The 111863-nt window shown below is 63.3% G+C and carries 110 protein-coding genes, 4 tRNA genes and 1 pseudogene (2 of these 115 cut by a window edge); 47 read left to right on the top strand and 68 right to left on the bottom strand.

Going from position 1 to position 111863, the window contains the following annotated elements:
* The 14 genes from pth to hrcA all read right to left on the bottom strand — a co-directional run.
* On the bottom strand, positions 1-28 hold the start of the coding sequence (pth, locus tag AC3LB0_RS03065; RefSeq protein WP_488649691.1) for an aminoacyl-tRNA hydrolase. 704 nt of this gene lie to the left of the window's left edge; the window shows 28 of its 732 coding nt (coding positions 1-28); its start codon is at positions 26-28; the stop codon falls past the left edge of the window.
* On the bottom strand, positions 25-582 hold the full coding sequence (ybeY, locus tag AC3LB0_RS03060; RefSeq protein WP_488649690.1) for an rRNA maturation RNase YbeY: 558 nt from the start codon (positions 580-582) through the stop codon (positions 25-27). The genes pth and ybeY overlap by 4 nt, the downstream gene beginning before the upstream one ends.
* On the bottom strand, positions 579-1031 hold the full coding sequence (locus tag AC3LB0_RS03055; protein WP_488649689.1) for a GatB/YqeY domain-containing protein: 453 nt from the start codon (positions 1029-1031) through the stop codon (positions 579-581). Before AC3LB0_RS03055 ends, ybeY begins: the two co-directional genes overlap by 4 nt.
* Positions 1032-1079: 48 nt before the next feature.
* Complete coding sequence (gene rpsU, locus AC3LB0_RS03050) at positions 1080-1271, bottom strand: 30S ribosomal protein S21 (protein WP_488648798.1); 192 nt, start codon at positions 1269-1271, stop codon at positions 1080-1082.
* Positions 1272-1322: 51 nt separating this feature from the next.
* A complete protein-coding gene (locus tag AC3LB0_RS03045) occupies positions 1323-1895 on the bottom strand; it encodes a hypothetical protein (RefSeq protein ID WP_488649688.1) in 573 nt (190 codons plus the stop codon).
* Complete coding sequence (locus AC3LB0_RS03040; protein WP_488649687.1) at positions 1892-2242, bottom strand: HIT domain-containing protein; 351 nt, start codon at positions 2240-2242, stop codon at positions 1892-1894. Before AC3LB0_RS03040 ends, AC3LB0_RS03045 begins: the two co-directional genes overlap by 4 nt.
* Positions 2239-3210, bottom strand: coding sequence for a 50S ribosomal protein L11 methyltransferase (locus AC3LB0_RS03035; protein WP_488649731.1), 972 nt, complete (start codon positions 3208-3210; stop codon positions 2239-2241). Before AC3LB0_RS03035 ends, AC3LB0_RS03040 begins: the two co-directional genes overlap by 4 nt.
* Positions 3207-4319: a molecular chaperone DnaJ gene (gene dnaJ, locus AC3LB0_RS03030; RefSeq protein ID WP_488649686.1), complete on the bottom strand. Its 1113-nt coding sequence runs from the start codon at positions 4317-4319 to the stop codon at positions 3207-3209. The genes AC3LB0_RS03035 and dnaJ overlap by 4 nt, the downstream gene beginning before the upstream one ends.
* A gap of 7 nt (positions 4320-4326) precedes the next feature.
* Positions 4327-5100, bottom strand: coding sequence for an ABC transporter permease (locus tag AC3LB0_RS03025; RefSeq protein ID WP_488649685.1), 774 nt, complete (start codon positions 5098-5100; stop codon positions 4327-4329).
* Complete coding sequence (locus AC3LB0_RS03020; protein WP_488649684.1) at positions 5097-5942, bottom strand: ABC transporter permease; 846 nt, start codon at positions 5940-5942, stop codon at positions 5097-5099. Before AC3LB0_RS03020 ends, AC3LB0_RS03025 begins: the two co-directional genes overlap by 4 nt.
* Positions 5939-6883, bottom strand: coding sequence for an ABC transporter ATP-binding protein (locus tag AC3LB0_RS03015; RefSeq protein WP_488649683.1), 945 nt, complete (start codon positions 6881-6883; stop codon positions 5939-5941). The genes AC3LB0_RS03020 and AC3LB0_RS03015 overlap by 4 nt, the downstream gene beginning before the upstream one ends.
* Positions 6884-6892: 9 nt before the next feature.
* Complete coding sequence (gene dnaK / locus AC3LB0_RS03010; protein ID WP_488649682.1) at positions 6893-8788, bottom strand: molecular chaperone DnaK; 1896 nt, start codon at positions 8786-8788, stop codon at positions 6893-6895.
* A gap of 62 nt (positions 8789-8850) precedes the next feature.
* Positions 8851-9354 (bottom strand): nucleotide exchange factor GrpE, encoded by a 504-nt coding sequence (locus AC3LB0_RS03005; RefSeq protein ID WP_488649681.1) that lies wholly within the window; start codon positions 9352-9354, stop codon positions 8851-8853.
* A 126-nt stretch (positions 9355-9480) separates the two neighbouring features.
* Complete coding sequence (gene hrcA / locus AC3LB0_RS03000; protein WP_488649680.1) at positions 9481-10545, bottom strand: heat-inducible transcriptional repressor HrcA; 1065 nt, start codon at positions 10543-10545, stop codon at positions 9481-9483.
* A 92-nt stretch (positions 10546-10637) separates the two neighbouring features.
* On the opposite strand from hrcA, the gene AC3LB0_RS02995 reads away from it, so the two are divergent.
* Positions 10638-11696, top strand: a complete 1059-nt coding sequence (locus tag AC3LB0_RS02995) for an ABC transporter ATP-binding protein (protein WP_488649679.1) — start codon at positions 10638-10640, stop codon at positions 11694-11696.
* Positions 11693-12472 (top strand): ABC transporter permease subunit, encoded by a 780-nt coding sequence (locus AC3LB0_RS02990; RefSeq protein WP_488649678.1) that lies wholly within the window; start codon positions 11693-11695, stop codon positions 12470-12472. Before AC3LB0_RS02995 ends, AC3LB0_RS02990 begins: the two co-directional genes overlap by 4 nt.
* A gap of 28 nt (positions 12473-12500) precedes the next feature.
* Here the strand turns inward: AC3LB0_RS02990 and AC3LB0_RS02985 are convergent, their stop codons facing one another.
* Together AC3LB0_RS02985 and lepA are read right to left on the bottom strand one after the other, a co-directional pair.
* The gene (locus tag AC3LB0_RS02985; protein WP_488649730.1) at positions 12501-13676 is read right to left on the bottom strand and encodes a coproporphyrinogen-III oxidase family protein; all 1176 of its coding nucleotides are present in this window, start codon (positions 13674-13676) and stop codon (positions 12501-12503) included.
* A gap of 49 nt (positions 13677-13725) precedes the next feature.
* Positions 13726-15540, bottom strand: coding sequence for a translation elongation factor 4 (lepA, locus tag AC3LB0_RS02980; protein ID WP_488649677.1), 1815 nt, complete (start codon positions 15538-15540; stop codon positions 13726-13728).
* A 121-nt stretch (positions 15541-15661) separates the two neighbouring features.
* Here lepA and rpsT point away from each other — a divergent pair, with 121 nt between their 5' ends.
* Positions 15662-16120: a 30S ribosomal protein S20 gene (rpsT, locus tag AC3LB0_RS02975; protein WP_488649676.1), complete on the top strand. Its 459-nt coding sequence runs from the start codon at positions 15662-15664 to the stop codon at positions 16118-16120.
* 55 nt (positions 16121-16175) lie between these two features.
* On the opposite strand, the gene AC3LB0_RS02970 is transcribed toward rpsT, so the two are convergent.
* The 7 genes and pseudogenes from AC3LB0_RS02970 to AC3LB0_RS02940 form a co-directional block, all read right to left on the bottom strand.
* The gene (locus tag AC3LB0_RS02970; RefSeq protein ID WP_488649675.1) at positions 16176-16736 is read right to left on the bottom strand and encodes a hypothetical protein; all 561 of its coding nucleotides are present in this window, start codon (positions 16734-16736) and stop codon (positions 16176-16178) included.
* Positions 16733-18028 (bottom strand): phosphopyruvate hydratase, encoded by a 1296-nt coding sequence (gene eno / locus AC3LB0_RS02965; RefSeq protein ID WP_488649674.1) that lies wholly within the window; start codon positions 18026-18028, stop codon positions 16733-16735. Before eno ends, AC3LB0_RS02970 begins: the two co-directional genes overlap by 4 nt.
* Before the next feature lie 158 nt (positions 18029-18186).
* A pseudogene (locus tag AC3LB0_RS02960) lies at positions 18187-19389 on the bottom strand (phosphoglycerate kinase); the annotation flags it as partial.
* Positions 19390-19798: 409 nt separating this feature from the next.
* Positions 19799-20806, bottom strand: coding sequence for a type I glyceraldehyde-3-phosphate dehydrogenase (gene gap, locus AC3LB0_RS02955; RefSeq protein ID WP_488649673.1), 1008 nt, complete (start codon positions 20804-20806; stop codon positions 19799-19801).
* Positions 20803-21855 carry an ROK family protein gene (locus tag AC3LB0_RS02950; RefSeq protein ID WP_488649672.1) on the bottom strand — a complete coding sequence of 351 codons (1053 nt, stop codon included), beginning with the start codon at positions 21853-21855 and terminating at the stop codon, positions 20803-20805. The genes gap and AC3LB0_RS02950 overlap by 4 nt, the downstream gene beginning before the upstream one ends.
* A gap of 160 nt (positions 21856-22015) precedes the next feature.
* Complete coding sequence (locus AC3LB0_RS02945; protein ID WP_488649671.1) at positions 22016-22156, bottom strand: DUF5679 domain-containing protein; 141 nt, start codon at positions 22154-22156, stop codon at positions 22016-22018.
* Between the two features lie 132 nt (positions 22157-22288).
* Complete coding sequence (locus AC3LB0_RS02940; RefSeq protein WP_488649670.1) at positions 22289-23881, bottom strand: hypothetical protein; 1593 nt, start codon at positions 23879-23881, stop codon at positions 22289-22291.
* Between the two features lie 83 nt (positions 23882-23964).
* Here AC3LB0_RS02940 and AC3LB0_RS02935 point away from each other — a divergent pair, with 83 nt between their 5' ends.
* Positions 23965-24675 carry a hypothetical protein gene (locus tag AC3LB0_RS02935; protein ID WP_488649669.1) on the top strand — a complete coding sequence of 237 codons (711 nt, stop codon included), beginning with the start codon at positions 23965-23967 and terminating at the stop codon, positions 24673-24675.
* A gap of 128 nt (positions 24676-24803) precedes the next feature.
* Here AC3LB0_RS02935 and AC3LB0_RS02930 read toward each other — a convergent pair whose 3' ends face one another.
* Complete coding sequence (locus AC3LB0_RS02930; RefSeq protein WP_488649668.1) at positions 24804-25268, bottom strand: hypothetical protein; 465 nt, start codon at positions 25266-25268, stop codon at positions 24804-24806.
* Positions 25269-25333: 65 nt separating this feature from the next.
* Positions 25334-26245 (bottom strand): DMT family transporter, encoded by a 912-nt coding sequence (locus AC3LB0_RS02925; protein ID WP_488649667.1) that lies wholly within the window; start codon positions 26243-26245, stop codon positions 25334-25336.
* Positions 26246-26287: 42 nt separating this feature from the next.
* On the opposite strand from AC3LB0_RS02925, the gene AC3LB0_RS02920 reads away from it, so the two are divergent.
* Positions 26288-26363 (top strand) — tRNA-Ala (locus AC3LB0_RS02920).
* 26 nt (positions 26364-26389) lie between these two features.
* On the opposite strand, the gene AC3LB0_RS02915 is transcribed toward AC3LB0_RS02920, so the two are convergent.
* Positions 26390-27091 carry a M48 family metallopeptidase gene (locus AC3LB0_RS02915; protein ID WP_488649666.1) on the bottom strand — a complete coding sequence of 234 codons (702 nt, stop codon included), beginning with the start codon at positions 27089-27091 and terminating at the stop codon, positions 26390-26392.
* 54 nt (positions 27092-27145) lie between these two features.
* On the opposite strand from AC3LB0_RS02915, the gene AC3LB0_RS02910 reads away from it, so the two are divergent.
* From AC3LB0_RS02910 to leuS, 3 genes are all read left to right on the top strand, one after another.
* Entirely contained in the window at positions 27146-28372 is a 1227-nt protein-coding gene (locus tag AC3LB0_RS02910; protein ID WP_488649665.1) for an MFS transporter, read from the top strand.
* Between the two features lie 31 nt (positions 28373-28403).
* Positions 28404-28479, top strand: a tRNA-Ala gene (locus AC3LB0_RS02905).
* Between the two features lie 42 nt (positions 28480-28521).
* On the top strand, positions 28522-31080 hold the full coding sequence (gene leuS, locus AC3LB0_RS02900; RefSeq protein ID WP_488649664.1) for a leucine--tRNA ligase: 2559 nt from the start codon (positions 28522-28524) through the stop codon (positions 31078-31080).
* Positions 31081-31106: 26 nt separating this feature from the next.
* Here the strand turns inward: leuS and AC3LB0_RS02895 are convergent, their stop codons facing one another.
* On the bottom strand, positions 31107-31736 hold the full coding sequence (locus AC3LB0_RS02895) for a hypothetical protein (RefSeq protein ID WP_488649663.1): 630 nt from the start codon (positions 31734-31736) through the stop codon (positions 31107-31109).
* A gap of 131 nt (positions 31737-31867) precedes the next feature.
* Here AC3LB0_RS02895 and AC3LB0_RS02890 point away from each other — a divergent pair, with 131 nt between their 5' ends.
* From AC3LB0_RS02890 to holA, 4 genes are all read left to right on the top strand, one after another.
* The gene (locus AC3LB0_RS02890) at positions 31868-32806 is read left to right on the top strand and encodes an LLM class flavin-dependent oxidoreductase (RefSeq protein ID WP_488649662.1); all 939 of its coding nucleotides are present in this window, start codon (positions 31868-31870) and stop codon (positions 32804-32806) included.
* A 63-nt stretch (positions 32807-32869) separates the two neighbouring features.
* Positions 32870-33514, top strand: coding sequence for a ComEA family DNA-binding protein (locus AC3LB0_RS02885; protein ID WP_488649661.1), 645 nt, complete (start codon positions 32870-32872; stop codon positions 33512-33514).
* Between the two features lie 296 nt (positions 33515-33810).
* Positions 33811-36078 carry a ComEC/Rec2 family competence protein gene (locus AC3LB0_RS02880; RefSeq protein ID WP_488649660.1) on the top strand — a complete coding sequence of 756 codons (2268 nt, stop codon included), beginning with the start codon at positions 33811-33813 and terminating at the stop codon, positions 36076-36078.
* Positions 36054-37106: a DNA polymerase III subunit delta gene (holA, locus tag AC3LB0_RS02875; protein WP_488649659.1), complete on the top strand. Its 1053-nt coding sequence runs from the start codon at positions 36054-36056 to the stop codon at positions 37104-37106. Before AC3LB0_RS02880 ends, holA begins: the two co-directional genes overlap by 25 nt.
* Before the next feature lie 26 nt (positions 37107-37132).
* On the opposite strand, the gene AC3LB0_RS02870 is transcribed toward holA, so the two are convergent.
* Positions 37133-38377, bottom strand: a complete 1245-nt coding sequence (locus AC3LB0_RS02870) for an MFS transporter (protein ID WP_488649658.1) — start codon at positions 38375-38377, stop codon at positions 37133-37135.
* Positions 38378-38521: 144 nt separating this feature from the next.
* Here AC3LB0_RS02870 and AC3LB0_RS02865 point away from each other — a divergent pair, with 144 nt between their 5' ends.
* Positions 38522-39259, top strand: coding sequence for an endonuclease III domain-containing protein (locus tag AC3LB0_RS02865; protein ID WP_488649657.1), 738 nt, complete (start codon positions 38522-38524; stop codon positions 39257-39259).
* A 13-nt stretch (positions 39260-39272) separates the two neighbouring features.
* Here the strand turns inward: AC3LB0_RS02865 and AC3LB0_RS02860 are convergent, their stop codons facing one another.
* On the bottom strand, positions 39273-39914 hold the full coding sequence (locus AC3LB0_RS02860; RefSeq protein ID WP_488649656.1) for a hypothetical protein: 642 nt from the start codon (positions 39912-39914) through the stop codon (positions 39273-39275).
* A 35-nt stretch (positions 39915-39949) separates the two neighbouring features.
* Between AC3LB0_RS02860 and AC3LB0_RS02855 the strand changes: the two genes are divergently transcribed.
* On the top strand, positions 39950-41017 hold the full coding sequence (locus AC3LB0_RS02855; protein WP_488649655.1) for a type 1 glutamine amidotransferase family protein: 1068 nt from the start codon (positions 39950-39952) through the stop codon (positions 41015-41017).
* On the opposite strand, the gene AC3LB0_RS02850 is transcribed toward AC3LB0_RS02855, so the two are convergent.
* The 4 genes from AC3LB0_RS02850 to AC3LB0_RS02835 form a co-directional block, all read right to left on the bottom strand.
* The gene (locus AC3LB0_RS02850; protein WP_488649654.1) at positions 41014-41796 is read right to left on the bottom strand and encodes an SDR family NAD(P)-dependent oxidoreductase; all 783 of its coding nucleotides are present in this window, start codon (positions 41794-41796) and stop codon (positions 41014-41016) included. The genes AC3LB0_RS02855 and AC3LB0_RS02850 overlap by 4 nt on opposite strands.
* 23 nt (positions 41797-41819) lie before the next feature.
* Positions 41820-41896, bottom strand: a tRNA-Ile gene (locus AC3LB0_RS02845).
* A 50-nt stretch (positions 41897-41946) separates the two neighbouring features.
* Entirely contained in the window at positions 41947-42426 is a 480-nt protein-coding gene (locus AC3LB0_RS02840; protein ID WP_488649653.1) for a hypothetical protein, read from the bottom strand.
* Positions 42427-42429: 3 nt separating this feature from the next.
* Positions 42430-43242: a UbiA family prenyltransferase gene (locus tag AC3LB0_RS02835; protein ID WP_488649652.1), complete on the bottom strand. Its 813-nt coding sequence runs from the start codon at positions 43240-43242 to the stop codon at positions 42430-42432.
* Positions 43243-43279: 37 nt separating this feature from the next.
* On the opposite strand from AC3LB0_RS02835, the gene AC3LB0_RS02830 reads away from it, so the two are divergent.
* Complete coding sequence (locus AC3LB0_RS02830) at positions 43280-44284, top strand: ABC transporter ATP-binding protein (RefSeq protein WP_488649651.1); 1005 nt, start codon at positions 43280-43282, stop codon at positions 44282-44284.
* A complete protein-coding gene (locus AC3LB0_RS02825) occupies positions 44281-45093 on the top strand; it encodes an ABC transporter permease (RefSeq protein ID WP_488649650.1) in 813 nt (270 codons plus the stop codon). The genes AC3LB0_RS02830 and AC3LB0_RS02825 overlap by 4 nt, the downstream gene beginning before the upstream one ends.
* Before the next feature lie 13 nt (positions 45094-45106).
* Here AC3LB0_RS02825 and AC3LB0_RS02820 read toward each other — a convergent pair whose 3' ends face one another.
* The 5 genes from AC3LB0_RS02820 to AC3LB0_RS02800 form a co-directional block, all read right to left on the bottom strand.
* Entirely contained in the window at positions 45107-46108 is a 1002-nt protein-coding gene (locus tag AC3LB0_RS02820) for an ABC transporter ATP-binding protein (RefSeq protein WP_488649649.1), read from the bottom strand.
* Positions 46105-47172, bottom strand: a complete 1068-nt coding sequence (locus tag AC3LB0_RS02815; RefSeq protein WP_488649648.1) for an ABC transporter ATP-binding protein — start codon at positions 47170-47172, stop codon at positions 46105-46107. Before AC3LB0_RS02815 ends, AC3LB0_RS02820 begins: the two co-directional genes overlap by 4 nt.
* Complete coding sequence (locus tag AC3LB0_RS02810) at positions 47169-48053, bottom strand: ABC transporter permease (protein WP_488649647.1); 885 nt, start codon at positions 48051-48053, stop codon at positions 47169-47171. The genes AC3LB0_RS02815 and AC3LB0_RS02810 overlap by 4 nt, the downstream gene beginning before the upstream one ends.
* Positions 48053-49057, bottom strand: coding sequence for an ABC transporter permease (locus AC3LB0_RS02805; protein WP_488649646.1), 1005 nt, complete (start codon positions 49055-49057; stop codon positions 48053-48055). Before AC3LB0_RS02805 ends, AC3LB0_RS02810 begins: the two co-directional genes overlap by 1 nt.
* Positions 49058-49175: 118 nt before the next feature.
* The gene (locus AC3LB0_RS02800) at positions 49176-50810 is read right to left on the bottom strand and encodes an ABC transporter substrate-binding protein (protein ID WP_488649645.1); all 1635 of its coding nucleotides are present in this window, start codon (positions 50808-50810) and stop codon (positions 49176-49178) included.
* Positions 50811-51032: 222 nt separating this feature from the next.
* On the opposite strand from AC3LB0_RS02800, the gene heR reads away from it, so the two are divergent.
* Positions 51033-51917, top strand: a complete 885-nt coding sequence (heR, locus tag AC3LB0_RS02795; protein WP_488649644.1) for a heliorhodopsin HeR — start codon at positions 51033-51035, stop codon at positions 51915-51917.
* Positions 51918-52055: 138 nt separating this feature from the next.
* Positions 52056-52859: a tryptophan 2,3-dioxygenase gene (locus AC3LB0_RS02790; RefSeq protein ID WP_488649643.1), complete on the top strand. Its 804-nt coding sequence runs from the start codon at positions 52056-52058 to the stop codon at positions 52857-52859.
* A 9-nt stretch (positions 52860-52868) separates the two neighbouring features.
* Here the strand turns inward: AC3LB0_RS02790 and kynU are convergent, their stop codons facing one another.
* The 5 genes from kynU to coxB all read right to left on the bottom strand — a co-directional run bounded on the left by kynU (position 52869) and on the right by coxB (position 58210).
* Complete coding sequence (kynU, locus tag AC3LB0_RS02785; RefSeq protein ID WP_488649642.1) at positions 52869-54104, bottom strand: kynureninase; 1236 nt, start codon at positions 54102-54104, stop codon at positions 52869-52871.
* A gap of 12 nt (positions 54105-54116) precedes the next feature.
* Positions 54117-54896, bottom strand: coding sequence for an alpha/beta hydrolase (locus AC3LB0_RS02780; protein ID WP_488649641.1), 780 nt, complete (start codon positions 54894-54896; stop codon positions 54117-54119).
* Positions 54897-55085: 189 nt separating this feature from the next.
* Positions 55086-55721, bottom strand: coding sequence for a cytochrome c oxidase subunit 3 (locus AC3LB0_RS02775; RefSeq protein ID WP_488649640.1), 636 nt, complete (start codon positions 55719-55721; stop codon positions 55086-55088).
* Positions 55718-57340, bottom strand: coding sequence for a cytochrome c oxidase subunit I (gene ctaD, locus AC3LB0_RS02770; RefSeq protein ID WP_488649639.1), 1623 nt, complete (start codon positions 57338-57340; stop codon positions 55718-55720). Before ctaD ends, AC3LB0_RS02775 begins: the two co-directional genes overlap by 4 nt.
* Positions 57341-57352: 12 nt before the next feature.
* Positions 57353-58210, bottom strand: coding sequence for a cytochrome c oxidase subunit II (gene coxB / locus AC3LB0_RS02765; protein WP_488649638.1), 858 nt, complete (start codon positions 58208-58210; stop codon positions 57353-57355).
* Positions 58211-58333: 123 nt separating this feature from the next.
* On the opposite strand from coxB, the gene AC3LB0_RS02760 reads away from it, so the two are divergent.
* The 4 genes from AC3LB0_RS02760 (at position 58334) to AC3LB0_RS02745 (ending at position 61476) form a co-directional block, all read left to right on the top strand.
* On the top strand, positions 58334-59338 hold the full coding sequence (locus AC3LB0_RS02760; RefSeq protein ID WP_488649637.1) for a pirin family protein: 1005 nt from the start codon (positions 58334-58336) through the stop codon (positions 59336-59338).
* Positions 59339-59340: 2 nt separating this feature from the next.
* Positions 59341-59982, top strand: a complete 642-nt coding sequence (locus AC3LB0_RS02755) for a LysE family translocator (RefSeq protein WP_488649636.1) — start codon at positions 59341-59343, stop codon at positions 59980-59982.
* Positions 59983-60126: 144 nt separating this feature from the next.
* A complete protein-coding gene (locus AC3LB0_RS02750) occupies positions 60127-61014 on the top strand; it encodes a sulfurtransferase (protein ID WP_488649635.1) in 888 nt (295 codons plus the stop codon).
* A gap of 15 nt (positions 61015-61029) precedes the next feature.
* A complete protein-coding gene (locus tag AC3LB0_RS02745; RefSeq protein WP_488649634.1) occupies positions 61030-61476 on the top strand; it encodes a SufE family protein in 447 nt (148 codons plus the stop codon).
* A 13-nt stretch (positions 61477-61489) separates the two neighbouring features.
* Here AC3LB0_RS02745 and AC3LB0_RS02740 read toward each other — a convergent pair whose 3' ends face one another.
* Entirely contained in the window at positions 61490-62023 is a 534-nt protein-coding gene (locus tag AC3LB0_RS02740; RefSeq protein WP_488649633.1) for a MarR family winged helix-turn-helix transcriptional regulator, read from the bottom strand.
* Positions 62024-62125: 102 nt separating this feature from the next.
* On the opposite strand from AC3LB0_RS02740, the gene AC3LB0_RS02735 reads away from it, so the two are divergent.
* From AC3LB0_RS02735 to AC3LB0_RS02725, 3 genes are read left to right on the top strand one after another with little or no spacing between them, the layout of a single operon-like run.
* The gene (locus AC3LB0_RS02735) at positions 62126-62737 is read left to right on the top strand and encodes an LUD domain-containing protein (protein ID WP_488649632.1); all 612 of its coding nucleotides are present in this window, start codon (positions 62126-62128) and stop codon (positions 62735-62737) included.
* Positions 62737-63147, top strand: a complete 411-nt coding sequence (locus AC3LB0_RS02730) for a hypothetical protein (protein WP_488649631.1) — start codon at positions 62737-62739, stop codon at positions 63145-63147. Before AC3LB0_RS02735 ends, AC3LB0_RS02730 begins: the two co-directional genes overlap by 1 nt.
* Positions 63102-63617: a VOC family protein gene (locus AC3LB0_RS02725; RefSeq protein ID WP_488649729.1), complete on the top strand. Its 516-nt coding sequence runs from the start codon at positions 63102-63104 to the stop codon at positions 63615-63617. Before AC3LB0_RS02730 ends, AC3LB0_RS02725 begins: the two co-directional genes overlap by 46 nt.
* A gap of 21 nt (positions 63618-63638) precedes the next feature.
* Here AC3LB0_RS02725 and AC3LB0_RS02720 read toward each other — a convergent pair whose 3' ends face one another.
* Together AC3LB0_RS02720 and AC3LB0_RS02715 are read right to left on the bottom strand one after the other, a co-directional pair.
* On the bottom strand, positions 63639-63779 hold the full coding sequence (locus AC3LB0_RS02720) for a hypothetical protein (protein ID WP_488649630.1): 141 nt from the start codon (positions 63777-63779) through the stop codon (positions 63639-63641).
* 54 nt (positions 63780-63833) lie between these two features.
* Positions 63834-65279: a hypothetical protein gene (locus AC3LB0_RS02715; protein WP_488649629.1), complete on the bottom strand. Its 1446-nt coding sequence runs from the start codon at positions 65277-65279 to the stop codon at positions 63834-63836.
* A 137-nt stretch (positions 65280-65416) separates the two neighbouring features.
* Between AC3LB0_RS02715 and AC3LB0_RS02710 the strand changes: the two genes are divergently transcribed.
* The 5 genes from AC3LB0_RS02710 (at position 65417) to AC3LB0_RS02690 (ending at position 69517) form a co-directional block, all read left to right on the top strand.
* Positions 65417-66262, top strand: a complete 846-nt coding sequence (locus tag AC3LB0_RS02710; RefSeq protein ID WP_488649628.1) for an SAM hydrolase/SAM-dependent halogenase family protein — start codon at positions 65417-65419, stop codon at positions 66260-66262.
* A 146-nt stretch (positions 66263-66408) separates the two neighbouring features.
* Positions 66409-67329, top strand: coding sequence for an ABC transporter substrate-binding protein (locus AC3LB0_RS02705; RefSeq protein WP_488649627.1), 921 nt, complete (start codon positions 66409-66411; stop codon positions 67327-67329).
* Positions 67330-67341: 12 nt separating this feature from the next.
* Positions 67342-68148 carry an amino acid ABC transporter permease gene (locus tag AC3LB0_RS02700; protein WP_488649626.1) on the top strand — a complete coding sequence of 269 codons (807 nt, stop codon included), beginning with the start codon at positions 67342-67344 and terminating at the stop codon, positions 68146-68148.
* Positions 68148-68930, top strand: coding sequence for an amino acid ABC transporter ATP-binding protein (locus tag AC3LB0_RS02695; RefSeq protein ID WP_488649625.1), 783 nt, complete (start codon positions 68148-68150; stop codon positions 68928-68930). The genes AC3LB0_RS02700 and AC3LB0_RS02695 overlap by 1 nt, the downstream gene beginning before the upstream one ends.
* Positions 68931-68977: 47 nt before the next feature.
* The gene (locus AC3LB0_RS02690; protein ID WP_488649624.1) at positions 68978-69517 is read left to right on the top strand and encodes a hypothetical protein; all 540 of its coding nucleotides are present in this window, start codon (positions 68978-68980) and stop codon (positions 69515-69517) included.
* Here the strand turns inward: AC3LB0_RS02690 and AC3LB0_RS02685 are convergent.
* Positions 69480-70712 (bottom strand): glycosyltransferase family 4 protein, encoded by a 1233-nt coding sequence (locus tag AC3LB0_RS02685; protein WP_488649623.1) that lies wholly within the window; start codon positions 70710-70712, stop codon positions 69480-69482. The genes AC3LB0_RS02690 and AC3LB0_RS02685 overlap by 38 nt on opposite strands.
* 100 nt (positions 70713-70812) lie before the next feature.
* Here AC3LB0_RS02685 and AC3LB0_RS02680 point away from each other — a divergent pair, with 100 nt between their 5' ends.
* The 3 genes from AC3LB0_RS02680 to AC3LB0_RS02670 are packed head-to-tail and all read left to right on the top strand — an operon-like array spanning position 70813 to position 74282.
* Positions 70813-71793: a nucleoside hydrolase gene (locus AC3LB0_RS02680; RefSeq protein ID WP_488649622.1), complete on the top strand. Its 981-nt coding sequence runs from the start codon at positions 70813-70815 to the stop codon at positions 71791-71793.
* A 14-nt stretch (positions 71794-71807) separates the two neighbouring features.
* On the top strand, positions 71808-73304 hold the full coding sequence (locus AC3LB0_RS02675; protein ID WP_488649728.1) for a saccharopine dehydrogenase NADP-binding domain-containing protein: 1497 nt from the start codon (positions 71808-71810) through the stop codon (positions 73302-73304).
* Positions 73305-73355: 51 nt separating this feature from the next.
* Positions 73356-74282 (top strand): hypothetical protein, encoded by a 927-nt coding sequence (locus AC3LB0_RS02670; protein WP_488649621.1) that lies wholly within the window; start codon positions 73356-73358, stop codon positions 74280-74282.
* On the opposite strand, the gene AC3LB0_RS02665 is transcribed toward AC3LB0_RS02670, so the two are convergent.
* The 3 genes from AC3LB0_RS02665 to AC3LB0_RS02655 are packed head-to-tail and all read right to left on the bottom strand — an operon-like array spanning position 74283 to position 77872.
* Complete coding sequence (locus AC3LB0_RS02665; RefSeq protein ID WP_488649620.1) at positions 74283-75542, bottom strand: MFS transporter; 1260 nt, start codon at positions 75540-75542, stop codon at positions 74283-74285. It lies immediately after the preceding gene.
* Between the two features lie 53 nt (positions 75543-75595).
* Entirely contained in the window at positions 75596-76708 is a 1113-nt protein-coding gene (locus AC3LB0_RS02660; protein ID WP_488649619.1) for an AI-2E family transporter, read from the bottom strand.
* 9 nt (positions 76709-76717) lie between these two features.
* Positions 76718-77872, bottom strand: coding sequence for a P1 family peptidase (locus AC3LB0_RS02655; protein WP_488649618.1), 1155 nt, complete (start codon positions 77870-77872; stop codon positions 76718-76720).
* 35 nt (positions 77873-77907) lie between these two features.
* On the opposite strand from AC3LB0_RS02655, the gene AC3LB0_RS02650 reads away from it, so the two are divergent.
* Positions 77908-78708, top strand: a complete 801-nt coding sequence (locus tag AC3LB0_RS02650; RefSeq protein WP_488649617.1) for a hypothetical protein — start codon at positions 77908-77910, stop codon at positions 78706-78708.
* Between the two features lie 4 nt (positions 78709-78712).
* Entirely contained in the window at positions 78713-80722 is a 2010-nt protein-coding gene (locus AC3LB0_RS02645; RefSeq protein ID WP_488649616.1) for an acyltransferase family protein, read from the top strand.
* Here AC3LB0_RS02645 and AC3LB0_RS02640 read toward each other — a convergent pair.
* The 7 genes from AC3LB0_RS02640 to AC3LB0_RS02610 form a co-directional block, all read right to left on the bottom strand.
* Positions 80719-81510: a TrmH family RNA methyltransferase gene (locus AC3LB0_RS02640; protein WP_488649615.1), complete on the bottom strand. Its 792-nt coding sequence runs from the start codon at positions 81508-81510 to the stop codon at positions 80719-80721. The two genes, AC3LB0_RS02645 and AC3LB0_RS02640, sit on opposite strands and share 4 nt — an antisense overlap.
* 15 nt (positions 81511-81525) lie before the next feature.
* Positions 81526-82470 (bottom strand): glycosyl hydrolase family 18 protein, encoded by a 945-nt coding sequence (locus AC3LB0_RS02635; RefSeq protein WP_488649614.1) that lies wholly within the window; start codon positions 82468-82470, stop codon positions 81526-81528.
* Positions 82470-85175: a serine hydrolase domain-containing protein gene (locus AC3LB0_RS02630; RefSeq protein ID WP_488649613.1), complete on the bottom strand. Its 2706-nt coding sequence runs from the start codon at positions 85173-85175 to the stop codon at positions 82470-82472. The genes AC3LB0_RS02635 and AC3LB0_RS02630 overlap by 1 nt, the downstream gene beginning before the upstream one ends.
* Before the next feature lie 46 nt (positions 85176-85221).
* Complete coding sequence (locus tag AC3LB0_RS02625; protein ID WP_488649612.1) at positions 85222-87084, bottom strand: ABC transporter ATP-binding protein; 1863 nt, start codon at positions 87082-87084, stop codon at positions 85222-85224.
* A gap of 77 nt (positions 87085-87161) precedes the next feature.
* The gene (epsC, locus tag AC3LB0_RS02620) at positions 87162-88052 is read right to left on the bottom strand and encodes a serine O-acetyltransferase EpsC (protein ID WP_488649611.1); all 891 of its coding nucleotides are present in this window, start codon (positions 88050-88052) and stop codon (positions 87162-87164) included.
* The gene (gene cysK / locus AC3LB0_RS02615; protein WP_488649610.1) at positions 88049-89038 is read right to left on the bottom strand and encodes a cysteine synthase A; all 990 of its coding nucleotides are present in this window, start codon (positions 89036-89038) and stop codon (positions 88049-88051) included. The genes epsC and cysK overlap by 4 nt, the downstream gene beginning before the upstream one ends.
* Positions 89039-89266: 228 nt before the next feature.
* A complete protein-coding gene (locus AC3LB0_RS02610) occupies positions 89267-89851 on the bottom strand; it encodes a hypothetical protein (protein WP_488649609.1) in 585 nt (194 codons plus the stop codon).
* 66 nt (positions 89852-89917) lie between these two features.
* Here AC3LB0_RS02610 and nhaA point away from each other — a divergent pair, with 66 nt between their 5' ends.
* Positions 89918-91087 carry a Na+/H+ antiporter NhaA gene (gene nhaA / locus AC3LB0_RS02605; RefSeq protein ID WP_488649608.1) on the top strand — a complete coding sequence of 390 codons (1170 nt, stop codon included), beginning with the start codon at positions 89918-89920 and terminating at the stop codon, positions 91085-91087.
* Positions 91088-91120: 33 nt separating this feature from the next.
* Entirely contained in the window at positions 91121-91612 is a 492-nt protein-coding gene (locus AC3LB0_RS02600; protein ID WP_488649607.1) for a DinB family protein, read from the top strand.
* A gap of 35 nt (positions 91613-91647) precedes the next feature.
* Here the strand turns inward: AC3LB0_RS02600 and AC3LB0_RS02595 are convergent, their stop codons facing one another.
* Both AC3LB0_RS02595 and AC3LB0_RS02590 read right to left on the bottom strand, forming a co-directional pair.
* A complete protein-coding gene (locus tag AC3LB0_RS02595) occupies positions 91648-92838 on the bottom strand; it encodes a DUF1015 family protein (RefSeq protein ID WP_488649606.1) in 1191 nt (396 codons plus the stop codon).
* Positions 92839-92858: 20 nt separating this feature from the next.
* Complete coding sequence (locus AC3LB0_RS02590) at positions 92859-94223, bottom strand: TrpB-like pyridoxal phosphate-dependent enzyme (RefSeq protein ID WP_488649605.1); 1365 nt, start codon at positions 94221-94223, stop codon at positions 92859-92861.
* A 129-nt stretch (positions 94224-94352) separates the two neighbouring features.
* Here AC3LB0_RS02590 and AC3LB0_RS02585 point away from each other — a divergent pair.
* Positions 94353-94427 (top strand) — tRNA-Thr (locus AC3LB0_RS02585).
* A gap of 256 nt (positions 94428-94683) precedes the next feature.
* A complete protein-coding gene (locus AC3LB0_RS02580) occupies positions 94684-95520 on the top strand; it encodes a cupredoxin domain-containing protein (protein WP_488649604.1) in 837 nt (278 codons plus the stop codon).
* Between the two features lie 102 nt (positions 95521-95622).
* Here AC3LB0_RS02580 and AC3LB0_RS02575 read toward each other — a convergent pair whose 3' ends face one another.
* Entirely contained in the window at positions 95623-95778 is a 156-nt protein-coding gene (locus AC3LB0_RS02575; RefSeq protein WP_488649603.1) for a hypothetical protein, read from the bottom strand.
* Positions 95775-97118, bottom strand: coding sequence for a glycosyltransferase family 4 protein (locus AC3LB0_RS02570; RefSeq protein WP_488649602.1), 1344 nt, complete (start codon positions 97116-97118; stop codon positions 95775-95777). Before AC3LB0_RS02570 ends, AC3LB0_RS02575 begins: the two co-directional genes overlap by 4 nt.
* A gap of 49 nt (positions 97119-97167) precedes the next feature.
* Between AC3LB0_RS02570 and AC3LB0_RS02565 the strand changes: the two genes are divergently transcribed.
* The 6 genes from AC3LB0_RS02565 (at position 97168) to AC3LB0_RS02540 (ending at position 103498) form a co-directional block, all read left to right on the top strand.
* Positions 97168-98286 carry a UDP-N-acetyl glucosamine 2-epimerase gene (locus AC3LB0_RS02565; RefSeq protein ID WP_488649601.1) on the top strand — a complete coding sequence of 373 codons (1119 nt, stop codon included), beginning with the start codon at positions 97168-97170 and terminating at the stop codon, positions 98284-98286.
* A gap of 13 nt (positions 98287-98299) precedes the next feature.
* Entirely contained in the window at positions 98300-99421 is a 1122-nt protein-coding gene (locus AC3LB0_RS02560; RefSeq protein WP_488649600.1) for a DegT/DnrJ/EryC1/StrS family aminotransferase, read from the top strand.
* Positions 99409-100431 carry a Gfo/Idh/MocA family protein gene (locus AC3LB0_RS02555; RefSeq protein ID WP_488649599.1) on the top strand — a complete coding sequence of 341 codons (1023 nt, stop codon included), beginning with the start codon at positions 99409-99411 and terminating at the stop codon, positions 100429-100431. Before AC3LB0_RS02560 ends, AC3LB0_RS02555 begins: the two co-directional genes overlap by 13 nt.
* A gap of 29 nt (positions 100432-100460) precedes the next feature.
* Positions 100461-101870, top strand: coding sequence for a nucleotide sugar dehydrogenase (locus AC3LB0_RS02550; protein WP_488649598.1), 1410 nt, complete (start codon positions 100461-100463; stop codon positions 101868-101870).
* Positions 101867-102469 carry an acyltransferase gene (locus tag AC3LB0_RS02545; protein WP_488649597.1) on the top strand — a complete coding sequence of 201 codons (603 nt, stop codon included), beginning with the start codon at positions 101867-101869 and terminating at the stop codon, positions 102467-102469. Before AC3LB0_RS02550 ends, AC3LB0_RS02545 begins: the two co-directional genes overlap by 4 nt.
* A 78-nt stretch (positions 102470-102547) precedes the next feature.
* On the top strand, positions 102548-103498 hold the full coding sequence (locus AC3LB0_RS02540; protein ID WP_488649596.1) for a TerC/Alx family metal homeostasis membrane protein: 951 nt from the start codon (positions 102548-102550) through the stop codon (positions 103496-103498).
* Between the two features lie 82 nt (positions 103499-103580).
* Here the strand turns inward: AC3LB0_RS02540 and AC3LB0_RS02535 are convergent, their stop codons facing one another.
* Entirely contained in the window at positions 103581-104327 is a 747-nt protein-coding gene (locus AC3LB0_RS02535) for a hypothetical protein (protein WP_488649595.1), read from the bottom strand.
* A 139-nt stretch (positions 104328-104466) separates the two neighbouring features.
* Here AC3LB0_RS02535 and AC3LB0_RS02530 point away from each other — a divergent pair, with 139 nt between their 5' ends.
* The gene (locus AC3LB0_RS02530; protein WP_488649594.1) at positions 104467-105429 is read left to right on the top strand and encodes a M15 family metallopeptidase; all 963 of its coding nucleotides are present in this window, start codon (positions 104467-104469) and stop codon (positions 105427-105429) included.
* Here the strand turns inward: AC3LB0_RS02530 and AC3LB0_RS02525 are convergent.
* The 6 genes from AC3LB0_RS02525 to maeA form a co-directional block, all read right to left on the bottom strand.
* The gene (locus AC3LB0_RS02525) at positions 105401-106159 is read right to left on the bottom strand and encodes a YhfC family glutamic-type intramembrane protease (RefSeq protein ID WP_488649593.1); all 759 of its coding nucleotides are present in this window, start codon (positions 106157-106159) and stop codon (positions 105401-105403) included. The genes AC3LB0_RS02530 and AC3LB0_RS02525 overlap by 29 nt on opposite strands.
* The gene (locus AC3LB0_RS02520; protein ID WP_488649592.1) at positions 106156-106827 is read right to left on the bottom strand and encodes an SdpI family protein; all 672 of its coding nucleotides are present in this window, start codon (positions 106825-106827) and stop codon (positions 106156-106158) included. The genes AC3LB0_RS02525 and AC3LB0_RS02520 overlap by 4 nt, the downstream gene beginning before the upstream one ends.
* A 12-nt stretch (positions 106828-106839) precedes the next feature.
* Positions 106840-108264, bottom strand: a complete 1425-nt coding sequence (locus AC3LB0_RS02515; protein ID WP_488649591.1) for an NAD(P)(+) transhydrogenase (Re/Si-specific) subunit beta — start codon at positions 108262-108264, stop codon at positions 106840-106842.
* Entirely contained in the window at positions 108261-108551 is a 291-nt protein-coding gene (locus AC3LB0_RS02510) for an NAD(P) transhydrogenase subunit alpha part 2 (RefSeq protein WP_488649727.1), read from the bottom strand. The genes AC3LB0_RS02515 and AC3LB0_RS02510 overlap by 4 nt, the downstream gene beginning before the upstream one ends.
* An 89-nt stretch (positions 108552-108640) precedes the next feature.
* A complete protein-coding gene (locus AC3LB0_RS02505) occupies positions 108641-109753 on the bottom strand; it encodes a Re/Si-specific NAD(P)(+) transhydrogenase subunit alpha (RefSeq protein ID WP_488649590.1) in 1113 nt (370 codons plus the stop codon).
* Positions 109754-109779: 26 nt separating this feature from the next.
* Entirely contained in the window at positions 109780-111516 is a 1737-nt protein-coding gene (maeA, locus tag AC3LB0_RS02500) for an oxaloacetate-decarboxylating malate dehydrogenase (protein WP_488649589.1), read from the bottom strand.
* Positions 111517-111558: 42 nt separating this feature from the next.
* On the opposite strand from maeA, the gene AC3LB0_RS02495 reads away from it, so the two are divergent.
* On the top strand, positions 111559-111863 hold the 5' portion of the coding sequence (locus tag AC3LB0_RS02495; RefSeq protein WP_488649588.1) for a response regulator. 424 nt of this gene lie beyond the right edge of the window; the window shows 305 of its 729 coding nt (coding positions 1-305); it begins with the start codon at positions 111559-111561; its stop codon lies off the right edge, out of view.

Genomic DNA, 111863 nt, shown 5'->3' with positions numbered 1-111863 from the left:
CAACGACGAGGCGACGATCCTCACTCATGCGCTCGCCCTCATCGCGCGCGTATGGGCACGTAGGATGCGCTCTTGCTCCGCCCACATCGCCGTGCGGCCTGCGGGTGTGCGGTGATCCCACCCACAGAGATGCAGCGCCCCATGCACGGCGAGGAGTCGCAGCTCGTCGGCTGGCGCGTGGCTCGTCCCACCATCGGGGCCGCCGTGTCCTTCGCGCGCCTGCGCAATGGCGCGATCAATGCTGATGACGATGTCGCCGAGTGGGAGTGTTTCACCAGTGACGATCGGCGCAGCAACCTTGTGCGCGGCGCGTCGTGCGGTGCCGGGTCGCGCCGGATACGCGGTCGGCTCCAGGAGCGGGAAGCTCAACACATCGGTCGCGCCGCGCTTCTTCATCTGCGACTCGTTGAGTGCCGTGATCTCCCTGTCGTCGACCAGGGTGACGACCGCCTCGCCGCTCTTCGGTGCACCAGAGAGGCGCAGGGCGCGCTCAACGAGGGCACGAAGTTCGGTAGCGGTGACGGTGATGCCGCCACGCCTGCGGCGCACGATGCGCGCGCGGGGCCCGGAGCTGCGACTCATCCGCGAGCGGCGAGCGCCGCGGTGACCTTCCCCGAGAGGACCTTTCCATCGACGCGGCCCTTGGTCTTCGGTCCGAGCCAGCCCATGACCTTCCCCATCTCTTTCGATGAGGCGGCGCCGGTGGCGCTCATCGCCTCGGCAACGAGTGCGTCGACATCAGCATCGCTCAACTGCTCAGGCATATAGGTGGAGAGGATCGTGATCTCGGCGGTTTCGGCATCGGCGAGGTCGGGGCGATTCGCGGCGGTGTAGGCGTCGACAGACTCCTTGCGCGTCTTGACCGCCTTCACGATGACGCCGAGCACCTCGTCGTCGGTGGCGTCGCGCTTCAGCTCCTTCTCAACAAGGGCGAGCGACGAGAGGGCCATGCGAAGGGTGTCGCGGCGCAGCGTCTCGCCCGACCGCATTGCGGCCGAGACATCATCTTTCAGTTGATCTCGAAGCGACATGCGCTGCTCCTCTCTGGCGGCTAGGCCGCACTGGGGCGCGCCGTGGGGCTAGATCCCGCGCGGTGCTCCGCCCATCGGCTTCTTGCGCTTGGCGTCCTTGCGCTTCTTCTTCTCCGCGGCGTTCTCGAACGCTTCGCGGCGGCGCGACTCGGCCAAGATGCCGGCCTGCTGGACCTTTTTATTGAAACGGCGCAGCGCGGCCTCGAAAGACTCGTTGTCACCAATACGTACTTCTGCCAAGTGGCACCTCCTAAGGGGTTGAGGATAGCCGATCCCCCGCACGAGGGCGACTTAGCGCGGGAGGGGGACCTCTTCGAGCATCCCCTGGAGGGTCAGCAGGAGGGTATTCGCCGCCTCGCTGTCGAGGTCGGCCGAGGGGGTGCGCTGCAGGATGACGAGCAGGTTCCCCGACTGGAAGAGGCTGAATTGAGCGCCTGGGGGGACAAGCACCAGGTTCACCGGGGCGACCAGGTAGGCGGCGAGTTGTGAGGCTGCTGCCCGCGCGGTGGCGGCATCGACAAACGAGATCGCGATGAGCGGGATGCCGTTCGGATCACGCGTCGAGGCGGCGCGGACCACCGTTCGGGGGAGGCTGTTCATCTCTGGCGGAAGTGGCGGGCGAACATCGGCGCTGTTCAGAATGGGCCCGAGGCCTGCAGCAGTCACTACCGAAACGAGGAGCCCCTCCACCTGTGCCGCCTCTGCGGAGCTGCGTGCCGTGGGCGCCGCCGATGCGGCAGGGCCTTGTGGCTCGGCGGTGGGTCCACCGCCCGACAGGAAGCTAAAGATCGCCATGCCGCCGACCAGCACGATTACGGTGCGGTACGGGAAGCCTCGCTTGCGCGTGACTGGTGCTTCGCTCATCCCGGTGGCCATGCCAGTTGTCGCCCGGCGAGCAGGTGATAGTGCAGATGCTCAATCGCCTGGCCACCCTCAACGCCAACGTTGCTAGCGAGACGCCAACCGCGGTCGCCGTAGCCGGCCTCCACCGCAATCTCTTGCGCCACGTGATGCATGCGTGCCAAGAGCGCGCCGTGTGCCGCTGTGTCGCGCAGGTCGGCGGCCGAACCAATATGTTCGCGCGGGACGATCAGCACGTGAAGTGGCGCCTGCGGCGCAATGTCGTCAAAGGCGACCACAAGATCCGAGCTGTGTCGCTGCGTGCTCGGAATCTCGCCCGCGATGATCTTGCAGAAGAGGCAGTCACTCATGATGCGAGTGTAGCGCGGCCATCGCTAAATTCGGCGGCCACCCACTCCCCCTCCTCCCAGCGTTCGACGAGCGTTGCGCCAGCAGCCTCCAGCGCGGCAATCGCCTCATCGGCACGCGTAGTGAACATGCCGCTGGTCAGGAGTCGCCCGCCCGGCACCATCGCCCCAACCAGAAGCGAGGCAAGTTCGATGTGGAGCGTGGCGACAAGGTTCGCCATCACCAGCGGTGCCGGCGCGCTGATGGGGAGTGAGCCCGCCTGGATCGTGACGCGCTCGGCGACACCGTTGCGTGCGGCATTCTCGGTGGCGGCTGCAACAGAGAGCGGATCAATATCGACGCCAGTGCCGTGCGATGCGCCAAGGGCGATCGCGGCCAGTAGAAGGATGCCGCTCCCTGTTCCCACATCGAGCACGCCAGGACCGCTCCGTGGGAGCTCGCCGAGTCGGCCCGCGGTGCTCCACCTCTCAAGGCCGATCAGCGCAAGACGCGTCGTTGGATGCAAGCCCGTACCGAATGCCTGGCCTGGATCAATGGTTACTACCGCGTCGCCAGGGGCGGCGGTGTGCTCGCGCCACGGCGGGCGCACCACGATGCGGCCGACGCGCAGGATCGGGAATTCTGCGCGCCAACTGGTTGCCCACTCTTCGGCGGGGATCGGTCGCACGAGCAGCGGCCCAATGCCGCGCAGGCCAACGCCACCACTTGAGAAGGCGGCGAACCGTTCTAGTTCCGTTACCAGCGCGTCGGCTGCGGCGCGGTTGCTGGCCGTGTCGGGGAGCCAGGCGCGAATGCGCACCGACGCGGTCGGGTCGTAGATGGGGCCAAGTGCGTCACCATCGATGGGTGGTGGTGTGGCCGGTTCGGCGCTGGTGCCAGAGGGGGCGAGGCGTCCGAGTCGTTCGCTGATCGCCTCGGCGGCTTCAGGGTCGCACTCAATGCTGAGTTCGAGCCAGCCGTCGGTGCTCAGTGTTGATCCTCGCCACTCGCCTTGGCGTATGCCTCGAGCGCCTTGCGCTGATCGCCGCTCAACCTCTTCGGCACCTCAATAACGATGTGAATCAGCAGATCGCCGCGCTGGCTTGGACGTCGCACGTTAGGCGCGCCGCGCCCCTTCAGGCGCACGACATCGTTTGGCTGCGTCCCCGATTTGATCTCAATCTCCTCTTCCCCCTCGGCGGTCGGCACCACCACGCGCGCGCCGAGTGCCGCCTGCGAGATGGAGAGTGGGATCTCCGTGGTGAGGTCGATCCCGTCGCGCACCAGCTGCGGATGCTCCTTCACCTCGATGACGACGTAGAGATTTCCGGCGGGGCCGCCGCGACGACCCGGTTCACCCTGACCGCTCAGTCGAATCTGCGTGCCGTCATCAACGCCGGGTGGAATCTCCACATGCAGTCGCTTGGAGCCGTTAAGTCGCCCCTCGCCGCGACAGGTTGGGCACTGCTTTTCGATGATGCGCCCCTCACCGCCACACTTGGCGCACGGTGCTTCGACGGCCATCTGGCCGAGCATAGTTTGGCGCACGGTGCGCACCGAGCCGCGCCCGCCGCAACCGTCGCACTCCTTGGTTCCTGAGCCCTTCGCGGCACCACTCCCCGCGCAGCCGTCGCAGTTGACCTTCATCTTTAAGTCGAGGTCTCGTGTGCCGCCGCGAATCGATTCGCTGAACTCCACGCGCAGGTCGTAGCGCATGTCATCTCCGGGGGGTGGACCGCTGCGTCGCGCGCTGCGACCGCCGCCGCCAAAGAACCCCTCAAAGAGGTCCTCAATGCCACCGCCGCCGAAGCCACCCTGGAAGCCACCTGGGAATCCACCAGGGAATCCACCAGCTCCGCCACCCGGGCCACCCGCTCCACCACCAACGCCGGCCTCGCCAAACTGGTCGTAGCGCACGCGTTGCCCCGCGTCGGAGAGCACCTGATAGGCGTCGTTGATCTCCTTGAACTTCGCCGCGGCGTCGGGAGCCTTCGAAACGTCGGGGTGGTGCTTCTGGGCCGCCTTGCGGAACGCCTTCTTGATGTCGTCGGCACTCGCCCCCTTCGGCACGCCGAGGATCGCGTAGAAGTCGCGTGCCATCTCGCGCCTACTTCAGCAGGAGCACGCCGAGTCGGCGTACGGCATGGCGATAGCCAATGAAGCTAATTGCTGAGAGATAGGCGATGTCAACCAGCATGACGAGATTTAAATCGCCGAAGCAGAGTGAACGCACCAGGTGCGTGCCGCGCGTTAGCGGCGAAAGCTCCACGACCCAGCGGAGTGCCCCTGGATAGATCTCGACTGGGTAGAACGTCGCAGAGAAGAGGAAGAGCGGCGTCAGGATGATGAAGAGGAAGTCAAAGTCTTTCCATGAGCGCATGTGCGTGGTGATGGCGAATCCAGCGGCACCGAATGAGAAGCCGATGAAGATCACCGCAACCGGCGCTAGTAGCGCGAGCGGCGACTGCACGAGGCCAAGGACGAGCATCACGATCAGGAATGCGGTGGCGTAGATCACGCCGCGCAGGTTTGACCAGAGCAGCTCACCAACGGCGAGGTCACCCACACCGACTGGGGTGGAGAGGATCGCATCGTAGATCTTGCCGTACTTCAACTTGTAGAAGATGTTGAAGGTGGAGTCGAAGATAGCGCCGTTCATCGCGGCACTCGCAAGGAGCGCTGGGGCAACAAACGCTGCGTACGGAACGTCAGCGCCGCCATACGGAATGGTGCCGATCACGCCACCAACGCCGTAGCCGATACCGAGCAGGAAGAAGAGGGGCTCAAAGAAGCCGGTGACGATGATCGCCCACTGTCGGCGATAGACGAAAACGTTGCGCTCAAAAACGCTAAAGGCGCGCGGCGCGAGGCTGGCGATCACTTCAGCATCCTCTTGCGAAAGAGGTAGATCGCCGCAATGGTGCCGACGATCCCCCAGAGGAGGAGTGCGGCGACGTGGATGCCAAGGTTGGTCAGCGGGGTACCCAGCGCCAGCGCACGGCTGAGGGCGACCCCGTGTGCCAGGGGGGTGCACCAGGAGAGCGCCTGTGCAGCGAACGGCAGATTCTCGATCGGAAAGTAGGTCCCCGAGAAGAAGGTGAGCGGCGTGATGATCAGCCGAAAGAGGAAGGCGAACCCCTGGTCAGACTTCTGCGTCACCGAGAAGGCGGCCATGGGGGCGCCGAAGGCGAAGGCGGTAAGAATGGAGACAGCAAGCATGCCGAGGGCCCCTTCTGGACTGGTCGTAATCCCCGTGACCAGGAGCACCCCGGCGAAGAAGGCAGCTGCGAAGGCGACCTTCCCCACGATGAAGGCGATCGCCCCAACCATGACGTCGGCGGCGTTGAGCGGGGTGGCGATGATCGCGTGGTAGATGCGCACCCAGGCAACGCGCGCCAAGATCGGCCACGCCGCCTCACTGGTCGCAAGGTTCATCGCCGAACTGACCATCAGTGCTGGGGCGATGTAGGCCACATAGCTCACTCCACCAGTAATCTCGGCGGCCTTATCGCCGACCAGTACGCCGAGCCCAATACCGAGCCCCGCAAGAACTACAAGTGGCTCAATGAAGCCGCTAAAGACCGACCCCTGCCACTCGCGTCGATAAACGGAAAGCATGTACCCAACAATGTGGCGCCAACGAGTTGAGTGTGGCGCCGCCTCGCGAATCGCGGCGAGTCGGCTGCGCATTCGATTCGGAGCGACGCTCGACGCGGCGGTCACTCGTCGAGTGTCCGGCCCGTAAGGCGAAGGAAGACGTCCTCAAGGCTTGAGCGTCGCACGAGCCAACTTTCAGGATCGAGGCCGTGCTCCAACGCGCGGGCGTGCGCCGCTTCGCCATTCTCACAGCCAATGATCACGCGCTCCGCAAGTCGCTCGTAGCGGTCGCCAATCCCTTCCAGTACCTTCGCGTCGATCGATTCCGTGCCGTTCGGGAAGCGCAGTTCGAGCACTTCGCGCGACGCATGTTCAACGATGAGCTGCCGTGGCGAACCCTCGGCAACGATCTTTGCCTGATCCATCACCACCAGTCGGTCACAGAGTTGTTCAGCCTCATCCATGTAGTGGGTGGTCAACACGATCGTGGTGCCGCCGCGCTTCAAGCGCTGCAGCGCATCCCATAAGAGGTGTCGCGCCTGTGGGTCGAGTCCGGTGGTCGGCTCGTCGAGCATCAGGATGCGCGGGCTGGCGATGAGTGATCGCGCAATAGAGAGTCGGCGCTTCATGCCGCCAGAGAGTGGCTCCACCTGATCCTTGGCGCGGTCACTCAGCTGGAAGAGTTCAAGGAGTTCATCGGCGCGCGTCGCAATTGCTGGGCGATCCATACCGAAGAAGCGACCGAAGATGAGCAGATTTTCGCGAACCGTCAGCTCCATATCGAGCGTCTCTTGCTGATGCACCACGCCGATGCGGCCACGAATCTCGGAGCCGTGAAGATCTGGGTCCTGCCCAAAGATTTCAAGGGTGCCCGAGGTTCGTGGTGAGACGCCCGCGATCATGCGCATCGTCGTCGTCTTCCCTGCGCCGTTGGGCCCAAGGAAGCCGAAGAATTCGCCGTCGCGGACCTCGAAGTTGATGCCAGCCACGGCCGAACGCGCGCCGAAGACCTTCGTCAGGCCTTGGGCGCGGATCAGCGCGGTAGGTTCAGCTGCGGAGTTGGTCATACCCATAGGTTAGACCTCCTTCGCTTCGCCTTCGATCGTCTCCTCGCTGGCAGGGGTTGGCTCACCGGTTTCGGCGCCGTCGGTGCCCTCGGCCTGACCCTGCTGGTAGGCGGCGGTGCCGATCTCCGACATGAGTCGCGCGAGCGCCTCGCCCTTCTCCTTCAGGAGCGTCTGGTCCTCACCCTTGAGGGCCTCGCGGACCTCGCCGATGAGTCCTTCCGCTTCGGCTTTCTTCGTCGCATCGACCTTGTCGCCAAGATCGGTCAACGTCTTCTCCGCCTGGAAGGCGAGCGCTTCAGTCTGATTGCGGAAGTCGACCGCCTCGCGGCGTGCCTTGTCTTCTGCTTCATGGTCCTTCGCCTCGCGCACCATGCGATCAACATCGTCCTTGCCGAGCATCGAGCTGCCGGTGATGCGCACCTGCTGCTCCTTGCCCGTCGCACGATCCTTCGCCTTCACATCGAGGATGCCGTTCGCGTCAATGTCGAACGTCACCTCAACCTGTGGCACGCCGCGCGGAGCGGCGGGGATCCCGGAGAGGATGAACTTGCCGAGCGTCTTGTTGTCGGCGGCAAACTCGCGCTCACCCTGCAGCACGTGGATCTCCACCTGCGGCTGGTTGTCGGAGGCCGTCGAGAACGTCTGGCTCTTTGAGGTTGGGATCGTCGTGTTGCGCTCGATGAGCTTCGTCATCACGCCACCCAACGTCTCAATGCCGAGCGAGAGCGGTGTCACGTCGAGCAGCAGCACATCCTTGACGTCGCCCGCGAGGACGCCGCCCTGGATCGCTGCGCCGATCGCCACCACCTCGTCAGGGTTCACACCCTTCGATGGCTCCTTGCCACCGAAGAGCGCCTTGACCGCCTCAACAACGGCGGGCATGCGCGTCATGCCGCCAACGAGAACGACTTCGTCGATCTCCGACGCCTTGAGGCCCGAGTCCTTTAGTGCGGCGAGCACTGGAGCCTTCGTCTTCTCAATCAGGTCGGCAACCAGTGACTCGAGCTTCGCTCGGGTCAGGGTCACCACCACGTGCTTCGGACCGGTCGCGTCGGCCGTGATGTACGGCAGGTTGATCTCGGTCTGGCCGGTGCCGGAGAGCTCAATCTTTGCCTTCTCCGCCGCCTCCTTGAGGCGCTGAAGGGCCTGCTGATCCTTTGAGAGGTCGATCCCTTGGTCCTTCTTGAACTCGGCCAAGAGCCAGTCGATGATCCGCTGGTCAAAGTCGTCACCACCAAGGTGCGTGTCGCCGTTGGACGACTTCACCTCAAAGACGCCGTCGCCAAGCTCGAGGATTGAGATGTCGAACGTGCCACCACCAAGGTCGTAGACGGCGATCTTCTCTTCCTTCTTCTTGTCGAGACCGTAGGCTAGCGCCGCAGCGGTTGGCTCGTTGATGATGCGCTTCACGTCGAGACCCGCAATGCGGCCGGCATCTTTCGTTGCCTGTCGCTGCGTGTCGTCAAAGTAGGCTGGCACCGTAATCACGGCTTCGGTGATCTTCTCGCCGAGGAACGCCTCTGCATCGGCCTTCAGCTTCTGCAAAATCATCGCCGAGATCTCTTGTGGCGAATATGATCCGCCATCAACCTTGACTTTCACGCCGTCGCTGCCGGCATCCTTCTCTACAACGTAGGGAACGAGACCCTTCGTCTTCAACGACTCAACGTCGTCAAAACGTCGACCCATGAAGCGCTTGATGCTAAAGACGGTGTTCGTTGGATTCGTTACCGCTTGGCGCTTCGCCAGCTGGCCGACGAGTCGCTCGCCGCCCTTGCCGAATCCAACAACAGATGGAACGGTTCGTCCGCCCTCGGCGGAGCTAATCACCGTCGGCTCGCCGCCGACCATGGCGGCAACAACGCTGTTCGTGGTTCCCAGATCGATCCCGATAATCTTTCCCATGTAGGTTCTCCTTTTCTTAACTGCTTCCAAAATTTTCTACGCTATGTGGAGCGGTCGCTCCGTTAGTCGTTCGCCACACTCACCACCGCAGGTCGCAGAATTCGGTCACGAATTCGCCACCCTTTTTGATGCTCGGCGATCACTTCGCCGGCGGGCTTGCCACTGCCGGGAATCTGGGCAATCGCCTCGTGTTCCCGCGGATCAAATGCCTTGCCGATCGATTCGAATGGGGTTACCCCTTCGCTCTCCAAGAGCGCCAGGAGCTTTCGATGAATGGCGGCGACCCCTTCAACCCACGGCTCGGCCGTTAGGTTCTCGGGGACGGCGGCGAGGGCGCGGTCCATGTCGTCTGCGACCGCCAAGGCCTTGATGAGTAGTGACTCGCTCGCCAGACCAGCCTCGCGCTCCCGCTCCTCGGCGGTGCGGCGGCGGAAGTTGGCGAAATCGGCGGCGGTGCGCTGGTGGGCGGCGATCTGCTCGTCGCGCTCCAAGAGGGCGGTGGCGAGCGGATCGAGCTCAGGCGCCTCCTGCTCGGTTGCCTCTGACTCGATCGTCGGTTGGGTCATGCGTGCCCCCCTTTGTGCTCAGGAGCCCCCGATTCTGGGAGGGCTCGTGCGTAAGTTAGCACTCAAAGGATTAGAGTGCTAACTCGCTGAGGGGAGAATACGCCGCGGGGCGGCGTGAGTCAAGCGCTAGGCGCGATGGAAGCGGGTGACGAGCTCCGAGAGGAGGTTGGCCACGAACTGCACCGAGCCGACCGCCCGCGGGTACGGCATGCGCGTTGGCCCCAGGACCCCCACGACGCCGAGCGCCTGACCGGGGACTCCGTACGGTGCGAGGATCAGGGAGACGCCGTGCATCTCAACGGGGACGTTCTCGCTGCCGATAAAGAGTCGCACCTGCCCACCCTGCACCACCTCGTGCACCAGGTTGCCCAAGTAACCGCGCCCTTCGAGTGCGGTGAAGACATTGCGCACCCGCGAGCTCTCCGCGAACTCGGGGGCCTCCATCACATTGAGGAGGCCGTCGCTATAGACGTGTTCGACCGCCGCATCGTCGATCTCAGCGAGGAGGCGGCTGGTGCGCTCCAGCACGGTCCGCACGATGGCGCGGTTCGGCAGCGACTCGGGGAGGCTCGTGGCGGCGGCGGCGAGTTGCGCCGAACTCTTGTTGAGCACCGTCGCATTCAGGCGACTTGCCACGGCGGTGAGGGCATCTTGGTCGGCCCCCTCTGGGAGTGGCAGCAGGGTTGGGCGCACGCTCCCATCGCTCACCACGGCGATCAGGGTGGCGAGGCGGTCGGCGGTGCGCACGAGGTCGATGTGGCGGAGTTGGGCGGAGGTCGGGCGCATTGGGGTGGCGATCCCCGCAGCGCGCGAAGAGCTCGCCAGCGTGGTGGCGGCGATTCGGAACCACTGGTCGGCGCCCCCTTCAGCTTGGCCGAACTGGTGCCGAATCATGAGCTGATCAACGGGGGTGACCTCGTCGGGGGTGGCGATCTCCACCGCGTAGGTGCGATAGCCGAGGTCAGTGGGGATGCGACCGGCGGAGGTGTGTGGCTGCATGAGCAGACCGAGCTCCTCAAGTTCAACGAGCACCCCGCGCACGGTGGCGGGCGAGACGCCAAGGTCATAGCCGTCTGAGAGGGCCATCGATCCCACAGGGATAGCCGTGCGGATGTGCTCCTCCACGAGGGCGGCGAGGATGATGCGGGCGCGATCGTCCAGGAGACCGGTGCGTCGCTGTCGTCGAACCATGCCTACCTCTTCTCTTGGCACTCGGCAGATGTCGAGTGCCAACTCAGTCTAGGGGGAGGAGCGTGTTTGGGTCAAAGGTCTACTATTTGGGCATGTCCAGCTCATTCGCCATTCAAACCCGTGCCCTCACGAAGCACTACGGCCGCACTGGCGAGATCAAGGCGCTCACCTCGATCGACTTAGAGATCAAGGAGGGTGAGCTCTTCGGCTTCCTCGGTCCAAACGGCGCGGGGAAGAGCACCGCCATTCGCACCCTACTTGGCTTCCTGCACCCAACCGCCGGCTCCGCCTCAGTGCTCGGCCTCGACATCGTCAAAGACTCGGTCGAGATCCGTCGCCGTGTTGGCTACCTACCCTCAGGCTTCGCCGTCTACGACTACATGAGCGGCCGTGAGTACCTCGACCACATGCGCGCCTTGAGCGGCCGACCATCACTCCTGCGCCATCGCATCATGGAGGCGCTCGAACTGTCCGACGCAATCTTGAAGCGACCGGTGCGCGACTACAGCCGCGGCATGCGCCAGAAGATTGGCGTGGTGCAGGCGCTTGAGACCGATCCAGAGCTGCTGATTCTTGATGAGCCCTCCGAGGGTCTCGACCCGTTGATGCAGCGCTCGTTGCAGGAGCTGCTCCTTGAGCGAGTCGCCGCCGGCCGAACCGTCTTCTTTAGCAGCCACCTTATCAGCGAGGTGGAGCGCATCTGCAATCGCGTCGCCATCGTTCGCGGCGGCAAGCTTGTTGCCCTCGAGACCGTTGAGACGCTGGTGCGATTCCAGCGGCGCCGCGTTGATGCGCTCGTCGCGCGCAAGCCAACGCGCCTCACCACACTCACCGGCGTCTTCGGCGTCAAGGTTGCCCCTGAGGGGATGAGCGGCTACCGCATCAGCTGCGAAGCAGAGCCGGCAGCCGTACCGAAACTCATCGCGCGACTTCAAACATCTGACCTGCGCGACCTGCTGATTGAGGCGGCAAGCCTTGAAGAGGCCTTCATGTCGTACTACGGTGATGCGCGACACAGCTCTGGCGTTATTCAGGTCTTCCCTGACATTGCCGAGGTGAAGAAGGCGAAACCGAAGCCCGCTACAAAGCGACCAGCAGCGAGGCGCGTGCCCGCCAAGAAGAGTCCAGCCAAGAAGAGGAGTTCCCGATGATCAACGCAACCCTCTTCCGACGCCTGCTGCGCGGCCATCGCATTCGCCTCGCTGTCGGCCTATCAGTGGTGGTGATCTGGTCGCTCCTCTTCCCCGTGATCTACAAGGCCTTCCAAGACTCCATCGCTGGGACGCCGACCCCGCCTGGCTCAGGCCGCTTCTCGACCCTCGCGGGCACGATCTCGGTGGGCTTTATCCACCCAATCTCCATCGCCCTCTTCGGCATCTTGAGCGCCGGTCTCACCGTCGGCGCCATTTCGGGCGAGCGTCAGCGCGGTACCCTCGAACTGCTGTTGAGCCGTCCTCTCAGCCGCCGCACCATCCTCGCCACCATGATGATCGAGGGCTGGGTCGGCGCAGCGCTCGTCTCACTTGCCTACATCGGCGGCACCATCCTCGGCGCACAGATCGCCGGGGTCACCGACCAACTCGCCTTTGAACAGCTGCCAATCCTCTGGGCGTACGGTGCGCTCTTCTGGGGCATGTTCGCAACAATCGGCATCGCCACCAGTGGCAGCTTTGATCGAACGGCCCCCGCAATGGCGATCACCGTCTCGTTCATCATGTTGAACTACATCATTGAAGTAATCGGCTCGTTCTGGGATGTTGTGGAGCCTTACCAATACCTATCGCTCTTCAATCACATCTCGCCGGTGGATCTCTTAAATGGTACCGTCGATAGCTCCGCTGCGTTGATTTTTGGGGTAGTCGCCGTGATCGCTGCTGGATGGGCCTTCTACATCTTCCCTCGCCGCGACCTCGCCGCGCCGAACTGATGCACGTCGCGCAAACGCGCGACGCTCGCTACACGATTCGCGAGAAGAGTTCGTTGCTCAGCAGTCGGCCGCGTAGCGTCAACTGAATGCGTGTGGGATCCTCGGGATGTGGGGCGAGCAGACCGTGCGTTTCACCCCAGGTGATGGCCTCACTGAACCCACTGCTCATCGCCTGATCGCGAGTAACACCGCGCGCCATGCGCAACGCAAGAACCAGGCCCTCTGCGGCACCTGCCGCGCCGCTCTCGGCAGGCGATTCGCCCCCTGGTGGAAGTTCGCCCTGCTGGAGCGCCCCCTCCCAGGCGTCGAGGTTGGCGGAGTTCCAGCGGCGCGTGACGCCGTCGAAGGCGTGGGCGCCTGGCCCAACGGCGGCAACGCTGGAGCGCTCCCAGTAGAGGGTGTTGTGGCGAGATCCATGTCCAGCCGTTGCCCAGTTACTGATCTCGTACCAGTCGTACCCGGCGGCGGGAAGGCGGCTGTTGAGATGCTCGAGCTCTAGCGCGCCGCGCTCTTCGTCTTGCGCCGCGGCGGCGCGCTCCCGCCAGGCGACGGCACCAGCTGGGGTCGCGAGACGATCGTCGCCAGCCTCATCAGGGCCGAGGCTGAGGGTGAGGGCGTAGACGCTGAGGTGGTCGGGGGCGAGGGCGATCGCCGCGTCGAGGCTCGCCGCCCAGGCGTCAAAGGGTAGGTCGGGAAGGTCGGCGAGGAGGTCCATGGAGAGGCTGGCGAACCCTGCCGCACGGGCGGCGGCGATCGTCGCCACCACGTCGTCCGGGGTGTGGCGTCGACCGAGGGAGCGGAGGGCGGTCGTATCCATCACCTGCACGCCAACGCTGAGCCGGGTGACGCCAGCCTGCACCACGCCAGCCAGATCACCCCGCTCATCTGCGCCGGGGTTCGCCTCGAGGGTCACCTCGGCGTCGGGGGTTAGTCCGAAACGGTCGCGAATGCGCTCGATCAGGGCGGCGAGTCGGTCGGTAGGGAGTAGCGATGGGGTGCCGCCGCCGAGGTAGAGGGTCTCGAGCGGCTGACGATCTGCCGAACCGAGGCTGCCGAACTGCGTGTCGGCTAGCTTCGCGCGCAGATCGATCTCGCGCTCGATCGCGGTGAGATAGCCGCTCATGCGCGAGCGCGGACCGAACGCCGCAGCACCCGCGACGACGACAAAGTCACAGTAGGGGCAGAGCGAACGACAGAAGGGCACATGCAGATAGAGTCCGCGCGGAGGCGCAGGCTGCGCGCCCAGCGTCACGTTAATCCGCGTCGGTGCGCAAGACGGCGAGGAAGGCCTCCTGCGGAATCTCAACGGAGCCGACGCGCTTCATGCGCTCCTTGCCCTCTTTCTGCTTCTCAAGCAGCTTCTTCTTCCGTGTGATGTCACCGCCGTAGCACTTCGCGAGCACGTTCTTGCGGATCGCCTTCACGGTTTCGCGCGCAATAACGGAGCCGCCGATCGCCGCCTGGATCGGCACCTCAAACATCTGGCGCGGAATGAGCTCTTTCAGCTTTGCGGCGAGGTTGCGGCCGGCACTCTGCGCGCGGTCGCGATGGATGATGGTGCTGAGCGCGTCGACCGGTTCGCCATTCACCAGAATGTCGAGCTTCACCAGTGGTGCAACGCGATACTCGGATTCGACGTAATCGAGTGAGGCGTATCCCTGCGTGCGGCTCTTGAGTTGATCAAAGTAGTCAACGATCAATTCGGCGAGTGGAATCTGGAAGCGCATCACCACGCGCTTCTCATCGAGATACTCCATTCCATCAAAGATGCCGCGCTTGTCGGTGGAGAGCTCCATAATCGTGCCGATGTAGGTCGATGGCGTTACGACCGAGGCGGCCACCCAGGGCTCGCGAATCTCGTCGATATGGTTCGGGCTCGGCAGCTGGGCGGGGTTGTTAATTAGCATCTCCCCCTTGCCGCCGTTGAGCATCACCTGGTACTTGCAGGAGGGGGCCGAGGCGATCAGCTGCAGGTTGAACTCGCGCTCGAGTCGCTCCTGCACGATCTCCATGTGCAGGAGGCCGAGGAAGCCGCAGCGGAAGCCGAAGCCGAGGGCGGCCGATGACTCCGCCTCAAAGGTGAAGCTGGCGTCGTTGAGGTGCAACTTCTCAAGTGCTTCGCGCAGCGCCGGGTAATCCTCGCCACCCAGCGGATACAGTCCGGCGAAGACGAGCGGCAGCGCAACCTGGTAACCAGGGAGTGGCTCAGCGGCCGGTGTGGTCTGCGATGTCACCGTGTCGCCAACGCGCGCGTCGCGCACGCTCTTGAGACCCGTGGCGATGTAGCCGACCTCGCCGGCGACCAGCTCCTGCACCGGCACGTGTTGCGGCCGGAAGTAGCCGAGCTCAACTGGAACACAGGTGACACCAGAGCCAATCATCTGAATTGGATCGCCCGCCTTGAGTCGCCCCTCTTGCACGCGGATGTAGTTCACCACCCCCTTGTAGGTGTCGTAGTGGGAGTCGAAGACGAGTGCGCGCAGCGGCGCATCGAGTGGTCCGCTCGGCGCGGGGATGCGCGCGACGAGCGCCTCAAGAATTTCAGCGATGCCGATCCCCGCCTTCGCTGAGGCGAGAATCACCTCTTCCCGTGGAATGGCGAGTGACTCTTCGAGCTCGCCCATCACCGCCTCTGGGTCGGCGGCGGGGAGATCGATCTTGTTGAGCACCGGAATGATCACCAGGCCGAGCTTCATCGCCAGGTGCACGTTGGCCAGCGTCTGCGCCTCGATCCCCTGGCTGGCATCAACAACCAGGATTGCGCCGTCGCAGGCCTGCAGGCTTCGTGAGACCTCGTAGGCGAAGTCAACGTGGCCAGGGGTGTCAATCAGGTTGAGTCCGTAGGTGAGGCCATCGTTCGCCACGTAGTCCAGGCGCACCGCGCGCGCCTTGATGGTGATCCCCTTCTCGCGCTCCAGGTCCATGGAGTCAAGCATCTGCGAGGTCATCAGCCGGGCCTCCACCGTGTGGGTCGCCTCGAGCAGGCGGTCGGCCAGGGTCGACTTCCCATGGTCGATGTGCGCGATGATGCTGAAGTTGCGCAGCCGAGACTGCGGGATGGTGCTCATGGCCTAAGGATCGCACGCTCTCGCCAGCGCCGCCGAAGGGCGCTAGGAGCGGAGCGTAGCGGAGCCTCTGCTACGATCGCCCGAAGGCTCAACCGAGCCCCAGAAGCTGATGGAGTGACCAATGGGAAAGACCCCACGTACGTACAAGGGTGCACGAACGCCACAGTCGCTAAAAGAGGTTCGCGCCTCTGCCCGCCGCAACGCGGTGCAGCAGCCACAGCGAACCGTCGCCAAGAGCCTCGTGGCGAAGGCGCTCGAGATCATTACCGGTCAGACCCAGGGCGACACCGCCGCCGCCGTCAACAAGGCGTCGAGCGCCCTTGACCGCGCTGCGAAGCACGGTGCCATCCACAAGAACGCTGCGGCCCGACGCAAGTCGCGCCTCGCCAAGAAGGCTGCCCGGGCGGCCGCCGCCGGCGGCGTGATGCCGAAGGTCGTGAACAAGAAGAAGTCGGCACCGAAGAAGGTTGCTGCACCAAAGGCTGAGGCAGCTGCTGCAAAGCCTGCTGCCAAGAAGCCTGCTGCCAAGAAGCCTGCTGCCAAGAAGCCTGCTGCCAAGAAGGCGGCGCGAAAGGCCTAAGCGAACGAATCGATCGACCGCCCGCTGCGCATCGCGCAGTGTGGCGGGACGACGATTAGGCGACGGGCTCCTCGCGCTTCACGCGCGGTGCGCTCGGCCAGTAGAAGAGCCCACCTAATAGTGCGGCGAGTGTCGTGCCGCCAATCAGCAATCGCGCCGTCCCCATCTGGCCATCCCAATACCATTCGGTGAATGAGGCCACGTCGGTGACTTCCGCCTCGGTGAGCGCAGCCTCACCGCCATCGGCACCCTGATAGCGCACGTAGACGCATTCGGGACCCGCCTTGCAGGTGAACGAGCCGCCCTGCTTCTCGTCGCGGTAGCCAGGATCAAGCGAGAAGAAGAAGAGCTTCACCGCAAGGAAGAGCGCAGCAAAGGTCACGGCGGTGATTGCACCACTCCACCCAGCATTCGCAAAGATGCGACCGGGGCGACCACGCAGCTGACCGGCCCGCTGATTCCCGTACCAGCCGATGAGGAGCCCAGAGAGCGGTGCGAAGACAATGTAGGCGGGATCGATCGGGATCACCATCAAGAAGCTCACCGCAACGGTGAGCGCCATGCCGATGCCGACGAAGGCGGCGACGGTTGCGCCGCGGTCCACAAAGCGGCTCATGCGTGGGTCACGTGCGAGAAGGCGCTACGGCCCGCATAGATCGCTCGTGCGCCGAGCTGCTCTTCAATGCGCAAGAGTCGGTTCAGTTTGGCAACGCGCTCCGAACGTGAAGGTGCACCGGTCTTGATCTGTCCCGCGTTCGTGGCCACGGCAAGGTCGGCGATGGTGGTGTCCTCTGTCTCGCCGGAGCGGTGGCTCAAGATGCTTGCCCAGCCGGCGCCGCGTGCCAGGGTAATCGCATCGAGGGTTTCGGTCAGGGTGCCGATCTGGTTCGGCTTCACCAGGAGCGCGTTGGCAGCGCCCGCATCAATGGCGCGCTCAATGCGGTGGGTGTTTGTCGCGAGCAGGTCGTCGCCCACGATCTGTACCTTGCCGCCGATGCGCGCGGTCAGCGCCTCCCAGCCGTTCCAGTCATCTTCGGCAAGGCCATCTTCGATGCTAATGATCGGATACTTCGACGCCCAGCTCGCCCAGAGATCAACGAGCGCACCGCTCTCCAGGGTGCGCCCCTCGCGCTCGAGCTTGTAGTGGCCGTTCGGCTGCAGGAGCTCTGTTGCGGCGGCATCAATCGCAATGGCGATCTCTTCGCCAGGGCGATACCCGGCCGCCTCAATCGCCGCCATCAGCGCATCGAGCGCCGCCTCATTCGATGGCAAGCTCGGCGCGAATCCACCCTCGTCTCCCTGACCCGTTGCAAGGCCGCGATCGTGCAGGATCTTGCGGAGTGCGGCGAAGACCTCGGTGCCGGCACGCAGTGCCTCGTGATAGGTGGCGGCGCCGACAGGAACCACCATGAACTCCTGGAAGTCGGTGGAGTGCTCGGCATGCTTGCCGCCATTAAGGATGTTGAGCAGCGGCACAGGGAGCTTCACTGCGGCGTCGCCGCCGAGTTCGTACCAGAGCTCGTGGCCGTGCAGCGCGGCGCGCGCGTGGGCGGCGGCGAGTGAGACACCGAGGATGGCGTTCGCGCCGAGTCGACCCTTGGCAGGCGTGCCGTCGAGGGTGATCAGTGCGCCATCAAGGGCGCGTTGGTCGTTGACCGAGGTGCCGTTGAGCGCCTGCGCGATCTCGCCGTTCACGGCGGCGACGGCGCCAAGGACCCCCTTGCCGCCAAATCGGCGCTTATCGCCATCGCGAAGCTCGACCGCCTCGTGTGCGCCGGTAGAGGCGCCCGATGGAACAGCGGCGCGACCGCGCGCGCCACCAGTGAGCGTTACGTCCACCTCAACGGTCGGGTTGCCACGCGAGTCGAGAATCTCGCGCGCGTGGATCGCGGCGATGCGGTCGCTCATGCCAGGGTGTCGCTCTCGTCGTCCTCGTCGTCAAGCGCTGATGGCTTGATGATCGCCTTTGGCTTTGCTGTTGCACGCTTCGCTGCCACCTTGCTCCCTGGCTTCACGAGCGATACGTAGACGATTGGCAGCGTCTCGTAGGGTGAGCCGGCGGTTGGCACCACGGCGAGGCCTGGCAGGTCACGCCCCTCAAGGAACTCGAGTGAGGCGCCGCCACCGGTGGAGAGGTGCGTCATCTTATCGGCGAGGCCGAGCTGTCGCAGGGCGGCGATGCTGTCGCCACCGCCAACCACCACAGTCGCGCCGGCATCCGCCTTCTCAGCGGCAACCTTGGCGAGCTCGCGGGTGGCCACCGCAAACGATGGGATCTCGAAGACGCCGAGTGGTCCGTTCCACAAGATGGTCTTGATTGGCACGAGCGCCTCGCGAATCGCAGCAATGGAGTTTGGTCCAAGGTCAACCATGTGCCAGCTCGCTGGGAGCTTGTCGGCGGAGACCACCTTGAACTCGGTGCCGCGCGTGACCTCTTTTGCCACCACGCCATCAACTGGAAGAAGGACGCGTACGCCGCGGTCCTGTGCCAACTTCATAATGCGTCGCGCATCGTCGACCATCTTCGACTCGTAGAGGCTCTTCCCCACACTTCGGCCAGAGGCCACAAGGAAGGTATTCGCAACACCACCGCCAAGGATCAGCAGGTCAACCTTCTTGATCAGCGCCTCAAGGACGGCCACCTTGCCCGAGACCTTGCCACCGCCAACGATCGCGGCGAATGGTCGCGCCGGCTTGTCGAGAAGATTGGAGAGCGCTTCCACCTCTTGCTCCATGAGCAGGCCAACGTACGACGGCAGGTAGGCGGCGACGCCGACGGTGCTGGCGTGGGCGCGGTGCGCCGCACCGAATGCGTCGTTCACGAAGACATCGCCGTATGAGGCGAGCCGCTCCGCAAACGCTGGATCGTTGCGCTCCTCACCAGCGTGGAAGCGGACGTTCTCAAGTAGGAGTAGTTCCCCCGGTCGCAAGCGACGCACGGCGTCGTCGGTGCCAACGCCAAGCGCATCACCGGTTGTGGGCACACTGACGCGAACGAGTTGGGTGAGTCGCTCTGCTGCGGGTCGCAAACGTAAACCATCAACAACGCGACCGTCAGGTCGGCCAAGGTGCGACATGATCACGACCGATGCGCCGCCATCAAGGAGCGCCTTGATCGTTGGCACCGCCGCACGAATGCGCGAGTCGTCAACGATCTTCCCATCGGAGAGCGGCACATTGAAATCGACGCGCAGCAGCACGCGCTGACCCTGCATGTTGAGCTCGCGAATCGTGCGCTTCCCTGACGCCGAGATGAGCTCTTGTGCCATAACGCGCGGGCCGGTCTGCTGCGCTGCCGGGCGCGGAATTGGGCGTGGGGCCGGCCGTGCCTGCGTCGCGGTCGACGAGGCTCCGCCCACCTTGATCGTGGCCTTAACGTTGGGGCGGTTCGCCGGTCGGCTCGGAGCCGTTGGTGGCGCGCCGGTCGGGCGCGGCTGCCCGTTGGAGCCCGTGATCGTTGGCTTTACTTGCGGCCGATTCGCTGGGCGGCTTGAGGCGAGCATCGCCCCAGCCGGCTTCTGAGGCGGTGCCCCACTCGTGCTCTTGGCGGGAAGGGTGGTGGCTGGCTTCGCCACAGCGGGCTTCGGTGTGCTCTTCGGCTTCGCCGCCGGCTTAGGGGCGGGCTTCGGGGCTGGCTTGGCGCTACCGCCGAGGAGCCTTGAGAACAGCCCCTTCTGCTCAGGCATGCGTCGCCACGTAGCGCACCAGGTCGGCAACGCGGCAGCTGTAGCCCCACTCGTTGTCGTACCAGGTGACGATCTTCACGAACTTGTCGCCGACCATCATCGTGCTGAGGGTGTCGATGATCGACGAGCGGGTGTCGCCCCTGTAGTCCGATGAGACAAGCGGCTCATCAGAGACACCGAGGATGCCCGCCATCGGCCCCGCCTCTGCGGCGCGGAATGCGGCGTGGATCGCCTCGATGCTTGCCGATCGCTCCAGCTCTGCGGTGAAGTCCACGATGCTCACCGTTGGGGTTGGGACGCGAATGCTGAAGCCGCCGAAGCGGCCTTCAAGTTCTGGAATGACGCGCGCGATTGCCGCCGCGGCGCCCGTTGACGCTGGCACAAGATTGAGCGCTGCGGCACGCGCGCGACGCGGGTCGCTGTGTGCAACATCAAGGATGCGCTGGTCATTGGTGTAGCTGTGGATGGTGGTCATCAACGCACGCGCAATCCCCCAGCCATCAGAGATGACTTTCGCCGCGGGGGCGAGGCAGTTCGTGGTGCAGCTGGCATTCGAGATGATGCGGTGCTTCGCTGGGTCGTACTGCTTCTCGTTCACGCCCATCACGATCGTCAGATCTTCACCCGTCGCTGGGGCGCTGATGATCACCCTCTTCGCACCAGCCTTGAGGTGTGCGGCAGCCTTCTCGGCGTTGGTGAAGAGTCCCGTCGATTCAACGACGATGTCGACGCCGAGGTCACCCCACGGCAGCGCCGCAGGATCCTTGCTCGCGAACACCTTGATGCGACGGCCGTCGATGACGAGCTCGGACTCTTCGGCGGTGACGCTACCGGGGTAGATGCCGTAGGTGGAGTCGTACTTGAAGAGGTGGGCGTTCATCTTCGGATCAACGAGGTCGTTGATCGCCACCACCTCAACTTCAGGCGAGCGCTGAATGATCGCCTTCAGGCTCTGGCGCCCAATGCGGCCGAAGCCATTGATACCTACGCGTACGGTCATCGAGTGTCCCCCTTCGATTTCACCGCTACGGCCCGCTCCCACTCTGGATTGCCGATTCGTCCGACAACCATTGGATGGCAGCCCGCCAGGCTCACGTCCCCACCGAGCTCGGCGGGGTGTACGGAAACTCTCCGCCCTGGAACCTTGAAGCTATTGTCGCCGATCTCCCCCTGAATACGCGAATGGAGCGTCTTCCAGTGCGCCTCGGCGAACGAGCCGCCGATGATGATGCGGCTCGGATTGAACACATTGACGAACCCGGCGACCGCCCGGCTGATCGCCAGGAGCGCATGATCGATCAGCCCTTGGGCAACGCGATCCCCGGCGGCAGCCCCTTCGGAGACCTCCTTGGCGCTGATCTGCCCCTTCGGATGCGCGGCGAGCCAGGCGGCGAGCCACGGGCTTGCGCCGCTCGCAGCGGCCTCGCCCCCCGTGCGTGCGAGCGCAACGCCTGAGGCATGCGCCTCAAGGTGCCCGATGCCACCGCAGGCGCAGCGCGGTCCATCGAGCGTGATCGGCGCATGGCCGATCTCGATCCCAGTGTCGTCTGGTCCGGTGTAGAGGCGACCGCCGCTGATCACCGCGCCACCGAGACCGGTGCTGATCGTGATGTAGAGCAGATCATCAATGCCACGCCCTGCTCCGAACGCACGCTCACCGAGGATCGCCACCTTCGTGTCGTGCTCAAGGAGCGTGGGGAGGTTGAGCGCCGCGCTGATCGGCCCAGCGAGATCCGTGCCTGGGAAGTCGGGTCCGAGGTTGGGTGGCTCAACGGCGATCCCACGCCACGGATCAATCGGACCAGGTGCGCTGATACCGATGCCAACAAGTCGCGCGGTAGCGGCTGCGTCTTCGACACGTGCCGCATCTCGTGCCTGCTGCAGCGTGCTGATGCATGCAGCGACGATGGCGGCGGGGCCGCTGCTCACGGGAGTTGCGCTTGCAGCACGACCGATGCGCGAACCATCGGCGCGCACGACCGCTGCGCGAATCTGCGTCCCGCCGAGATCGAGGGCGAGGACGGTCGCATCAGCGGACGGGGCGGTCATCAATCCTCCGTGCTCACGATGAGCTCACTGTGGATAACTTCGTGCGTGGTGTGGCGAGTTATTCACAACTCGCGAGAAGCGGCGCGGCCCCCGACTGGTCTCCCAGTCGAGGGCCGCTTGGCCGCTATGCAATCGCCGTGCGGCGATCGCGCGTTGTTAATCAGCCACCGATCCTGAAGACCTTGGTGCCGCACACTGGGCACTTGCCCTCGAGTGCTGGCTTGCCGTTCTTCATCGTGACCTTCTTCGTGTCAATAGCTTCGCGCTTTGCCTTGCACTTAACGCAATAAACTTCGGCCATCGTGTGTACCTCCACAAACCGGAGCGTGAGCTCCGATCTACCTTGACCCCAAAACGGGGCACGTGCCTCCTTGGTAGCGTTACCAAGCGCTGATCGGCAGGGAGGCCAAACGGCCTCCTCGCACGATCACCGTCATTGAGGATAAGCAGCACGCCCCGCACGGTCAACCCTCCCCCCCGCACGAGTCGCCCCTGGCACAGCCTGTGCCTCCTCGCACAACGGGAGCACGACCAACCTGACCCCGCCGGGGCCTGTCAGCTCGAGGCTGCCGCCACGTACGTTGAGGGTCTGGGAGACCCGCTGGACCCACCACGGCTGAGCCCCGCTTGGGATGGCGATCGAGGGGGCCCCAGCCGGCATCGTCAGCACGACCACGGGCGGAGTAGTGGGCGGGGTACCCGCAATTGTGCTCGTTGGAACCCTTGTAGGGGCTGGCGGGCGGCTCGTACCCACCGCCAGGGCCCAGAGTCGGTACCCACCCCCTGCAGAGCCTGAGCGCTGGTGCAGCACCCCGCGCACCGTGATCTCTAACTTGGGCACCAGAAGAGCCGCCGGTACCTGACCGACGAGGCTCGACCCCAGCCCAACCAGGAGCTCCCCGCCCCCCGGCAGCCTGAGGGTCAGGCTGCGAGCGCCCGCTGCGAGATCCTTCATAGCGCCACTCACGGTCCCCGATACCTGAATGACCTGACCCTCCCAGGGCTCCCATGCCCACGGCCCAGGCGTTGGCGGCCCGACTCTGGTTCCGTCTCGCGGCTCAATCCAGCCATCGACCTGCGCCGCTGCCGTGGCGGTCAGGGTGAGTGCCTGCCGCCGCAGGAGCAGCGTTCCGGTAATCGTCACCACATCGCCGCGCGCGAGGTCGGTATCTCCACTCTGGGCGAGGACAAACGCCCCGATCCCGGTCGCCCCATCCTCTACGCAATAGAGCCGCTCCTCGGCTAGTTCGCCGGGTGCCGCCGAAACTGTCCCGCGCATGGTGATCGTTCCATTCAGCGGCGCAGCGCGAACCTCCGTTGGGGTTAGCACGAGAGGTGTTGACGTGGCGGTCGGCGTAGGCGCGCTAGAGGGTGACGGAGTGACCGTGAGAGTCGGGATTGGTTCCAGCGTTGGCGGCGGCGTTCCTGGTACCTCAGGCGTGAGGCTGGGCGGCGCGAGTGGCACAAGGGCGAAGTCGGCACTGTTGTTCTGCGTATTGATCAGCCCCAAATCTACACTGCGCCGTCGTTCGATCATCGTTGTTGATGACGCCGCTGGCGTTGGGGTGCCGAAGCCGCCGGCGCTCGACGTGGCGCTCCCCCACGCAACGGCGTCAGCGATCAGCGTGGGGGTGGCGCGCACACGAAGGCGCACGGCGCCACCAGTTGCAGCGATCCCCTCACTCCACGTCGCGAATGCGTTGAGCGCAAATGCTCCGAGACTATTGGCGGCCAGCAACCGTGCGCCAGCGGCGAGTGGCGCGGCACCTTCAAGGCTGATCAAGCGCCGCGTAGTCGCACCGCTCGCCGTGGCGTAGACCAGCTCGTAGTCGGCAATGTTTGCACCACCCGCGCCCACCGCCTCGATCACCACGTACTCGTCGGAGGCAGAGCTGCCGCCTGTGGCAATGCTGCTGATTAGCAGTGCATCTGTGCTGGCCGCGCGTGTGAGCGACGGTGGAAGGAGGGTGAGCGCCAGGATCACGATCCCGAGCACTCCAGCGTGAAGGTGACTGACTCTCGCCATATGAATCTCCATCGCGGGGTTGGACGGAGGCGAGGGGCGAAGCCTCCCACGCGCTGCGTACCGCGCGCGTCTAAGATGTAGACATGAGTAATGCAGATCACGCCAGCGACCGCGCAGAGGCGCGTCGCCGCAACCGTCTGGCCGCCAGGGAGCGCGCTGAGGCAGAGGCTCTCGGCATCACCCCGGAGGCCCCAGTTGCTGCAGCCGCAGGTGTCCCAACGCCAGCAGCTACAGGCGGACTCGGGTTTCGCGTAGCACTCCGCTCATCGGCGGGCCGCGCACCGATTCGCGCAGATCTCGCCTACCTGCCAACGCTGATCCGCACCCGCGCCTTTGTGTTGCCGCTCGCGCTGGTCGTCGTTACCACCGTTATCGCTCTGCAGCCAGGAGTGCTCGCCTCAAACATTGCTCAGCTTGCAGTGCAATCGATTCTGCTGCCGCCAGCGTTTGTTGTCGCCTTCCTTGGTGGCATGCTGACGCGACGTGGTGCATGGCTGATCGGTGGACTCTTCGGCATCATCACCTACGCGGCGTCAGCAATTGTGGGCACCTCTGATGCCATGGCTTCGTTCCCTGAGGGAAACCCTGTGAAGGGTTTGCTCGATGGCATCACGGCCAATATCGGAAACCCTGGCGCAATGCTGGGCGACATCTACGGCGTCGCTGCGGCCGGCGTCTTGGCCGGTGCGTTTGCCGGTTGGTATGGGCGCTTCTTGCGCGCGATGAGTCCGAACCAGCCAACAGAGCGCGATCGTCGCCGCATGGAAGCGGAGCGACGTAAGGGGAAGCGCTAGGCGCTCGCCCCCACAACCTGCGCGGCGATCAGCGCAAAGGTCAGCACAAAGAGTCCCAACACCAGCAGGATCGGTAGGACGATTTCGCGACGCTTCAACTTTGGTGCCATCACTCCTCCTTCAACGCGCTACGGCTTTGGACAACCCTCACCAAGATAAACGACGAGCGAGGTACGCGTGCCGAGCGGCTCAACCAGAATGGTGAGAACGCACGCCCCCTGATCTCGAGTCGCGTTGATGCGCCGTGCGGTTGCGGTGCCGGTCGGCTCCTGCACATCCCATGCGAGTCGACGCAGCTCGTCAATCGCCGCAGCGGTCGCTTCGCTCACCCCCATCTGGCTCCAGATCGCGCCGCTCGACTGCACGTCGAGGCGCACGAGTGAGTGGCCACTCGCAAGCAGGGGGAAGTCCGCGGGGAGTGCCCCCCAGACGCGCCCGTATTCGGTGGAAATGACGGTTGTAGCTCCCTGGCTGGGGGTGGGGGTGGCCTCGCTCGAACCGAAGCAGCCGGCCAAGAGCAGCGGGAGGGCAACGAGGAGCACCGCACGGTGTCGGAGGGGGTGAGTTAGGCGAGGGCCGAGATGGGGCAACACCTCGTGAGGATACTGCCCTCGCCTACGCCTCATAATAGAACAGGCGTTCTACTTGCGCAAGGGGGCTAGGCCGGGAGGGTGGCGAGCACTAGCCCAGCGGCCAGGGCGCCGAGGCCAAGCACCTGGGGGCGGCGCAGCCGCTCGCGATAGCCGAAGAGGCCGCCGAGCACGACGATGATTGGGCCGAGCGAGCTGAGTAGGGAGACCGCCCAGGTTGGCCCCTGCTCGAGCGCCGCGGCAAAGATGAAGAAGGCGATGGTGTCGCCAAGCCCAACAAGGGTGGCAAGCGCAAATCCGATCCGATCGAGTCGCTGCCCCTCGCCGAGCAGATCGTGGCGCCCCCACTTCGGCAGGCGTGCGCGGTACTTGTAGAGGACAAAGAAGATCAGCCAGACGGTGACGAGGTTGCCGATGCGCGAGAGAGCGATGGCGGTGCTCCAGCCGTACGCCTTGATTGGAATCGTCAGCAGCACGGTGATGATCGCGAAGAAGAGGAGGCCAACCAGCGCAAAGGCCACACCTGGGCTCGCCAGCGTGGCGCGTCGACTGCGCCCGGTGCCGGTGGTCTGCAGTCCGAGCAGGCTGATGCCGATCCCGACCGCGATGACCCCAGCGATGTGGGGCGGGGTCAGACGCTCGTTCAGGAAGATCACGGCAAGGAATGCGGCGAGTGCGCCGTACGCTGAAATTGTTGGGGAGACGACGCTCAGTGGCCCGAGGCGAAATGCGGTGAAGACGCCGATGTAGGCAATGCCTGCAGCAACTCCCAGGAGCAGCGTGGCGCCGACAATTGTCGTGTCGTAGTCCGTCGTAAGCGCGCCGCGCGCGATCGCCACCGCGCCGGCCAGTACGAGCGAGGTCGAAACGGCGATCACCACCACGCGAAGCGAGCCGATGCGCCGGCCAACAACGCTGGTGACGAGGTCGGTAACGCCCCACATGGCGGCGGAGATCAGGGCAAGAAGGAGTGGGTTCACCCCTAGATGTTAGCCGTCGCCGTGGTATTCTGCCGCTCCGCTGGGGCTGTAGCTCAATTGGTAGAGCGCGACATTCGCATTGTCGAGGTAAGGGGTTCGAATCCCCTCAGCTCCACCAGCCCCTTTTACATCGCCAGTGGTTCGCTAGCGAACCGCGCTCAAGGCCGGGGCGAGCCGCTGCAGTTGGCGCATGCGCGCCGCCTCATCAGGAAGGTGCCGCTCCACCACCGCTCGGAATCGTGCCCCGTGACCGCTGGCGCGCAGGTGGGCGAGCTCATGAACGACCACCGCTTCGAAGCACGATGGCGGCGCCAGCACGAGACGCCACGAGAGCGAGATGGTGCCATCACCCGATGCGCTCCCCCAGCGCGTTGACTGATCGCCGATGCGCAGGCGCGTGGGGGTGACGCGCATCTCTGCGGCGTAGACGCTGATCATCTGCTCGGCAATGGCGCGCGCGCGGCGTCGCAGCCAGCTCAAGAGTCGGCGGCGCACCGCTTCAGGGTCACCAGCGATCGCTGCCGGGATCTGAATCTCACCGTTGAGCGCCGTGATGCTCCCGCCAGCGCCGACCACGATGTGATGGGGGCGCCCGGCATACGGGATCAGTCCGCCGACTGCCAGACGGCCATCGGTGCCGAGCGCGGTGCGGCGGGAGGTCACCTCGGCAAGGGAGCGGTCAATCCACTTGAGGCGCGTGGCAATGAACGCCTCGACATCGCGCCGCGCGCGGGCCTCGCTGTACCGCTCTGGCACCACCGCCTCAAGGCCATGCTCTGGGTCAATGCGCAACGTGAGGCGTCGTGCGCGTGGGCTACGAATCAGGCGATACGGTCGGGGGCTCACGGTGCAGAGTTTCGCATGGAGGCGGCATCTCTCGGCGCGTGGGATGCTTTACCGATGACGACTACCACCCCAACCCTGACGAGAAGGAGCCGTGCCGCGATCTACGCAGCGATCTTCCTCGCCTTTATCGACAACTTCGCCCTTTTGCCAGTGATTGGCCCGCGTGCTCAGGAGCTCGGTGGCACCCCACTCTTGGTCGGCATCGCCATCGCCGCCTACTCGCTCGCCAATCTCGCCTTCAACCCGATCGGCGGCATCCTCGCCGACCGCATCGGCCGACGCCGCGTCGTCGTTGCCGCGCTGATCATTAGCCCCGTCGCCATCGCCATCTACGCCCTCGCCGATTCGTTGCCGCTCTTCCTGCTGGCGCGTGTCGTTCACGGGGCCTCTGGTGGTGTGCTCGCCGCGGCGCTCTTCGCCCTCCTCGGTGATGCCGCCCCTGTTGGTGAGCGTGGGCGAACACTCGGCCGAGCCGGCGCGCTCATCGGTATCGCTGCAGTCTTTGGTCCAGCATCGGCGGCACTCGTCTCTAACCTCTTTGATGTGAATGCCGTCTTCCTCGGCGTCGCCGCCTTCATCGCCATCGGCCTTGCCGGCGTCCTTCCGCTGCTCCCCGAAACGCTCGTGGTCACACCATCAACGCGACCAACCGTTGGTGCATGGCGCCGCATTCTGAGTGAGCCGCGCGTGCGCGTTGCCCTGTTAGCAATCTTCGGACTCGAAGCGGCGGTAGGTACCGTGACCGGCTTCATTAAAGATGGACTCATTCAGCGCGCGCTCGAAGAGGGACGCACGCAAGAGGCGGCACTCCGATACGCAGCGGGGGCGAGCGGTGGCCTCTTTACGATCTTCGGTGTGATCGCGATTGTGCTGATGCTCAGCCGCATCTCCACCCGCGTGGATAAGCGTGGGCCGTTCGGTATTTCACTCATCGGACTTGGCGCGCTGGTTGGTGCGCTCACCCTGCTCGCCATGAGCCCCACGCTGACCATCGACCTGGTGGCGATGGTGCTCTACGGCATTGGCTACGGGCTGATCTTCCCGGCGGCCGCTGGGGCCATCGCCATTGCTAGTGCGCCTGAAGAGCGCGGTCGCGCGAACGGTGCATTCAACGTCGCATTCGATCTCGGGATCTCGACAGGGCCGATCCTGGGTGGCCTCGTCGCGACCGCGGTGATCGGGGTGACCCCGTTCGCTGGCGGACTCGCCCTCGTCGCCCTCTCGCTCGCCCTTCTCCCCCTCGCCGCACGTGGCGCCACGCGGGGTACCGCACGAGGCTGAGGCGGGAGTGGCTGATACACTCGCTCCCCTTGGGGCTATAGCTCAGTTGGTAGAGCGCTTGCATGGCATGCAAGAGGTCAAGGGTTCGAATCCCTTTAGCTCCACCAAGCCGCCAAATGGCGCGCTTCGGAAGGAGAGGAGCCCCACCCGTGGCCGAGCAAGACGAGCGACTCGAGCGGTACAACCCGACCGAGATTGAGCCGCGCTGGCAGCGCCGCTGGGAAGAGCTTGGGCTCCACACCACCGACCTCACCGACACGAGCAAGCCCCACTACTACCTGCTCACGATGTGGCCCTACCCGTCGGGCGACCTGCACATTGGCCACTGGTATGTAAAGACCCCAACCGACGCCATCGCGCGCTACAAGCGCATGCAGGGCTTCAACGTCTTCTACCCGGTCGGCTTTGATGCCTTCGGCCTCCCCGCCGAGAACGCCGCCATCAAGCGCAAGATCCATCCGCGCGAATGGACGGTCGCCAACATGGAGAAGATGCGCCTCCAGTTCCGCATGATGGGCGCCTCATTCGACTGGAACGCCGAGGTCGTCACCTGCGACCCGATCTACTTCCGCTGGAACCAGTGGATCTTCCTCAAGTTCTACGAGAAGGGTGTCGCCTATCGCAAGCAGGCGCCAGTCGACTGGTGCCCCTCGTGCCAAGTCACCCTCGCGCGCGAACAGGTAGAGGGTGTTGATCGCGTCTGCTGGCGCTGCTCCACCCAAGTCACCAAGCGCGACCTGACGCAGTGGTTCTTCAAGATCACCGACTACGCCGACGAACTTCTCTCATTTGAGGGGCTGAGTTGGCCAGAGCCGATTCGCACGATGCAGACAAATTGGATCGGTCGCTCCGAAGGTGCCGAGGTCGACTTCACCGTTGCACCTGCGGCACATCATGCCGGCGGTGAGAAGCTGCGCGTCTTCACCACGCGCCCCGACACGCTCTACGGCGCAACCTTCATGGTGCTCGCACCTGAACATGATTTGGTCGACACCATCACCACGCCAGAGCAGCGCGCCGCGGTCACCGCCTACATCGAGGCAACGAAGCGCAAGACCGAGATTGATCGACTCACCACTACGAAAGAGAAGAGCGGTGTGGCGACCGGTGCGTTCGCGATCAACCCGGTGAACGGCGAACAGATCCCTGTGTGGATCGCCGACTACGTGCTCGCCGGATACGGCACGGGTGCGATCATGGCGGTGCCAGCGCACGACGAGCGCGACTACGAGTTCGCCCAGCAGTTCGGCCTGCCGATCGTTCCGGTGGTGGCGCCTGCAGCCTTGGCCGCTACACCAAACGACGTACCGCTCCCGTACGTGGAAAAAGCAGAGGGTGCCGCCATCGCCGTGAACAGCCCCGCCTGGAACGGCGCCGCTTGGCCAGAGTCACTCACCAAGGCCATCGCCCATCTCACCAGCACCAAGACGGGCGAGAAGAAGGTCACCTATCGCCTGCGCGACTGGCTGATCAGCCGCCAGCGCTATTGGGGAACGCCGATCCCAATCATTCACTGCGAGGCCTGCGGCCCCGTCGGCGTGCCGGTGGAGCAGCTCCCCGTCACGCTTCCTGACGACGTCGACTTCAAGGCGACCGGTGAGTCGCCACTGAAAACTGCCACCGCGTGGCTCAATGTGCCCTGCCCGAAGTGCGGCGGCCCTGGCCAGCGCGAGACCGACACGATGGACACCTTCGTCGATTCGTCGTGGTACTGGTATCGCTACCTCGCGCCAAAGAACGAACTTGGCCCAGTCGATCGCAAGCTCGTTGACACCTGGTGCCCAGTCGATCAGTACACCGGTGGTGCTGAACATGCGGTGATGCACCTGCTCTACTCGCGCTTCTTCACCAAGGCGATGCGCGACCTTGGGCTGATCGGCGAATCTGAGCCGTTCACGCGCCTCTTCAATCAGGGGCAGATCCTTGGCGCCGACGGCGAGCGCATGTCGAAGTCGCGCGGCAACGTGCAAGACCCCGACGAACTCGTCAGCCGACACGGCGCCGATGCGGTGCGCCTCTTCTTGATGTTCATGGGCCCATGGGATCAGGGTGGCGCCTGGTCGTCGAGCGGCATCAGCGGCATGGTGCGCTTCCTTGGCCGCATCTGGACACTCGCCCTCGACCCACACGGCAAGGAGCCGGGTGATCCGAACTCTGGCGTTCTCCCCGCGGGCCAAGGTCAGGCCGCCGGCGAAGCCGCCGTTCGTCGCGCCGCGCACAAGGCGCTCGGCGGCGTGGGCACCGACATTGAGGCCTTCCGCTTCAACACCGCCGTTGCCAAGCTGATGGAGCTCGCCAACGCGCTCTTCCCGTATCGCGGCAGCCCTGTTGCTGGTACCGCGGCGTGGAACGAGGCGATTCACTACCTGCTCGCCGGCATCGCCCCGATGGCGCCACACCTCGCCGACGAGATGCACAGCCGCGTGCAGGCGGCCGCGGGCATGAGCGGCAGCGACCCGCGCTGGACCTCGATCCATCAGTGCGCCTGGCCAACCGTCGACAGCAGCCTGCTCACCGAGAGCACCCGCGAGCTCCCGGTGCAGGTGAACGGCAAGCTGCGCGACAAGCTCACCGTGAGCGCCACCGCGACCGAGGCCGAGATCGAAGCGCTCGCCCTCGCCTCACCGAAGGTGCAGCTCGCCCTTGAGGGGCGCGCGCCGAAGAAGGTGATCCACGCCGGCGGGCGCCTCGTCAATATCGTCGGCTAGCGAACGGCGCAACCGCGCCGCACTCGCTACTGCGCGAGTAGCGCCAGCATCGCCGCAACGTCAATCGTTGCAGTCATCACCGTTCCGTCGGCCCCAGGCGTCAAGACGATGTCGCTCATTGGGAGCCCCGCAGTCGCATCAGACCCTTCGATCTTTCCATCCTTGATCGCCGCTTCGAGTGCTTGGGCGAGCTCGTTGGAGATCGTTCCGGTCAGTGCAGCCGTCTTATCGGTGCCGATCACGGTTAGATCCGCAAACGAGGAGAAGGTGTCGGCCGTCATCGTGAAGCGTGTCCCTTCAGGGAGAACGACCGTACCCGACTCAGCACCAGCCATCAGGGTGTTGACGTCGTCAATACCGAAGCCACCGAACTCAAAGACAAGATTGGTCGCCATCAAGCTGCCACCAGCGATAGATGCCGGAAGTGTAGGAAGGGTGATCTTCGCGCCATCGGCGCGGATCTCAACGATCGCGCCCTCAAGGCCCGCGGCCTGGAGCTGCTCGGTTGCGAGCTTGTTGATAGCGGGTGTGACAACGAGGACCCAGGCGCCAACCAGCAGGCCGGCGATCACGCCAAGGGCGATGAGGAACTTGCGCTTCTTGCTCATCTTCTTCTTCTTTGGCTGTGTCTCTCCGTCGACGGTTTCCTTGGCCACGATGCACCTCTAACTAGCGGGCTGAACCAGAGGCTCTGATTTACAGTCCGCCAAGTCTACGCGAGAGGGCTGCCGAGGAGTACCCTTGGCGCAACGCGGCGGCCTGCCGCTGGGGTTAAGGAGGGTTCATCGTGGGTGAGGTCAAGATTGGCGCGCTGGTATGGCCACAGTTCACCGAGTGGAAGTCGGTCAAGTCGATGGGCGTTACCGCCGATCGCGTCGGCTTCGACACCCTTTGGACCTGGGACCACATGTACCCGATCATTGGCAACCCGAATGGCCCCATGTTCGAGGGCTGGTCGACGCTTGTCTCGTGGGCCGAGAACACCTCGAAGATTCGCATCGGCCTGATGGTCGGCGCGAACACCTTCCGTGAGCCAACCCTTACGGCGAAGCTCGCCACCACCCTCGACCACATCTCCAACGGCCGCGCCATCCTTGGTGTGGGCGCCGCCTGGTTCGAAGAGGAGCACGAGCACTTCGGCCTGAACTTTGGTGATGGCTTCCCTGAGCGACTCCGCTGGCTCGGCGAGGCCCTGCCAATCATGCGCGGCATGCTCGACGGCACCGAACCGACCGCCACCGGCCCGCGCTACAAGGCGAAGACGGTGCGCAACCTGCCACTCCCAATTCAGAAGCACCTGCCGATCTTGATCGGCGGTGGTGGTGAGCAGGTCACGCTGAAGCTCGTGGCCAAGTACGGCGACGCCAACAACGTGAGCGGCACCCCCGAGCAGGTCGCCCACAAGGAAGAGGTGCTGCTGAAGCACTGCGAGGCGATTGGCCGCGATCCCGGCACGATCGACCGCACCATTGGCATTGGCAACGTGGTGATTCGCAACGATGCCGCCGAGGCCCTGCGCATCCACAAGTCGCAGTTCGCCGCGAACGGCATCGAACCAGCCTGGGAGAACCAGCCGGTTGGCACCGTCGACCAGATCGTAGAACACCTCGCTCCGTACCTAAAGATCGGCTACCGCCACCTGATTGCCGGCTTCTCTACCCCACACGATGAGGAGTCGATGATCCGCTTCGCCGAAGAGGTGCTGCCCAAGCTCAAGCAGATCTAGTTCCGCTCCACGCCAGAGTGGCGTGGTACGTACGGAATACCTCTCGAAACGCACGATGCGTTCGTGCTGCAACGATATCGATGGCCTGCCCTGATTGCTGGTTCCGTACTCTCAGTCGCCCTGATCCTCAGCTTCTCCGCTGAGCCGGAGTACACGGTTGAACCAGCGCCGACAGAATCTTTAGAGGTCCCCCAGGAATTGATTGCGGGCGCTGTAATTCGCGTCGAGGTCAGTGGTGCGGTTCGTATCCCTGGCGTCTACCCGCTCCCTGCCGGATCTCGGCTAATTGATGCCATTACGGCCGCTGGTGGGTGGGGGGAGCGCATCGATCCGCTCCGCATCGAGATCTGCCTCAACCTCGCCGCACCGCTGACAGACGGCTCTGCGATACGAATTCCATCGCGAGATGACCGCTTTCTGCTCGGCGTGCAGGGAATTCTCTGCGGAACGCTCTACGCCGCCCCTGGAGACATCGCGGCAGCAGACGTAGCGGGCTCGGTTGCGACAACCGCTACTGGTGGAAAAGTTGATTTGAATACCGCGACCGCAGAGCAGCTCGACACGCTGCCGGGCATTGGCCCTGTTACGGCTGCGAAGATCATTGCGGCGCGCAAAGAGGCGCCGTTCCTCATCGTTGACGATCTCCGCACGCGAGGGATCATCAGCGATCGAGTTCTGCAGCAGATTCGACCGCTCGTCACACCGTGAGTGATCGGCGCCGCGGAGCGCCGCGACTTGGAGGGCGTGCCGGCTGGGCAGCCATTGCGGCTGTTGCGACGGCACACGTGTGGCTGTTGCCCCTCCCCGCCTCAGCTCTACGTGCCGGCGCACCCGCTCTTGCGCTCGGCTCACTCGTTTTACTGGCGCTGTTGGCACGGAACGCGCATCTCAGGGCGAACGATCTCATCCGAGCAGCACTCCTTGGCGTTCTACTCATCAGCGCGCGCATAGCCCTTTTAGGTCCACCCATTCCTCCTGCAGATAGCGCCGCGGCTCTGGTACCGGTGGGTGAGATCCGTGGGCAGGTTGCAGCACTCCTTGCTCCACTCCGTGGAGCGCAACGGTTCATCATGGAAGTAGATGGAATACACATTCAAGTTGAGGCGCCGCCAAATCCAAGTGTGCGCACTGGCGACACCCTGCTTGCGACACTTACGCAGCGGTCCGTAACGCCCGATTCTCAAGAACGTCTACGCATTCGCGGGATTTCAGCGACGGCGCGAACGCGGAACGTGCAGATCCTCTCCCGCGGTAGCCCCCTAGAGTCACTCCGAGCTGCCCTCGGCGACGCCATTGAGCGCGTGCTCCCAGCGCCCGCCGGCGGGCTTGCCGCGGCAATCGTGATCGGACTGCGCGAGCGGGTCGACGAACGTCTTGCGGCAGACTTTACGGCGACGGGACTCGGACACGTTGTTGCCCTCTCTGGCTGGAACGTTGCGATCACCATGGCGGTTGCTGATCGTTTCGCCAAACGGTTCCCTGCCAAGCGTCGGCGCCCGCTGCTGATCATCGTTGCGATCGCATATGGCCTCTTTGCCGGTGCGAGCGCCAGCGTGATCCGCGCCAGCTTTATGGCTGCCGCCGCACTGATCGGCGCGCCATCCGGTCGGCCTGGCTCTGGGGCGGTGGCGCTCTCGCACGCCGTACTTGCGCTGATGGTGCTCGACCCAGCGATTGCGGCCGACACTGGATTTCGCCTCTCAGCGCTGGCAACTGCCGGGCTACTCGCCAAGAGTCAGCGCTGGTCCGATCGTGCGACGGCGTTTGGCGAGAGGCTCCCCAAGCAACTCCGCACAGGCTGGTCCTTTATAGGTGCGGATGTCGCCGTAAGTCTGGCCGCCCAGGCTGCAACACTCGGGCTTGTCATCGCCCTCTTCGGGCGTGTTGCGGTCTGGTCAATCCCCCTGACGCTCTTGATCGCTCCCCTTATTGCCCCAGCCACTGCTGCGGCGATTCTCGCCACCTTTGCTGGTGAGCTGGTGCGCGTGCTGCCACCTCAGCTGGCCATCTTGCCGAGCCTGCTAGCCCTCCCCGCAACGGCACTCTTTAGTGCTGCCGCGTGGATCGCCCAGGTCGGCGCACACCTACCCGCTGGCGGCATCGAAGTACCTCGTGAGGCCACGCTCAGCATTGGTCTGGCTCTTGGCGCAGTTGGAGTCTGGCTTCTCCTGCGAGATGAGCCACCAAGCACCCGAAGGCAAGCTGATGAAGGGGCCGTCTCCTCAAGCCCTGCAACGGGGCGCCTAGCGTTTGGTATCGCGCTGTTGATCGCAGTGAGTGCGCTCACCTCACTTGGTGGCGCCGCGCCGCGTGGATCACTGCGCATCACTACGCTCGATGTTGGGCAGGGCGACGCAATCCTTGTTGAGGTATCTGGTCGTCGCATGTTGATTGACGGCGGTCCTGACCCGTCGCGCCTTAGTGCTGAGTTGGATCGAATCATCCCGGCGTGGGATCGTCGGATTGATCTCCTTGTGGCTAGCCACCCGCATGAGGACCACCTCGCCGGACTCCCGAAACTCCTTGACCGATATCGCATCACCTCGGTCATCGGCTCAGAAGATCGCGGTGGGGGTCCGGCTGCATCAAGTTGGAGGGAAATTTTACAGCGGAGTCGCATCTCGTACCACCAGGTCTTTACCGGAGACAGGCTCCAGCTTGGAGCTGCACGGTTAAGTGTCCTTTGGCCAGATAAAACGTACCTGTCGCTACCACCTGGGAACGATGGCCGAGCGCTGAATGATCGGTCGATCGTCTTGCGGCTAGATGTACCAGGCTTTAGTGCGCTGTTCACAGGTGACATTGAGAGCGACATCGACGCGCGCATCATTCGGAACATCGGCGCCCCCGTTGATTTTCTCAAGACACCACACCACGGCAGTAAGGGATCCACGAGTAGGGCCCTGCTGGACGTGCTTGATCCGCGGGTATCTGTTGTCTCAGTTGGGGTAAAAAACACGTATGGTCACCCCGCTGCTGAAACCCTTCAACGCCTCGGGGAGCGGGGTGCCGCAGTTGAGCGAACCGACCTCAACGGCACCGTGACCATCACCGTGCCGTTGCAACATCCAGATCAGATCAAGATTCAAAGCGGAAGTGGCGAACGCCTTGCCCCCGCGCGCTCCGCCGTTGGTCGTCGCGCTCCAAGCGCAGCAGCCGCCGATGCAGTTTGGCCAATCCGTCTCGCATCAGTTAGCGCCTCAGGTGGTGCCTCAGGCTGCCTCATCCCACGCGCTAGGATCCGCCCATGGGAACGGCACCGATCCTCCTAGCCTGGGGTGACGACCTCCTCCTCATCGAGGAGGCGGTGGCAGCGCTGGGCGCCCGCATGGCCGCCGAGGACCCTATGGGAGGCGGGCTCCCCGAGAAGGTGCGCCTCAAGGCTGAGGGGCGTAGCTCGGAACAGGCGGTGAGCACTCTGGGCGAACTGCGTCGGCGCCTCGATACCGGGGGGCTCTTCGGTGGGGGGTCACTCGTTGTTGTCGCAGGGGCAGGGCTACTTGGCAGAACCAAGGATCTGCGCGCCAACCTCACCGACACCCTCGCCAACATGGCTCCTGGGAACGGCGTTGTCTTAGTTGATCAGCGCGCGCGACGTCCGAATCTCAAGGGAGCGCGTCCCGACGGGCCTGGCGAACTTGGGCTGTTGGTGCAGGATCGCGGCGGCAGCATCGTCTCGTGCATCTCCCCTGGCCCCGGCGAGTTGGCATCGTGGTTGCTGGCGCGCGCGAAGAGCGCTGGCCGCGAGATCGCGGGTGACGCGGCAAAGTCGATCGCCGAGCGGCTCGGTGCCGAGGTGCGCGAGCCTGACCTTGATCGCAGTGGCATTCGCATGACGTCGGTGGTTGAGCTCGAGAAGCTAATGCTGGCGATTCCTACGGGGCCGATCTCGCTGCGCGCCGTTGATGCCCTCATTGCCGATCGCGGTGTTGGATCGCTCTTTGCCTTTGCCGACGCGATCGTCTCGCGCAGTGGCACGCTCGTCTCCAAGCACCTGCTTCGCGCGGTCAGTGAGCCAGGTCCAATGGTCGTGGCAACGCTGCATCGCAAGATGCGCGACCTCGCGCAGATTCACGGCGCAACGGTTGTGGAGGGTGCGTCAGTTGCTACGGCGGCTCGCACTATTGGCATGCATGAGTTCCCCGCCGGAAAGCTTGCCGAGGCGGCACGCAAGTGGAGCAGCACTGAGATCGCCGAGGCGATCAACGGCCTGGTAGAACTCGATGCGATCAGTAAAGGTGACGGCGAGCGGGCCTGGGGCCCGGCGCTGACTCGCTGGAGCGCTGCGCGCATTCGCTAACGCAGCGCTCCGAGCGCGTCGTTAGATCAGCCTTCGCGCTTCTCCGGCACCGCCTGCAGCAGGTACCAGCCCACGAGCATCGTTGCGAGCAGGGTCAGCAGGCCGACCGTGTATGCGCCGTTGCCTAGCACTGGGTACAAGAAGAAGATCGTGGCGCCATACAGCAGGCCGCCGATCACCTGTGAACCTTTGCCGACCAAGCCGTAGAGGCCGTAGAACTCTCCGAGCTGCTTCGGTGGGGAGAGTCGATACATGAGGATTCGGTCGGCACCCGAGAGGCCGCCGAAGCCGAAGCCGAGGATCACGCCGGCCACGATGAACGGGATTGGTGAGACGAAGAGCGCGCCGATGACGAGCGCAACCGCCCAGAGGGCGAGTACGCGGTTCAACGTTGCCTTCGGCCCTTGGCTATCGGTGAGACGTCCCCACACGAGGCCGCCGATCACTGCGGTCGTCGCAAGTGCAACGAGCACATAGTTCGCCTCGCCTTGAGTGAAGCCGACCGCCTGCACCGCGAAGATCGCCATGATCGAGATCACGGTGTTCTGTGCGTCGGTGTAGAAGAAGCGTGCCGTCAGGAAGCGCTTCAGGCCTGGGTACTTCTTGAGCTCGCGAATGGTGCCAAGGGTGGCGGTCAGTGAGTTGCCGCTAGCAACCTTGCCCGACGGTTCTGGAACCTCCTTGATGAAGATAAAGATCGGAATTGAGAGCACACCGAACAGGATCGGGGCAATCACAAATACCTGCGTTACGGAGATATCGCCGAAGAGGATGATCACGCCGATGAGAATCGTGCCGAGGTACCCGAGGCCGTTACCAAGCCCCGAAACCCAGCCGCGGTTTGCTGGTGTGCTCACGATCTTGATCGTAGCATCGTAATAGACCAGGGCCGACTGGTAGCCAAAGTTCGCGATGCAGAAGAGCACCACGCCCATGCCGACTGGCACCGACGGGATGAAGATCGCCGGGATGATCGCGAGAAGCGTAAAGAAGAGGAGATACGGGAGCCGTCGCCCCGCTCGATCAGAGATCGCACCGATTGCCGGCGAGATCAACGCATTGATGCCGACGGAGAGGGCGATCGAGATCTGCAGCCAGAGGTTTCCCTGTGACTCGCCGAGCCCCTGCTCGCTGGTTAGATAGAGACCAATCGCATACGAGAAAATGCCGTACGACCAGATGGTGTTTGCCAGGTCGTAGAGGGTCCACGAGGCGATCCAGGTCGCCGGAACGGTGATCTTGACGCCGCCGACGGCGCTACGTGTAGCCATGTTTATCCTCCCTATGCCGAACGCGCGGCGCGGGCACGCCGTCGCTTCGGTCAGTTGACAGGATGAGGGTTAACGGGGCGTAATGCCCGCCTGGGCGCACTTGGCGCACCGTGATCTGCCACGGCTGGGGGCTACGATACGGGCATGCCACCCGCACGAAAACGGCCAGTTTCCGCACGAAGCAGCCCGGCGCAAGCCTGGGTGAAGCAACTCAAGCGCCGTCGTCCCGGGCTGGTTGAAGACGCCTTATCGGGCCTGGCCGCCCTCTACGGCACCCCGGTCTGGAAGCCGCGCATGGACCCGATCAGTGAGCTCGTCACCACGATCCTGAGCCAGAACACCAGCGACACCAATGCGGAACGCGCCTTCACGGCGCTCCGCGACCGTTACCCAGACTGGGCGGCGGTTGAGGCGGCGCCGGTGCGCTCGCTTGCCGCCGTGATCAAGAGTGGTGGGCTTGCTGCGCAGAAGGCGCCGCGCATCAAGGCGGCGCTCCGCGCCACGCGCGAACAGAGCGGAGCCTATGACCTGACATTTCTGACAACGATGGCGCCGCTAGCGGCGCGCGACTGGCTTACCGCCATTCCGGGGATCGGCCCAAAGACCGCTTCCATCGTGATGCTCTTCTGTTTTGGCGTGCCACTGATGCCGGTCGACACCCATGTGGAGCGCGTCTCAAAACGGATCGGCCTGCTGCCACCAAAGGCGAGTCTGCAGTTCGCTCACGACGCCTGGCTCGATTTGGTGGAGCCGTCGCGCATGTACGAGGCGCACGTCGCGCTAATTCGTCATGGTCGAGGGCACTGCAATGCGCTTCGTCCAGATTGCGAACGCTGCCCGATTCGTGCGCGTTGTCGGTATACCAATCGTCGCGCGCCGTAGCGCGTTGTATTTCCTAGCGCGCGTCGCTGCGGTGCGCACTCGCTTGTGACCAGGGTGCACTTCTAAAGTCAAGACCACCGGGCTCGCCCGACGTACGCGATCCAAGGCCGAGCACTTCGACTGCAGCGCCGGTTGGCAGCGCAAGTCGCGGGCCACCGTTTGGCAACGCCGCATCGGCAAGGTCGGCGAGTCGCTCATCGTTGCCGCCAGTCGCGTGCGCCAGAATGCTCCACGCGCCGAGCGCGCCGATGCCATCAATCACGCGAATAGCGTGGCCGCCGCAGGTGCACGAGGCGGCGCGCCGACCGAGCGCCATCGCCGACGCCGAGTCGGCAATGATCGTGAGATGCGGCAGCGTGAGGGCATTCGTGAGTTCACGTACCCGCTCTGGTTGATCAAGGAGTCTCGTAGCATCGCCACCGCATAAGAAGAGCGTTGTTGGCTCAGTTGACTCATGCGGCAGATGACTGATGAGGGTCGCCTCACGACCAACGGCGGCGAGGAGCTGCTGGAGGGAGCGCGCCTGCCGATCGTCGTCTGAGGCAATGGAGGCGAGCAGCAGGGGGCCAGGTTGTGCGGCGAGCCAGTGCAGCGCCTCGGGCCATGCCTGGGCTGAGCGTCCGAGTCCGCCGCCAGAGAGGTAGAGGGTTGCCATGCCTTGATCGTACTGGGCTGCGCCATACTTACGGCATGACGGCAGAAACGGCTCCAGGGAGAATCGTCCTGATCGGCTCCGGTGAGATCGGCCCATCGATGGCGCCGCTGCACCGCAGCCTGGTCGCCTCCCTGCCGAAGCGCAGCACCCCGTCGTCACTCGTTGCCCTCGACGGGAGTTACGACTTTCAAACGAACCGCGCCGAGATGGGCGAGAAGATCGCCGTCTTCTTCCGCTCAAAGGTCGGCATCCCGACCACGGTTATCGGCCTCCCAGAGACCGACCGCGCCGGCGCCGACCTTGCCCCTTCAGCGCTTGCCCCAACGATCGCCGGCCTCAACGCGGCAGATCTGATCTTCCTGGGGCCAGGCTCCCCTTCGCGCGCCCTGCGTCGCTGGGGCGGCACGCCGATCGTCGAGCAGCTCGTCGCTCGCCTTCAGAGCGGCACCACGCTGATCGCATCGTCGGCTGCGGCGGCTGCATCAGGGCGATTCACGATCCCGGTCTATGAGATCTACAAGGCGGGAACGAACCCAGTCTGGCTCAAAGGCCTCGACATCATCGGCGCGCTCACCGGTCTCGCTGTTGCGATCGTTCCTCACTGGAACAACAACGAGGGCGCGACGCACGACACCTCGCGCTGCTTCATCGGCGAAGGCCGCCTGCAGCAGTTAGAGCGCACTCTACCTGATGGCGCCGCGATCGTTGGCATTGACGAGCACTCCGCGCTGACCATCGACCTTGGCGCAAACAGCGTCACCGTTGGCGGCAAGGGGGCGGTGACCATTCGCATTCCAGGGATTGGCGAGACAGCAATGCACAGCGGCGCAACAGAGTCGCTGGCCGCCTTTGCCGCGCGATTCGGTGCCGCAGCCGGTGCGCCGCGCGCCACTATCGCAATTGCCGAAGCACCACTTCCCGTGCCGGCAACAGGTCCTGGGGTGGATGTGAGTAGCGCCGTTGAGAAGTTGATTGAGCTGCGAGCAACAGCTCGTGCTGAGCGCCGCTTCAGTGATGCAGATGCGCTGCGCGCAGCAATCGAAGCACTTGGCGTAGATCTAGTGGACGAGCCGACCGGCGCGCGCTGGAGCCTTCGCGCTTAGCGAGGGAAGCGAGAACTGATCGCGCCCATGCGGCGCAGGAGGAAGCTCGGCATCAGGCTCAAGAAGCGCGCTGAGAGTGCATTCATCCAGCCCGGAACCACAAGCGCACGTCCATCACGGAGCGCCTCAAGGGCAACGCGGGCAACAGTGTCCGCAGAGGTCAGCAAGAAGCTCGGTAGGCCTGAGCTCTGGCTCAGCCCCGCGCGATCTTGCCATCCTGTTGGCGTAACCCCTGGAGCAACGCAGGTGACGCGGACGCCGAACGGTTTCGCCTCTTCATGCAACGCAAGGGTGAAGTGCCGAACGTACGCCTTGGTGGCAGCGTAGGTGGTGAATCCAGGAAACGGAATGAAGGATGCAAGCGAGGAGACATTTAGAATTCCTCCGCGCTTTCGTGGCGCCATGGCAACGAGTGCCGCTCGCGAGAGGAGTGTCAGCGCGGTGACATTCACGGCAATCTCATTCGCTTCGCCTTCGCCATCAAGCTCGGTGATCTTGCGGAACCGTCCAAAGCCTGCATTGTTCACCAAAATCTCAATCGATCGAGCTTCATCGGCGATGCGTGCTTCGACCTTTGCCACGTCGACACCTTGCGAGAGGTCAGCAACGATCGTCTCGCTTGCGGCACCAGCGGCAGAGGCGAGTGCAGCGACGCGCGCAAGCTCATCGCCCCGGCGTGCAACCAATACCAGATCGTGGCCGCTTGATGCCAAGCGCAGGGCGATGCGCTCGCCGATGCCCGACGAGGCTCCAGTAATCAGTGCAATTGGACGTGCCATACGGAGAGTATGAACGAAGCGAATGGTAGGGGGGCCTGGAATCGAACCAGGGACCGCCGAGATATAAGCTCGGAGCTCTAACCAACTGAGCTACCCCCCCGAGGGAGACTGAACAACCGCAGTATGAAGCCTGCGGGCAGCTGTTCGCTACTACTTGATCGTAATGCTCACTTCGAGCGCCTCTCGCTCAAACGCTGCGGTGCAGACCACCGTCACGAACCAGGCACCCCTAGTTGATCCCGCTCGCCAGGTAAAGGTCGCCACCCCGCCTTCGGGAACGAAGAGCGCGGCTGGGGTCTCGCCCTCACGTGCCAGCTCTGGTACCCCGATCTCGCACTCGGAGCCCGCACTCGCCCGAACGGTGAGGGTGATCTCCGCACCACGAGCGACCGCGGCCGGCGGGTTGACCTCGAGGGCGATCGGCAGCGATGGCACCACCGAGGGTGACGGCTGTTGGGAGGGAGAAGCCTCAGGGTCACTAGTAGCAGAGGGCACCGTGCTTGGTCGCGGCGTGCTGGTCTCAGATCCACCATCGAAGAGCGAGCCGATTGCGCCAAGGATCAGGAGCCCAATGATGAGGGTGCCGCAGCCAGACTTGGCAGACCGCTGGGACGCGCGAACAAAATTCATCAACTAATCGTACGAGAGTGCAATCGCGATTGCGCAACAGGCAAGGGCAAGGGCGCTCACCTCCCAGCCACGCTGGCGCAGGTCGCGACGCACACGAGTACTCAGGGTCACGCCAGTGGTGAGAAGTAGGCCGCCAGCGGCGAGGAGCACTGGCGAGGATGTTGCTGGCGCGCTCGCTAGAAGGAGGAGATAGGTGAGCACTTGCAGGAGCGCGATGAGTACGATCGTTCGTTGGCGGCCGAGCCGCACCACAGCACCGTTCGCTCCAACCTCTTCGTCAAGTTCTCGATCGGCCAGGGCATTTTGTAGCGCGAGTGCACTCCCGCCCGGCAGCGCAATCAGGCTGAGTGCAGCGATTGCCGCAGGGAGTGGCGCTCCCGCTGCGCTCCACGCGAACGCGGGAATGATTGCAACTCCCAGGGCAAATGGAAGAAACGAGATCGGCGTGCGCTTGATCCCCGCGTTGTAGAGATAGCCAAGGGTGGCGCCAGCGGCTGCAAGCGCTGCACTCGTTGGGCTGAGCGCTGATGCCGCTGCGAATCCTGCAGTTGCGGCGACGACCACCGTCACCCGAGCCTCACGTGGCGATACGTCTCCACTAACTAGCGGCTTCTCTGCCCTCCCCTTGTCGCCCGCTTGATCAAGAAGATCGTTCATTGCGCCAATAGAGGTGTGGATCCCAAGCATGGTGAGAGCCGCGAGGGCCGCCTGACTCGCTGAGCCCCCCGCAATCGTGGTGAGTGCCGCCGCAATGAGCGCGTTCAGGAGCGTCGGCAGCGGGTGCGCAAGACGGATAAGACCAGCGATATGAACCATATGACGAGCCTACCCTGAGAGGGGTAGGATTGCGAACATGGCGACTACCCCTGCAATCGTCGTTACGGACCTCGTCAAGCGCTACAAGGGCGCCGACCGTAACGCCGTAGATGGCGTCTCCTTCTCCGTTGAGCAGGGCTCCCTCTTCGCCCTCCTCGGACCGAACGGTGCTGGTAAAACCACCACGATCAGCATCCTGACCACCACCCTTGCCGCAACTTCAGGGAGCGTGCAGATTGCCGGCGCCGACCTGGCGCAAGACCAGTCGGAGGTCCGCCGCCGCGTCGGCATCATCTTCCAGAAGCCATCCCTCGATCGTGCACTCACCGGCGAGGAGAACTGCCGCTTCCATGCTGCCCTCTACGGCGCATACGCCTATCGCCCGTCGTTCTCGTTCATGCCGCAGGAGTACCGCGACCGCGTTGTCGAGCTCGGTGCGCTCGTTGGGCTCGACCGCAATGACTTGTTCAAAAAGATCTCAACCTACTCGGGCGGCATGCGTCGAAAGCTCGAGATTGCCCGTTCGCTGCTGCATAAGCCGCAGGTGCTCTTCCTCGACGAGCCGACCGTTGGCCTTGACCCTGAGTCGCGCCGATCGGTGGCTGGCTACCTCGATGCCATTCGTCGCAGCGAAGGAACCACCATGGTCCTCACCACGCACTACCTCGACGAGGTCGAGATCGCTGACCAGGTCTGCATCATCGATCGCGGCAAGATTGTGGCGAACGGCACGCCTGCTGAACTGCGCGTCGGCACCGGCGTGACCCGCGTTGAGCTTGAGGCGGCCGATCGTGTCGCCCTCGGCGCAGAGATCGAACGGCTCGGCCATGTTCCGCAGATGATCTCTGCCGGATTCGCCGTTGAGGTGAAGGGTGCAGAGCCAGCCCACACGCTCTTGCGTGACCTGAAGACGCCGCTTACCCGCTTCGAAGTGCGCAGCCCAAGCCTTGAAGACGCCTACCTCAAGATCGTTGCGGCAACCGCCGATGATCGCGAAGAGTCACCACTCGACGATGCGCCGCGACGGGGGTTCCGCCGATGAGCGCGCCAACAGCCCGCAGCACTTCGACCGGATTCAACCTGCGCCGTGAGGCGGCCGCCGCAGGGGCGATCGCCGCGCGCGATGTCACCAAGCTCTTGCGCGATCCGATTCGCCTCGTCGGCGGCCTCGTCTTCCCCGCCCTCTTCATCGGTGTCCTTGGCGGGGCCTTCGCCTCGAACTTCCAGTCCCCGGGCATTGATCTGCTCCCGTTCATCTTTGCCGGGCAGCTGGCCCAGGGTGTCTGGCAGTCATCGGCGCTCGGGCTGGTCTCCATCCTTGAAGACCGCGAGAACGACTTCAGCCAGGAGATCTTCGTCGCGCCGATCGGACGACGCACGATCCTTGCTGGCAAGATCCTCGGCGAGTCGCTGGTCGCCTTCCCACAAGCATTCACCGTCATGGCGTTCGGCATCGTGCTCGGCATCCCGCTCACCCTGGCGCAGGTCTTCGCGATCATCCCTGCGCTCATCCTGGTTGCCATCTTCGGTGCCTCGTTCGGCGCACTGATCGTCAGCCTGCTGCCAAACCAGCGCTCGGCGAACCTGCTCTTCCCGTTCATCTTCTTGCCGCAGTTCTTCCTCGCCGGCGCGTTCAACCCAATCCGCAACCTGCCGTGGTACCTCGACATCGTCAGCCACATCGCGCCGCTGCGCTACGCCGTTGACCTCATTCGCGGTGCGTACTACGGCTACCCAAACGAAGCGGTGCTCGCCGACCCAACGTGGACGGTTGCGGCCATCGCAATCGCCACGGTGGTCATGCTCTCGGTTGGCACCTTCCTCTTCGTACGCAGCGAGCGCAACCGCTAAGCGTTCTTACCCTCTACGCCTTGTCGGGGAAGTGGCAGGCGACCTGGTGTCCCGTTGAGACCTGCACCAGCTGCGGCGATTCCGTGTTGCAGCGCTCCGGGTTGCCAAGCTTCTCCTTGAGCCAGCAGCGCGTCTGGAAGGCGCAACCGCTCGGCGGATTCGTTGGTGACGGCACATCGCCCTTCAAGATGATGCGCTTGCGCCTCTTCTCAATCGCAGGGTCGGGGATTGGCACGGCGGACAGCAGCGCAATTGAATACGGGTGCACCGGCGAACTATTCAGCTCATCCGAAGGTGCAACCTCCACGATCTTCCCTAGGTACATCACGGCGGTGCGATCGCTAATGTGCCGCACCACCGAAAGGTCATGCGCAATGAAGAGATAGGCGAGCCCAAGGCGCTGGCGCAGCTCGGCGAGCAGGTTCAGGATCTGCGCCTGCACGCTCACGTCGAGCGCACTCACCGGCTCATCCGCCACTACGAGATCTGGGTTAAGGGCGAGTGCACGTGCCACACCAATGCGCTGACGCTGCCCACCAGAGAACTCATGGGGATACCGCTCAGCGAAGCGTGGGTCCAGCCCGACGAGTTCGAGGAGCTCAGCAACGCGGCCGGTGCGTTCGGCACTCGTGCCTACGTTGTAGATGTCGGCTGGCTCACGAAGGATCGCGCCAACGGTCATGCGCGGGTTCAGCGAGGCGTACGGGTCTTGGAAGATCATCTGCACGCGACGACGAAGGTCCTGCAGCTCGCGCCCCTCGGCCGTCGCCAGGTTGTGTCCGTCAAAGTCGATCGTGCCAGCGTTCGGCTTCACGACGCGGGTGATCGCGCGTGCAACGGTGCTCTTGCCGCAACCAGACTCGCCAACGAGGCCGAGGATCTCCCCCTTCGCCACCTCAAATGAGATGCCATCAACCGCGCGTACTTCGGCGACGGTGCGCTCGCGCACCAGCCCCTCGCGGATTGGGAATCGCACCGCGAGATCTTTAACGGTCAGCAGAGGCTCGCCGCTCATCGAGTGGCTCCTTCGGCACGTGGCAGTGGCCGCCCTTCGGCAACCTCTGCAGGGGCGACTGGGTTGAAGCAGGCGGCCACGTGCGTTGCGGTTGGGCCACTCGTCACGATCGGGCCCTTGCCGCTATCAATCGGCAACAGCGCGGGCGTCTCGGTCGCGCAGCGATCGGTGCGCCAGGCGCAGCGCGCGTAGAACGAGCAACCCACTGGCGCATCAATAAGGTCTGGTGGTCGACCTTCGATGGGCACCAGCTTGCCGCCCGTCTCGCCGTCGAGGCGTGGGATGGAGCGCAGCAGGCCAACGGTGTACGGATGGCGCGGGTTGGCGAAGAGATCGTCGGTGGTGCCTGACTCGATCACCGCGCCGGCATACATCACGTTGACGCGATCGGCCATGCCGGCGAGGACGCCGAGATCATGGGTGACGAGGATCATTGCCGTACCGCGCTCCTCGGTGAGGCGGCGAAGCAGGTCGAGCACCTGCGCCTGAATCGTGACGTCGAGCGCCGTGGTTGGCTCATCGGCGATAAGTACCCGTGGCTCAAGGGCGAGGGCCATGGCGATCATCACGCGCTGCCGCATGCCGCCAGAGAACTCGTGTGGGTAGCTGCGGAGTCGTGACTCTGGATTGGCAACGCCAACAGCGGTGAGCAGCTCAATGGCGCGAGTCCGCGCCGCCTCCTTCGTGACCTCGCGGTGCGCCTGAATCGTTTCGATCAACTGCTCCTCAATGCGCAGCACCGGATTAAGCGAGGTCATCGGATCTTGGAAGATCATCGCGATCTCACTGCCGCGCACCTGGCGCAGCTCCTCCTCCTTGAGGGTGGTGAGCTCACGCCCATCAAGTTTGACGCTGCCGCCCTCGACGCGGCCGGCAGGCTTCGGCAGCAGGCCAACGATCGCCAGGTTGGTGACGCTCTTGCCGCAGCCGGATTCGCCCGCCACGCCGAGCGTCTCGCCGGCGGCCAGGTCAAACGAGACCCCGTTCACGGCGTGCACCGCACCATCGTGCGTGCGGAAGCGCACCACCAGGTCACGAACCTCGAGAAGATGCTGGTCACTCATCGCTTCAACTTCGGGTCAAGCGACTCGCGCAGCCCGTCTCCGAGAAGGTTGAATCCGATCGCCGAAATGACGATCGCGCCACCAATAAAGACCACGATATGCGGGGCAGACTGCATGAAACGACGTGCATCGACGAGCATCGTCCCCCACTCTGGTGTGCGCGGATCGGTCGGTCCAAGGCCAAGAAATCCGAGGCCGGCGATGTCGATGATGGCTGTGGCGAGCACCAGCGTCGCCTGCACAATGAGCGGCGTCAGGGCGTTCGGCAGCATGTGTCGAACCAGAATGCGCAGGCGCGATGCACCAATGGTTCGCGCAGCCACAACGTAGTCGGCCTCGCGGAGCGCCAGCAGTGAGCCGCGCAGCAGTCGTGCGAACGTTGGTGCGTAGCTCACCGCGATTGCCAGTGTTAGTTGTGGCATCCCACGCCCAAGGGCGGTAACGATACCGATCGCCAGCAAGATACTCGGGATTGAGAGGAAGACGTCCGTGGTTCGCATGATCACGCCGTCGACCCGGCCGCCGAATCCGCCTGCGATTGCACCGAGGGCGCCGCCAATAACGAGCGCAATGGCTACGGCGCCAACCCCAACAAAGAGGCTGATCTGCGCCCCGTACAGCACGCGCGAGAAGATATCTCGCCCAAGGAGGTCGGTGCCGAATAAGTGCGTGAGGGACGGCGCATCAAGGCTGCTGCCGTTCATTGCGTACGGATCGTATGGCGCAATCAGCGGTGCAAGGATCGCCGCTGAGGCAAAGAGCACAATGCAGAAGAGCCCCACCATCGCCGGTCGGTTGCGGCGCAGGCGACGAGCAGCATCGCCCCAGAGACCCCGTGGCGGGCGGGCGAGCTGTGCATCAACTAACGCGGCGCGCAGCATCACTGGTACCTAATCTTTGGATTCAGCAACGCGTAGCCAATGTCGACGAGCAGGTTGACGACCAAAAAGATGAGAGCGAAGACGAGGATCGTTGACTGCACGATCGGATAATCGCGATTCTGGATTGCATCCACAACCCAGCGGCCCACCCCGTTCCAGACAAACACGGTTTCGGTCAGCACCGCGCCACCGAGCAGCCCACCGGCCTGCAGCCCGACTACGGTGGTAACGGGGAGCCAGGCGTTGCGCATCACGTGCCGGTTATCAACGGTCTTCTCTTTGAGGCCCTTGGAACGTGCAGTGCGAACGTAGTCCTCGTTTACGACCTCAATCACCGAGGCGCGCGTGATGCGGGCAATGATCGCGAGCGGGATGGAGCCGAGCGCAATCGAGGGAAGAATCAGGTGGCGAACAACGTCCACAAATAGATCGAGGCGACCAGCGAAGAGGGTATCGATCAGGAGCAGCCCTGAAGTGGCATCAAATCGAGCGCGAGCATCAATTCGCCCCTGCGTTGGCAGCCATTCGAGAATGACGCCGAACACGGCAACGAGCGCAAGGCCGAGGACGAAGACGGGGATGCTGACCCCAAAGAGACTGACGCCTGTGATCAGGCCGTCGATCCGACCGCCCACCTTTCGTGCGGCGAGCCGACCGAGGGGGATTCCGGCGCCAAGGGCAAAAATGAGTGCGCCAATCGTCAGCTCCACCGTTCCAGGGAAGCGCGTGAGGAACTCAGCCAAGAATGGCTGGGAGTTCACGACGCTCGCGCCGAGATCACCCGAAAGGGTGTTCATGAGGTAGCGGATGTACTGCTCCCAGAGCGGAAGATCAAGGCCAAGGTTCTCCCGGAGGGCTGCGCACGCCTCAGGGGTGCGGTGCTGGCCAAGGATGGCGACGCATGGGTCGCCGGGGAGGATGCGGATGTAGGCGAAGAGGAGAATGGAGAGCCCGATCAACACGGGAATCGCGGCGATCAAGCGGCGAACGATGTATCTCCCCATGAGGGGAGTCTAAGGGTGAAACGCCGTCGCCGCCCCCTCAGCCTCACGGCCAAGGGAGCGGCGACAGATGCTCTCGTTAGAGCGAGTGGCGCACCGCCTTACGCGGCACGCACCTCAGTTACGGTCGGTCGAGCCAGACCAGGTTGAGCGGCTCGTTCAACGCTGCAGAGCCGATGAAGCCCTTCAGGTCGATCGTCGCAGCTGCCTGCGGCTTCGAGTTGGCAACCGGCACTGTTGGCATGTCAGCGCGGATCAAGTCCTGCGCCGTCTCCCACAGTGTCTTCGCCTCAGCTTCGGTGCCCGCTGCAAGTGCGTCGTTCATCGCCTTGTCGAGAGCATCGTTCTTGTAGGCGAACTCCTTCGAAGGGGCGCCGTTCTTATAACCGAAGAACGCCGTCTTCAAGAAGTTGTCTGGGCCGGCCCAGTCGCCAGTCCAGCCAAGGAGCCACATCTCGTACTTACCCTGGTTCTCGTCATCCAGGTAGCCTTCGCGCCAACCATCGCTGTTTGGGTTGATCGTGAAGCCAACTGCCTCGAGGTTCGCCGTGATCGCTTCGAACAAGCCCTTTGGATCAGGCATGTACGGGCGGGACACGTCGTTTGGATACCAGAAGTCAATCGTGAGGTCGGTTTCACCCGACTCTGCGATCAACTGCTTCGCCTTCTCGACGTCATAGCCTGGAAGGTTCAGGTCCTTCGCGTAGGCAACGCCAGCTGGCATCCAGTTCGTTGCCCGCACCGCTGCGCCGGCGTAGAAGGTCGCGATGAGGAAGTCGTAGTCGATCGCATAGGCGATCGCCTCACGGATCTTCGGATTGCTGATCGGAGCGTATGTGTGGTTCATGGAAATCTGGAACGTGTTGAACGAAGAACCACGGTCGATCAGCTGTAGGTCTGGGTTTGCGGCGATCGCCGCGATCGTCGCTGGAGCGATCGTCTGTGCGAGGTCGATCTCGCCCGTTGCAAGTCCGTTCACGCGCTGAGCCTCTTCGGCAACTGCCTTGAAGATGATCGCGTCAACGTAGGCGACCTTCGCCTTGTCCCAATACTCTGCATTCTTCTCAACTTCAACGCTATCGCCAACGGTCCACTTCACGAACTTGAATGGGCCGGTGCCGACCATCGCGCCTGCGCCGCCGGTGGCGGCAGTGATCTTCGCAACATCGGTCTCGGTGTTGTCAGCCTTACCAAGAACCAGCGCCGTTGGCGACTGGATGGCAAAGACCTGAAGGGTCTGGGTCAACAGGAAGTTCGAGCTCGCCTTGCGCAGCTTGATGGCGACGGTCAGGTCGTCAATCTTGGTTGCGGACTCAAGGTTGCTCTCGCTGCCATAGCCGCCGAAGATGTCGCCGATATAGAAGGCGTAGTCTCGGAGCTCAGTTGGTAGCCCAATGAAGCGCTCATAGTTGAACACGACCGCATCCGCATTAAATTCGGTGCCATCGTGGAACTTAACGCCGCTGCGCAGCTTGAACGTGTAGGTGAGGCCATCGGCGCTCATCACATAGCTCTCTGAGAGCACTGGAATGACCTTTGAGGTCGATCCTGGCTCAAGGCCGACGAGGGTCTCGACAACCTGCTGAATGACGTACGACGTGTTGCTGTCGTCCATCAACGCAGCGTCGGTTCGTACGATGTCGCCTGGCAGAGCGACAATAAGGGTTCCTCCGGCCTTGCCGACAGGGGTGCTCGAGCACGCTGCGGCGACCATGAGGAGGGCGCCAAGAATGGCACCGATCCGTAGGTTCTTCATGTGTTCTCCTTCAATGGCGAGTTTGCCCGGACCCGTTGCCCGGCCGTCGCGGGGTTTCCACGATCGCCCCAATCCTACCCCAGCCCAAGCACGAATTTGGTTCAGATAGCGCAATCTTGGGGGCTATTTCACGCACGATTTGAGCAAACCACAACCGCACCGCTACCCTCTTGGTCACCAGGCTGAATTCCAGCTTGCAGAGTTAAATAGGGAGGATCCTTCATGGCTACAGCCAAGAGGTCCGCGCCAAAGCGCGCGGCCGCCGTCAGCACCGGGGTCGCGACAACGTTTGCCGCCATTCCGGCCGCTCGGGCGAAGCAGCTCTTTAACTGGAACCGTGCGCTCGTCTTGCTGCACGGCATCCAGGCGACCATCATCTGGTGGATCAGCCCAGTCGATGCGCTCGTGCGCTTTGAGGGAACGTATCCAGTCTCACGAATCGAGAGCGGACAGTTCGTAGGACTTGATGCGGCGACGCAGCTGCTCGTGAGCTTCCCGCTGGCCTACCTGGTTGCGGCGTTCTTCGGGCTCTCGGCCCTCGCGCACTTCTTGGTCGCTTTCCCTCTTCGCAAGCGTTACGAGGGTTGGCTTGCCCGCGAGTTCAACCCAATGCGCTGGGCTGAGTATGCGCTGAGCTCCACGCTCATGATCATCGGCATCGCATCGCTCAGCTTCATTACCGACGCTGGAGCGCTGATCGCAATCGGCGTTTGCAACATTTCGATGAATCTCTTCGGTTGGTCGATGGAAGAGGCGAACATCGGGCGCAAGAAGGTGCAGTGGAGCCACTACATCTTTGGTTGCATCGCCGGCATCGCGCCATGGATCGCCCTCTTCACCTCAGTTGGCCTCTTGCTCGCAAACTGGCCAACGGGAGTTGGGCCGAATGGCCGAAGCTTGGAAGAGTTCAAGCCAATTCTCATCGCCATCTACGCGAGCATTTTCGTGAGCTTCAACATCTTTGCGGTAAACATGGTGTTGCAGCGCTTGAAGGTTGGAAAGTGGGCTGACTACCTACACGGTGAGCGCAGTTACATGATCCTCTCGCTCGTCGCGAAGACCTTGCTCGCATGGCAGGTGTGGACTGGGGTATTCCAGCCAGCCTGACGCTTGAACGTTCGCGCTTTTTGATCGGACCTCTCTCCAGGTTGGAGGGGGGTCTGATCCTTTTACGAGGCACCTGGAGACCCCCGCCCAACTGGGTGGGGGTCTCCTTTTTACGGCGGTGGGGCGTACTATGCAGCCATGAGTAACGATCGGGTTCCTGGTGACACAGAGGGGCTGACGTACGCGAGTTACTTGGCGCTGGATGAGCTGCTCGGGCTACAGCGCCCGCGCTCAGATGAGCATGACGAACTGCTCTTCATCACGATTCACCAGACCTATGAGCTCTGGTTTAAGCAGATCCTGCATGAGGTCCGAGGTGCAATGCGGGCCATGGCCGCGAATGAGAGCTGGCGAGCTTCACATAGGCTCAGCCGAGTTCGACACATTCTGAAGATTGCCGTTGCGCAGGTGGACATCTTAGAGACGCTCACCCCACTCGAATTTGCGGCGTTCCGCAGCAGGCTTGCAACATCAAGTGGATTTGAATCCGCCCAGTTTCGCGAGATCGAGGCGCTCTTTGGGATCCGCAACGCGCGTCTCGCCGACCTACTCCCAGATGAGAAGGCTCGAGAAATCGTGCGCGCCACCTTGCAGGCGCCGAGCCTTTGGGACGCAACGATTCACTGGTTGGCGGTTCGCGGGTCTGCGGTCCCAGCGCGACTGCTCAGCCGAGATGTGTCGGCACCGTATGAGGGGGATGAGGAGCTGCAAGAGGTATTGCTTGAGATCTATCGTGCTGGAGGCGAGGCGGCGAGCATTCTCGAGCAGCTCGTCGATATTGACGAGGGTGTTCAGGAGTGGCGCTATCGTCACGTCAAGATGGTGGAGCGAACCATTGGCCGAAAGTCGGGCACGGGTGGCTCAACCGGTGTGGAATATCTCGCCGCAAGCCTGCGCCGTTCGCTCTTCCCAGACCTTTGGGCCATTCGCGACCGAATGTAGTTGGAGCGGTCAAGTCACCGTCTGCTTCGAAGCAAACTCTGGGGCACGCCATGCGTCGGTTCGAAGGATCTCGGCGAACGTCGCTACCGCGCGATCGATATCGGCAAAGCTCACATAGAGCGGCGAGAAGCCGAAGCGCAGGATGTTTGGCGTACGGAAATCTCCGATGACTCCGCGGCTGATCAGCGCCTGCATAATCGGATAGCCGCTCTCGTGCGCAAAGGAGACCTGTCCGCCGCGTAGCTGGCCCTCCCGTGGTGAGATGAGGGTGAGGCCGTAGCCCTTGCACTCCGCCTCAACTCGCTCAATGAAGCGAGAGGTTTGCGCCATCGACTTGCGGCGAATCTCAGACATTGAGACCCCCTCCCACATCTTCAGAGACTCATCGAGTGCCGCCAGACTGAGGACCTGCTGCGTGCCCGTGATGAAACGCCGAATGCCGGGGGCGGGCTCGTACTCGGGCACGAATGCGAACGGGCTCTTATGGCCAAGCCAGCCCTCGAGCGGCTGCCGCACACGCTCGATCAGCGCCGGTGCAACCCAGGTGTATGAGGGGGCGCCTGGCCCACCATTCAGGTATTTGTATCCGCAGCCGATCGCAAAATCGGCGCCGTCACGAGCGACATCAAGCTCGAGGACTCCGGTGGAGTGCGAGAGATCCCACACGGTCAACGCACCAGCAGCGTGGGCCGCGGCACTCAGTTCGCGCATGTCACGTATCCGTCCGGTTCGATAATCTACGTGCGTCAACATCAGGACCCCTGCCCCATCAAGCACCGTCGCCGGGCTGACTGACTCATCCCAGAAGCGCACCTCCACGTTGGGGAGTAGTTGGCGTAGGCCCTCCAAGATGTACAAATCGGTTGGGAAGTTCTCGCGCTCAGTGACAACAACTTGCCGGTCGCCACGTAGCTGCAGCGCAGCGGCCAACACGCGGAAGAGCGAGACCGATGTCGATTCCCCAACGACCACCTCGCCCTTGCCGACACCGAGCAGCGGGGCGATCCGGTCGCCAACGCTAAGCGGTAGGTCGTACCAATCAGACTCGTTCCAACTGCGGATCAGGCGGTCGCCCCACTGCCGGTCAACAACATTGGCCAGGCGCTCGTGCACACCAATGGGGAGCGCGCCCAGAGAATTGCCATCGAGGTAGACAACTCCTGCCGGTAGAGTGAATCGCTCTCGCAGCGCAGCGAGAGGATCTTGCGCGTCGAGCTCTGCCGCTGAAGGGGTGGGCTGTGTCATGTGCTTATCGTCTCACGTGCGATTGATCTGCAACAAATCGGCAAGATCGTTCAGCAACGACCCCCCAGGCGTATCAAGCTCCTCAAGCACATCGAAATGATCACGACCAGGAACGTTCGCAAGCAAAACGGTGGCGTGGCTCGCCCACTTCTCGCGGAGGAGTTCCGACTGCCGGTGGAACTCCGATGGCTCATGTTCGCCAACGCGGAGGAGCACCGGGATGTTCCGCTGCGGCTGGTAGTGCACGGGTGAGAGTCGCTTCGCCTCATCGGCACTCATGCCCACCAGGCTGTTGACGTAGCTCTCGGCAATCGGCTCAAGGTCAAATGCGCCGCCGATGAGTAGCAGCCCTGAAATCGCGCTCCGTACGTTGGGCGGTGCCAGTTCGGTGACCAGCGTCGCGGCAAGGTGCGCCCCTGCCGAGTGCCCAGCCGCAACGATCCTGCTCACGTCGCAACCGAGCACTGCGGCGTGATCAATCAGGTAGGCCGCCGCAGCTGAGGCCTCCGCGACGATCTCTGACAGCGTCGCTGACGGCGCAAGAGAGTAGCCAACGGCAACGTGCGTTGCCCCTAGCGGAGCGAGCGTCGCTGCGTAGCGACCCGCGTCATCAATAGAGCCCTCCTGCCACCACCCGCCGTGAAACATCAGCAGCGTGGGGTGGGCTCCTTCACGATCCGCAAAGATCTCGAGGCGGTTGGCCTCACGCGGCCCGTAGGAGATGCGGTGATAGACGCCGCTCGCCTGTGCGTTGCTCCGTGCGAGTGCGGTGCGCTCACGGCCGGCTGACATGGAACCAGCGGCGTCTCGTGCAGTGCGGCTTGGGGAGTACTCCGCATCGAGCCAGGCTCGGCGTTCAGGGTTAGGGAACGAGTTCAATCGCCCTCGGCGAAGACGAAGCGGGTGAGATCCTCAGCTTCAAAGATTCCACCGATTTCGGTCCTGAGACTAAACATGGCGCGCCGTCTCTAACCTGCTGGCTCAGATGAAGTAGAGCAGCGCGAAGAGCAGGACCCACACCACGTCGACGAAGTGCCAATAGATTGAGGTTGCCTCGACCATGTCGTGATGCTCTGCTGAGAACTGTCCAAGACCACCGCGGTAGAGGCAGACCGCCAACATCAGCACGCCGCCCAGCACGTGCGCGCCGTGGAATCCGGTGAGCACATAGAAGGTGCTCCCGAAGACGCCGTCGGAGATACCGAATCCGAGCTGCGTGTAGTCGTACACCTGGCCGATAAGGAAGATCACGCCGAGAAGTACGGTCATCGCCAACGCGCGATTCATCCCCTGTCGGTCGCCCCTGCGAATGCGCCAAACAGCGAATTGGCAGGTAACGGAGCTCAACACGAGCAGGGCAGTCATGATTCCTGGGAAGAGCGCCTCGCTGTGCAGCTCAAAGGCGGGGTTCCCCTCGGGTGGCCAGATGCCCGTTGCGGTGCGCAAGTTGAAATACGCAGCGAAGAGTCCGGCGAAGAACATGATCTCTGAAACGATGAAGAGGAGCATCCCGAGGACCGGGTTGCCGAGCCCCTTCTTGCCGTGACCGGCTGCGTGCCCACCTGCGTGCCCGGCCGCTGGTGCGAGCACTGACGGCGCGACGGCGCTATCGCTCATTTATGGTCTACCCCTTGAGCGTGGCGCGCATCAAAGAGCGGGCGCTCTGAGGTGATGGGCGGGAGCTTGTCGAAGTTCCATGCAGGTGGCGGGGATGAGGTTGCCCACTCAAGGGTGTTCGCCTCCCATGGGTCGTCGCCAGCCCGCTTCCCGTTGCGCAGGCTGATGTAAATGTTCCAGAAGAGCGGCAGCAGTGAGATGCCAACCAAGATGCCGCCGATCGTGGCGGCGAGGTTGAGGTCGTTCCAGCCGGCCGTTGGCGAGTAGTCGGCGATGCGACGTGGCATACCGGCTAGGCCGAGCGCGTGCATCGGCAGGAAGGTGAGGTTGAGCCCCACCATCATGAGTACGAAGTGCACTCGACCGAGGCCCTCGTCGAGCATGCGCCCTGACATCTTCGGGAAGTAGAAGTAGAACCCAGCCATGATGGCAACGAACGAGCCACCAAAGAGCACATAGTGAATGTGCGCAACGATCCAGTAGGTCGCGTGGATGGCGTAGTCAACGGGGACCGCGGCGCTGAAGACACCATTGATGCCGCCGATGAGGAACATGCTGAGGAACCCCAAGGCGAAGAGCATCGGCGTTGCAAAGGTGATCTGCCCGCGCCACATGGTCGCGATCCAGTTGAACACCTTCACCCCTGTTGGGACCGCGATCAGGAAGGTCATCACTGAGAAGAAGGGCAAGAAGACGCTCCCCGTGGTGAACATATGGTGTGCCCAGACGCTAAAGCCGAGGGCACCGATGCCGGCGGTGGCGAAGACGAACGCCTTGTAGCCGAAGAGCGGCTTGCGGCTAAACACTGGAATGATTTCAGAGATCACGCCCATCCCCGGCAGCACCATGATGTACACCGCTGGGTGGGAGTAGAACCAGAAGATGTTCTGCCAGAGAATCGCCGAGCCACCGAGCGTAGGGTCAAAGAAGGCACCGCCAAAGTTTCGATCGATGAAGAGCATCACCAGGGCACTGGTCAGCACCGGTGTGCCCATGAGTACGAGCACGCTCGTGACGAGAACCGTCCAAACAAGGATTGGCATTCGGAAGAGGGTCATGCCTGGTGCACGCATGCGGAAGACCGTGACCATGAAGTTGACGGCGCCAAGGATCGAGCTTGTGCCTACGAGGATGACGGCAACAATCCAGAGGTTCATTCCCGGCCCTGGGCTGTATTTGATGCTGCTGACTGGCGGATACGCCGTCCAGCCGGCGTCGGCGGCACCGCCGAGTAGGAACCCCGATGCAACAACGAGCCCAGAGAATGGGACCATCCAGAAGCTGAGGGCATTGATGCGCGGGAAAGCCATGTCGGGTGCGCCGATCATGAGCGGCACGACGTAGTTGCCGATCGCCGCCAGGAACGGAATGATCACCCAGAAGATCATGATTGAGGCGTGCATCGTGAAGAGCTGGTTGTACGAGGACTCATCGAGGAACTGCAGCCCAGGCATCGCAAGCTCTGCGCGAACGCCGAGTGCCAAGAGGCCACCGATGGCCAAGAAGATAAACGACGAGATCGTATAGAGGATGCCGATCTTCTTGTGGTCGGTTGTTGTTAGGTACTCATAGAGCGCTGACGGGGCGGCGCGCTTGGCTCCCACTACGGTTGTTGCCATCTTCTATCTCCCTTACGGCTGCGCTACTACAACGAGGTCTGCGTACATGCCTTGAGCAAAGTGTCCAGTGATGTTGCTCATCACGACATAGTTGCCTGGCTCAAGGGTAACCGCGACCACGCCCGTCATCGGGCCGATGGCGGCTGGCTCCTCCTTCGGGCGGGTCGCCTCAATCCATGCGTCGTACTCAGCACGGGTCACCACGCGCACCGTGAAGCCCATCTGATGATGTAGCAGCCCGCAGAATGCAGAGCACTGGCCGGTGAACGTGCCGAGCTTGTTCGGCGTGAACTCAAAGTGATTCGTCTTGCCAGGCACGAGGTCACGCTGGAAGAGGAACTGTGGAATGTAGAAGCCGTGGTTGACGTCTTGGGCAACCAGGGTGATCTCGATGCGCTCATTGATCGGCACAACCATCTCGGGGTAGGCCGTAGCGGCGCCGAAGATCTCGATCTTCTCCGCTGGATAGGCGAACTTCCACTGCCACTGGTAGCCGACCACCTCGATCTTGACGGCAACGTTCTCTGGCTGCCTGTCGTCAACGATGTTGAGCACACGAGCTGAGGCGAAGAAGAGGGCGACCACGACAATGAGTGGGATCACCGTCCAGATAATCTCAAGGATGAGGTTCCCGTGGGTTTGCACAGGGAGGGTGGAGTCGCTCGGCTTACGTCGGTAGCGAATGACCGACCAAATAACGAGCCCCTCCACCAGGAGAAAGACAATGGCGGCGAGGGCGAAGACCAGGTCGTAGAGGGCGCGGACCTCGATCGCCTGATCGGTCACCGCTGGTCGTGGGAAGGCAGCCTCGCAGCCGCTCGCAATGAGGGCAACGGCGCCCAGCCCCAGCAGCAGAGAGAGTTTCTTCATGCCTGCGATGATACGCGCCCTCGGCGTGAGGCGCTCCGCCGCTATCCCGAGTCAGCTAGTCGGATTGGAGGGGTCAGCGCTCAGTGTGGGCAGGCTGGGCGTGAGCCCACGTATGATCTGCGCATGCCAGCTGTAACCGTTCCCGACATCACCCTGCTGCAGCGAACACCTGTCGCCGACCTGCTCACCGCACGCCCGCGCCCGGTGATTTCGTTGAGCACGGCGCCGAGCGGCTTTGAGGGCGAGGGCTTCCCCGTGCGCCGCGCCTTCATGGGCGCGCCCCTGGCGGCGATTGATCCATTCATCATGCTCGACCAGATGGGCGAGGTGGAGTACGCCCCTGGAGAACCAAAGGGCACCCCGTGGCATCCGCATCGCGGATTCGAAACGGTCACCTACATGCTCGACGGCATCCTCGACCACCGCGACAGCAACGGCGGTGGCGGACGCATCAGCGATGGCGACACGCAGTGGATGACCGCTGGCGGCGGCATCCTGCACATTGAGACGCCACCAGAGTTCTTGGTCGCGAGTGGCGGCCTCTTCCACGGCTTCCAACTCTGGGTGAATCTTCCTCGCGCCAAGAAGTGGTCGCCGCCCGCCTATCAAGACATCCGCTCCAGTGAGGTGAAACTCCTCGCCTCGCCCGATGGCGGCACCCTCCTTCGCCTCATCGCTGGCGACGTTGGCGGCCACAGCGGACCAGGCTCTACGCAGACGCCGATCGCGTTGGTGCACGCAACGCTGCAGCCTGGCGCCGAACTCGACCTTCCCTGGCGCCCCGACTTCAATGCGCTCGTTTACGCCCTTTCGGGTCGCGGCACGGTTGGCGCCGAACGCGTCGGCATTCAGGCGGGGCAGCTCGCCGTCTATGGCGCCGGTGATCGCATCGTCGTGACGGCCTCGGAGCATCAAGATCAGCGCACCCCTGCGCTCGACGTTCTGATCCTTGGTGGGCTCCCCATCAAGGAGCCGGTCGCTTGGCTCGGGCCGTTCGTCATGAATACGCGCGACGAGGTGGTGCAGGCTTTTGAGGATTACCAGGCTGGAAAGCTCGGCGTGATCCCTGCCGCCCATAGCAACCCACACAACACGCCAACAAGCGTCGTCGAGTCAGGTAACGAGTAGCGGTGGAGATCTTTCTCCTCGGCGCCGCCCTCGCTTTCTCGATCAACATTGAACTTGGTGTCGTGAACGTCATGCTGGTGCGCACCGCCATCGATCGCGGCGCTTGGCCCGCCTTCCTCATTGGGCTCGGCTCTTGCATCGGCGACGTCATCTGGGCGTGCGCCGGTGCCCTCGGTGTCAGCGCACTGCTCCAGTGGCCACCGGCCGCCTGGGTGCTCTGGATCGGCGGGAGTGCGATCCTCTGCTGGTTCGCCGCAGCCGCACTGCGCGATGCGGTGCGCGGCGGCTCAATTGATGACTCATCACCACTCCGTCGCGCCACCGGACTGCGTGCCGTTGGGCTCGGACTCGGCGTTGCTCTCAGCTCCCCCACGCTGATCCTCTGGACCGCTACCGTTGGTGGGAGCGTCGTCGCCGCGCAGGCAACGAGCATTGCCGGATTCGTGCCGTTCATCTCTGGATTTGCGACGGCGGCGGTGCTACACTCTGCCGTAATCTCAGGTGTCGTCGGCGCGACCAGACGATTCACCGGACCAGGCACCATTCGCGCCGTCTCACTCATCTCCGCGGTGATGTTCGCAGCCTTTGCCGTTGGGATCTTTATTGAGGGGGCGCACCGGCTACTCCTCCCACTTCTCAGCTAACGAGTCCAGGGCCGGCTCTGGTATCGTGTTCCTATGACTAGCATGCAGCTCCGCGCACTCGAGGGTGAGCCGTCGATCTGTTGACGCTCGCATTGTGCCAACGCAGATTGAACATGAAACCCATCAATGAATAAGGAGAGCAAAATGAGCAAGGTACCTCTCGATCCAACGCCAAAGTTCCAGGAGTACGCCACTCCAGGCGCACTCGTCTCAACTGAATGGCTTGCCGCCAACCTGAACACACCAGGGCTGGTTGTGGTGGAGTCAGACGAAGACACGCTCCTCTACGAAACGGGGCACATTCCGGGGAGCGTCAAGGTGGACTGGCACACCGACCTGAATGACCCCGTGTCTCGCGACTATGTCGGACCTGAAGACTTTGCGGCGCTGATGTCACGCAAGGGGATCGGCCGCGACACCACCGTAGTCTTCTACGGCGACAAGTCAAACTGGTGGGCCGCCTACGCCCTCTGGGTCTTCCGCCTCTTCGGCCACACCGATGTGCGCCTTCTTGATGGCGGTCGCCAGAAGTGGGAGGCGGAGGGTCGCGAGATGACCAAGGTTGTGCCGACGCACGCGGCCACAAGCTACCCGCTCTCTCCGCGAAACGACAGTGATCTTCGTGCCTACCGCGAACAGGTGATCGAGCACGTCGGCGCCAAGGGCTGCATGGTGGACGTCCGTTCACCACAGGAATTCAGTGGCGAGCTGACGCACATGCCCGACTACCCACAGGAGGGGACGCTCCGTGGTGGCCACATCCCAGGAGCGAAGTCTGTCCCGTGGAAGCGAGCCGCCAATGACGACGGCACATTCAAGGGGGTCGCCGACCTTCGCGCCATTTATGAGGGTGAAAAGGGCCTTGCGGCGGACGACGACGTCATCGCCTACTGCCGAATTGGTGAGCGGTCGAGCCACACCTGGTTTGTGCTCACCTACCTGCTCGGCTTCAAGAACGTCCGCAACTACGACGGGTCGTGGTCGGAGTGGGGCAACGCCGTTCGACTTCCGATCGCCGTCGGCGCCGAATAGGCGCCGCGCACACACATGTCGGACGCGGCCGCAGCACAGCTTCCACCCGGACTCGCTGCGGTCGCTGCCGACTTTGCCGACACGCCTCGCGAGATGCGCCTCGAGCTGCTGCTCGAGTATGCAGATCGGTTGAAGCCACTTCCAGAACCGTACGCGTCGCAAACCAACCTGATGGAACGCGTTGAAGAGTGCCAGTCGCCGCTCTTTGCGATCGCGGAGGTGGTCGGTGACAGCGTGCGGATCCATGCGACGGCACCGCAAGAGTCGCCAACTACCCGGGCGTTTGCATGCATCATGCAGCTCGGCCTTAGCGGCCTTACACCAGAAGAGATTCTCGCCGTGCCGGCCGCTGCTCCACTCCAGCTGGGCCTGACGGAGTTAGTCTCGCCACTTCGCATGCGCGGCGCAACGGGGCTGCTCGCACGGATCCAGCGCCAGGTGCGCGCCGCAATCAGCGCCTGATCAAGAGATCTCGCTAGGTCGCGTCGCGCGTGCGATCGCTGTTCTTTGCGGCAATCTTTAGTAGGTCGCGCGTCAGTCGCTCCATCTCACTCGCCGGCAGCGCGCCGCCAAAGCGCTCGGCGACGGCGGCGAGGTGCGCGGGCGCAACGGCCTTGAACGTTCGCACGCCGAGCGGCGTAAGGGTCGCCCAATGCACCCGACCATCTTCGGTGCAGCGGCGTCGTGTCACCCAGCCATTCACGGCGAGTCGGTCAATACGTCGTGTGAGTCCGCTCTTTGAAATCAGCACGGCGTCTGCCAGTTCGCTCATACGGAGCCGGTAGTCCTCGGATCGCACGAGCTGCGCCAGCACATCAAAGTCGGCGAGGCTCATGCCTGACGAGTCCATCAGTTCTGAGGAGAGGGCGCGCGTCACTCGGCCATAGGCGGTGAGAAGGGCGATCCAGGCGCGGGCGACCTTTGGGTCAAGTAGTTTCGACGCGTCGGTACCGAGCACTGCAGAGAGTGCGGTAATTTCGTTGCTGACCGGATCGCTTGTTGTTGCCATTGCTTGCAATAGTTGCACTTGCAATCATTTCAGTCAAGTAGTATATTTGCGTCTGCAACTACCTGAGCGTTCGCACAGGAGTAGATATGAAGGGGGTCCACGATGTCAGCAGCACGTTTTAAGCAGGTGGCCGACGCCGCCAATATCGATCGCGCCGTAGCGGCGCTCAACAAGCACGGCTTCTCCGCCACAGTGGTCGCCGACGGCGCTGCTGCCAAAGCTGCCGTCCTCGCCTTGATCCCAGCAGGGTCTGAGGTCTTCACCTTCACCTCGGCAACGCTCGACGCGACCGGTCTTACCGAAGCGCTGAATGCCGCTCCATACAAGAGCCTGCGCGACAAGATGTACGGGCTTGATCGAAACACCCAGAGCGCTGAGATGCGCGCTATTGGTTCGGCTCCAGCGTTCGCCGTTGGCAGCGTGCACGCCGTCACCGAAACGGGCGAACTGATGATTGCCTCGGCGACCGGCTCGCAGCTCCCCTCGTACGCCTACGGCGCAGGCCACGTGGTCTTCGTGGTTGGTGCACAGAAGATCGTGAAGGATCTTGCTGAGGCAACGGAGCGCATCGCCACCTACACCCTGCCGCTTGAAGATACGCGTGCACAGGCCGCCTATGGCGTGAACAGCGCGATCAACAAGACGCTGACACTCCATGGCGAGTTTCCAGGTCGCATTGACGTGGTGATTGTTGCCGAGGAGCTCGGCTACTAATGCTCAGGGCAGTGAATCGCGGCGCGGCACTCGCGGTCATCGTCAACTTCGCCCTCTGGGCAGTAGCGTCGATCGCGGGTGTCGTGCCGTCAATCGCTGACACGATCCCAACAGTGGCGGGTGTCGCTTTCGCATCGTCTGGCGGCGTTGCAGCGGCTGGCCTTGTGGCGCGGATCTTTGTCGGCGCATGGCGCCGGTACCTGTGGGATCGCGCCGCACTTATGGTTTTGCTGATGTCACTCGGCTCGCCAATCGCTCTAGCAATTGGTGTGATCCCGGTATCACCGATTGATCCGACTAACGAGCTGCTCCTCTCGTTTAAGGAGGGGATCGCGTTGATCTACGGTGTGATGCATTTCACGACATACTTGGCGGTACAGCGCACGGTTGCCAAAGAGTTCAGTGCGTAAGTTCCTTTGGCATCTCACGCCTCAATCACGCCGTCCTCTTCGTTCGCAGCGCCAAGGCCGCCTCTACGTTTTACACGCGGGCGTTCGGCTTTGTTGAGGTGAGCGAGGAGTTCGGCGGGAGGGCCATCTTCATGCGCTCGGCAACCACCACAAACCATCACGACCGTGGCCTCTTCGAAGTTGGGCTAGACGCGTCACGCCCACCGCGCGGTGGGACTGGTCTCTACCACCTGGCATGGGAGGTGCCGACGATGCGCGACCTCGCCGCCGCAGCGCAAGCGCTTGGCAAACTTGGTGCCCTCTCTGGTGCGAGTGATCACGAAGTTAGCAAGAGCCTCTGTGGCGCAGAAACAGACGGTAACGAGTTCGAGATCATGTGGCAGGTGCCGGCCGCGTCGTGGGGCGAGTACGCAGAACACTCGGTGGTGCAGCCGCTCAACCTCAAGGCGGAGCTTGCCCGCTGGGGGTGAACCCAGCGGGCGCTCAGCGCGTTACGGAAGAGTGACTGGCGCCGAGGAGACCAGAGCGCCGGTATCTTTGCGAGTGACGACGACGATGTAGCGGGTGCCGCGCTGCACCTTCCCCGCTGTACTCCCCGTCGTTTTCTTCGTTACGGTGAAGTAGAGACTCACGTTGCTCCCCTTCGCCGACGTCTTCACGCCGATATAGGTGAGTGCACTGGATACCTATGAGGTGGAGGCCTTGAACAGCTTCACCGTGCACCCGTACTTCTTGCAGGTACCGTTCGCCGTACTTGTTGAAGTGCTCGTACTACCGCTGGCGACCGTGATCTTGTAGGTACTTCCTGAGAGTTTGGCCGACGGTGCCTTCAGCGCACCCGACTTAGGCGCGACCTTAAACTTCGGAGCAGAAAAGGTCATTCCCACGATGTCGATCAGCACACCGTCTGTGCCTTGGACGTCGCTCGTCCACTCGGTAAACGTTGTGTCACCGTCAAAACAGCCTGTACCGCAGCTGCCTTCGCGGACAGTTGTGAATAGCGCCGATGGCGTCGCAGCGGCAGGCACGGCGGTTCCATCCGTAAAGGACGGCACGCCGAGCTGTTGCACGAGTGCGCTTGCCGGAATCACGGCGTGCTTCTTTCCATACGGCACATCACCTGCCGAGGTTCCTGTGTGCAGGTAGTGGCTTGATGCTGCCGCATACTTCAAGATCGGTAGATTTGTGGTTGGATCATTCGCCACTTCGACCGAGCCCATGATCGCCCCTTCAGTGGCGAAGAGTGCGCCAGTCATCGCCGCCGACATCGTTGCGTCAAGGCTGAAGACCATTTCAAACGTCAGCCAATCACTATTAGATCGGTTGACAGCACATGCGCTGATCGGCACTGTGGTGCACAGATGCGTGTCGTAGGTTTCGTTGCTGTCAATGATTGGCCTTGATGCCAGCTTTGCATGAACTTCAATAGAGGCCGTGTCGAGGCCGAGGTCGGTGGTTCGCCAATATGACGGGATCCCGTTCATCCAGGTCCAGCGCAGTGATTTGCCAATGGAATTGAGGTTAATCTTTAGATTCACTTCGGTATCAGCGTCAATGGTAAGTGGATTCCCCTCATTATCTGTTAGCGTCACATCGTTGTGCGGATTTTGCCCATCGTTTGGGCTGGTGAAGTTGTACCCTACCTGCCCTGAACCCTTCCGATAGACCAGCGTGACACCGATGCGATTCGGCGTGGCGTAGCAGTTAGTTGTTTGGGGCGATGGAAGCCGATCTTTATCGCACAGGTTAAACGGGGCGAGGACGACTCCAATCTTGCCCACGCCGCTGCCAAGTGTGGTCGTTGTGTCACCGGCAGAGATGATTGACGTTGTGGTTGCACCATTTTGAATGGTGAGGCTCTCGACAAACGGTCGGAGCGTGAGGGCACCTTCTAGGTCGTACCAATTTCCAGGTCGTTCATCGCTGCCCAGATCATCATTTGAATAGTCGAGTTCCTGCTGATCGGGCATGCCATCACAGTTGTAGTAGCCGTACGTCGTCGAGCATGAGCCCCACGGGCTCGCATCATCAACATAGTTTGGGTTCTCTGCCGCTACGGCGGGTGAAGCGGCTGGCAGCAGTAGTGCGACTGAGAGCGCGAGGGTCGCGATTCGTGATGCGTGACGGCGCATGGTTCAACCTCCCATCACTGGGGGCCGCAAGCGCAGCCTGGCTAGCCCAGTTACGTGGAACTAATATCCCCTCCCCTTCCCTGTTTTGTGAAGGAGTTTCGTAGAGCAAATGTCCCATCTCGGCTACGCTGCTGGGCATGAGCTTTGATTCACTCGGTCCACTGCACGCACAGCCGCGGCTGGTCACCTTCACGACCGACTTTGGGCTGCGTGACCCATCTGCCGGGGTCCTTTCGGGCGTGGTGCTCGGCATTGCGCCGGAGGCCCGTACCCTCGACCTCACCCACGCGATTCCCCCCTATGACGTGGAGGCGGGAGCCGAGGCGCTCGTTGAGTCGCTCGTGCACCTGCCGATCGGCGCCCATGTGGCGGTGGTGGATCCGGGCGTGGGCACCCAGCGCCGCCCGATCGCCATTCGTTGTGGGCGTGGTGACGCCCTGATCGGCCCAGACAACGGCCTCCTGTTACCTGCCGCAGCGGCACTTGGCGGCGCGGTGGCAGCGGTGATCCTTGATGACGAGCGCTGGTGGGGCTCGAGCCGCTCACACACCTTCCATGGCCGCGACCTCTTTGCCCCAGTGGCCGCGCATCTTGCCGCAGGGGTCCCATTCGGCGACCTCGGCACGCCGATCTCCCCGAGCGACCTCGTTCCAGCGACCAAGCTCCCGATCGAAATCGGCGCGGGTGTCCTGAACACATCGGTTCGTATCGTGGATGGCTTCGGCACGCTGGTGCTGACGGGCGATCGCCAGGCGATTGAGGCGTCGATCGGTGCCCTGACCTCTGGGGATCCGCTGAAGATCAGCGTGGGCGATAAGCAGCTGACGACCGTCTGGGCGAGCCGCTTTGGTGACGTTCCTGAATCGGAGCCACTTTGCTACATCGATTCGGCTGGGCGGCTCGCCCTGGCGATCAATCGGGGCAGCGCGGCGGAACGATATGGTGCGGTTCGCCGAACACCGGTGGTCATTACCCGCGCGTAGGTGCCCTGAAAGGGTCTACCCCCCTGCTATCCTTCCGCTCGTGGGGACACAACGTCGACGGCGCGCCGCGCGCCGATCACCGCCCCACCGTCGCACTGACGCTGTGTCAGGTCGTCGCCAATAGCGGCTGTACAGGAGGTATGGATATGAGCACAACGCGCTCTCGCATCGCAACTGGCCAGACCACACGTATGGCGGTCGTGGTCATGGCGATGTCGATGCTCCTCGCCGCCTGTGGCGGCACCGCAGCTTCACCATCAGCATCTGTTGACGCTTCATGCGCAAAAGAGACGTTGACACTGAAGACCGCGGGGAAGCTCACCCTCTCCACCGACAACCCGGCGTATAGCCCATGGTTCCAGGGTGGTAACGAGGGCGCCACGGTGTGGGTCGGTGATTACAACAATGATCCAGCAAAGGGTCAGGGCTATGAGGGCGCGGTGGCATACGCCGTTGCCGCAAAGCTTGGATTCACTGCAGACGAGGTTGTGTGGATTCACACCACCTTCGATGCATCCTTCGCGCCTGGCGCAAAGGACTTTGACCTCTTCCTGAATCAGGTCTCGATCAAGGCGGAGCGCGCCGAGGCCATCGATTTCAGCAGCGGGTATTACGACGTTGCCCAGGGTGTGGTGACGATCGAGGGTTCGCCAATTGCTGGTGCAACGAGCATTGCCGATCTGAAGACGGCGAAGCTTGGCGCGCAGATCGGCACGACGAGCCTCGATGCGATTAATAACGTCATCAAGCCAGACACTGAAGTCGCCGTGTTCAACACGAACGACGAGGCTGTTGCTGCGCTGAATGGCGGCATTATTGACGGCATCGTGACCGACGTTCCAACTGCGTTCTACATGCGTGATGCACAGCTCACCGGCGGCATCATCGTTGGGCAGCTCCCTTCAGAGGGTGGTGCACAGGAGCAGTTCGGCATCGTGATCGAGAAGGGCTCAGCACTCACGGCGTGTGTTTCGGCTGCTGTCGACGCCCTCAAGGCTGACGGCACGTTTGCGGCACTGCTCACGGAGTGGATCGCGGACAAGGCGAGCGCGCCAGTCCTGAAGTAAGCGAATCGCACGATGACGGCGGCGAGGTCGGCCCGTAAGGGAACCCTCGTCGCCGTCATCAGCACACTCGCCGTCGCGACACTCGTCGCGATCTCCATCGGCTCATCGCCGAGCTGGCCACTCGTTCAGAAGGCCTTCTTCGACGGAACCTACTTCTCCTCCTCCCTCCCGGATGTGATTGGCGCATTCGCCATCAACATCCAACTCTTCGTGTTGGCGGAGATCCTCATCCTGCCGCTCGGGCTCCTGATTGCACTGGCGCGATCGATCACCAATCCAGCCTTCACACCGCTGCGGATTTTCGCGACCATCTACACCGACTTCTTCCGTGGCGTGCCCAGCATCTTGCTCATCTATGTGCTCGGCTTCGGCGTGCCTGCGCTGCGCCTCCCTGGCGTGCCGAAGGAGCCCTTCTTCTGGGCACTTGTCACATTGGTGCTGATCTACAGCGCCTACGTGAGTGAGGTCTACCGCGCCGGCATTGAATCCATTCATCCATCGCAGGAGCGCGCCGCACGTGCGCTCGGCCTGACACGCTTCCAGGCGCTGCGCTACGTCGTGCTGCCACAGGCGCTGCGACGTGTGGTGCCACCGTTGTTGAATGACTTTATTGGCCTACAGAAAGACACGGCGCTGGTCTCAATTCTCGGTGTCGTGGAAGCCTTCAAGCAGGCGCAGATCCTGAAGTCGGCGAACTTCAACTTCACGCCACTCATGGTGACCGCGGTGATCTTCCTGGTCATCACAATCCCAATGACGCGCCTCGTTGATCGCCTCGCTGCGAAGGATCGCGCGGCACAGCAGGGGGGCACCCGCTGATGGCCCGCAAGGCGACGAAGTTGGGGGCCGCGCCGGTGCTGGAGTTGCGCGGCGTCTCGAAGCGCTACGGGCGCGCGCTGGTGCTCGACAAGATCGACCTCTCGCTCGCCGAACACGAGGTCGTCTGCCTCATCGGCGCATCGGGTTCGGGGAAGTCAACGCTGTTGCGCTGCGCCGACCTTCTTGAGCCGATCGACGCCGGCAGCATCGCCCTCGGCGATCGCACGGTGAGCGCTGATGACCGCGATGCAGACGCGACGCGACGTCAACTCGGAATCGTCTTCCAGGGGTTCAGCCTCTTCCCGCACCTCACCGCACTCGAGAACGTCGCCCTTGCGCCGCGCGTCGCACTCGGCCTGACTGCCGCTGCGGCGGAGAAGCGTGCCCGCGCACTCTTGAAGCAGCTCGGGCTTGCCGCAAAGGCAAACGCCTATCCCGACAGCCTCTCCGGTGGGCAGCAGCAGCGGGTTGCTATTGCGCGCGCGTTGGCGACCGAGCCGAAGGTCTTGTTGCTCGATGAGATCACGAGCGCACTCGACCCGGTCTTAGTTGCCGATGTGCTTGAAGCGCTGCGTGCGCTGGCCAAGGGCGGTGCAACGATGTTGATTGCCACCCATGAGATGGCGTTCGCTGCCGATGTTGCCGATCGCATCTGCTACCTAGAGGGCGGACGCATCATTGAGCAGGGCTCCCCAGAGAAGATCTTCAAGGCACCGCGAGACCCACGCACCCGCGCATTCCTGAAGCGTGTGCGCTCTGTCGGAGCAAGCGCCCTCCGCTAACCAGCCGCGATACGCCTTCAATACTGGGCTCACGATAAAGTGAATCAATGAGCCGTATGTATCGCGTCAAGATTGCTGGGCGTTGGACCGAGGCGCCAAAGTGGGCGCTCGACCTCCCTTTTGAAGTTCGCCCGATGCGTGGCTTTACCGTCGCTGCCTGGCCACACTGGCGCCCCACCCTCGAGTTGCTCGCGAGTGCGACGGCACGTGCCAAGCGCAAGCTCGAGTGGGTGCGCATCCACGACCACACGGGGACGCGACGTGAGCCAGCACATCCATTCGGTTGGGTGATTACCGAAACGGGCGAAATGTTCCTCTGCTCCTACGACAAGGGGACGGCGCTCCATGAACTAGCGCACCTCATTAGTGGCGATTCGCATGGCGATGCGTGGGCGAAGAAATGCTTCAATCTGCACCGTACCTGGCTACGAGGCGCCGCGATTAAGGCGGCCGACCTTGAGGTGACGCGCTACCTCTCTGGGCGACGTGAGTGGAAACGACGGTTTGGCGAGCGACCGCCGAAGCAGCCGGTGCCGAAGAGCTCCTGGGTTACCGAGGGTCGACGGGCGGCGGCAGCAGGGCGGTAAGTCGCTGCACGTAGGCGGCACCAGCCGCCTCCCAACTGAGGCCACCACGAATCGCTGCGAGGCCAGACTCAATGCGGCTCGCACGTTCTGCTGGATCTGACGCTAGTCGTCGAATCACGGCGGCAGCCTCCTCCTCACTCCCCGATGTGTAGCGTGCGACTGATGTTTCAGGGACAAGATCGTCAAGGGTCTTGAGCCGTGTCCCCAGTACGAGGCGTCCGCTGGCCATCCCCTCAAACACCTTGTTGGAAATGGAAAGGTCGGTGAACTCATCGAGCCGCGTTGGTGCCAGTGCAATATCGGCGCCACGAATAAGCGCCGGTACCTCTTCAGATGGAATGCGACCGAGGAACTCCACAGCATTCGCAACGCCAAGTTCTGTCGAAAGTTCACGAAGTGCCTGCTCGCGATCACCGCGACCCGCAACGACCAGGCGCACCGGGAGCGGCGCCGGTGCTGCGCGAAGGAGCGCGACGGCGCGAATGATGACGTCAACCTCGTAGATCGGGGTGAGTGCGCCGGTATAGACGAGGCGAAGCGTTCCATCTGCCATCCAGGTTCGATCGCCTGCTGCGGCGGCGGCGAAGCGTTGTGTCTCAGGGACGTTGAGGAGCACCTCCACCGCATCTGCGCGTCGCGGGGCGATCTTGGCCAGACGATCGCGCAGACGGGGCGCGGTGACAAAGACCCAGTCAGCGATCGCGATAGAGCGTCGTTCGGCAAACGCGACGAGCGAGACCATTGCTCGCGCAGCCACTCGCGTGAGGAGCGAGCGCGACGATCGCGCGAAGCGCATCCGGAAGAGCTCTGGAGACGCCTCGTGCAGATCGAGGATCAGGCCGATGCGGTGGCGTCGGCGCAGTGGCAGTGCCGCGAAGACGAGCCAGTCTGGAACGCTATTTGCATGGACCACATCAATCGGTCGCTCACGGTCAACGCGGAGCAGTTCGCGTGCGGCCAGCACGGCGAAGCGGCCGTACTCAATCACGTAGGTGCTGATCCCGGCCCCCTGGTGCCGCTGGACCGGCTGTCGGTAGAGCTGAGCGCCGTCAAGCTCGCCCCGTGCAGGATCACCGTCACGCTGAAGGGAGATGACGCTGACGTGCCACCCGGCGGCGACCGCGGCGCGGGCGGCCCGCCGAACGCGCGGATCTTCATCTACGTACGAGTGCACCACGAGTGCCAGGTGCGGCATGAACTCCCTCGCCTTCTCTAAATATCTGGGCGATCGTAGCAGGGGCTTGGCGCACGTCAGGCACGCAGGTGGGGGGCAGAACCCGTACACTCTCCCCCTTATGGAACGCCGAAAGATCTTGCTCGACGCCGACGTGGGGATCGATGACGCGATCGCCATGCTCCACCTCGCTGGGCGCAGCGACGTTGAGCTACTCGCCGTTGGCAGTGTGCACGGCAACATCCCCTCAGACCTTGCCGCCACCAACGCCCGGCGCCTCCTTGAGCTCTGCGGCCTCGACGACGTGCCGGTCGCCATTGGTGCGCGCCGACCGATGGCGCAGCCGCTAGCCACCGCCGAGTGGGTGCATGGTGAGGATGGCCTCGGCAATACGAACCAGCCCGCGCCAAAGCGCGGACCTGTTACCGAGGATGCCGTCTCGCAGATCCTTCGCCTAACGCGTGAGATGCCCGGAGAGATCGATCTCCTCGCCGTTGGCCCACTCACCAACCTCGGGCTCGCCCTCTGCCTTGACCCAGAACTTGCTGGGCGCGTGCGCTCTGTTGTCGTCATGGGTGGTGCGATTGCCCACGAAGGGAATGCCTCCGCAACCGCTGAGGCGAACATTTGGCACGACCCTGAGGCGGCGAACCTTGTCTTTGGTGCCGAGTGGCCAGTCACCATGGTTGGGCTTGATGTGACCCAGGTCACGCGCTTGCGCACCAAGGAGCTTGCTGACATCGAGGCGCTCGGCTCGGTGCGCTCAAAGTTCGCGTTGAAAGTGTTGAGCCACTACCTCGATGTCTACCAGCGAACGTTCGGCACGCGCGAGTGCCCGCTTCATGACCCGCTCGCTGCGGGCATCGTCGCCGACCCCACCTACATGACGGAGTGGCTCGATCGCGCCGTTGAAGTGAATACCGCTGGCCCAACGCGCGGCGCAACGATCATTGATCGACGCGCCTGGATGGCGCCCGCCGCCGATGCCCGTGAGACGCGTGAGCGAAACGGCGGCAAGGATGCCACCCCACCCCTCGTACGAGTGCCGATGAAGGTTGATGGTCCGCGCTTCGTCGCCGACCTCATTGCCTCGCTGAAGTGACATCTAACGCGCCGATGGTTGCGGCAGCGGTGCCGCGCCCGGCACGGACACTGGTTCTCGGTTGTGGCTCGATCGGACAAGCGGTTGTACCGCTGCTGATCCGTGACCTTGGGCTTGATCCCCACTCCGTTCGGGTCGTAGAGATGACCGATACGCGCCACCGCATCGCCGACTCCATCGCGGCAGGGGTGACCTACGAGCAGGCCGCCCTCACCCGAGAGAACCTCGCCAGCTTTCTAACTGAACGACTGTCGAGTGGAGACCTACTCCTTGATCTGGCGTGGAACATTGATGCCAACACCATCATCGGCTGGTGCCGCGCCGCTGGCGTGCGCTACTTGAACACCAGCGTCGAGGTGTGGGAGCCGTACACCGACATATCCGAACAAGAGCCGATCTCGCGAACCCTCTACGCCCGTCATATGGCGATGCGCGAGATGATCAAGGGCTGGGGAGACAACAGCGGCCCAAGCGCGATTGTGGAACACGGCGCAAATCCAGGGTGGGTGAGCCATGAAGTGAAGTTTGCGCTCGAAGAGCTCGGCGCGGAAATCCTTAAGCGCAACTTACTTGCTGGTGCTGCGTGTGAAGCACTGACGACCGCGCTAGCTGCAGGCGATCATGCACGCATGGCGGAGGCGTCTGGCGTCAAGGTGATTCAGATTGCGGAGCGCGATACGCAGCACACGGATCAGCCGAAAGAGGTTGGAGAATTCGTCAACACCTGGTCCGGCGAGGGCTTCTACGAAGAGGGGGTTGCGCCTGCGGAACTAGGTTGGGGAACACATGAGCGCACCCTTCCACCGCGCGGTCTTGCACATACGGGCGATGGCCCCCGCAATCAAATTCTTATTCAGCGCGCTGGCATGGAGACGCTGGTGCGCACCTGGGTTCCTGGCGCAGATCCCGCTCGCGCCGCTCAGGAGGGGCTCCCAACGATCGGCATGCTCATTCGACACGGTGAGGCGTTCACCATGAGCGACTGGCTCACCGTACGAACTGCGGATGGTGCGGCGCAATACCGGCCAACCGTCTATTACGCCTACTGCCCATCGGACTCAGCCATCGCCTCGGTACATGAGCTTCGTGGCAATAACTGGAAGCATCCGGAGCGGTTCCGCCTGCTGAACAACGAGATCACTCGGGGCGAAGACCGCCTTGGCGTTCTGTTGCTTGGTCATCCGCTCAAGGCGTGGTGGAGCGGATCGCTCTTGGGGATTGATGAGGCACGCTTAAACTTGGCAGGGCACTCGGCCACAACGCTGCAAGTTGCAGGCTCGGTCATTGCTGCAGTGGCGTGGCTGCTCCGGCATCCGAGCGAGGGGCTGCGAGTACCCGACGAACTACCGCACAACGAGCTCCTGGCAGACATTCGCCGCTACATCGGCACACGATGGTCGGGCCCCGTTGATTGGACCCCGCTCCAGGGTCGCCTCGTGCTCTTCCCTGATCCCGCCCACCCGCTCCCTACCGACCCATGGCAGTTCGAGGCATTTCAGGTCGTAGATTAGGCACCTCACACGTGCCACGCTGCTGGCACGCGCTCCTGCCAGACTAAGAAGATGAAGAGGACTCAGCGCACCCCTTGGCTTGCGACCGCAGCCCTGGTCGCCCTGGTCGTTAGCTCAATTGCCGCTCCACGAACGTTTGGCTGGGCTGCTGGCTTGGCCGCTGCGGCCGACGAAGAGCCGATCGACGGGGATCCGATCGCCGACGAGAGCACCGATCCCAATGAGAGCGTGGCGCCAGATGAGAGCCTCGATCCTGATGCCTCCGCCCCTGTTGAGGAGGAGCCAGAGCCTGACCCGGGAGAAGATCCAGGAGACGAGGCCGATCCTGACGCGGACGATGGCGAACGTGGCGATGTTGAAGTCTCACCAAGTGATGAGCCGACCACGCCAACGCCACCAGCTCTTACGCTCGGCGACCTCCTCGCCGCTGCCACCGCCAGCACACCGTTTGATGCCGACCTCGCGCTGCAGATCTTGCAGGACTATGCGCCACCGGGCGCACGCGCCATTGAGGTCGCAGATCGACAAACCTTCCACAACGCACGTATCTACACCATCCGCGAAGTGCGTAACTGGTCGCGACTTCCGCAACTTGGCACGTCGAGCTCGACCGTATGGATGCGTTTCGTTGGCGGCTCAGAGCGCACGCCGTTCGCGGTTGCCGCTGGGCGAGATCGCACCGATCCACGAATCAGCAGCGTACGGGTGCGCGAGGGGCGAGCATCGCGCGGGAATCCCGCCCCATATCTTCTGACGATTGCTGGCAGTGACACGGGCACTGGCACCGTTGCCGTTGAGGTGCGGGTTGGGTACGAGAAGCCACTCAGGTTCGCCGCTGGTGATGAGATTGAGATCGGCCCCTTCATGAAGACTACGGGCGGCAGGGTTGTCTTGTTGATGCGTGGCGTCACCGTTGAGGTGCGCCTGATTGATGCAGCTGCGAACGAGAGCTCCTGGCGCCGGGTGCGCCTCCCCTAGCTAGAGGATCGTCCGCCACCGCGCCGCTGCGTACGCCGTGGCGATGAGTGCCAGCCCACCTGCAACGATCAGCGCGCCTGGTGCCCCGATCAGTGACACCACCGCACCTGTCCCGAGGCCTCCGATTGGCGTGGAGCCGGCAAAGACCGTGGTGTACACGCTCATCACTCGACCGCGTAGCGCTGGTGGCGTAGAGGTCTGAACCGAAGCGTTCGCAGTGGCGGCCATGGCAATTGCGCCGAAGCCAGCGCCGAAGAGTGCGATGCCGGTGATGACAGCGGCCCACGCTGCTCCGCTCCCGCTCACAACGCCAGCCACGATGGAGAGCGCTCCGAGTGCAGCTGCGCCATTAATGACGACGATAGTGCGCGGCCGACGCAGCATGGCGACCGCGAGCGCCCCGCTCAACGAACCGAAGCCTATCGCGGCCATGAGCAGGCCAAGGCCCGGCGCACCGATCTCCAAAACGCTACGAGCGAGGATAGGAACAATCACGTTGAAGTTCATCGCCACGCCAGAGATTACGCCGATTACAAACACGCAGAGTGCGATGAGCGGCGTGCGTGCCACAAATCGCACCCCTTCTGCGAGGCTGATCAACACATCGGCAACAGTTCGCGGACGAGGGGTGCGTGGTGCGGGGCGCAGCTCTTCGGCGCGCATAAAGAGGAGCGCCAGCAACACCGCAAGGAAACTGGCGCCGTTTACCGCGAAGCAGCCAGCAACGCCGATGACGCCGATCAGCACGCCACCAATCGCCGGGCCAATCACGCGGGCACCATTGAACATCGCCGAGTTCATCGCAACGGCGCGACCAACCTCATCTTCAGGAACCATCTCGCTAAAGAACGATTGCCGAACAGGCATGTCGATGGCATTGACGACGCCGAGAAGGACGGCCATGAGGATCAGCAGAGGCAGTGTCATGAGCCCAGTAGCTACCAGTACTGCCTGCAGCATGGCGAGGACCATCAGGCTGACCTGTGTCCCCATGAGTGCGCGGTGCTTGGGGAGCGCGTCGGCCAGTACGCCGCCGAAGAGGCCGAGGACCATCACTGGGGTGAACTGTGCGGCGGCAACGATGCCGAGCCATGCCGGTTCGTTCGTCAGTTCGGTGATGTACCAGGCCTGTGCGATCGACTGCATCCAGGTGCCCGCCAACGAGACGAGTTGCCCGAACCAGAAGAGGCGGTAGTTTCGATGGCGAAACGGCCCACGCCAGGCTGGGGTGATGCGAGATCTGCTTCGTGTATTCGGCATCGCTAGAGGCTACACCTGCGCGGATCTACTCCTCGCCGGAGCCGCGGGTTGGGCTAGCGACGCTTGCTCTTTGTGGCTCGCTTCACCGTTTTTGCGCGGGCTGGGGGCTCATCGCGGCGAATTGCGGCAACGGCAGCAACGACTGGCAGGGCGAAGATCGCGCCAAGGACGCCGCCCACGAGCCCGCCGATGCTGCCGGCGACGAAGACCGTGGTTCCTGAGAGGCGCAGCACGCCGTTCATCAGTCGTGGCGCGAGCTGCGTGGCGCAGAGGAGCCAGCCCACAATGATCACTGCTGAGCCGGGTAGTACGTAGGGGCCGGCGGCGAGGATCGAGAGGGCGAGTGGCGGCAGCACCGCAGCGCCTTGCCCGATTGATGGGATCGCCATGACGATGCCACTGAGCACTGCGGCCAGCAACCCGTCCGCTCCAGCAATCGTGGCGCCGACATATACGACGACGCCGTAGACGAGCCCGAGTACAACATGGCGACCGATAAACCGTCCAATGATCTCTTCGAGAATCTTGCGCGAGCGCTGTGCGCTGCGCACTCGCCCGCGCGTCGCGAGTCCATCGACAGAATCGAGGTGGGCGGGATTCGCCGAGAGGATGACGCCGATACCGATCGCCAAGATGAGTGGGCCGAGCGCACCAATCGCGCCAGCTGCCACCGCCGCAATGTTTGACTGCACCGATGCCGCCAGTTCGCGGATGGCGAGAATCACCGTCGTTGCCAGGGGAACAAGATCAACGGTGAGCCCGACGGAAGCGAGCAGGGCGGTCAGACGCCCAACCATCGCGCCTACATCGGCTGGCGTTGGCTCTGGCCCCGCGATGATGCCACCCAACGATCGGGCGAAGGCGATCGCAAGCTCAATCGCAATGATGATGACGGGGATGGCGCCGGCAATCCATACAAGCAGGGCTGCCCGTGTACGCGTCCAACCGCGCGCCACCAGCCGGTCGATTGGCGCATCGGCCAGGGCGGCGAGGAGCCACCCGCCAGCAAGCGCGTAGAGGAGCGGCCCTTGTGCTGAGATGAGGGTGGTGACGACGCCAAGTCCCGCCATGGTCGCCACCAGCGCTCCGCTAGCGAGCGCTACCCATGCGATCAGGCGAACAGTCTGTGGCCACTCATCGCTGCGAAGAGGATTCGGCAGATTCATGGGCTGATCTTAGTCCAGCGCTGCGCGCACGATATCGAGCGGGAGCGCCACGGCGGTGGCGCCGTCGGCACCGCTCATGCTTTCAGCGGCAAAGAGCGCATCCAGGATCGCCGACTCCGTCGCGTCAGCGGTCGCCTCAAAGAGCGCGGAGAGATGCGCGTTGACCACCATCGTGATCGAGGTTTCGAACGGCTCTTTCGCCTCAAGGTCTTCTGCGGGGAGGTGCCCATTCGCCGTGCTGAAGCTCAACACGAGATCGCCTGACGAGTGTTCGCCGACACCACCGACACGGCCGATTCCAATCACCGCTCGCTGCGCGAGACGATCAAGCTGCATCGGAAGGAGTGGTGCATCGGTGGCCACGATCACAATGATGGAGCCCGCTCCCCCGCGGGGATCATCGGGCTTCGGTGCGGCGCCGAGCCTTGTCTCCCATGGAAGTGGGTAGTGCTCGGTCGAGAGCGGACCACCGGGAGCGCCGAGCGACTTCCCCTGCAGCGTTAGCCGGTGGCGGCGGCCATGGTTTGCCTGAACGAACACCCCAATGGTGTACCCGCCAAGTTCTGCGGGGAGTCGACGACTGGACGTTCCATTACCACCCTTAAAGCCGTGACAAATCATGCCGGTCCCACCACCCTGATTGCCACGCGGCACGAGTGCGCCATCTGGAAGTGCAGCCGCAGCATTGAGCGCCTGTTGCGCGTGCACAGCGGTGACATGGAAACCGTTCACGTCGTTCAGCACGCCATCCCATGTTTCACCGGCGACAGGGAGGCTCCATGGTGGTGCAGCTGGCACGTGATCTAGCGACCAGGCGATCATCGCGTCATGAACCACGCCGACCGAATGCGTATTCGTGAGGCAGATCGGCGAGGTGAGAAGTCCAGACTCGCGAATCCATTCCAGGCCTGTGAGCTCGCCGTTTCCGTTCAGTCGATGGGTGCCAGCAAAGAGCGGGTGTCCCATCTCGGCGAGCGGGCGGGGAAGAATGGCGGTGACGCCGGTGCGAATCGGTCCAACGCCGCGCTCGAGCGCGCCTTCACCCTTGACGATGGTGGTGACAGCAACACGCACTCCTGCCACATCAGTAATTCCGTCCGTTGGGCCAGGAGTAAACCGGCCGATGCGGATTCCAAGGTCGGTGGCTCGAGTGTCTCGTGGCATGGGGGTAGTGTGCCATCCCGCACTACACTCTCCCTATGTTGCCGCCGACCAAGCCCAAGTCCCGCACTCCGCGTGAGCGCATGCCGTTTCGGCATATCGGCTCAACGATCCTGCTTGCTACCTCGTTCATCCTCGCTGCAGGCGCTCTCGTCACGTGGGGGATCGATCAGCAGATCGGACCATGGGCCCCAGGCGGCGTGGTGGTCGTCACTGAGGAGCCATCGGTCGACCCAAGCGGTGATGGCGGTTCGCCAAGTCCTGAGGTCGACCCCTCCGACCCTGCAGAACGAGCGCGCACCACGCCACCACCCCTCCCGCCAGTCGATCCAAGCCTGCTCGTCCCATCAGTCGCCGGTGACCCTGTTCGCGTCTTGGTGAGCGGCGTCTGGATCAACCTTCCCGTCGTCCGCCCACCACTCGAAACAGATGGCTCGCCACGATTCCCCTGGTGTCGTGTTGCCGAGTGGATGCCGAACAAGGGGAAGGCCGACGGCAAGACGGGCATCCTCTTTATCTATGCGCATGGTCGCTACTGGGAGTTCGGCGGCCTTCTCGACAAGACGCCAAAGCAGATGATCGGCCAAATCATCGAAGTGGATGTGCTTCCGAAAGTTGCTGGCGCGACGCTGCTCCGTCTGCGCTACCGCGTGACGGAGGTGCGACAGCACATCTCCACATGGGCCGACATCGCTGATGTGCCGAACGGTCGGGTGATCTTGCAAACCTCTGAAACAGATCGCAGTGATGGACCGAAGATGGTTGTCATTGGAAAATACATCGATACGACAACCTCGACGCGGCCAGTGCCAGTATCAAAGCCACAGATCTGCGAATAGCCTGATGCAGGCTCCAAAGAACACCGCCGAGTTCCGCCCCGACATTGAGGGGCTACGAGGTATCGCCATCCTTCTCGTACTGCTGTTTCATGCGGGGCTCCCGTGGACGCTGGGTGGGTTCATTGGCGTTGACGTCTTCTTTGTGATTAGCGGATTCCTCATCACCGGCAAGCTGTGGCGTGAGTCACAGCAGCCTGGTGGGCTCAACATCGCCAAGTTCTACGCGTGGAGAATCCGTCGGCTCCTCCCAGCGGCTCTCGTCGCCGTGGCGCTCATCTCACTGGTTGGGCTACTGATTGCTGCGCCGCTCGATCGCAGTGAGTTGGCGGCAGATGGCGCAGCTTCGGCGCTCTCAATCGCCAACATGCGCTTCATCGGTTCGGTGGACTACTTCGCGCCAACCTTGAGCCCATCACCCTTCTTGCACTTCTGGTCGCTCAGCGTCGAAGAGCAGTTCTACCTCGTCTGGCCGGCGCTTATCGTACTCCTCACCTGGCGTGGCGGCAGTTCTCGGCGCCTGATCGCGGCGCTCCTCATTGGTGTCGTCGCCTCCTTTGCACTCAGCATGTGGCTCACCGACGCCTCCCCTGCGCGCGCCTTCTACCTGCTGCCGACGCGTGTCTGGCAGCTTGGGGTTGGTGGCCTGCTCGCCCTCGTCGGTGTCGTAGGCACCTCGCGTCGCGCCGGTGCCCTCGCGTGGGCCGGCCTTGCCGCGGTCGCCGTTGCGGGGGTGGCACTCACCGCTGAGATGCCGTATCCAGGGCTCGCCGCCCTCCTCCCCACCGCAGGCGCCGTCGCGCTGCTCTACGGCGGTGCTGCGCCAAGCGGACCGGCACGCCTCCTCGCCGCCGCACCACTCCGTTTCCTCGGCAAGATCAGCTACTCGCTCTACCTCTGGCACTGGCCGCTGCTTGTGCTCCCCATCATGTTCCTCGAGCGCGCCCTCACCGGCGTTGAGATCGTGGCCTCCGTCGCTGCAGCGATCGGCGTCTCGTGGCTGAGCTGGCGCTTTGTTGAGCAGCCCTTCCGCTACGGAGATCGCTCACGTCGCGCCACCTCATGGAGCGCCATTCGCATTGGCGTCGCGGGCATTCTCAGCGTGGCCCTCTTTACGCAAGGACTCGCCGCTGCTCTCCCCTCGTCAACTGTTGCCGTTCAACCAACACCGGGCCCTTCGGGCTCACCGGCACCGAGCCCCTCGGGCTCGCCGGTGGCGAGCGACGGCCCGATCACGCTGCCAGCAGATCTAACCCCATCGCTGACATCGGCGCGCGATGACGAGGAGCGGCTACGCGGCGACGGCTGCCTCGCATTTGAGCGCGTCACAACACCGCCGAACTGTGTCTACGGCGTCAAGGGATCAGCGATCACCATCGCCCTCGTTGGCGACTCTCACGCCTCGCACTGGTTCCCCGCAATCGAAGCGGTCGCGCTAGAACGCGGTTGGCGTCTGCTCACGTTCGTGAAGGTGTCGTGCTCGTTCACTACTCTCGTGCAGCGCAACTTGGCGCTGAAGCGTGAGTACCGTGAGTGCACCACGTTCAACGAGGCGACGGTGGCACGCCTCAATCAAATCAAGCCAGCACTCACGATTATCGTGAATCGCCGCACCTTCCGGCCAATTGACGGCGATATCACGTCAGCGTTGGCTGGAGCTGCGCTTGGCGAGATGGTCGCCCGCCTCCCGGGAGCAACGGCGATCCTTGTCGATACGCCAGACCCTGGTCGTGATGTTCCCGCCTGTCTCTCAAAGCACCCTGATGATGTTCGTGCGTGCCTCTTCACGCAAGACGATGCAGATAATCGTGAGATCGGTGTTGCAGAACGTGTGGCGGCCGAGGTTTCAGGGGCGTTACTGATTGATCTGACGGGCGAGATTTGTGCCGCATGGCCCTGCTCGCCAATTGACGAGACTGTGCTGATTTACCGCGATGAGGATCACATGACAGAAACGTTCTCGCGAAGTCTCGCCGCTCCACTCGGCGTCGAGATCGCGAAGCTGCTGCCGCGCTAGCGCTGCGCTCGCTCCGCTGCGTAGAGCATGATCGCGGATGCCACCCCAAGGTTGAGACTCTCAGCGGTTCCAAGCATCGGAATCAGTGCCGCACTGGCACAGGCGCTGCGCAGATCGGCGCTCAGCCCGTCCGCCTCGGTGCCGATCACGATCGCCGTTGGCGCTGCGTACGAGAGCTCGCTGTAATCGGATGCGCCGTCGAGTGCAGTGGCGACGGTGCTCCCTGGCCAGCGCTTGAGCAGCGTGACCGCCTCCTCGTGTGTCGCGCGATAGATCGGCACCGTAAAGATCGAGCCCATCGTGGCGCGCACCGTTTCAATGGAGTACGGGTCGCACGTGTTCCCCACAAGAATCACGCCACCAGCGGCGCAGGCATCGGCGCTGCGAATGGCGCTGCCGAGATTGCCAGGGTCGCGCGGTGCTTCGAGCATCAGCCAACGTGCTGCGCGGCTCGGGTCGAGGCTCGTCACTGATTGGGTCTCTGGCGCAGGGTCGGCATAGACGGCGAGCTGCTCCTGCGGGTTGTCGCGTCCGGTGATCTTTGCCAGCACTTCGGTCGTCACCGAGAACGACTCGCGAGCGTGGCTCGTTCCGCCGTCGATGGGGGCGCGCAGTGGTCCGGCGGTCAACAGCATCTCGGGGATCCAGCCCGCGGCCGTGGCGGTGACGATCGTGCGCTCACCCTCAGCCAGGAAGAGGCGCTGCTCGTCGCGCCCCTTCGGCGTGCGCAGGGCGCGCAGCCCCTTCACGACCGGGTTGGAGAGGCTCTCAATGCGCAGTGGTTGCATGGGGGGAGGATACCCCTAGGGGGCGACGACGGTTTCGCCAATCACGCGTAGGAGTGAGTCGCTGCCGAGCGCATCCTGCGATAGCTCCCAGATCATGATGCCGCCCACTAACTGCAGGGCGAGCTCTGTCTTGCGCCGAATCGTGGCTGGCCCGTTGTAGTTCTGTTCAATATCTTGAAAGAGGACTCGGTCACCGCTGGCGGTCGCTGGGTCGTTTGCGAGCAGCGTGCGATAGGTGGCATTCCCTGGCCGAGCGTAGAACGGTACGCCGAGCACGAGCTTGTCTGGATGAATGCCTCGGGCAAGCCAGCTCGCGATCGAACGTTCGGCCATCGCATATGACGAGTGATCACTCCTTGGCCCGTCGTACGCCATGAGGTTGATGAAGTCGAGATGCCCAACGGCATCAGTCGAGATCCCATCCGCGTCCGTGGCATCGGCAAGCACTGCCGCAGTGACGAGCGCCCCCGCTGGGAGCGCCGAGCGGAAGGCGATTGCAAGGGCGGCGAAGTTTGCCGCCGAAGCACCAGCGTTCGGATACTCCCAATCGATGTCGATGCCATCAAGCTCATAGGTGTCGCAGAACTCCGCTACGCGCTGTGCGAGCTTTTCGCGGATTGCCGGATCAGCAGTAAGCGTCTCAAACTCCTTATCCCAGCCCCAGCCTCCAACGGCAATGAGCACTTTGACGTCATGCTTCTTCGCTTGCGCAACGACCGCGCGCAAATGATTCGGCGCGCCGAACGGCCGCGTCGTGCCGTTCGCCCGTGGAATCAGGAACGAGTAATTGATGTGCGTCAGGAGTGAAAAGTTGATCGCAGCAATGTTGGCGGCGGGCGTCACATACCCAACGACCTTGAACGGTTGCGTTCGCGCGGTCGGAGACACTGAAGCCGAACAACCGATGAGTACGAGTGCAAGAGCGACAGCGCTCCATGCTGCTCGAACAAAGTGCCGCATTAGCGAAGCGTCTTCACGGTGCCAAGATCAACGCGCGGCGATGGCCCAGCCGGTGCGGACCAGGCAACGAGCGTCACCTTGTAGGTGACCCCCTTCACGAGGCTGGTGATCGTGCAGTGCGCAGGGGTTCCTGCGGCTGGGTTGACCGTAGATCCAGCAACCGTGCAGCTGCGCGTCGTCCGACCCTTTGCGGTGGCGGTGGCGATCCAGCCGCTTGCCAGAGTTGAATCAGCAGGGAGCGTCCAGTCAACACGAATGGTGCCGCGACCCGCCGTGAGCGTTGCGCCAACAGGGGCGGCAGGCGCCTGGGTCGCCCAGACGCCGATGCAGCGCCCGCCGTTGCCGCCAGGAGATGCACTGCGCACTCGTGTGGCGGCGTACACCGTTCCGAATGCGCTCGACGCGAGGGCGTCGGGCTCAATCGCAAGCCCTGTGCCGATGGTCGTGTACCGCTGCGTGATGGGATCCCACACGGCGAGGTTCGGTGAATCCAGCGCGCCGGCTTTTGCAAAGTAGCCACCAACGGCAACGGTGCCGTCGTCGAGTGTGGCCATCGCCGTTACCCATGCCGTGCGTCGCGGGTAACTTACGCCACCACCCAACGCGATCCAGCCGCCGGGGGCGGCGGGTTCAATCCTCTGGATCGCTTCGCCATACCAGCCAACACCACGCCCGATCAACGGGTGGCCGAGCGAATCAATGACCATGCTCGTCGGAAGGTCAGAGAAGAGGCGAGCATCACCGATCGTGCTCCACACTTTTGTTGTCGGGTTCCATGTCGATACCAGCCCATCAACAAACCGACCGGCGGCGTAGACCGTGCCGTCGCCTGCGAGTGCAGCGGTGACAACGTCAGATTTGAGTCCGGTGCCAAGGGCGAGCCATCGCTTTCGTGCTGGGCTCCACGTTGCAATGTTTGCCGAGGTGACGCCGCCCGCGCGCGTAAAGTGGCCCCCAATCAGCAGGTTGCCGCTCACTGCATCTAGCGAGAGTGTTCTGACTGAAATTCCTTTTCCGCTGAGCCCCGTGCCAACCTTCGACCAGATGCCCGTTTTCAGATTGAACTGAGCGATCCCGACGACGGCAACACGACGGTTCCCCCGCGTCACACTACTGAAGTTGCCAGCGACGTAGAGGAGATTTCGAGAGGCATCGACGGCGAGCGCGTATACCGAGGCAACGCGTCCGGCAGAGGTTTTCAAGTTTGCGAGTGCCTGCCACGCACCGGTCCGTGGATCGCGCACGGCGAGCCCCGCCACCGTCTTGCCAGCCGCTTTCGTGAGCCCAGTGCCGCCAACGACGAGGCGCCCGCCGGGGAGCTCGACCATCGTTGTTGTGCTCCCCACCCAGCCGGCGGAGGAGCCGAGGGCGATCCAGCGCGCCGCCAGCGCATCACTGCTACTGCTCGGCGTGGGGTCACCGCAGTAGTCGGCGGGGAGGACCACCGGCGCATCGGGTGGCTCCGGGTCGCCACTGTCGGCGGCGGTCAGGCGTGGCACGCCGCTCCCGTCAACGGCGGGCTGATCAATCATCTTGAAGAGTTCCAGCACAAGGTCATCGGCGAACGAGTCCGTCGTCGGTGAGCCGTTCGCCACGGCGGCGATGGTGATCCCCAGTGCGGGGACTCGGTGCAGAGAGCTGGTCACACCAGAGAATCCACCGTTGTGACCGTAACTCCGCAGCTCTCCGAGCCAGGTTCGATCGACTTGCGTGCCGTAGTTGTAGAGCCACGATGACCAGGTCTGATAGGCGATCCCGTTCATTGCGAGTGTCGCCTCCCCCTCGGTAAGTCGGTTGCCCCAGAAGAGTTCGCCGAAACGAGCAAGATCACGCGGCGTCGAGAACATGTCGCCCGCCCCACGCAGAATGGTGCCAACCGCCTTACTCGGCCCCCAGCTCACGAAGCCGTACGGCTTCCCGCCAATGTGCGGCCGGGCCGCTCCAACTTTTGGCCCCCATCCTGTTTCGGTCATGCTCATTGGATCAAGGATCAGCGACTGCACCAATGTCTTCCAGGCAACACCTGTCGCACGTTCGGCGGCAATCGTGACAAGGGTGAAGCCCGAGTTTGAGTACGAGAAGCTCCCTACGGTTGAGGGTGTCAAAAGTCCCTGCACCGCAGTCAGCGGCGTCACCTTCGCGTTCTGATTTCTGCTCAGCCAGCCCATTCTGGAGTCTTTGTCGGTCAGCCAATCGCTCATGCCAGATCGGTGCAAGAGCAGCTGCGCGATGGTGGCCGAAGGCGCCACCTGGGCCTCAGGGACAAGCGTTGATGCGAGCGTGCTCAGCGGCAAGATTCCACAGTGATCAAGGAGCAGCGCAACTGCGGCGGTGAACGCCTTGCTCGTACTCGCGATCGCAAACGGCATCGATGGAGTCACGGTGCGCCTGCTCTTGGTGTCGCCAACGCCAACGGCGGCGGTGAGGCTGCGACCGTCGTCCCAGCGGATGGCGACCGAGACCCCTGGGTGGCGAGTTCGACGCGCCTTCTGCCAAGCGACGACTTTGGCGGTGAGGGTCTTTGCAAGGGTGGGGTCAACTGCGCGCGCTGGCGAAAGTGGCACGGGTCGCGCCGCACAGGTGCGCCAGTCCACCGGATCCGTTGCGGACGCCGGTGTTGCAGCTTGGCCGGAAAGGCTGACCGCAGCAATGAGCAGCGCGAGGCAGAGGCGAGTGACGGGGCGCAACATTGCGGTGAGAGACATAGGTGGATTCTAACGGCTGGTGATCACCGCCCGCTGGGCCCAGTAACTACGCGTGTAGCCCGAACTGCACCGCCGCGAGTTCGGCGTAGAGGCCGCCCTTTGAGCGCAACTCCTCGTGTCGACCGCGCTCCACAATAGCGCCGTGGTCCAAGACGATGATCTGATCTGCTGACGAGACGGTGCTCAGCCGGTGCGCCACGGCGATGGTGGTGCGGCCCGCCATGGCGCGCTCAAGTGCCTGCTGCACATGACGCTCCGAGACCGAGTCGAGTGCCGAGGTCGCCTCGTCAAGCAAGAGGATTGGTGGGTCTTTCAAGAGCACACGGGCAATGGCCAGACGCTGACGCTCGCCACCGGAGAGTTTGTAGCCGCGCTCGCCCACGACAGTGTCGAGCCCCTGCGGCAGCTCCTTGATACGTTCCGCCAGCGATGCACCCGCAAGTGCTGCGAGGATCTGTGTGTCGGTCGCCTCTGGGCGCGCATAGAGCAAGTTGTCGCGAATGCTCGCGTGCAGCAGGTGCGTCTCTTGCGTCACAACGCCGATCATCTCGCCGAGTGACCGCAGCTTGATCCCGCGCACATCCACGCCATCGAGTTGCACTGAGCCCGCGCTCACATCCCAGAAGCGCGGAATCAAACTCAAGATCGTGCTCTTTCCTGAACCCGATGGGCCAACGAGAGCGGTGAGGCTCCCTGGCTCGGCGGTGAACGAGATGTTGGTTAGGCCGAAGGAATCACGCCTCTGCCGACCCTGCCCTGCTGGCGGCGCCGGGTAGCGGAAGCTCACCTCGTGCACGGTGACCTGCCCGCGAACGCCCGCACGTGTCAGCGTGATCGCGTTCGGTGAATCGACGATTTCTGGAACCAGATCGAGGTAGGCAAAGATCCGCTCGAAGAGTGCGAGGCTTCCACCGATCTCGACCTGCAGACCGAGCAGTGAGGCGAGTGGGAAGAAGAGTCGGCTCTGCAGCGTGGTGAAGGCGACGATGTCACCGATCGTCGGAGCATCTGGTGCGCCAGCAACAGAGAGTGAACCGGCAGCGAAGTAGACCAGCGCTGGAATGCCGCTGAAGACCACCTGCACCACCACGCCAACCCAGCGGCCGGTGAGTGCTTGGCGGAGTTGCAGCGTGGCGAGCTCGTCGGAGCGTTGAGTGAAGCGCTCGGCACCAGCCTCAGAGCGACCGAATGATTTCGCCAAGAGTGCGCCGCCCACGGAGAGGTGCTCTTCGGCAATTGCCGTGAGGTCGGCGAGCGCCGTCTGTACCTCGCCACTCGCCTTGCGGCGGGCCGCTGAGGCTTTTGAGCTCAAGAAGAGGAAGAGCGGCGCAACGGCAACGCTTACTGCCGTGAGGCGCCAGTCAATGATCGTCATCGCCACCAACGTTGAGGCGACGATGGCAATGCTTGAGGCGAGGTTCGCCGCCGCGTCGCTGACGACCGACTGCACCCCCGACACGTCGTTGGTGAGGCGGCTCTGAATCTCACCGGTGCGCGTCTCTGAGAAGAAGCGGATCGGCATCGACTGCACGTGGGTGAAGAGCGCATTGCGCAGGTCGCGCATCACGAACTGACCAACAGAGGCGGTGAGCCACGCCTGGGCGAGCCCGATGCCGCCGTTGATGATCGGCACCACCACCATCAGCCCGGCGTAGAGCGCCAGCAGGCCAAGATCGCGCTGTGGAATCGCCTCGTCGATGAGGAGCTTTAAGAGGTACGGGTTGGCAAGCCCCAAGATGCTCGACCCGAGGATGGCGAGCCCAATAACGCTGAGTCGCCCTCGATATGGCCCGAAGAACTTCGCCGCTCGTCGTAGCAGCGGCAGTGCCGCCCCAGCCGGCTTCGTTGGGCCGCTCGCGTCGCCACCGAACATATGGCCACCGCGCCCAGGACCCATGCCGCCACTCATGCGGGCACGGCGACGCGGGCGGGTGTGTTCATCAATAGAAGACCTGTGGGCATGGCGGGATTCTATCCCGCCGAGGGCTAGATCCCCGAACCGTCGGCTGCCAGCTCGTCGGTGCGCACGCGTGCCTGCGAAAGTTGGCTCCCAGCCGGAACACTCTTGGTCAGCCATACGTTGCCGCCGATCGTTGAACCGCGCCCAACGGTGATGCGACCCAGGACGGTCGCCCCGGAGTAGATCACCACATCGTCTTCAATGATCGGGTGGCGCGGCTGGCCCTTCACCAGGTTGCCGTCTTCACCCCTCGGGAAGCTCTTGGAGCCAAGGGTGACGCCCTGATAGAGGCGCACGCCACTGCCGATGATCGCCGTCTCGCCGATCACCACACCAGTGCCGTGGTCAATGAAAAAGCGCTCGCCAATCGTTGCGCCGGGGTGAATGTCGATCCCCGTTGCGGAGTGTGCCGCCTCCGAAGCAATGCGCGGCAGCAGTGGCACGCTCAACGTGTAGAGAAGGTGCGCCATGCGGTGATCGATCATCGCGCGCACGCCTGGGTAGCCGTGCAGGATCTCTGAGCGGCTGCGTGCTGCAGGGTCTCCCGCAAACGCCGCGGCGATATCTCCCTCAATCAGTGTGCGAATCGCGGGAAGCTCGGCCGCAAATGCGCTCGTGACGCGATCGACCTGATCAGGGGCGAGCCCCTCACCTGGTCGCTCGGCGGCGAACAGCACCGTGCAGCGTCGGATCTGCTCGCGCAGGCCGGCGAGCGCCGCGGTGAGATGCGCGGCAACCGCCGCATCGCCATCGGCCGCAACGCCGAGCTCGCGTGGGAAGAGTGCCGCGCGAAGTTCAGCCAACACACGGGCAATCTCGCCACGCGATGGGCGGTCGCCCGCCGCCACCGCGCCACCCGCAAGGGCAGCGTCGGCGGCGGTAAGCGCGCGACTTAGATCGGTTGCGTCAGAACTCACAGAGCGATGCCGCTGGCATCAAAGAGCCCCTCGTAGAGCGCGGTGCTCAGGTAGCGCTCGCCCGAATCTGGCAGTACCACCACGATCGTCTTCCCGGCGTTCTCTGGCAGGTGCGCCAACTTCAGCGCAACGTGTGCGGCAGCACCGCACGAGATGCCAACGAGGATCCCCTCTTCGCGGGCAATGCGACGCGCCATCGAGATCGCCTCTTCGTTCGTCACAGACTCAACCTGATCGATCAGCGAGATATCAAGGATGTCAGGAACGAATCCTGGCCCGATCCCTTGAATCTTGTGCGGTGCTGGCTGATTTGGCTGACCAGCAATGCGCTGCGCAATGACTGGGCTGGTGGCGGGCTCAACGGCAACGATGTGCACCGCCTTACCGAGGCCCTTCTTAAAGTAGCGAGCGACGCCAGTAATGGTGCCGCCGGTGCCACTCCCTGCAACGAAGATGTCGACCTTCCCATTGGTGTCTGCCCAGATCTCTGGACCAGTGGTCGACTCATGAATCGCTGGGCCGGCTGGGTTCTTGAACTGCTGCAGCAGTACGTAGCGTGCAGGATCCGATGCGGCAATCTCTTCCGCCTTCGCGATCGCACCTGGCATTCCCTTCGCCCCTTCTGTAAGGATGAGCGTTGCGCCGTAGGCAACGATCAGCTTGCGTCGCTCAATGCTGACGGTGTCGGGCATGGTGAGGGTGACCTTGTAGCCGCGTGCCGCACCAACCATCGCCAAGGCGATGCCGGTATTGCCGCTCGTTGGCTCCACGATCTCATTGCCTGGCTTCAGCACACCGCGCTTCTCGGCGTCGAGCACCATGGCGGTGCCGAGGCGGCACTTCACGGAGTAGGCAGGGTTGCGCCCCTCAACCTTGGCAAGCACCGTTGCGGCGGCGCCGTCGGTGACGCGGTTCAGGCGCACGAGTGGCGTGCCGCCAATCGTGATGGCGTTGTCAGAGAAGATTTCTGGGTTCTGAACTGTCATGTCGGGTACCTCCAGCTATATGGTGGGTTGTGGACTACATCCGCCGCCCCCTCTGCCGTTTGGTCCCTGGTTGCGATCGCCTCAGCGCACGCAGGACGGCCCGAAGGAGAGCGACGGGCATCGACAGATGCTCGGCTCGCCAGCGGTTTGGGCAATGAGATCAGCTGCGGTCACATGGATATCGTATCGCCTACGCGTGGAGGTCGTTACTGCAACGTCTCGCAACCGCTAAATGCGGCGCGTGACCCCGTCGATGAAGCCAAAGAGGCTGCTCTTGCGAGGGGTGGGGCTGACCCGAACACGCCAGATCGCGGCAGTGACCTTCAGTACGAAATAGATAGCCAGTGCCCCGGCTGCTCGCGCCATGATGTCGTGCACGTCGATTCGATAGGGCGGCACTGGGCTCGAGAAGTAATTCGAGAACCCCTGGCTGACCTCGAGACCCACCGCCATGATGCCGATGAGGGCAAAGGCCGCCCGCCTGGCATCTCCGTAGAGGGCGAGAGTCGCCAGCAGGAACGTTGATGCTCCCATGCTCACCTGCATCAGCAACCACTGCGTTTGCAGAAGAGCAGGATCAAAGTTCACGAATGGAATCAGGCGAATCACATCGCTGCCGAGCGGTGCACGTGACCAATCAGAGTTGGGGAATCCAAACGGCGCCCAAACGTAGGCGACGAGGGCGGCAAACGCGATGGTGCTCACCGTCGTTCCACGGGATCGATAGATGCGCTGCGACTGCTGCACAAACAGCACGACGAGGAAGCTAATCAGCCCCCCGATGATCCCCGTCCAGTCCCATTGCGCCAGCATGTGTGGGATTTTACTGAACGGGCTCCGTTTCCGCCAACCCCCCCCCACAGGCGATACGATGCACGTATGGACACTCGAGAGCGCATGCAGCTCTTTCTTCGTAGCGAGACCGTAGGCGGTGCGCTGCTGATCGCTGCGGCCCTCATCGGCATCGCTCTGGCCAACAGCCCCCTCTCAGAGGTGCTGCGCGCCGTTGCCACGACGCAGATCGGCAGCGACGCGCTCCATCTGAACCTCACCGTGCAGGAGTGGGCCGCGGATGGGTTGCTCGCCATCTTCTTCTTCGTGATCGGCTGCGAGCTCAAGCATGAACTTGTGGTGGGCACACTCTCGAAGCCGCGCCAGGCGGCCCTACCGGTTGCCGCAGCACTCGGCGGGATGATCGTTCCAGCGCTCCTCTACTTCGCAATCAATCAGGGCGGTGCGCCTGATGCGCTCAGCGGCTGGGGTATTCCGATGGCCACAGATATCGCCTTCGCCCTCGCAGTGCTCGCGGTGCTCGGTCGCGGACTGCCCACTGGCGTGCGCACCTTCCTGCTGACACTGGCGGTGGTTGATGATCTCGGAGCGATTCTAGTGATCGCACTCTTCTACTCCGCGAGCCTGCACGTAGAGTGGCTCGCCGTCGCAGCGTTGCTGTTGGCACTATTCGCGATTGCGCAGCGGCAACGCATCACCTCACCGCTCATCTACGTGCCCCTTGCACTCGGCACCTGGTACGCCGTGCATAGTGCTGGGATTCATCCAACAATCGCGGGCGTTGCCCTCGGGCTACTGATGCGCGTCAAGAAAGATCCTGGCGAGCAAGATGCACCCGTAGACCGCGCAACGGAACGCTTCCATCCCATTAGTGCGGCGATCGCCGTGCCACTCTTCGCCCTCTTCGCCGCTGCAGTTGACCTTCGCTCTATCAATATCGAGGCGGTGACCGGTTCGCCAATTCTGCTCGGCGTACTTGTTGGCCTTGTTGCGGGTAAGCCAATCGGCATCCTCCTCGCCGCCCGGCTTGCAACCGCGCTGGGGGCGAAGCTCTCGGCGGGCATGCGCTGGATCGACATTGCCCTTGTTGGGGCACTTGGAGGGATCGGCTTTACTGTTTCGCTGCTCATTAGTGAGCTCGCCTTCACTAACGAGGCATCACTTGGTGCTGCCAAGATTGGCGTCTTGATCGCATCGCTCGCCGCGGTTGCCCTCTCTGCTGTCATTCTCGCCCTGCGGCGATCACTCGCCCGCTAGCCCAACCCGATCGCGCTCGGCTATCCTCCCGCCATGGAAAACATCGCCCTGAACCGCAGCCTGGAGCACATGGCCTGGGCAAACACTCAGATGTTCACGGTGCTTGCGGCACTCCCTGTTGAAGCGCTCGCCTTCACCTCGCCAGGCTCTGATTGGAGTGTTGGCGCCATCGCGCATCATTTGGTGACCGCCGCCGAGAACTACGCGCAGCGAATGCACGGCGAGCCGCGCGCCGAGAAGCGCGAGCTCCCCACCACCATCGCCGATCTCGAAGCCCTCGCGGCCGCCGTCAAGGTTGCCGACGCCAAGCTCCGTGCGGGTGCGCAGCTCACCGGCGACGAGATCATCACCTGGATCTCGTACGGCGGTGAAGAGATCTCCGTACCGCGCTGGGTGCTCGTGAACCAGGCGGTGCACCACGCCACTGAGCATCGCGCTCAGATCGCCGGCGCACTCGCCGCGAACGGCAACACCACGCTTGATCTAGACGCGCTCGACGTCTGGACGTATAACGACGCCCTCTAGACCGCTCGCGAAGCGCCGGAGCTAGCCTCCGCCTCTTACGCGTTCTGGTCGTGCGATAGAAAGAGCAGCCCCGTTGCTGGCTTCGGCGAGAAGTGCGTCGCCTTCTGGGGCATCACCTGTTGTGCGAGTGCCATCGATGTCACGAGTTCCGCTCGCTCTGGCGGAAGGAGCATAGTGATTACTCCTTCGGTGCGTGATGCTTCAACTGCGTCAGTTACTCGTCGCTCGTAGCGTAGCGCCCCGCCGGCAATATCCGCCTTTGTGATTCCAAGGAGAGATCGAAGTAGATCCTCCACCCGCTGCGTGATCGGCTGCGCCTGTTGGCTTGGCGCCAGCGTGATAAGGTGCGCCACTCCATTGGCGCAGAGCGCAAACTCCGCTCGCTCGCCGCGGTGCGCTTCGGAGAATTGCTCTGCCGCATCAGCCAGGTCAGCTGCCTGAACAGTGACTACGTCGCTGCTCGCGCGAAGGGCGGTTAGGAATCGCTCGCTCTCGTACCCGCGCAGGATTCGGTGGGTGGCGTGCAGCGTTGGGCCAGCACCATCGGCCTCAACGATGAGGCCCATCGTGGCCGCAGGGCCGTCGTGGCGCTCGGCATATTCGCGCGCTGCTTCATAGCGGTGATGCCCGTCGGCAATGATCAGCGGGGCGCCAGATGCCCAGTCCAGCAAGGCGCGACCTGCATCGCTCTCTGGCGCTACGTGCCAGAGCTGAATACGCGTGCCATCGGGTGCCGTTGTGCGCGTTACTGGTTGACCCGCTGCAACCTGCGCAAACGCGGTGCTAAATGTGGTCGCGCCCCCCGCGCGCAGCAGCAGGATCGGCGACAGGTTCGCGCGCGTTGCCGCGAGCAGTGCCAGCCTGCCTGCGCGTGGTGCATCGAGGGTGCGCTCGTGCCCATACACGCCAGTCGCTGGTCCGTATGCGCCAACTGGCACCGCGGCGAAGATGCCGCGCATAGTGACGCCGCTCTCGCTGACCCCTTCGTACAGGTAGATCGCAGGCTCGGCTTCGTCGATCAGCACGCCGCTTTTGCGCCAGTCTTGCCAGAGTGCCGCGGACTCTTCGGGGGAGTTCGACGCGTCGAGTGCCGCCGAGTTGAGCGGCTCGCTCGCGCGCAAGCGTTGAATGACCTCTGCCTCTGCCGCGTCATACGGCGGACTCAGGAGCGCATCAATCTGCTCGCGCGCGTAGCGCGTCGCCCGGAAGGGTCGTACGTTCGCCATGAGCGTCTAAAGCCGCTGCGTTACAGCTTTGGAAGGTCGCTGAGCGCAGCCTCGATCTTGCTCTGCTCAAGGCTCAAGTCCTCGAGCTTGCCAGCGAGGTAGTTCTCATACGCCGCCAGGTCGAGGAAGCCGTGCCCGCAATTGTTGAAGACAATCACGGTCTCCTTCCCCTCGGCCTTGGCGATCAGCGCCTCACGAACCGCCGCCGCAATGGCGTGGTTCGCCTCTGGCGCTGGCAGGATCCCCTCTGCGCGAGTGAACTCCACACCGCGTTCGAAGGTTTCGCGTTGCGAAATGGCGACCGCTTCGATGGCACCCTTCTCCTTCAGGAGCGAGACCAGCGGGGCCATGCCGTGGTATCGCAACCCACCGGCGTGGATCGGATCGGGCATGAAGGCCGAACCGAGCGTGTGCATCTTCACCATTGGGGCCATATGCGCCGTGTCGCCATAGTCATACGCATAGATGCCGCGCGTTAGCGATGGTGCCGCCGTCGGCTCCGCCGCAATCACCCGCACCTTGCGGCCGCCACGGAAGGCGGCTCCCAAGAACGGGAAGGTGAATCCGGCAAAGTTCGATCCGCCGCCAGTGCAGCCGACCAAGATGTCGGGCTCCACGTCCGCCATTTCGAGCTGCAGCTGCACCTCTTGGCCGATCACCGTCTGGTGCAGCAGCACATGATTCAACACCGAGCCGAGCGCGTACTTGGTGTCATCACGCGTGGCGGCATCTTCGACCGCCTCACTGATCGCCATTCCAAGCGAACCGGTCGTGTGCGGGTCTGAAGCGAGCACTGAACGACCGTAGTTCGTGTCGGGGCTCGGGCTTGCAACTACCGATGCGCCGTACGTCTCCATCAGGATGCGGCGATACGGCTTCGCGTCGTAGCTCCCTCGCACCTGGTAGACCTTGATCTCCAGGCCGAACATGGCGCCAGCGAATGCGAGCGAAGTGCCCCACTGCCCTGCACCAGTTTCGGTGGCCAGTCGCTTCACACCCTCTTGCGCGTTGTAGAACGCCTGCGCAATGGCGGTGTTCGGCTTGTGGCTGCCCGCTGGGCTCACACCCTCGTACTTGTAGAAGATCTTCGCTGGCGTGCCCAGCAGCTTTTCGAGTCGATGCGCGCGATAGAGCGGGCTCGGTCGGTAGAGGCGGTACGCGTCGCGCACCGGCTCTGGAATTTCAATCTCTCGTTCCGTCGAAACCTCTTGACCAATGAGTGCCATTGGAAAGAGTGGGGCGAGATCATCGGGGCCGAGGGGCTGGCCGGTCTGAGGATTCAGCGCCGGCGATTGTGGCCACGGAAGATCCGCCGCGATGTTGTACCAGGCCTTAGGCATCCGATTTTCGTCGAGCACAAATTTCGTCTGCTTTGGGTCGGCCACGATACACCTCCGTATTGATGACAGCGCCTCAGGGGAAGCCCCCCAACGATCAGCTGACTTGGGGGAGTATAGGGGAGCGCCCTCGCAAGACAACCAAGCGGTCTCGCTCCGCTACAATCCCCTTTCGGCGCCGATGTAGCTCAGTGGTAGAGCAGCTGTTTCGTAAACAGCAGGTCGTGAGTTCAATCCTCACCATCGGCTCCAGCCTGGACGCACATCTACCAAATCGTTGTGGTTCCTCGAGGCGGCTCAGGCCGACCTTGGCCCGGCAGGGGGCGGGTCAAGGCGCCCCAGCCCAGATGTCCCACCTCGTGGAGGTTTCGCCCCTGGCGGCTGCTCACCGACGATCTGACTCGCCGCTGATGATCCAATCACAGGCAGATTTCGGGGGTCAGTACGAGGCACGCGCGGCTTGAGGGGGTGTGCTGCTCTTTTCGGCGCATATGCCCATACTTACGCCATGGAACCCCTTCGCCTCTTCCGACGTATCCTCTTCGCCAACGCGCCACGGCCGCGAGATCCACTCGCCACCCTGCTGACCTTCGGGATCGTTGCTTGCGCACTCTGGTCGGGGCTCGAGCATTTGAGCCTGGGCTCGACGCTTTTCACGCTCAACGGACTCGGCTATCTCGGCAACGGGGCGCTCCTGCTGCTCACCCTGCTCGTCCCGCAACTACGGTATCGGGTGCGCAGCTACGTTGCCGCTTGGCTCGCGCTCTATGCCGCACTGACGATCGTCGGCTACCTTGCCAACGGCGCCCCGCGCTCATCTTCGGCAATCGCCGCACTCTTCGCCGAAGGGGGGATCATCGTCGGCGCCATCGCGCTCTGGATCGCCTATCGCGCCGCGTACGCGCGTCGTGCAGCAGTCAGTGACGAGTCGGTCGAGCACTGGGTGAGCGCTCCCTCGCCGCTCCCCTTTGTTGTCGCCGCAATCGCCGGCGGACTCCTCTTCTTCCTCGCGGCGAACCCATGGGCCAGAATCAGCTGCGAACGCGGGAGCGACGGGGCGATCGGCCTTGCCGCCTGCGACCTGCTCTTCGATCGCAGCGAGATCACACTTGTCGCCGGAGAGCCGAGTCTGTTGCGCTTTGAGAACCGCGTGGCGGTGCCACATAACGTTGCGATCAATCTCGGGAGTATCGAGTCAATCGGTGAAGAGATCTGGCGTGGCGAGCTAGTCAACGGACCGAAGATCGCTGACTATACGCTCCCCGCGCTCACAGCGGGGGACTACGTCTTCGTCTGTAGCATCCATCCGACGATGATCGGAGAGCTGACCGTCGCCTCCCCCTAACCGAACAGCCGTTGTGAGAGACCGACATCTCGGCGTTTCCTGGGAGATTGGTACCGGTAAACCAGCCGACAACACGGGTCTAATCGCAGCGAATGCTGATCGTCAGGTTGCCATGCTGCCGCTACGGCTGCTTGACCTGACCCCCATCCATTGCGCAAGCACGGCGGCCGAGCGCCGCCCATCGTGATCCTTGTGCGCGAAGGCTTGCCCGGCGGCGTTGAGCATGCCGATGACGAGGCGGCGCTCCTTGTTGCTCATCTCTTCTCAGAGATTTCTAACGATGTGTAGAGCTCTGTCAGGCGCGCAGCCTGCACCTCCCAGTTCCAGCGTGCCGCGGCGGCGCGAATGCACCGGCTACGTAGAGCGGCGCGGTCGCTTGGGCTCATGCTCAGGATCGAGTGAATTGCGGTGGCAACCTCATGTGGACTGATCGGATCACAGACAGCACCGAGCGGACCATCAGGATCGCCAAGCAGAATGTCACGCATCGTTGCAAAGTTGCTGGCCACAACAGGCACACCAGCACCAATCGATTCAAAGAGCTTGTTCGGCGTCGAGATGCGGTGATTGAGGGTGCTCGGCAGCACGGTGCACATCCCAACGTCGGCGCCCGAGACCCATCGATCCAAGACATCAGGTGCAACCGCCTTCAGCACATGCACACGACCGGTAAGGGCTGGATCAGCAGCGGCGGCGCGCAGCATCCCTTCAAGCGGGCCGTAGCCAAGGAAGACCAGATGCACTGCGGTAAGACGTGGGTCGCGAATCGCAACGAGGAGCTCTTCAAGTCCACGATGCGCAGAGAACCCACCGTGATACAAGAGAACCTGTGCCGACGCATCGACGCCAATAGCGGTACGCAACTCTGTGCCACGCGGTTCAGGGTTCCATGCTGGCGGGCAGTTGTACGTCACCACCTGACGCTCTGGAATCTCGTAGCGCTTCCCCAGCTCTTCAATAACCTGAGGGTTCACCGCAATGAGTGCCGCTGCGCGTCGGAGTGCGGGCTGCTCAAGGCGGTTCGCGAGGATGCGCCGAATGAACGCGGGGCTCTTCGCCCATCGGCCGCTCTCAAGGAAGACCTCGTGGCTGTCATAGAGGAGCACGGCACCTGGATTCGAACGCAGCGTTGCGAGCGCTGGGAGCGCACCCGAGAGATCGTGAGCATGCAGGATCTGTGCGGAGCTCGCCGCTCGCGCTGCGAGTGTGGCCCAAGCGGTCCAGCGAATAGCAAGAAGTGCGGCGCCCGCGAGCGGGAGGCGCACCTTTCGCGCCACGGCGACTACAACGGCAAGTGCGCACCAGAACGGATGAAGCAGCAGGGCGAGAAGGCGTGGGCGGATCGGCAGGACGGGCGGAATCAATCCCAGTCGATGGCGAACGATGGTGAATCCGTCAGGGTGCTGCTCGGTTGTGGGGAACTTCTCGCGACGCTGGGCAATGGCATGGACGGTGACGGCGAACCCGGCCGCGGCCACCGTTGCCGCCTCGCGGATCACGCGGCGATCGCTCGCCATATTGTTGGCAACAAACATCGCCACCTGCCGCTTCGGCTGGGGGGCACCCTTTGGTACGGTGTGCGGAGCGGGGTTCGGCATGCGGCGAGTCTATCGCAGCACACACGGGCGCCAAGGGTAAGGAGGGGTTATGCGCATCACGGCGATCGTTGGAACGCGCCCCCAACTCATCAAGCTTGCCGCCCTTCGCCCGCACCTCACGGCGCCCATCGAGCCGTTTGTTGTTGATACCGCCCAACACCACGACGAGCTGCTTGCAGGCCAGATCTACCGCGACCTTGGGATGGCGCCCCCAGACCTCCTCCTGCCCGAGCCGGGAGATCTGCACGGCGTCGAGCGGCTTGATGCAATGGTGCGTGCACTTGACGCGGCTCTTGCGCAGATGCGCCCTGACGCCGTGCTCGTCTTTGGAGATACCGACTCCACTCTTGCTGGTGCGCTCGCTACACACGCTCGCGGGATTGCCATCGTGCATGTTGAGGCAGGGGTACGCTCTGGTGACGAGACAATGCCCGAAGAGCGCAATCGCATTGCGGTCGACAAGATCGCATCGCTGCGACTCTGCACGAGTGATACCGCAGTGCAAGCGTTGCGCGGTGAAGGGCTCACGGACGGGAACGTGGTCGTCGGCGACCTGATGGCCGACCTCGTGGCGCGACTCGCGCCGATAGCGCGCGGCACTGCTGCCCTTGATGCTGCCGCACTGCATATCGGCCGATCACTAACGTCCGGTGGCTTTGCGTACGCCACCCTGCACCGCGCTGATGTGCGCGAGGCGACACGGTTGCGCGCTGCGCTTGATGTGTTGCGATTCTCTGCAGAGCATCTTGGCGTGCCGGTGCTCTTTGCGGCACACCCTGGAACCAGTGCTGCGATCGCTGCCCATGGTATTGACGTTCCCGATGGCGTGGAACTGGTGCCGCCTGTCGGCTATCTCGCTTCGCTTGCACTCACTGCACATGCGGCAGCGGTCCTCACCGACTCTGGTGGGCTGCAGCGCGAGGCGGTTTGGCTCAACACCCCAACGCTGATCTTGCGTGACGCCACGGAGTGGCCAGAGCTGCTGCATCCGGCTGGCCCGTCACTCCTTATAGGTGTTGATGCGGGGCGTATTGCTGCCGCCCTCGCAACGGTTGGGGCTGCGACAGGTGCCGCGGCGATCGCCGCGCGAGCATCCCGACCCCTGCCCGCGGGGGGCGCCGCTGAGGCGATCCGAGCCGCTCTGATCGCGCGCCGCTTCGCGCGCTGATACGCTCTCCACAATGAGTACACCGCAGATTCGCATTCCGATCACCCGCCCCGCCGTGGGTCGCGAGGAGGCCGACGCCGCCGCCGAAGCGATCATGTCGGGCGCCCTCGCGCAGGGTCCACGTGTCGCCGAGTTCGAGCGCCGCTTCGCCGAGATGGTTGGCGTGAAGCATGCGATCGCCGTGGCGAACGGCACCCTCGCCGAAGAGGCGATCATTCAGGGGCTCGGTATTAAGGCTGGCGACGAGGTCATTACCGTAGGCCACACCTTTAGTGCCACCGCGGCATCGATCTTGCGCGCTGGTGCCACGCCACGATTCGTTGACATCGATCCGGTTACCTGGCTGATGGATCCCGCCGCGGCTGCGGCGGCAATCACGCCAAAGACGAAGGCGCTGATGCCCGTGCACCTCTTCGGCCTCATTGCCGACATGGATGCCCTTGGCGCACTCGCCGTCAAGCACAACCTCGCGATGATTGAAGACGCCTGCCAGGCGGTCGGCGCGACACAGAACGGCAAGCAGGCCGGCTCCTTTGGCGTTGGTGCTTTCTCGCTTTACGCCACCAAGAACATCACCAGTGGCGAGGGGGGCATGATCACCACTAACGACGACACGCTCAACGAGTGGCTGCGCGCCTTCCGCAGCCAAGGGGCAAAGGTGCGCTACCTGCACGAGATGCTCGGGACGAATTACCGCATGACCGACATCGCCGCTGCAATCGGCACGGTGCAGCTCGGCAAGCTTGATCAGTTCACTGCGGCGCGTGTCACCGCTGCGGCGCGCTACGACGCGCTGCTTGCTGGCGCGCCGATCGTTCGACAGAGAACACCCGCAGGAAACTTGCACGTCTATCACCAGTACACCGTGCATGTTGGCCCAGCGCGCGATGAGATCGTGAAAGATCTTGCCAACGATGGGATCGGCACCGGCGTCTACTACCCAATTCCAGTGAGCGAGCAGCCGTACATTAAGGAGCGCGGTCTTGGTGTTGCGCTGCCGGTAACTGATGCGCTGGCAATGGGTTGCCTCTCACTGCCGATGTTTGCTGCAATGACAGCTGCAGAACAAGAGGAGGTCGCCGCCTCACTCCGACGCGCCGTGGAGCGCCACGGCGGGAGTGCATGGCCCGCATGAAGGTTGGCCTGATCGGCCTCGGCGTCATGGGGCGCAACCATCTGCGCGTACTCGCCACACTCCCCGACGCCGAGATCGTGGCAATTAGCGATCCCGTTGATGCAGCGCGCGACGCTGCGCTGGCTGTTGCCCCTTCCGCGACCGCCTACGTCGATGCCGCAGAGTTGCTTGACCATCCGGGCCTTGAGGCGGCAATCATCGCTGCGCCTACACGCTTCCACGCCGCACTGGTGATTCGCGCCATCGAGCGCAAGATTCCGATTCTGGTCGAGAAGCCACTCGCTGCTGACTCGGCCCAGGCGCTCGACCTCGTTGCGCGCGCAATCGCTGCAGGCGCGATCGTGCAGGTCGGCCATGTGGAGCGCTTCAATCCCGCCGTCACCCGACTCTTTGAGCAGATGCGTGGGAGCACAGGCGAAGCGCTCTACGCCATCGAGGCGATGCGCGAGAGCCCCCTCCCCGAGCGCATCAGCGACGTTGGCGTGGTGCGCGACCTGATGGTCCATGACATTGATCTCGCCTGCGCTATTGCGGGCAGCTCGCCACTATCGGTTACCGCCGTTGCCGGCTCAAGACTGATTGAGGGACGAGAAGATTTCGCCGAGGCGCTCTTCACCTTCCCGGGCGGCGCGGTGGCGCGCATTCGCGCCTCATGGCTCGCCCCTGCCAAGCGACGACAGCTCCTGGTAACGACGAGCGCTGGTGCCTACGACGTGAGCCTGCTGCAGCGCACCGTCTCCTTCACCAGCGCCGACCCGAACTCGAGTGCGATGCTCGATGGGTTCGCCCCCGTGCAGCCTGGTCGCACCGCCGACCTCCCCGCCGCACGGCAAGAGCCGCTGGCGCTGGAGCTACGCGCCTTCCTCGCCGCCGCACGTGGCGAGGCGAAGCCTGCTGTCACCATCCACGACGGCGCGCGTGCCGTGATCCTCGCCGACGCCGTTCTCGAGTCTGCGCGTGGCGGCGGCATCCCTGTGCGGCCGAAGCTCGAGGCGATCGCCGCGGTGTAGCATCCCCTCCAAGGGAGCAAGGAGGGCTGATGAGCGCACGCACCACAGATCCACTCGGTCGAGCAACGTCCATGCTCGGTGGCTCCTTTACCGCTGAGCCACACCCCTGCACCCACGGCACCCCCGTCACCGCGAAGCCGTGGGTCGGCGCGCCTGGCACCGTCGGCACCATCGCCGTGATCGGCTCCGGCAAGATCGGCCTGCCGCTCGCCCTGCAGTTCGCCTCCCACGGGTGGCGCGTGCACGCCGTTGATATCAATCAGGCCCTGGTCGACACCATTAATTCAGGCGTTGCACCGTGGGGCGGCGAGCCGAACCTTCCAGAGCTCCTCGCCGAGCATATTGGCTCTGGCCGACTGCGCGCCACCATCGACGGCCCTGCCGCCGTGCGCGATGCCGACGTTGCACTCGTCGTCGTGCCCGTTCTGGTGCGCGACGATGGCAGCATCGCCGACAAGGCGCTCGTTGGTGCCACGGAGACGCTGATTGCCGGTGCGCACGACGACCTGCTCGTCATTCTTGAGACAACGGTGCCGATCGGCACCACGCGCGAACTCGTCGCAACGGTTGCCACCAAGAGTGGCGCAAAAGTGTTCGGCTGCTTCTCGCCAGAGCGCGTGCTCACCGGCCAAACGTTCCGCAACCTCGCCGCCTATCCGAAGCTCGTTGGCGGCACCGACGCACCAAGCCTGGCGCGCGCGACCGCCTTCTACGAGAGCGTGCTTGACGCACCGATCGCACAGATGCAAACGCTCGAAGCCGCCGAGATGGCGAAGCTCGCCGAGACCACCTATCGCGACGTGAACATCGCCCTCGCCAACGAGTTCGCTCGCGTCGCCGATCGACACGGCATTGATCTCTCCGAAGTGATTCGCGCCGCAAACTCACAGCCCTACTCACACATTCACGAGCCCGGCATCGGTGTTGGCGGGCACTGCATCCCGGTCTATCCGCGCATGATCCTCTCGACCGATGGTGACCTAGAAGTGATCAAGACCGCACGTGCCGTCAACGACGGGCAGGTGGAGCGCGCCGCAGATGCGATTGCTGCCACCGCTGGTGCGCTCACCGGCGCAACCATCGCGGTGCTCGGACTCACCTATCGTGAAGGTGTGCGCGAGCTGGCGCATGCGCGCGGACCACTGATGGCCGACGTGCTGCGCGCACGTGGTGCAACCGTTCTTGGTGCCGACCCACTCCTCTCTAGTGACGATGTTGCGGCGCTGAAGATGACGCCGTGGGACGGCACCGAGAATGCGCAGGTCACCGCCGTGGTGGTTGCGACCGCCGACGCCGCGTATCGCACGATGGATTTCGCCACGCTCTTCCCAGGACTCAAGGTGCTGATTGACGGGCGCAACGCCTGCGCTGGCGCAACGCTGCCAGCTGGCGCCAAGCGCATCGGCTTCGGTCGGCCTAACGGGGTCGCCGCCCAATGATTGATCCGACGGCGTTCATCGACCCGACAGCAATCGTTGAAGATGGTGTGACTATTGGCGCGCGCAGCAAGGTGTGGGGTGGCGCTGTCGTGCGACGTGGCGCCAAGATCGGTGCCGACTGCATCATTGGGCGCGGCGCATTCATCGATGCCGACGTTGTGCTTGGTGACCGCTGCAAGGTGCAGAACCTTGCGCTTGTCTATCACGGGGTCACCGCCGGCAACGGCGTCTTCATTGGCCCCAACGCAATCCTCACCAACGACCGTTTCCCGCGCGCCCAAACGCCTGACGGCGGACTTGCCGCCGCCAGTGACTGGATGGTGAGCCCGATCCACGTGGGTGACGGCGCCTCGATTGGCGCTGGCGCCGTGATCGTGGCCGGGATCACCCTGGGCGACTACTGCATGGTCGGGGCGGGCGGGGTCGCCTCACGCAGCGTTCCGCCGCGCGCCCTCATGGTCGGCAGCCCAGCCAGGCGCATCGGCTGGGTGTGCGACTGCGGCACTCGACTGCCCAACGAGGGGGCCGCGCTCAGCTGCGGCGCCTGCGCACGCTCCTACACGCTCGACACCACCAACGGCGGCCTCGTTCGAGCCTAACCACAGACGGGCTCACTAACCCCCCCTCCGCTATCATTAGCGAGCTGAGTCGCACGCCTCGTCAACGATGGAGGAACCTTGGACGCACTGCTGCTGACCCTCTTCGTTGCCTTCGTCGGGTTCGCCCTATTTGTTGACCTCTTCTGGCTGCGCCGTAAGGGCTCACATGTCGTCCCTCCAAAAGAGGCGCTGCTCTTCACGGCCATCTGGGTGGCGTCGGCGATCGTGTTTGGGCTCTTTGTGTGGTTTGAGAAGAGCGCACAGACCAGCACCGAATTCTTCACCGGCTACCTGATTGAGTATTCCCTCTCCATTGACAATGTGTTTGTCTTCACGATGATCTTTGCCGCCCTCAAGACCCCGAAGCGCCTCCAGCAGAAGGCGCTCATCTTCGGGATCATCATGTCGCTCATCATGCGCTTCGGCATGATCCTCGTCGGCTCCGCGCTTGTTGAGCGCTTCGAGGTGGTGCTCTACGGGTTTGGGGTCTTCCTACTCTTCACCGGAATCCAGATGCTCCGCAGTGGTGGACACGTGATGGGTGACGGTGAGCCTGGGGCGATTCGCTTTGCCCGTCGCTTCGTGCATGTCAGCACTGATTTCGATTCGGACCAGTTCAGAGTTCGCCATGGCAGCAAGCTGATGTGGACTCCGCTCTTCTTGGCAATCGTCGTTATCGGCATCATTGACCTGATCTTCGCCGTAGACTCAATTCCCGCAATCTTCGGCATTACCAAGGATCCGTTTGTGGTCTTTACTTCAAACGCGTTTGCGATTCTGGGGCTGCGCTCGCTCTACTTCCTGCTCGCCGATGCCAAGGATCGCTTCCACTACCTCTCTTCTGGACTTGCCTGGGTGCTGATCTTCATTGGTGCAAAGATGGCCCTGCCGATCGTGCACGCACTAGTGCCAGCGATTGATGTGCATATTGATCCAACGCTGAGCCTAGGAATTGTCGTGCTCATTCTCGGTGGATCGGTTCTACTCTCGCTGCTTCGACCCGTTGCTTCCGCAAAAGGGAGGCGCTAAGCCCAAGGTTCTGTCGGCCGGCGCAGAAACGCCGCTGGCAGGAGGACTACCAGCGGCGTCTTGCGAGTTCTTGGTGCGTACGTTATCGAATGATGAGCACCAACTTGGCAGCTGCCGCCTCTCGGCCGAGACCCACAATCACGTTGCTGTCAACTGTGAGGTCAGCGTTCGTTGCAGTTGTGATCTTGCTGATCGACGTGTTGGCACCGATGGTGACCGTGACCGTCTTGGTTCCGTGCCGCTTGACCACCTCTAGGGTGAGCGTGTTGCCGTTTACTGCGGTGACCTTTGCAGGGTGACCAAGGTGCAGGCGCACATCGGTACGGCCGCTCGTCAGCACAGCGATGCCTTTAGCGGTAACCGCTGCACTACCTGCAGGCATCCCACCATCAACAAGTACATAGGAGCCGACCGTCACATCAGCGGCGGTTCCCGTTGTCTGTGTGAAGTACTGGCTCATGGCATCAAGTGCGAACGTCTTCGACGTGCCGTTCGCAAGGGTGATCGAGAGTGCGGTGGATCTCACACTTGTAACTGTTCCCGCGAGACCAACTCTGGCCTTCGGCTTACCCGCGTTATGCTGCCCGCCATCATCACGATGCATGGTCATGCGCGCTTCCATGGCTGGGCCAGGATGGCGGCCGTCGCGGCCGTTGATCTCCTCGTGTGCGAGCGCAGTGCCGGCGAGGGCGCCAGCAGCCACAAGGGCAGCTGCACCAAAGATGGCCGGAAGGCTGTTGCGAATGTGGCCGAAACGCGACGGCGAAACGACCTGTTTCGCCTTCGGGGTCGACCGCTCCGTTGGGGCTAGCTTTACGGTTCGTGCCATACATGGCTCCTTCCCATATCCCGAGGGCATTTGCCTCGTTCCCCCTCATGATGCGCCTCGAGCATTAGCGCTCTCTTTGTTGGAGATGGGAATGCGCCAAACTATCCCCATGAACCGTGCTCACCACCCTCGGCACCTGATGCGCGCCGCGCCTCTTCTCGCACTAATTCTTGGGGTCTCAGCCCTCGGTGCCGCACTTCCAGGAGGCGGGGTTGTGGCAGCGGGAATTACCTCACAAACGGTTGAGGTGCCCCCGATCACCGTCTGTTCGGAGATCAATAAGCGCAAGATCATCATCACGCGCACGTCGATCGGCATCCAAGGAGCGGTTACGACAATGCACTGGCGCAAAAACGAGTGGGCGGTCTCCCTGCTCGACCCGATGTACCGCCTCTCGTCGAGCTACAAGCCGACCAGCCTCGTAGCCATCACCTGGCTCGGCGTGGTGAACCCCAAGGGCGGCTACCTGTTGAAGCGCGAGGCTGCCGATGCACTCGGCGCAATGTTCGTCGAGGCGAGGGTGAGCAAGATCTCGCTGAAAATTCTCTCAGCCTATCGCTCGTATGCCGCGCAGGTTCAAATCTTTGCAAAGTGGGTGGCCAAGTCTGGGTTGCAGCAGGCGCGCAAGTACAGTGCCGTTCCTGGGCACTCTGAGCATCAGCTGGGCACGACGGTTGATCTTGGGAGCCTTACCGGTGCCTCTTGGAGCAGCCCACAATACCCAACATCGGCAACCGCGCTGTGGCTTAATGCAAACGCCTACAGATTTGGATTTGTCCGCTCGTATCCAGCAGGCTCAGCGAACGTCGCCTTGAGTTGCTATGGGGCTGAAGCGTGGCACTGGCGCTATGTTGGCAACGATCTCGCATACGAGATCGTCTGCAGCGCGCAGGTCCCGCGCATCTTCTTTTGGAACCGCCAGAACAGCGGAGAGCGTGTGATCGGACCCGCATGTGATTCGTTCACACCGCCAGTGGGGTATGTGTTGCCAAGCCCGAGCCCTACGCCACCCGCGAGTGAGATGCCGAGCGAATCGCCGACGGTTCCGCCGAGCGATGCGCCAACCGAATCTCCTACTGAGACGCTGGCGCCTCCGTCATAACCCCCTGACCCCGTCGATAGACGAGAGCAGCGACGAGGAGCGCTCCAAGCAGTACTGGCATTGTGGCCATCGGGAAGAGCGTGCGCACCACGGCGACCGGCGTGTGAATAGCGGTAGGCAGAAGAAGCGCGCGGCCGATTGTTCTTGCGCCGCCGCCGCGAACTACAACGCGGAGCACGATCGCCGTAAGGAGCGCGTGGAGGCCAAGCATTAGCGCACCCTGAACGATCAGTAGCGCAGCGTTGAAGAGGCTCTGGGTGGTCAGAAAGATCGCGACCGCGCGCACCTTATCGGTAACTTCGGCGCTCAACCCAACGAAGATGCTTCCGTCTCTAATGCCGCCAAGAATGATGACCGCTGAGAGCGTTGGAATCAGTGAACTTGTCAGTAGGTCGATGGCGCCATGTCCGAATCCAACTGCCACCCTCGGTTTCTCACCGCGCACGCGCCGAGCGGCCGTGGAGAGGATCAGCGCGCGGCTCACCTCCTGTAGTGGGGCGCTGGCAAACGCCGCGATCAGTGGTCCGAACAAGAAGAGGGTCACGACCTGTGCGGTCTGGCTCAACACGAACGAGACGCCACCGAGCGCCCATCCATTCAGTGAACGCGCCCAGGTGGCGGCAGCGACTGCGCTGCCAACGATCAGTATGCCAACGCCGACGAGGGCAAAGGTGAACGCTGTCGAAGCTGCGGCGAGCGCCTCAGTAGATGGGAGATCGACGGTGATCACGCGCGGTGCTTTGTGCGCGAAGACCTCAGCCCGCGGCTCCAGACGCGATAGGCAACGAAGACGGTGCCGGCCACGCTCAGTGCCAAGCCGACCAAGAGGGTGGCGATTGCCGCCTCGCTGAGCGCGAGGAGTCCAAGGAGCGCCGTCACCGTGCCCACAAGGATCCAGATGCCGCCGATGAATCGGTGCGATGCATCCCAGGCGGGCTCGCTCTCGATGGTCCAGGGGAGGCGTACGCCGATGGTGTAGTTCTGGCGAATGTTCGGCATGGCGTAGCCAAGGATGGCAATGAAGGCGCCGGCGGCGATTGGCACCTCGCGATCGAGTCGCGCCGCCTCACCGAATCCCGAGTTGATGATTGCCGACTGCACGACGGCAACCAGCAGCGAGAGTGCGACGACCACAGCGCCGAGGGCTTCACTGCTGCGGGCGATGTTGGCGCGCTTCGGGTCGTAGCGCACCGCGAGCCAGAGCAGCCCGCCCACAAGCGCCGTTGTCACGGGAACGATCAGGAGTGCCTCTCGCCCAGCGAAGCCGTCGGCGATGCCGTTGATGTTCCAGTGGATCGCCAAGACGGCGTCGACCGGGAGTGTTTGGAAGGCGGTGAGGGTGAAGAAGGCGGTCGCCGCCAAGGCGACGGTGCTGACCGCTCGTGCGTAGGGGCTCAACTCCACTGGCGCCTAGAGCCCCTTCACTTCGGTGACGACCTGAGAGAGGACGCTCTTGGCATCGCCGAAGAGCATCGACGTCTTGTCGAGGTAGAAGAGCTCGTTCTCGATGCCCGCGAAGCCGGTCGCCATGCCGCGCTTCACCACAATGACCTGCTCGGCATCCTGCACGTTGAGGATCGGCATGCCGTAGATCGGTGAGCCTGGATCGTTCTTGGCGGCAGGGTTCGTCACGTCGTTCGCGCCGAGCACCAGGGCAACGTCACAGGCATGGAACTCTTCATTGATCTCATCAAGGTCGAAGAGGTGGTCGTACGGCACGTTCGCCTCGGCGAGCAGCACGTTCATGTGCCCCGGCATGCGCCCGGCGACTGGGTGGATGGCGAAGCGCACACGACCGCCGCGCTTCTCGATCAGCTCGGCAAGCTCTCGTACAGCGTGCTGGGCTTGCGCCACCGCCATGCCGTAGCCAGGAACGATAATGACGTTACGGGCGTAGCCGATACGCATTGCGGCATCTTCTGGCGTGACGCTGCGCGTTGTGAGGCCCTCAGCACTCTTTGCAGAGGCTGCCGCCTTCTCGCCACCGAACGCACCGAAGAGCACGTTGGCGAATGAGCGGTTCATCGCCTTCGACATAAGGATCGAGAGAATGAATCCGCTGGCACCGTCAAGGGCGCCTGCCACGATCAAGATGTTGTTGCCGATGGCGAAACCGGTGGCGCTCGCGGCAAGACCCGCATACGAGTTCAGGAGCGAGACAACCACGGGCATATCGGCACCGCCGATTGGCAGCACGAGGGTGACGCCGATGACGAGGGCGAGCACCGTCATGACGGCAAACATGAGCAGCCCAGAGTCGCCGGTTGAGCCGCCTGACTGTGTGACCACCAACGCCACGTAGAGCCCAACCGCGCCAAAGAAGACGGCGGCATTGATCAGCTTCTGGCCAGGGAAGGTGATCGGCTGACCGGTAATGAAGCCCTGTAGCTTGCCGAACGCCATGAAGGAACCCGTGATGGTGAGGGCGCCAAAGAGCGTCTCGAATCCAAGGGCGATCATCTTGACCACACCAGGGCCGCCTGGAACGTCTCGGTAGTGCAAGAACTCAGCGATCCCGACGAGTGTCACCGCCAGGGCACCGAACATGTGGCTGATGGCGATGCGCTGCGGCATGGCGGTCATCGGCACGAGGAGACCCATTGGCAAACCGATCGCGCTACCAACAACGAGGCCGATGATGATGAACTGGTAGCTCACGATCTCGTGGTTCAACAGGGTGCCGATGATGGCGAGCAGCATGCCGAATGCGGCGAGCTGCATACCGCGGCGTGCGGTGTCAGGCTTCGTCAGGCCGCGGAGGCCGAGGATGAACGCAGCAGAGGCGCCGATGTAGGCTACCTGCACGAAGAGTGCGCCGATCTGCTGGTCGATCACTTCGGCCCCTCAGTCTTCTTGAACATTTTCAGCATGCGGTCGGTGATGACGAATCCGCCGACCACGTTGATCGTTGCGGCGGCAACCGCAACCGCACCCATGATGTTGATGAAGAGTGGTCGCTCAGCGCCAGCGATCACGATGCTGGCAACGAGGCTGATCGCCGAGATCGCATTTGTGGCCGCCATGAGCGGCGTGTGTAGAAGTGGTGGCACCTTAGTGATGATCTGGAAGCCGATGAACGCGGCGAGGAGGAAGACGTAGACCTCCACAATCTGCGCATCGATCAGCGTCGTTGACACTGCTGCGGTCGGGGCTCCTCCGGACGTCGCCGCGATAATGGCGGCGGCGGCACCGAGGGCAGTCAACAGCGCGGTCATGACGTCTTCACCGGCATAGCGCCGTTATGCACCACAAGCATCGGCCCGGTGATTTCGTCAGCGGCGTTCACGGTCAGCGCGCCATTTTCGCCGCTCAGGTGCGTCAGGAGTGTGCGCACATTGGTGGAGAACATCTGGCTGGCGTGGAGTGGAACCGACGTGGCGATATTGGCGACGCCGATCAGCTGCACGCCGTGGCGCACCACCGTCTCGCCCGGAACGGAACCCTCAACGTTGCCGCCCGATTCGGCGGCGAGGTCGAGCACAACGGATCCTGGTCGCATGCTGGCAAGCATCGCATCAGTCACGAGAATCGGCGCCTTGCGCCCAGGGATCAGCGCGGTCGTCAGCACCAGGTCCTGGCTCTTGATGTGGTCGGCGATGATCGCGGCGTTCTGGGCCGCCTCGTCCTCGGTCTGTGCGCGGGCGTAGCCGCCCGTCCCCTCGGCCTTCGCTGCGGGCTCGACGAACTGTGCGCCGAGCGAGCGCACCTGCTCACCAGCGGCGGATCGCACGTCGAAGGCGCTCACCACCGCACCAAGGCGTCGCGCCGTGGCAATGGCCTGGAGGCCGGCGACGCCGGCGCCAAGCACAAATGCTTTTGCTGGGGCGATGCTTCCAGCTGCCGTGGTCAACATCGGCAGGAACTTGTCGAGTGCGCTCGCGCCAACCAGCACCGCCTTATAGCCAGCGACGCCGCTCTGCGAGGAGAGCACGTCCATCGACTGCGCGCGGCTGATGCGCGGCACCAGCTCGAGTGCAAGGGCGGTAAGGCCGCGCTCCTTAAGCGCTGGCAGAAGGTCGTCGTTGGAGCCAGGGGTCAAGAGGGCGACGAGGGTGGAGCCCTTCGGTAGTAGTGCCGCCTCGGCGCTGCTCGGCTTGCGCACCTTCACGATGATCTCGGGGTTACCGCCACAAAGGGCGGCGGCGTCAGCGGCGAGCGTGGCTCCCGCCTTCTCGTAGACGGCGTCAAGGAACCCGGCCGCCTCGCCAGCGCCTCGCTGCACAACGATCTGGTGGCCAGCCGCCACCAGCTTGGTGACGGCATCGGGAACGAGGGCAACGCGTCGCTCGCCTGAGGCTGTTTCGCGCAAGACGCCGATTCGCATGACCCCTCCTTTCGCTCTTCGGTAGTTTAGGCGGGAACGTAGGTGCGGTAGTTCGGGCTCCACATCGCCCCGTCAACAAGGTCAGCGGCACGCGCCCCGTCAGCCGCCGAGGCCCAGCCCGCCGCTGCGCCCGCCTCAATCACCGCAATGGCGATGGCGCGACTAATGGAGCGCAGGTCCGCAAGAGGTGGATAGAGCGCGCCGCCAGCAGGCGCACTCTGCGCCGTCAACGCTGCAAGGGTCTTCGCCGCAACAGTGAAGGCTTCATCAGGGATGGATTTGAATCGCCCAGCAATCGCCGCGAGGCCAACACCTGGGAAAATGTAGACATTGTTCGCCTGGCTAATCGTTCTCGATGTGCCACCGACCATCACTGGATCGAATGGTGAGCCGGTTGCAACCACAGCGTGACCGTCGCTCCAGGCAAAGATGTCGCTCGGCGTCGCCTCGGCACATGATGTGGGGTTTGAGAGCGGCCAAATCAACGGCGCTGCGGCGCCCGCCGCCATCGCGCGAATCGCCGACTCTGTGAACTCTCCGGCCTGACCACTCGTGCCGATCAAGATCGTTGGCTTCACTTGACTGATTACATCAACAAGCCCTGCATCCAGCAGGTTGCCAATGCCGAGTGCAGCAACTGCAGCGCTTGAGAGTGCCAGCTCGCTCTTCCCGTCACCCAGCTCGGCGCGCCCTTCGTGTACGACGCCCTTTGAGTCGAGGGCGATGATCGCGGTATCGAGTGCGGCTCCCTGCAGGCCGGCAGCGGCCAGCGTGTGGCGCAAGAGTCGCGCAATGCCGAGCGTTGCAGCGCCAGCACCGTAGAAGAGAATCCGCTGATCTTCAATCTTGCCCGTACCAGATCCGCCACCAGCGACGATTGCCGCGATGATGCCGGCGAGCGCAACGGCGCCGGTACCTTGAATGTCATCATTGAATGAAGGGACGCTGTTTCGGTAGCGCTCAAGAATTCGGATCGCATTCTGCTGCTTGAAGTCTTCCCACTGAATGACGCAGCCAGGGAATGCCGCCTGGACACCGTGGACGAAGCTCTCCACGAATGCGTCGTACTCGGCGCCGCGAAGTCGCGGCGTTCGGCGACCGAGATAATTTGGGTCAGCGATCAGTTCGCTGTTGTCGGTGCCAACGTCGAGCGAGACTGGGAGTGCCCACGTTGGCTGAATCCCCGCGGCGGCGGTGTAGAGAGAGAGCTTGCCGATTGGGATTCCCATGCCACCAACGCCGAGATCGCCGAGGCCAAGGATGCGCTCGTTGTCGGTGACAACGATCAGGCGAATCTCTGCGCCACCAGATGCATTGCGCAGCAGCTCAGGAATTCGCGATGCATCCTCGGGCGTGATCCATGCGCCGCGTGCGCGACGCCAGATTTGACTCCAGCGCTTGCACGCCTCGCCGACAGTTGGCGTGTAGACGATCGGCAGGAACTCTTCGACGTTCTCAACAAGGAGGCGATAGAAGAGCGTCTCGTTGCGATCTTGGAGCGCAGCGAGGCCGATGTAGCGCTCGAGTGGGTCCTGCTTCCGGCGGATCTTGACCAGCTCCACGGCGACCTGGTCCTCAAGGGTCAGGATCGACGCGGGGAGGAGGCCATCGAGCCCGAGGAGGCGGCGCTCCTCACGGCTGAAGGCGGTGTCCTTATTCAGGGTGGGTCGGCTCAGGAGGGCCTTGCCGCGTTCCTTCACCGCGAGGGTGGCGGCGGGCGTTAGGTTGCCGTTCATCACCTGGGGGGCGCTTGGCGTGCTCATGTGAGACGAAGGATAGCCTCGTCAGGGGTGTAGCATCGGCGCATGGCAGCCACGATCCTTGTTGTTGAAGACGATCCAGCCGTCGCGCTCGCCCTTGAGGTGGCGCTGAAGGGCGAGGGTTACCTGCCGCTCATGGCCTCGACCGGCGACAAGGGCCTCGAGATAGGCATGAAGCAGGCTCCCGACCTACTCATCCTTGACGTGCGCCTCCCTGGGATCGACGGCTTTGAGCTCCTGCGCCGACTGCGCGCTGGGGGCTCCAAGGCCCCCGTTATCATCCTGACCGCCCGCGATGAGGAGGTCGACACGATCCTCGGCCTTGAGCTTGGCGCCGACGACTACATGAC

Origin of the sequence: Candidatus Limnocylindrus sp. (assembly GCF_040397235.1) — a bacterium.
Classification (GTDB): Bacteria; Chloroflexota; Limnocylindria; order Limnocylindrales; family Limnocylindraceae; genus Limnocylindrus.
The sequence above is the reverse complement of the archived record's forward strand: the minus strand, read 5'-3'. Positions and strand labels throughout refer to the sequence as shown.

Excerpts from the sequence above, each read along its gene's own strand:
- AC3LB0_RS02850 (WP_488649654.1), bottom strand. The coding sequence starts at position 41,796 with ATGGCACGTCCAATTGCACTGATTACTGGAGCCTCGTCGGGCATCGGC.
- AC3LB0_RS02610 (WP_488649609.1), bottom strand. The coding sequence starts at position 89,851 with ATGCTGGCGCAATGGGACTGGACGGGGATCATCGGGGGGCTGATTAGC.
- AC3LB0_RS02865 (WP_488649657.1), top strand. The coding sequence starts at position 38,522 with ATGCCACCCGCACGAAAACGGCCAGTTTCCGCACGAAGCAGCCCGGCG.
- eno (WP_488649674.1), bottom strand. The coding sequence starts at position 18,028 with ATGAGCGACCGCATCGCCGCGATCCACGCGCGCGAGATTCTCGACTCG.
- AC3LB0_RS03045 (WP_488649688.1), bottom strand. The coding sequence starts at position 1,895 with ATGAGCGAAGCACCAGTCACGCGCAAGCGAGGCTTCCCGTACCGCACC.
- maeA (WP_488649589.1), bottom strand. The coding sequence starts at position 111,516 with ATGAGCACGCCAAGCGCCCCCCAGGTGATGAACGGCAACCTAACGCCC.
- cysK (WP_488649610.1), bottom strand. The coding sequence starts at position 89,038 with ATGACAGTTCAGAACCCAGAAATCTTCTCTGACAACGCCATCACGATT.
- AC3LB0_RS02935 (WP_488649669.1), top strand. The coding sequence starts at position 23,965 with ATGAGTAATGCAGATCACGCCAGCGACCGCGCAGAGGCGCGTCGCCGC.
- ybeY (WP_488649690.1), bottom strand. The coding sequence starts at position 582 with ATGAGTCGCAGCTCCGGGCCCCGCGCGCGCATCGTGCGCCGCAGGCGT.
- AC3LB0_RS02680 (WP_488649622.1), top strand. The coding sequence starts at position 70,813 with ATGGAACGCCGAAAGATCTTGCTCGACGCCGACGTGGGGATCGATGAC.
- AC3LB0_RS03040 (WP_488649687.1), bottom strand. The coding sequence starts at position 2,242 with ATGAGTGACTGCCTCTTCTGCAAGATCATCGCGGGCGAGATTCCGAGC.
- AC3LB0_RS02995 (WP_488649679.1), top strand. The coding sequence starts at position 10,638 with ATGTCCAGCTCATTCGCCATTCAAACCCGTGCCCTCACGAAGCACTAC.
- coxB (WP_488649638.1), bottom strand. The coding sequence starts at position 58,210 with ATGAAGAAACTCTCTCTGCTGCTGGGGCTGGGCGCCGTTGCCCTCATT.
- AC3LB0_RS02820 (WP_488649649.1), bottom strand. The coding sequence starts at position 46,108 with ATGAGCGGCGAGCCTCTGCTGACCGTTAAAGATCTCGCGGTGCGATTC.
- AC3LB0_RS02580 (WP_488649604.1), top strand. The coding sequence starts at position 94,684 with ATGGAACCCCTTCGCCTCTTCCGACGTATCCTCTTCGCCAACGCGCCA.
- AC3LB0_RS02595 (WP_488649606.1), bottom strand. The coding sequence starts at position 92,838 with ATGGCGAACGTACGACCCTTCCGGGCGACGCGCTACGCGCGCGAGCAG.
- AC3LB0_RS02780 (WP_488649641.1), bottom strand. The coding sequence starts at position 54,896 with ATGTCAGCCGGCCGTGAGCGCACCGCACTCGCACGGAGCAACGCACAG.
- AC3LB0_RS02710 (WP_488649628.1), top strand. The coding sequence starts at position 65,417 with ATGAGCTTTGATTCACTCGGTCCACTGCACGCACAGCCGCGGCTGGTC.
- AC3LB0_RS02990 (WP_488649678.1), top strand. The coding sequence starts at position 11,693 with ATGATCAACGCAACCCTCTTCCGACGCCTGCTGCGCGGCCATCGCATT.
- holA (WP_488649659.1), top strand. The coding sequence starts at position 36,054 with ATGGGAACGGCACCGATCCTCCTAGCCTGGGGTGACGACCTCCTCCTC.
- AC3LB0_RS03055 (WP_488649689.1), bottom strand. The coding sequence starts at position 1,031 with ATGTCGCTTCGAGATCAACTGAAAGATGATGTCTCGGCCGCAATGCGG.
- AC3LB0_RS02670 (WP_488649621.1), top strand. The coding sequence starts at position 73,356 with ATGAAGAGGACTCAGCGCACCCCTTGGCTTGCGACCGCAGCCCTGGTC.
- ctaD (WP_488649639.1), bottom strand. The coding sequence starts at position 57,340 with ATGGCAACAACCGTAGTGGGAGCCAAGCGCGCCGCCCCGTCAGCGCTC.
- AC3LB0_RS02945 (WP_488649671.1), bottom strand. The coding sequence starts at position 22,156 with ATGGCCGAAGTTTATTGCGTTAAGTGCAAGGCAAAGCGCGAAGCTATT.
- rpsT (WP_488649676.1), top strand. The coding sequence starts at position 15,662 with ATGGGAAAGACCCCACGTACGTACAAGGGTGCACGAACGCCACAGTCG.
- AC3LB0_RS02810 (WP_488649647.1), bottom strand. The coding sequence starts at position 48,053 with ATGCTGCGCGCCGCGTTAGTTGATGCACAGCTCGCCCGCCCGCCACGG.
- dnaJ (WP_488649686.1), bottom strand. The coding sequence starts at position 4,319 with ATGGCACGCGACTTCTACGCGATCCTCGGCGTGCCGAAGGGGGCGAGT.
- AC3LB0_RS02635 (WP_488649614.1), bottom strand. The coding sequence starts at position 82,470 with ATGCGGCACTTTGTTCGAGCAGCATGGAGCGCTGTCGCTCTTGCACTC.
- AC3LB0_RS02535 (WP_488649595.1), bottom strand. The coding sequence starts at position 104,327 with ATGGCACGAACCGTAAAGCTAGCCCCAACGGAGCGGTCGACCCCGAAG.
- AC3LB0_RS02860 (WP_488649656.1), bottom strand. The coding sequence starts at position 39,914 with ATGGCAACCCTCTACCTCTCTGGCGGCGGACTCGGACGCTCAGCCCAG.
- AC3LB0_RS02950 (WP_488649672.1), bottom strand. The coding sequence starts at position 21,855 with ATGACCGCCCCGTCCGCTGATGCGACCGTCCTCGCCCTCGATCTCGGC.
- dnaK (WP_488649682.1), bottom strand. The coding sequence starts at position 8,788 with ATGGGAAAGATTATCGGGATCGATCTGGGAACCACGAACAGCGTTGTT.
- AC3LB0_RS02910 (WP_488649665.1), top strand. The coding sequence starts at position 27,146 with ATGACGACTACCACCCCAACCCTGACGAGAAGGAGCCGTGCCGCGATC.
- lepA (WP_488649677.1), bottom strand. The coding sequence starts at position 15,540 with ATGAGCACCATCCCGCAGTCTCGGCTGCGCAACTTCAGCATCATCGCG.
- nhaA (WP_488649608.1), top strand. The coding sequence starts at position 89,918 with ATGGACACTCGAGAGCGCATGCAGCTCTTTCTTCGTAGCGAGACCGTA.
- AC3LB0_RS02685 (WP_488649623.1), bottom strand. The coding sequence starts at position 70,712 with ATGCCGCACCTGGCACTCGTGGTGCACTCGTACGTAGATGAAGATCCG.
- AC3LB0_RS02940 (WP_488649670.1), bottom strand. The coding sequence starts at position 23,881 with ATGGCGAGAGTCAGTCACCTTCACGCTGGAGTGCTCGGGATCGTGATC.
- AC3LB0_RS02565 (WP_488649601.1), top strand. The coding sequence starts at position 97,168 with ATGCGCATCACGGCGATCGTTGGAACGCGCCCCCAACTCATCAAGCTT.
- AC3LB0_RS02835 (WP_488649652.1), bottom strand. The coding sequence starts at position 43,242 with ATGGTTCATATCGCTGGTCTTATCCGTCTTGCGCACCCGCTGCCGACG.
- AC3LB0_RS02830 (WP_488649651.1), top strand. The coding sequence starts at position 43,280 with ATGGCGACTACCCCTGCAATCGTCGTTACGGACCTCGTCAAGCGCTAC.
- AC3LB0_RS02660 (WP_488649619.1), bottom strand. The coding sequence starts at position 76,708 with ATGAATCTGCCGAATCCTCTTCGCAGCGATGAGTGGCCACAGACTGTT.
- AC3LB0_RS02870 (WP_488649658.1), bottom strand. The coding sequence starts at position 38,377 with ATGGCTACACGTAGCGCCGTCGGCGGCGTCAAGATCACCGTTCCGGCG.
- AC3LB0_RS02645 (WP_488649616.1), top strand. The coding sequence starts at position 78,713 with ATGCAGGCTCCAAAGAACACCGCCGAGTTCCGCCCCGACATTGAGGGG.
- hrcA (WP_488649680.1), bottom strand. The coding sequence starts at position 10,545 with ATGGTTCGACGACAGCGACGCACCGGTCTCCTGGACGATCGCGCCCGC.
- heR (WP_488649644.1), top strand. The coding sequence starts at position 51,033 with ATGGCTACAGCCAAGAGGTCCGCGCCAAAGCGCGCGGCCGCCGTCAGC.
- AC3LB0_RS02705 (WP_488649627.1), top strand. The coding sequence starts at position 66,409 with ATGAGCACAACGCGCTCTCGCATCGCAACTGGCCAGACCACACGTATG.
- AC3LB0_RS02825 (WP_488649650.1), top strand. The coding sequence starts at position 44,281 with ATGAGCGCGCCAACAGCCCGCAGCACTTCGACCGGATTCAACCTGCGC.
- AC3LB0_RS02640 (WP_488649615.1), bottom strand. The coding sequence starts at position 81,510 with ATGCAACCACTGCGCATTGAGAGCCTCTCCAACCCGGTCGTGAAGGGG.
- AC3LB0_RS02775 (WP_488649640.1), bottom strand. The coding sequence starts at position 55,721 with ATGAGCGATAGCGCCGTCGCGCCGTCAGTGCTCGCACCAGCGGCCGGG.
- kynU (WP_488649642.1), bottom strand. The coding sequence starts at position 54,104 with ATGACACAGCCCACCCCTTCAGCGGCAGAGCTCGACGCGCAAGATCCT.
- AC3LB0_RS02745 (WP_488649634.1), top strand. The coding sequence starts at position 61,030 with ATGTCGGACGCGGCCGCAGCACAGCTTCCACCCGGACTCGCTGCGGTC.
- AC3LB0_RS02665 (WP_488649620.1), bottom strand. The coding sequence starts at position 75,542 with ATGCCGAATACACGAAGCAGATCTCGCATCACCCCAGCCTGGCGTGGG.
- AC3LB0_RS02715 (WP_488649629.1), bottom strand. The coding sequence starts at position 65,279 with ATGCGCCGTCACGCATCACGAATCGCGACCCTCGCGCTCTCAGTCGCA.
- AC3LB0_RS02750 (WP_488649635.1), top strand. The coding sequence starts at position 60,127 with ATGAGCAAGGTACCTCTCGATCCAACGCCAAAGTTCCAGGAGTACGCC.
- AC3LB0_RS02970 (WP_488649675.1), bottom strand. The coding sequence starts at position 16,736 with ATGAGCCGCTTTGTGGACCGCGGCGCAACCGTCGCCGCCTTCGTCGGC.
- AC3LB0_RS02545 (WP_488649597.1), top strand. The coding sequence starts at position 101,867 with ATGATTGATCCGACGGCGTTCATCGACCCGACAGCAATCGTTGAAGAT.
- AC3LB0_RS02575 (WP_488649603.1), bottom strand. The coding sequence starts at position 95,778 with ATGAGCAACAAGGAGCGCCGCCTCGTCATCGGCATGCTCAACGCCGCC.
- AC3LB0_RS02695 (WP_488649625.1), top strand. The coding sequence starts at position 68,148 with ATGGCCCGCAAGGCGACGAAGTTGGGGGCCGCGCCGGTGCTGGAGTTG.
- AC3LB0_RS02855 (WP_488649655.1), top strand. The coding sequence starts at position 39,950 with ATGACGGCAGAAACGGCTCCAGGGAGAATCGTCCTGATCGGCTCCGGT.
- AC3LB0_RS02625 (WP_488649612.1), bottom strand. The coding sequence starts at position 87,084 with ATGAGTGGCGGCATGGGTCCTGGGCGCGGTGGCCATATGTTCGGTGGC.
- AC3LB0_RS02650 (WP_488649617.1), top strand. The coding sequence starts at position 77,908 with ATGTTGCCGCCGACCAAGCCCAAGTCCCGCACTCCGCGTGAGCGCATG.
- AC3LB0_RS02760 (WP_488649637.1), top strand. The coding sequence starts at position 58,334 with ATGCCAGCTGTAACCGTTCCCGACATCACCCTGCTGCAGCGAACACCT.
- AC3LB0_RS02805 (WP_488649646.1), bottom strand. The coding sequence starts at position 49,057 with ATGGGGAGATACATCGTTCGCCGCTTGATCGCCGCGATTCCCGTGTTG.
- gap (WP_488649673.1), bottom strand. The coding sequence starts at position 20,806 with ATGACCGTACGCGTAGGTATCAATGGCTTCGGCCGCATTGGGCGCCAG.
- AC3LB0_RS02700 (WP_488649626.1), top strand. The coding sequence starts at position 67,342 with ATGACGGCGGCGAGGTCGGCCCGTAAGGGAACCCTCGTCGCCGTCATC.
- AC3LB0_RS02550 (WP_488649598.1), top strand. The coding sequence starts at position 100,461 with ATGAGCGCACGCACCACAGATCCACTCGGTCGAGCAACGTCCATGCTC.
- AC3LB0_RS02815 (WP_488649648.1), bottom strand. The coding sequence starts at position 47,172 with ATGAGTGACCAGCATCTTCTCGAGGTTCGTGACCTGGTGGTGCGCTTC.
- AC3LB0_RS02740 (WP_488649633.1), bottom strand. The coding sequence starts at position 62,023 with ATGGCAACAACAAGCGATCCGGTCAGCAACGAAATTACCGCACTCTCT.
- AC3LB0_RS02630 (WP_488649613.1), bottom strand. The coding sequence starts at position 85,175 with ATGTCTCTCACCGCAATGTTGCGCCCCGTCACTCGCCTCTGCCTCGCG.
- AC3LB0_RS02790 (WP_488649643.1), top strand. The coding sequence starts at position 52,056 with ATGAGTAACGATCGGGTTCCTGGTGACACAGAGGGGCTGACGTACGCG.
- AC3LB0_RS02555 (WP_488649599.1), top strand. The coding sequence starts at position 99,409 with ATGGCCCGCATGAAGGTTGGCCTGATCGGCCTCGGCGTCATGGGGCGC.
- AC3LB0_RS02735 (WP_488649632.1), top strand. The coding sequence starts at position 62,126 with ATGTCAGCAGCACGTTTTAAGCAGGTGGCCGACGCCGCCAATATCGAT.
- AC3LB0_RS02560 (WP_488649600.1), top strand. The coding sequence starts at position 98,300 with ATGAGTACACCGCAGATTCGCATTCCGATCACCCGCCCCGCCGTGGGT.
- AC3LB0_RS02675 (WP_488649728.1), top strand. The coding sequence starts at position 71,808 with ATGGTTGCGGCAGCGGTGCCGCGCCCGGCACGGACACTGGTTCTCGGT.
- AC3LB0_RS02840 (WP_488649653.1), bottom strand. The coding sequence starts at position 42,426 with ATGAATTTTGTTCGCGCGTCCCAGCGGTCTGCCAAGTCTGGCTGCGGC.
- AC3LB0_RS03005 (WP_488649681.1), bottom strand. The coding sequence starts at position 9,354 with ATGACCCAACCGACGATCGAGTCAGAGGCAACCGAGCAGGAGGCGCCT.
- AC3LB0_RS03015 (WP_488649683.1), bottom strand. The coding sequence starts at position 6,883 with ATGACCAACTCCGCAGCTGAACCTACCGCGCTGATCCGCGCCCAAGGC.
- AC3LB0_RS02600 (WP_488649607.1), top strand. The coding sequence starts at position 91,121 with ATGGAAAACATCGCCCTGAACCGCAGCCTGGAGCACATGGCCTGGGCA.
- AC3LB0_RS02690 (WP_488649624.1), top strand. The coding sequence starts at position 68,978 with ATGAGCCGTATGTATCGCGTCAAGATTGCTGGGCGTTGGACCGAGGCG.
- AC3LB0_RS02530 (WP_488649594.1), top strand. The coding sequence starts at position 104,467 with ATGCGCGCCGCGCCTCTTCTCGCACTAATTCTTGGGGTCTCAGCCCTC.
- AC3LB0_RS02505 (WP_488649590.1), bottom strand. The coding sequence starts at position 109,753 with ATGCGAATCGGCGTCTTGCGCGAAACAGCCTCAGGCGAGCGACGCGTT.
- AC3LB0_RS02800 (WP_488649645.1), bottom strand. The coding sequence starts at position 50,810 with ATGAAGAACCTACGGATCGGTGCCATTCTTGGCGCCCTCCTCATGGTC.
- AC3LB0_RS02730 (WP_488649631.1), top strand. The coding sequence starts at position 62,737 with ATGCTCAGGGCAGTGAATCGCGGCGCGGCACTCGCGGTCATCGTCAAC.
- AC3LB0_RS02655 (WP_488649618.1), bottom strand. The coding sequence starts at position 77,872 with ATGCCACGAGACACTCGAGCCACCGACCTTGGAATCCGCATCGGCCGG.
- AC3LB0_RS02570 (WP_488649602.1), bottom strand. The coding sequence starts at position 97,118 with ATGCCGAACCCCGCTCCGCACACCGTACCAAAGGGTGCCCCCCAGCCG.